Here is a 115,343-nt window from a genome sequence, read left to right on the forward strand (position 1 = left end):
AGTAGCTGTATTGGTTGTCCAACGCCAGGGTCAGCGGAAAATCGTCGAAGGCGTGGGAAAAATTCATGCCGATGCGCGGCAGTACGTCGTAAGGCAATAAGTTGTCGGTGATGGTCTTGTCCACCGACTGGTAGTGGTAACCGGCAGCCGATAAGTACATGCCGGTGCGGGCGTAGGTCAGCATTCCCGTACTGGGCAGGTAACTGGTATTTTGAAAACCGAGCGCGTTGTTCAAGTCGTTGAAATAAGTCTTGTCGGAGACGTAGTTCAAATCCAACAACGAACTCAGGCCCGGCAGCCATAAGGTCTGGTCCTTCAAGCTCGCCGAATAGCGCGCCTTGTTCGCCAACTGGTCGTGCGGCATATATTCGGCGGCAAAGGTGCCGCGCGACATATCGGTCAGGTAGCGGAATTTGTTGCGTATCTGCTCGCCCCGTTTGCTCATGTAGCGCGGCGTGACGATGTCGTCGAAGTTGGGCGCGATGTTCCAATAGAACGGCAAGCTGGCGTCGAAACCGTTGCGTTGCGTGCTGCCCCAGGTCGGTGCCAGGAAACCGGACAAACGCCGGTTATCAGTCGGAAACGAGATATACGGCGTATACAACACCGGGACGCCTTTGAATTCCAGCCAGGCATTCTTCGCCGAACCCTGCCCGCTTTCGCGGTTGATCTTCAAACGCGCAGCATGCACCACCCAATCCTGGTTGCCCGGCGCACAACTGGTAAACGCCGCTTCGTTATAACGCGACAAACTTTTGCTGTCCCGATAGACCACATCGGCGCTGCCGCGAAACGGTGCTTGCGGCACGATGAATTGGGCCTTGCGCAGGCGGGCCTCGTCTTTACCCATATTCAACGACAAGGTTTCGCTGGACATCGCCAACTGGTCTTCGCTGTACAGTACGCCGCCCTGGGCGTCTAAAGTCTCGGCGACCGTGTCGTAACTGGCCTTGTCCGCCACCAAATGCTGGTCAGCCCGGTTCATGTCGACATTGCCGGCAAAATTCAGCACTTCGCCGTCGAAGACTTCGGAAAAGTCGGCATTGATCTCGGTGGTTGCCGCGTCTCTGGCCTCTTTGGAGGTCGCCTTGATTTTCGGCTTCCTTTTACCCCACACCTCGCAACTTTGCCACGGGTCGCGATCGAATTCGGCCCGCAAGGTCTGGAAATCGCGTTCCTGACGATGGCTGAATGCCGGAGCGAACCACAGCGAGCCGGCCACATCGGCAACGCCGTTTTCGTCGACGATATGCGCTTCGCCTCTGGGATCGGCACCGACCAAATTACAGTCCCAACCGCTTTTGGCATCCCCGGCTTTACAGGTCCAACCTTGGGTTCTGCCGCCACCGGCCGCGACCTGAGTTTTGGGCTCTACTTTCTCTACTTCCGGCTTTGGGTTCTCTCCGACTTTGACCCGCAGTTTCTGCGGCTCGGCAGCGGATTTCTCCACCACTTTCACCGCTTCTTTAACCGGCTCTTTGCTCAGCTCAGGTTTCTGCGACTGTTGCAGCGGAGCCGGCGCCACCGCGGCAGGCGGCTGGGCCACAATTTCCGGTTTGGCAGGATTGGCCGGCTCGGCCGGAGCGGTTTTTACCGTTTGCGCTGGCTGCGGGGGTTCCGGAGCGTTAGCGGGACCTTGGTTAAGACAGGTCCATTCGCCGTTTTTGGTTTGTTCACAATTCCATGCCGAGTTATTGGCGGCGGAGGCGAGCCCGGTGATGAACATCAAGGCTGAAGAAATTGTATAAAACCGATAATTCATGTTTTGGCGAATGCGGCTAAATTGGCTTAGCGGATTGGAAATCGAATAAAATGCATCGGATCATTTTACCTTAGGTTTCTCAGCAAATAACAAAAATGTACGACTCCAGCATGGAAGACCGTCGCCTGGCGGCGCTAGTCGATTGGCTGCAACGCGATTTGTCGCTCGATATCAGCCAGCTCTCCCCTGCCTCCAGCGATGCCAGCTTCCGCCGTTACTTTCGCGTCGTTCATGCCGGCGGCGTGCAGATAGCGATGGACGCCCCGCCCGAGAAAGAAAACTGCGCAGCCTTTATCCGCATAGCCGGTTTAATGCGGGACGCCGGCATCCACGTGCCCGCCGTTTACCACAGCGATACCCGGCAAGGTTTTTTGCTGCTGGAAGACCTGGGCAGCGAAAATTTGCTGGACCGCCTAACTCCGGCAACGGCCGACGCGCTCTATGCCAAGGCCTTGGACAGCTTGTTCGAGTTGCAACGCAACGTGGACACCACTACTTGCCAATTACCGGAATACGATGCGGCGTTCATCGAACGCGAATTGGGCATTTTTTACGAATGGTTCCTGCAAAAATTGGTCGGCTTGGAACTGCCGCAGCCGCTGGCGGCGCAATTGAACCGGACTCTGGTCGAGTCGGCATTGGCACAACCGCGGGTCTGCGTACACCGCGACTACCACTCCCGCAACCTGATGCTGCCGGCCAACGGCGGCCTCGGCGTGATCGATTTTCAAGACGCCGTGGTCGGACCGATCAGCTACGATCCGGTCTCGTTATTGCGCGATTGTTACATAGCCTGGCCGGAACATCGCGTCGACGAATGGGTACAGGCCTACCACGCCCGCCTGTGCGAAAGCCGCTTGCTGGACGCGGATTATCCGCAATTTCGGCGCTGGTTCGATCTGATGGGCCTGCAACGCCACTTGAAAGCGATCGGCATCTTCGCCAGATTGCACTTGCGCGACGGCAAACCGAATTATTTGGCCGACATTCCGCGCACATTTGCCTACGTGGAATCCGTCTGCGCCCGCTACCCGGAACTCGGCCAATTCCGCCAATTTTTACAAGATTCGCTTAAACCCGCCTACCCGCCGATCCGATGAAAGCCATGATTCTCGCCGCCGGACGCGGCGAACGAATGCGTCCGTTGACCGACCATACCCCAAAACCGCTGCTGAGAGCCGCCGGCAAACCGCTAATCGAGTACACCCTGGAAAATCTGGCGGCCGCCGGTTTTTGCCAGATCGTGATCAATATCGCCCACCTGGGCGCACAGATTAAGGACTATTGCGGCAGCGGCGCCCGCTGGGGCCTGTCGATCGCCTATTCCGACGAAGGCGAAACCGCATTGGAAACGGCCGGCGGTATCGCCAAGGCCTTGCCGCTGTTAGGCGATGCGCCGTTCTTGGCCGTCAACGCCGATATCGTTTGCGATTTCCCGCTGCGGGAATTGCGCGAGGTAACCCCGGATCTGGCGCATTTGGTCATGATCGACAACCCGCCGCACCACCCCGAGGGCGATTTCGCACTGGCCGGTTCCGGCTTGCTGGCCGCGCATGGGGAAACCAAATTGACATTCAGCGGTATCGGCGTTTACCGCCCAGAATTATTCGAGGGCATTCCGGTCGCCCCGCTCAAATTGCGCCCGGTGCTGGATCGGGCGATACGCAACCAGCGCATAGGCGGACAAAAACATTCCGGCTTGTGGCTCGATATCGGCACCCCCGACCGGTTGGCCGAATTCGGCAACCTCATCGCCTGCGGCAGCGGCGCGGCCAGCGTTTGGGCAGGCCGATCCGCCGTCAAAACGGCTTGACCACGGCCAAGATCACGATCGCAAACAGAAACAACACCGGGATCTCGTTGACCCAGCGGAAATAAACGTGGGAATGGCGGTTACGGTCATGTTTGAAATCCAACAGCCATTTGCCGCAAAAGCCGTGGTACACCGCCAACAACAGCAGTAACGCCAATTTCAGGTGTAACCAACCGCTGGCCGAATACAACATCCAAGCATAATCGGCCAGCATCCAGACGCCGAAGGCAAAGGTACACACCATCCCCGGCGTCATGATGCCGTAATACAACTTACGTTCCATGGTTTTGAAACGCTCGTTGCTGATACTGTCGTCGCTCATCGCGTGGTAAACAAACAAACGCGGCAGATAAAACAAGCCGGCGAACCAAGTCACCATAAAAATTAAATGTAACGCTTTCAACCACAACATGACCAAGCCCGCCGTTCAGCGCAAAGTCTGGTCTTTAGCGGCCGGCCCGCTCGGCGTAACCGGGGCTACCGGCGCTTGCGGAACCGTCGGCGCCGGCAAGACCACCGGCGGCGCAACTATCATGACCGGGTTGGCGCCTTGCTGAGCCTGGCGTTCCAGAGCCGCGGCCTGTCTTTGTTGTGCTTCAACCTGCTGCTGATGGGCAATCGCGCTCTGTTTCAATGCGGCGGCGGATTCGGTTTGGTTCCTGAGTATCGCCTCGCGCCGCTCGGTTTCCAGTTTCGCGGCTTTTTTGGCGTCGTATTCGCTTTCCAAGGCCTCGCGCTTGGCTTTGGCCGCAGCCTCCACTTCCGGATCGGCTTGGATATCCAATTGCTCGGCTTTAGCCGCGGTTTGGCACGGCTTCGATTGGTAAACGGTCTTGCCGTCCTTACCCGTACATTTGTATACCTCGGCATGCGCATGCTGCCAGGCGAAAACCAGCGTGAACAGAACTAGAAACCTCATCAGACACCTCTCCGATACGTCGTTATGCTAAAGGCCCTAGTCTAGGGCAAAGCGGCCCGATTTTCCGCAAACCGGCAAAAATCGCGTTTCTAATCGCTGCCGGCACAGCATTAACCACCCAAATCTTCGTCGGCCAATTCGGCCAACGTATCCCTGTGCTCGCGCCGGATCAACATCAGATTTCTGGCATAGACAAAAGTACCCGGCAATTGCCCCAGGATGATCACCGGATCGACCCGGTGAATGCCGTATAACAACACGATCACGCCGCCGGATAAACTGAAATACCAAAAACTGACCGGGATGATGCTTTTCTGGTGGCGTTCGCTATGAATCCATTGCACGATGAAGCGCATCATGAACAGCGACTGACCGACCAAACCGATCGTGAGCCAGATGATGTCGTTGGAATCCATGCTGGACAAATGATGCTGCCATTTGTCCAGCACACGGCCAAGAAAATTAAAGATGCCCTGCTCCATCACACACCTACGCAATTCAGTACGAAAAAGGCGGTAACACGGTTAACCACGCGCCACCTCGCTGACTTGCGCCAGGCTGTGGCGCCGTTTCAGCCACACCACGCCCAAAATATCGACGATGCCGACCAACGCCCGATCCAGCGTGCCGTATTTGGATTGGCCGAAGTTGCGCGGCCGGTGGCCGACTTTTACCGAAATCACCCGGCCGCCGGCCATTTGCACCAAGGCCGGCAAGAAGCGGTGAATATGGTCGAAGTAAGGTAACGCCAGGAATTTATCGCGCAGAAACAACTTCAAGCCGCAACCGGTATCCGGCGTGGCATCGTGCAAAATCGCCTGGCGCACGGCATTGGCGAATTTCGACGAGAATTTGCGCCAGCCGGTGTCGTTGCGCTGGTGGCGATGGCCGGCCAGCATCCACAATTGCGGATCGTTTTCCGCTTGCCAAGCTGCGACCAGATGCGGAATGTCGGCCGGGTCGTTCTGGCCGTCGCCGTCCAGCGTCGCGATCCAGGAATAACGCGCGGCCAGCACGCCACTGTGCACGGCCCGACTTTGGCCGCAACTGCGCTGATGTTGCAACACCCGTAGCGCCGGGTATTGCTGCATGGCCCGCTGCAACTTGGCCGCGGTATCGTCGGTACTGCCGTCGTCGACGAATATCATTTCGTAAGCGTCACGGCCGTTCAAGGCCTGGTCAATTTCCGCGATTAACGCGTCGACATTATCGGTTTCGTTATGAACGGGAACTACGACAGAAATTTGCATAAACTCGGTAAAAGTAAAAAAGTTGGTAATTATATCAAACGCTTAAAGCAAAACCGGATTATTATCGCCCCGTCATAGCGGCTTGAGCCGGCCAAACTGGTCGGCACGGCGAAATACCAGCCAGTATTCGCGGTGACCCTGCATATAAAAAACATCCTCCGGCTTGTCTTTTTCCAGCGAAACCAAGTAGCCGGCGGGATGGCTCAGCGCCCAGCGCTCGGCCTCGGCAGCCGTCGCCAATACCGGCAACGGTTCGGTCAATCGCCCCAGAAAATTCAACTGGCCTTGGTAATTGCCGACGTAAACGTAAGGCACGCCCTGCTCGTTGAACGACTTGACCTGCAGCGCCGCCGGACGTAAATCGTAGGCCAAGCCGACATATCGAAAGAAGAAGATAAAACCGGCGAAAACCGCCGCGACCACGGCTGCCGACAGGGCCGCCGCCGGCACTGCCCGCCATCGCCAAACTGCAACGGCCAAGCCCAATGCCACCGCCAATACGCAGCTCCCCCAGTCCATCCTGACGCTCTGCACCCATTGCAACTTGGCCAAACCCGGTATCTGCGGCAGCAGCAGTAAAAAAATCCCGACCAGCGCAAACAAAGCCGGAACTAAGGATTCCGCGGCGACGGAACAGGCTGGGCGGCTGCGCGACAACACCCTGGCGACGACCAGCGCGAAAGCCGGCAGCATCGGTACCAGATAATGCAATTGCTTGCTCGGCAGAGCCGAAAACACTACGAATACCGAAACCAGCCAGATCGAGCTGAACGCCAAACCTTTATCTCCGGCAAAACCCTGGCGCAATCCCGCCCATAAACGCGGCCAGAATAGCCACGGAAACAATAACAGCGGCAAGAACTGCAAATACCAGAAAAACGGCCGGGTATGGATTTTGGTACCCACCGTGCGGTCCGCGGTTTGGTGCCACAGAATCGCATCGCCGTATTCTTGGCCGCCGGCTTGAGCCGCGGGCAGCGCCCAGGACAAAGCCAACGCCGCGCCAACCGCAATCGCTGCCAGCAGCCCTAGCCACCACGCCTTGTCCGGCGCGTGGCGATCCGCCCGCCAGAATTTGGCGAGCACAGCGGTAGGCAGCAAGTGCAGAAAAACCACCGGCCCCTTGGCCAACAAGCCCAAACCGATCGCCAAGCCGAAGTAAAGCCAGCCCTTGCGGACTTGGCCGCCCACCGCCGCCAACAGACCGACCATGCCCAGCATCACACAATCCGTCAGCAAGATGTCGAACATGGTCGACGTAGCAAACAAAGTCCAAAGCAAGGTACCGGCCAGTACCCACGGCGCCAATCCGGCAACATCGGCCTGCCCGGGCCAAAGCATTGCCGCCAAGCGCCGAACCAGCAGCAAATTAACCAGCGCCGCCAACGGCCCCACCAAACGCGGCCACCAATCGTTGACGCCGAACACGCCCCAACCGGCCTGGATCAACCAAAACAACAGCGGCGGTTTATGGCTGTAGGTGTGCCCGTTCAAATACGGCACTAAAAAATCGCCGCGCAGCCACATCTCCCAGGCCACGCTCAGATAACGGGTTTCGTCGATCGGAATCGGCGCACGAAAAAAAACGCTGAGGCTCAGCAAGAACCAGAGTAAAAATACACCCCAACGGTAAATCGGATCGCTAGATACGTTCATGTAGAAAATTTTGTAGCTGTAGCGGCTGGCTGCCGTCGCAACGCAAGACCGGACTAAAACCGATAGCCAAAGCCAGATTCATGCCATTGTGTAGATAGAGCGGTTCAGAAGTCACGCTCCGCAATTGAAAACGCCCGCGGCCGCCGCTTCAGGTTGATATGAACCGATGCAACGGTTGAATTGCCCCGCCGCTAAACCTGCAAACGCCAGGCAAGCGATTCCCCGGCACGCAGCGGCGTGATGGCAACGCCCGAATCGGCATCGGCGTATACCTCGGGCACCTGCCACACCTGTTTGGTCAAGGTCACCGTGCCGCTGTTGCGCGGCAACCCATAGAAATCGGCGCCGAAATCGCTGGCGAAGCCCTCCAACTTATCCAAAGCACCGACCGAAGCGAAGGCTTCCGCATATAACTCCAGTGCGATCGGCGCAGTGAAACAACCGGCACAACCGCATGGATTTTCCTTAAGCGAAGTCAAATGCGGCGCGCTGTCGGTGCCGAGAAAAAATTTCGGGTTGCCGCCGGTCGCCGCGCTTAGTAAGGCCTGGCGGTGATGCTCGCGCTTCAGAATCGGCAGACAGTAATAATGCGGCCGAATCCCGCCCGCCAGCATAGCATTCCGGTTATAAAGCAGATGTTGCGGCGTGATCGTCGCGCCGACATTGGCCGCAGCCGATTCGACAAATTGCACGGCTTCTGCGGTAGTCAAGTGTTCGACGACAATCCGCAATCCCGGAAATTGGCGCACAATCCGGCTAAGCGTGCGGTCGATGAAGATTTTTTCGCGATCGAAAATATCGTATTCGGCATCGGTGACTTCACCGTGAACCAGTAACGGCACGCCGTATTTTTCCATCGCTTCCAACAGCGGATAAGCCGCGTCGATATTGGCGACGCCGCCATCGGAATTGGTCGTCGCGCCGGCCGGATATAGCTTGAAGGCATAGACGTGTGCACAGTCAGCAGCGTTCTTTATTTCTTCCGCTGTCGTGTTTCCGGTCAGATATAGCGTCATCAAGGGCTGAAAAGCGGAGCCCTCCGGAAGCGCGTCCAGTATTTCCTGCCGGTAATTTAACGCTTGCGCCACGGTCGTGACCGGCGGCTTCAGATTGGGCATGACGATCGCCCTTGCGAATTGCCTGGCGCTATGGCCGATGACCGACCGCAACATACTTCCGTTTCTGACGTGCAAATGCCAGTCGTCGGGCTGGCGGATGGTCAATTTGTCCATATTCTCCGGGCGTTTTCATTTAAAATGGCGCGACATTCTAGCATTAAGGGCCTTGAAAATTTAAAACCAGCCCTTAGTAAGCGGTTTTTAGAGACTTTCAATTGGAGAAGCAGATGCCTATTTACGAATACCAATGCAACGCTTGCGGGCACGAACACGAGGCCCTGCAAAAACTGGGTGCCGAGCCTTTGGTGGTTTGCCCGGCCTGTAACGAAGCCGAATTGAAAAAGAAAATTTCCGCGGCCGGATTCAGGTTGAAAGGCAGCGGCTGGTACGAAACCGATTTCAAAAGCGGCAACAAGAAAAACGTCGCCGGCGAGAGCAAGGCTCCGGAAAAATCGGGCGGCAACAGCGGTGGCTGCGGCGGTAGTTGCGCCTGCCATTAAACTTGCCTGAAACCCCATAAATTCGTACCATCGCCAGCTTTTTGAAATATTCCGAGAGACATTATGCGTAGCCACAAGTGTGGAGAATTGAACACCCAGCATCTGGGACAAACCGTGGCCCTGTGCGGCTGGGTGCACCGCCGCCGCGACCACGGCGGCGTGATTTTTATCGACTTGCGCGACCGCGCCGGACTGGTGCAAGTGGTGTTCGATCCCGATGCGGCCGAGAGTTTCGCGATTGCCGAGCACGTGCGTAGCGAATACGTGCTGCGTATCGAAGGCATCGTCCGCGACCGCCCGGAAGGCACGCATAATCCGAATATGTCGACCGGCCAAATCGAAGTTTTGGGCAAACATATCGAAGTGTTGAACGAAGCCGAAACCCCACCGTTCCCGCTGGAAAGCGACATCGAAGTCAACGAGGAAACCCGTTTGCGCTTCCGCTATATCGATCTGCGCCGCACCGCGATGCAGCAAAAGATGAAAGTGCGCCGCGACGTGACTCGTCATTTGCGCCAATTTCTGGACGATCACGAGTTCTTCGAAATCGAAACCCCGTACCTGACCAAGGCCACTCCGGAAGGCGCTCGCGACTATATCGTCCCTAGCCGTACCCACCAGAATTCGTTCTTCGCCTTGCCGCAGTCGCCGCAGCTTTACAAACAGCTGCTGATGATCGCCGGCATGGACCGCTATTACCAAGTCGTGCGTTGCTTCCGCGACGAAGATTTGCGGGCCGACCGCCAACCGGAATTTACCCAGCTCGATATCGAGACCTCGTTCATGAACGAGCAGGAAATCATGGCGGTGATGGAAGAAATGATCCGCCGCCTGTTCAAGGACATCATCGACGTGGACTTGGGCGACCAATTCCCGGTGATGAGTTACGCCGAAGCGATGCGCCGTTACGGCTCCGACCGCCCGGACCTGCGGATTCCGCTGGAATTGGTAGACATTGCCGAGGAAATGAAAGGCGTGGATTTCAAAGTCTTCTCCGGCCCCGCTAACGATCCAAACGGCCGCGTGGTGGCAATGAAATTGCCTGAAGGCGGCGACTTGAGCCGCAGCGTGATCGACGAGCTCACCAAATTTGTCGGCATTTACGGCGCAAAAGGCTTGGCTTATATAAAAGTCAACGACTTGGCGGCCGGCGTCGAAGGCTTGCAATCGCCTATCGTCAAATTTGCCCCGGCCGATGTCTGGGCCAAAGTGATGGCGAAAGTCGGCGCGCAAAACGGCGACCTGATTTTCTTCGGTGCCGACAAAGCCGGCATCGTCAACGAAGCGATGGGCGCGTTGCGGGTTAAGCTCGGTTTGGACCGCAATCTGCTAACCGGACCTTGGAAACCGCTGTGGGTCGTCGATTTCCCGATGTTTGCCTGGGACGAGAAAGCTCAACGCTACACCGCAATACACCACCCGTTCACCGCGCCAAGCTGCTCGGTCGAAGAACTGGTCGCTAACCCGGGCAGCGCGCTGTCGCGGGCTTACGATTTGGTCTTGAACGGCACCGAAGTCGGCGGCGGTTCGATCCGGATCAACCGCACCGCGATGCAACAAACCGTATTCGACATTCTCGGCATCGGCCACGAAGAGGCCCGCGAAAAATTCGGTTTCCTGTTGGATGCCCTGAAATACGGCGCGCCGCCGCACGGCGGTATCGCCTTCGGTCTGGACCGCTTGGTGATGTTGATGACCGGCGCCGGTTCGATCCGCGACGTTATCGCCTTCCCCAAAACCCAAACTGCGGCCTGCCCGCTATTCAACGCGCCTGCCGTGGTCAGCGAAGAACAGCTCAAAGAATTGGGCATCCGTCTGCGCAAACCGGCTGGCAAAGAAGAAAAGCAAGACTAATCCGCCGCTCGGCAGCAGGCGAACCGTTAGAACGGTCCGCCTGCTCTCTACTTTCTGTCCGGCCAAAACCCGCGACAAATTGCCTTGACACAAATCAATAAATATTGCCAAACAAACATTGACTTTTTCTACGATATTGATAAGTTAATCACGTTATTTTTGTTAAATAACAGATCCGAGTCGCGGATCTTTAAACTGACACAGGGATTAGCGTCCCCGGCTCCCGATTGCGGAGGAGGTTGGTATGAACAAAATAACCCCCCATCTAATTCGCGATTTAAACGCCACACTTCCGGAAGGCACCGAATGCTATCTGTGCTCGGCGGTTAGACAAGCGCTCAGCAAATACCGTAAAGGGCGCGAACCGGCGGCTTACCTGAATAAGGAACAAGCGGTACCGATGCTTGCAACCCGTTTGGGCCGCGGCTTGAAACGCTTTTTCGTCCGGGACGTACAAGCTGCGCTCGACAGCATGGACAACCAAAAAAATCGCCTGAGCTGGCCCTTCTGACCTGGCATTTGGCAATGATTGCCTTATCCTTATATTGATCCGGAACCCATGCCGAATACCCCCTTCGCTAGAAGGGGGCGTTTTTTCTCAACAAAGCCAGCCCAGCCTCAGGCATTCGCCAACGGAAATGCCAATACCTCGGCAATCGATTCGCTGCCGGTTGCCAACATCAATAACCTGTCCAAACCAAGCGCCACACCGCTACAGTCCGGCAGACCTGAAGCCAAGGCTTCCAGCAGATACCGGTCCTTGGCAACGGCAGGCAGGCCGTTTCGATCGCGGTACGCGATTTCGCGATCGAACCGCCGTTCCTGCTCGTCGGGATCGGCCAATTCGAAAAACCCGTTGCCCAGTTCCACGCCGTTTACAAAAACCTCGAAACGCTCGCTGACGCGCGGATCGTCGCTACGGTTCCTGGCCAAAGAAGACTGTATCGCCGGATAGCCGTAAACCAGATACAGCGTGCCTGCGGCCATCGCCGGCTGTACCCGGTGGCTGAAGATAAAATCCAACCACAAGGCATGGTCGTTCCCGCACAACGCAATGGCTTCCGCTATGCCGTGGCCGGCAGCATAGGCGGCGTAAGTTTCGTGCTGGAATACCAACGGATCCAGACCCACGCTGTCCAGGAATAGTTGCCGGTAGGAAATTTGTATTGCCGGCAATGGCAGGCCGTCCGCGGCCAATAAAGACCGTACCAGCTCGGCCACCTCGGCCATTAATTGCTGCAGATCGAAGCCGACTCTGTACCATTCCAGAATCGTAAATTCCGGATTATGGAAGCGGCCGGCTTCACCGTTGCGGAAGGCCTTGCAAATCTGGTAGATACTGCCGCTGCCGGCCGCCAGCAGTCGCTTCATCGCGAACTCGGGCGAGGTTTGCAAAAACAGGGTTTGCCGTGTCGGCGGAGCCAGGTAAACGCTGCTGAAAAAATTCAACTGCGGATCGGTGCCGGTAGTCCGGCATAACAGCGGAGTTTCGACTTCCAAAACTTGGCGCTGGTCGAAAAAGCGCCTGATAGCGGCGAGCATTTGCGCGCGCCGGCGCAAATGCTCGATAGTGCAAGCAGGCTGCCAAGCAGCAGCCACTATTCTTTGACGCGGGAGACGTACTCGCCGGTACGGGTATCGACTTTGATCACTTCGCCGGTTTGCACGAACAGCGGCACCCGCACCACGGCGCCGGTTTCCAGCGTCGCCGGCTTGCCACCGCCACCGGAAGTATCGCCCTTTAAGCCCGGATCGGTTTCGGTAATCGCCAATTCGACGAAATTAGGCGGAGTCACGGATAGCGGCGAATCGTTCCACAAGGTCATCGTGCAGATATCCTGCTCCTTCAACCATTTGATGGCTTCGGACACGGCGTTTTTGTCGGCTTGGTACTGTTCGAACGTGTCAGGCACCATGAAGTGCCAGAATTCGCCGTCGCTGTACAGATATTGCATTTCCTTATCGACGACGTCGGCACCCTCCACGGTATCGCCGGATTTGAAAGTGCGCTCGATTACCCGGCCGGTTTTCAGATTGCGGATCTTGACCCGGTTGAAGGCTTGGCCTTTACCGGGCTTAACGAACTCGTTCTCGATAATCGCGCAAGGGTCGTTATCCAGCATGATCTTCAAACCGCCCTTGAACTCGTTGGTGCTAAAAGTCGCCATTTTTTCCTCGTGAAACAAACAATAAGCCGACGATTATAATGGATAAGATTTTTATTCGGAAACCGGAGCGATTTTGAACACCCCGTCCGCCACATGGCAACAGGCGTTGGCCGATGCCTTCGACAGCGTTGCCGACTTGTGCGCCTATCTGCAACTTTCACCCGCCGATTTGAGTTTACCTCGCCAAGCCACTGCATTTCCGCTGCGGGTTCCGCGCGATTTTGCAGCGCGCATGCAAGCCGGTAACCCTAACGACCCGCTGCTACGCCAAGTGTTGCCGGATCTGGCCGAATTAAACGATTACCCCGGCTACACCGACGACCCGGTCGGCGATTTGCAAGCCGTGGCCCAAACCGGCGTTATCCACAAATACCACGGCCGGATTCTGCTGATCGCCACCGGCGCTTGCGCGGTGCACTGCCGCTACTGTTTTCGCAGAAACTTTCCTTACGGCGAACTGCAATTGTCCGGCCAGAAAATCGACAGCGCGCTGGCTTACGTCGAGCAACGCCCGGACATCGGCGAAGTGATTCTGAGCGGCGGCGATCCGTTGCTGCTCAGCGACGCCAAACTCGAACGGCTTATGCGCCGCTTCGCCGAAATTGACCATATAAAGCGCATCCGAATCCATACCCGCACCCCGGTCGTGCTGCCGCAACGCATAACCGACGAGCTGTTGGCGGCATTTTCGGCGCTGCCGGCCCAGATCGTCATGGTTTTACACGTTAACCACGCCCAAGAACTCAGCGATTCGGTTAAACGAATCTGCACAGAACTCAGACGTTGCGACGTCACGCTGTTAAACCAAAGCGTGTTGTTAAAGGAAATCAACGATGACGGCGAACGGCTACGCGAGCTCAGCGAGAAATTATTCAGCTTTAATATACTGCCCTACTACCTGCATCTGCTGGACCGCGCCAGCGGCGTCGGCCATTTCGAAGTCAGCGAAGCGGAAGCGCGCAGTTTGCACCAATACCTGCAACGCCATTTGCCCGGCTATTTGGTCCCGAAGCTGGTCAAGGAACAAGCCGGAGCGGCCTTTAAAATCCCGATTTGCTAGACAGACCGGCAAAAATCGGCTGCGGCAAAATTCACATTTGCATGGCTGCAGTCTAAGATTTCCGTTTCGAGAACGGCTTACCCCCGACCCCACCCGCCATGACCGACAACGCTTCCGAACCCTCCGAGCAGCTTCCGCGCCTGGCGTTGATCGGCGCTTGCCTGCTATTGCTCTGCGATGTTGCGGTAACCTTGTTTCAGCATGTCAGCAACCGTAGCGCATTGTCCGATTTTCTCAGTTTGGTATTACCCGGAATTACCGCGCTGTTGGTATTCGGCGGCTTATTGCTGCGGCCGCCGCGCGATACCTCGCTGGCTTCTCGAATACGCCGCAATTACGATGTGCTGGACTATCCGGTGGTCGTTGCCGACAACGCCTGCCGAATACGCGGGCTTAACCGCGCCGCCGAGTTGGTTGCCGGCAAAAGCGGCGAAGAACTGCTCAATTTACCGATACACGCCTGGTTTCACCCGCGCCAATTCGACGAAAGCGAATGCCGCTTGTGCCAACACATCAAAGCCGGAAAAGCCATGGCTGGCGCCGACTTCGCCTTTCCGGGCGATCGCTGGCAGGAAATCTCGCTGCAGCGTTTGAGCTCGCGCAACAATTGCGAATTGATCGAATTCCACATCGACGTTACGCCACGCAAGCGAGTCGAAGAACAGTTGACGCTGGCGATCGACGGCGCCCAACTCGGCTATTGGGATTGGGAATACCCAACCGGCAAGCATATAGTCAACCAACGCTGGCTCGATATGCTGGGCCTGAATCCGGACGAACTGGACAATTACGTCAGCGATTGGTCGCAGCGCTTGCACCCGGACGACCGGGAACGGGTGCGAACAATAGTCGATAAGCACATTGCCTGCCGCCGCCCCTATGTCGTGGAATTCCGCATGCGGCATAAACTCGGCCACTGGGTATGGATTCAAGGCTCCGGCGCAGTGGTCGCCCACGACCCGGTCAGCGGCCGCCCCACCCGTTTATGCGGTACGCATCAAGATATCAGCCAGCGGAAGCAATCCGAGACCAATTTGCAGGCCGCCTACCAAATCATCAGCCGCAGCGGTGCGGTAGTGCTGAAATGGAATAATTCCGAGGGCTTGCCGGTCGAATTCGCCACTGAGAACGCCCGCCAGCTTTTCGGCTACGGCGCGGAACAACTGGTCAACGGCGGCATGTTTTATGCGAACTTGATCCATCCCGACGATTTGGCCGCGTTTCAACGGGAAATCGAAGCCGGCGGCGAAACACTGGAATGCCAGGAAATCGTGCATCAACCTTACCGCATCGTCACCCACGGCGGCGGCATCAAGTGGGTGCAAGACCGTAAAATGATCGTTCGCAACGAGCAAGGCCGGATTACCGATTACCAGGGTCTGGTCAGCGATATCACCCAGCAACGCCAACAAAACCGGGCGATCCGCAACATCATTTCCAGCACCGTGCCGCAGAACGCGGAATCTTTGCTGGATAACTTGACCTTGCTGACTCTGGAAACGTTGGGGGCCGATTACGCCCTGGTCGCAGAAGTATTGGAGAACGGCCGGGCACGCAGCCTGTGTTTGTGCGCGCACGGCAAAATCGTGCCTAACCAGGAATTCAACTTGCTCGACTCGCCTTGCCGCACGGTCGCGGACGGCCGGATTTGCTGCTTCGAAAGCGGCGTCAGCCAACTTTTCCCGGCGGCGGAGTGGCTGCAAGCTCTTAATATAGAAGGCTATCTCGGCATCCCGCTGCAGGACAAGCAGCAAAAAAGCTTCGGTTACATTGCCGTGTCGTATTGCAAACCGATTCCGGACGCGACGTTCGCTACCGACATCCTAAAGCTGCTCGCGCTGCAAATCAGTGCGGAATTGGCGCGCAGCCGGGCCATAGACGCGTTGCAGGACCAGCAGCAGCGCTTGCTGGATGCCCAGAGCATTTCCCATATCGGCGACTGGCGCTGGCGTTTGGCGGACGGCCATTTCAGTTGGTCGGACGAAATGTACCGCATTACCGCGACCAACAAACAGGATTTTTCCCCGGATTTTTCCGCGATTGTGACCAGGCTGGTCCACCCGGAAGACCAGGCTTTTTTCAAATCGGCGATGCAGAACGGCGTCCACGGCGGCATTATCGATTTCCGCCACCGGATCGTGTTGAGCAACAAGGAAATCCGCCACGTGCACCAGCGCGGCAAGGCCCTGCGGGATGCCGACAACAAAACCGTGGGCGTACAGGGCACCATGCAAGACATCACCGACCGCCTGCAAGCCGAGCAACGGTTATTGGAGGCCAAGCAACAAGCGGAACAAGCTACCCGGGTCAAATCCGAATTTCTGGCCAATATGAGCCACGAAATCCGCACGCCGATGAATGCGATTATCGGCCTGGTAGAACTGTGCCTGAACACCGGCATCACCGCCAAACAACGCGACTACTTGGAACGGGTCGAAACTGCATCGCGCTCGCTGATGACCATCATCGACGATATTCTGGATTTCTCGAAGATGGAAGCCGGGAAAATGCAGTTGGAATCCACCCCGTTCGTGCTCGAGGAAATGCTGGATAACGTGTTTTCCACGATGTCGGAACTCAGTGCCCGCAAAGGTCTGGCACTGGTCCGGCCGCCGGCCGACCAGACCCGTCTGGCGGTAGTCGGCGACCCGCAGCGCTTGCGGCAAATATTCATCAACTTGATCGGTAACGCCATCAAGTTCACCGAGCAGGGCGAGATCAAAGTCACGCTCAACGAATTAAGCCGTTCGGCGCAGCAGACCTGCATGCAATTCAGCATCAGCGATACCGGCATCGGCATGAACGCGGAGATGCAAGCCAGACTGTTTCAAGCCTTCAGCCAGGGCGACAGCAGCGTTACCCGCAATTACGGCGGCACCGGACTCGGTCTGATCATTTCCAAACAACTCGTCGAACAAATGGGAGGCAGCATCAGCGTCTCGAGCCGGGAAAACGTCGGCTCGACGTTCACGTTCAGCGTCAAATTGGGCATCAGCAACATGGCCTCGATCCGGCAAGCGCAATACCAGCGCAAAAATACGCTGGACGTCGACAAGCTGCATACCATAGCCGGAGCCCGGGTGTTGTTGGTCGAGGATAACGAGGTGAACCGGATTGTCGCAATCGAATTACTCAACCAAGCCGGCATCGAGGTCGAAGTGGCCGAAAACGGCGAAATCGCGCTGCAAAAACTGCAACAAACCGCATTCGACTGCGTCTTGATGGACGTACAAATGCCGGTGATGGACGGCTACCAAACCACTCAGCAATTGCGATCGATTCCAGGCTGCCAAACCCTGCCGGTGATCGCGATGACGGCCAATGCGATGAGCAACGACCGCAACAAATGCCTGCAAGCGGATATGGACGATTTCGTCAGCAAGCCGATTTTGCCGGAAACCCTCTACGCGGCGCTGGTAAAGTGGATTACGCCGCGCAACCTGACCCAGCCGAACCTACCGCCGCCGGACGCTGCCAACAACCATATCCCTTACCTTTACGGTATCGACAGCATGGTCGGCTTACAACACACGGCCGGGAACCGCACGGTTTATCGTAAGATCCTGCAAAAATTTGCCGAAAACCATGCCGATACCATGAACGAGATCAATCAGGCCCTCGCCGACAACAATTACGATAAAGTTTACCAATTAGTCCATACTTTAAAGGGATTGGTCGGCTCACTCGGCGCGCTACAGTTGCAAAGCCATTTGTTCAGGCTGGAGGAATGCTTGGCGGCTAACTCATCCGAGCGCGCGAACCAGGCGGCAATCGAGCACAATATTGCCGCGACCGCGTCGGAAATGGCCAAAGTGATTCGCGGCATCAACAGCGCACTGCCGGCCGGCGCCGAACCCGAAGCGAAAATCCGCTTGTCGCCGTTAGAAGTGAGGCAACAACTGGCATTACTGGTCAACAAATTACAAGTCTTCGACTCGGATGCGGACCGGCAGATGGAACAAATCGTGGCCGCAATCGAAGACGTAAAACTGGCGGACGCCTTGGCACCGGTCAAAAAGCAAATCGCCAACTACCAATTCGTGGAAGCCGCCCAGGCACTGAACCGTTTACTGGACTCAGGAATGTAAAGACATGGAAAACCCGAAGGCCCATACCGTGCTGGCAGTGGATGACAGTCCGGAAAATTTGGATTTAATCAAAAACATATTGGAGCCTTACTACCACGTCAAAGTCGCCGTCAACAGCGAATTGGCGTTGCAAATTGCCGCCAGCCAGTTGCCGGATCTGATCCTGCTGGATATCGTGATGGACGGGACCGATGGCTACCAGACTTGCCTGCAACTCAAAGCGCAGGACAAGACCCGCAACATACCGATCATTTTTCTGACGGCCAAACATTCCGAAGAGGACGAAGTGCACGGCTTTCGCATCGGCGGCAACGATTACATTACCAAGCCCTTCTCTCCATCCATCGTCTTGGCCCGGGTCAGAACCCAAATCCAACTGAAAACCAAATCCGATTTGCTGGAAAAATTGGCATCGCTGGACGGTTTGACCGAGATCCCCAACCGCCGCGCCTTCGATGCGGCCCTGGAACGGCAATGGAACCAATCCAAACGTACCGGCATGCCGCTGTCGTTGATGATCGCCGATATCGATTCGTTCAAACAATACAACGACTTTTACGGCCACCCGATGGGCGACGAATGTTTGAAACGGGTCGCTGGTGCATTGCAAAGCATGACCCACCGCCCCGAAGATTTGGTGGCGCGGCTCGGCGGCGAGGAGTTCGCGATTTTGCTGCCCAATACCGACAGCATCGGCGCCATGCTGCGGGCCGAACAATACCGCGAGGCCGTCGAGGCTTTGAAAATCCGCCACGTCAGCAACAACCCCACAGCATTCGTCACCATCTCCGCCGGGGTCGCCAGTTTACGGGCCCATGCCCACGACCAATACGCGATCTTGTTAAAAGCGGCAGACGATGCGTTATATCAAGCCAAAAATCAAGGCCGTAACCGGGTCTGCGCCAACAACCTGACAGAGATTCCGTGACGGCCGCAGCGCACGCCGGCATCGAGAGTATCCGGGAAACCGGCTATAATCCAACTCCACATCCACCACCGATCGGCGCCGCTTCGTTCCGCATATGCACGTTTATCTCGATTTCAACGCATCGTATCTTGCCGCATTCGTGATGGGCCTGCTCAGCAGCCTGCATTGCATCGGCATGTGCGGCTCCATCATCGGCACACTGACGTATAGCCTGAAACCCGAGCTGCGCAACGACAAGCGGCGTTTGTTCGAAATCGTACTGAATTACAACCTGGGGCGAATTTTCAGCTACGCGCTGGCCGGAGCCTTGGTCGGCGCCGTGCAAATATTCTTGAGCATGCCGTTCAGCCAAGGCCAAGCGCACCGGTTGTTGCAGATTTTATCCGCCGCCGTGATGGCCGGCGCCGGCCTGTACCTGGGCGGCTGGTTCCCGCGTTTTGCCTATATCGAAAAAATGGGCTCGCGTTTTTGGAAATGCATCGAACCCCTGGGCCGGCGCCTGATTCCGGTGCAGAACCGCACCCAGGCCTTACTGTTCGGCATGGTTTGGGGCTGGCTGCCGTGCGGCTTGATCTACACGGCCTTGGCGTTGGCAGCGACCGCCCAAGGAATAGTCCACAGCGCAATGACCATGCTGGCCTTCGGGTTGGGGACTTTACCAGCCGTGATGGGAATCGGTATAATGACTTCGTTTCTGACTCGGCTTTCCAGACTGCGCCAATTCAAGCATGCGGTCGGGGCCTTGTTTATCATTTTCGCATTATTGGCAGCCTTTCCTTGGCTAAACCCGATGCGCGTTGAACACATTATGACGTATTGAGAGGTTTTACAGGTGGATAACTTCAATTCTATTATTGGACAGTCTCCGGCCATAGAAGCTTTAATCCGCAGCGCCCGTATCGTCGCGGCAACCGACGTTACCGTGTTGATTAAAGGCGAAACCGGCACCGGAAAAGAGGTGCTCGCCACGGCAATCCAAAAGGACAGCCCGCGCGCCAATAAGCCTTTTATCACTTTGAATTGCGCCGCTCTGCCCGAGGGTTTGGTCGAGTCGGAGATTTTCGGCCATAAAAAAGGCGCATTTACCGGGGCGATTTCCGACAAGCAGGGTTTGTTCCAAGCCGCGGACGGCGGCACGCTGTTTCTGGACGAAATTAACTCGTTACCGATCAGTATCCAGTCCAAGCTGTTACGTTTTCTGGAATCCGGCGAATGCCTGCCGGTCGGCGGCACCAAACCTTACACCGTCAACGTGCGCGTCATCGCCGCATCCAACGCCGATTTGACCAAATTGATCGAAAACAGCGAATTTCGCCAAGACTTATATTTCCGCCTGAACGTGGTGCCGTTGGAAATCCCGTCCTTACATCAGCGTAGCGAGGACATCGAAGAACTAGCCAAGCATTTCTTCGCCCATTTCTCGGCAATGCATTCGTTGGAGCCGCCAACCTTTAGCAGACAAGCCTTAAAAGCGTTGCGCAACTACAAATGGCCGGGCAACGTGCGCGAACTACGCAACCTGTGCGAAAGGCTCAGCATCCTGCTGTCCGGCAAAGTCATCGAGACGGAAAACCTGCCGCACGAATTTAGCCGCGGCACGGTGGCGCCTGGCCCCGAATTCACGCTGCCGGAATTGGGCCTGCAACTGGATGCACTGGAAGCCGATATGATTTTACAGGCGCTGACCAGAACCAAAGGCAACCGCAGCAAATCCGCCAGACTGCTAGGTATATCGCGCGATACGCTACTGTATCGGATTCAGAAACACGGCTTAGCCACCCACTAACAGACCAAGGCCGCCAATTCCGCGGCCTTTTTTATGCGAGGCAAAAACCGACCGAGGCTAATAATTTCCAATCGGCCGTTTTAACGTTTGCGCACCCATTGCACCGTGACGTTATCGCTTTTGCCCTGAGCCCGCAGCACGGCCATTTTCGCCATCTTCTGCAACTCCGGTTTGGCGCTGGCCGGTTGCGACAATTGCAACAATTCGGGCTCTTTGACAAACTCCCAAAAACCGTCGCTGCATAAGATGAAGGTCTCGCCGCTCGTTATCGGCGGACAACTGACTATATCGACAACCGGCGGATACAAGGCGTTAATACTCCGCGTCAATTTATGCTGGTCTGGATGGACGCCCATTTCCCATTCGCTGATCTTGCCTTCGTCGAACAATTGCTGCGGCAGCGAATGGTCTTTGGTCCGCCACAATACCCGTTCGGCGTTCAGCCGGTAAATTCGCGAATCGCCGCAGTGTGCGGTGATGGCCTGCTCCGCGTCCAGATACAGTACCGCACAAGTCGTATGCGCATTCAGCGCGACCGGATCGCCGGCAAACAGCTCGCGCATCCCGGCCACGGCCTCGACAATCCAATCCTGCACGGCCGGCACGCCGCGGCTTTGAATAGATGAGCGATACTTGTCCGCTAACGCAATCAAACAGCGGCAAAAATATTGCGAGGCTTTTTCCCCGCCATGATGTCCGCCCAAACCGTCTGCAACCACGAACAAGGCATATTCGTTACACACCCGATGCGCCATACAATCCTGATTGACCTCGCGATTACCGATCGAGGTCAATTGGTAAAACTCGAGTTCCGCCAGCATCACCCTAACCGTGCAAACGCGCCTCTCGCATCACCCGTTTCATATCCCTGACCGCCTGCTCCAGACCGGAAAACAAAGCCTGAGCGATTAAGGCGTGGCCGATATTCAATTCGACGATCGCGTCGATCCGGCAAATGGCTTCGACGTTGTGCAGATTTAAACCGTGTCCGGCATTGACCTGTAAGCCGGCGGCGTGGGCATATGCCGCCGCATCGCGAATCCGCTGCAGCTCCCGTTCGCGCTCGCCCGGAGTTTCGGCATCGGCATAGCGGCCGGTATGCAACTCGACCACCGGCGCACCGGCGGCCAGCGCCGCGTCGATTTGGCGCATATCGGGATCGATAAACAACGAGACTTCGATACCGGCCTCGGCTAACTGCCGACAAGCTTCAAACATCCTGCCGGCAGCGCCGGCAACATCCAGTCCGCCTTCGGTCGTTAATTCCTCGCGCCGCTCCGGCACCAGACAGCACGCATGCGGCTGCACTGCGCAGGCGATGGCCAACATCGGCTCGGTGACCGCCATTTCCAGATTCAACCGGGTGTGCAACAACTCCTTCAACAAGCGAATATCCCGGTCCTGAATATGTCGCCTATCCTCGCGCAAATGAGCCGTGATGCCGTCGGCACCGGCCTGTTCGGCCAGTAAAGCGGCCTGCACCGGCTCCGGGTAACGAGTGCCTCTGGCTTGCCGCAGTGTTGCGACGTGATCGATATTGACGCCCAGCAATATAGGTTGTTTTGTCATGTACTCTTAGAACCGAATAAAAATCCGGGAAAACTATAGCGTTATAAACGTTTGATTATTTTGGCTAAAACCGCACGGCTGCGCAGATGCCGACCTTGCAAGTGACCATCCAGCATTTTCCTGAGCAAGGCTTTTGCTTCGGCCAATGCCGCAGCCGGCAACTCAGATCGGCCGGCCAGCAGAGCCAACGTATCGCCGCCGACCACGCCGCCGTCGGCCTGCGCCATGCCGTAATCTGCGACAAAATTGTACCGCCGGCCGGCGGCGATCGGCTCGCCGTCGGCGCTGTATGCCAAATCGACGGCATAGCCTGCTTCTCGCAACAAATCCAGCTCGAAATAGCGTAGGGTTTGTTCGATATTCTGCGCCGCGGACAATTCGTGCAAACAACGAATGTACAGCGCGAAGATGCCCGGCTGGGGATCAGCCTTATGCACGAAGATACCGACCAATTCGTTGACATAAAAACCGCAATACAAAGCCAAGCTCTGTAGCGAATAGCTGTCGACGTATTCGGCATCGGCCAGGACTTTCAGTTCGTGCTTGCCGACATAGGACAGCTTTAACGCAGAAAACGGCATCAACAAACCGGCCGTCTTGGATTTCGGTTTTCTGACCCCTTTGGCCAAGATCGGGACCAGGCCGAAATCGCGGGTAAGCACATCTAACAACACGCTGGTTTCCCGGTACGGCCGATGTTGCAAGACGAACGCAGGCTGCAAATAAACGGCGTCGCCGTCCATCACTCGCCGAAATCGGTAAAACCCAAACTCTGCAAGGCCCGCTCGTTGTCCGACCAGCCTTTTTTCACCTTAACCCACAACTGCAAATAAACTTTCTGGCCGATCAGTTTCTCGATATCGGCACGGGCTTCGCTACCGACCTTTTTCAGCATCTCGCCCTGTTTGCCGATCACAATGCTTTTCTGGCTATCGCGCTCGACCAAAATGGCCGCGTAAATTTTGCATAATTCCGGATATTCTTCGTAACGCTCGATTTCGACCGTCAGCGCGTAAGGCAATTCGTCGCCCAAGCGCCGGGTCAATTTTTCGCGAATGATTTCCGCGGCGAAAAAACGCTCGGGCCGGTCGGTAATCTGGTCCTCCGGATAAATCGGCTCGGCTTCTGGCAACAAGGCCATGATCTGCTGCTCGAGCAGATCCAGATTGGTATTCCGCAAGGCCGACACCGGCAGAATATGCCGGAACGGATACTTGGTCTGGGCGTCGGCGAAAAACCTCAGCACGGCGTCCTTATCCTTGATTTTATCGACTTTGTTGATCACCAGAATCACCGGCAAACCGGCCCGCTCCAGTTTTTTGAAAATTTTCTCGTCGTATTCGTGCCAATACAAACCGTCCAATAACCAAACCACGACATCGACGCCTAGCAGCGTACTGTCGGCCGTTTTGTTCAGGTAACGGTTCAAGACTTTTTTCTCGTCCTGGTGCATGCCCGGCGTATCCATGAAAATCGCCTGGCCGGCTGCGGTGGTTTTGATGCCGAGAATCCTGTGCCGGGTGGTTTGCGGCTTACGGGACGTGATACTGAGCTTTTGGCCCAGCAAGTGGTTCATCAACGTCGATTTGCCGACGTTGGGCCTACCGATCAAAGCGACATATCCGCAGTTCATTTAGCCTTGGTTTGCAAAAGGTTCAACATATTTTCCGCAGCGGCCTGTTCGGCCTTTTTCCTTGAGATGCCGACGCCGTTACAGGTTTCGCTGGTGACCACGACGCTACATTTGACCTCGAAAGTCTGGGCATGGTCGGCGCCGGACATGCCGACCAATTCGTAAACCGGCAGAGGCTTGCGGTTGGCCTGCATCAATTCCTGCAGCCGGGTTTTCGGATCCTTGTTCCAATCGTCGACTTTCAAATCGGCGAATTTATCGGCAAACAGACGCAGTATCCATTGTCGGCAAACGTCGATACCCTGGTCTCTGAGCAACGCACCCATGATGGCTTCCAGCGCATCCGACAAAATCGAATCGCGGCGGAATCCGCCGCTCTTCAACTCGCCGGAACCGAGAATCAGATAATCGCCGAGATTGTGCTGCCTGGCCAATTCGGCCAGCGAACTTTGATTGACCAGACTGGCCCGCAACCGGCTCAGCACGCCTTCGCCGGCATCGGGAAACAACTCGTACAATTGCTCGGCAATGACGAAGCCGAGTACCGAATCGCCCAGATATTCCAAACGCTCGTTATTGCGGGCACCGACACTGCGGTGAGTCAACGCCATGCTGAACAACTGCGGATCGTTAAACGCCAACCCCAGTTTTACAGAGAGGATTTCGGGTTTTTTAATCACTTGTTGCCGGCTTCGAATCCTTCGTGGAACTCAACCAGCACGCTCAGATTTCCGAAGATACGCTCGACCCGCTCGTAGTCGACTTCGACCCTGACGTATCCCGGTTGCGCCACGATAGTGACGTCTTCGGGTTTGACATGTTCGACGTAGTTCATATCGAACCGCTTTTCCAGACTGGTCTTGATCTCCGATTTGGACTTGGTCACGATATCGGTGGTGTTTTCGACCGCTTTGATCGCATTGACCACACGGCTGTGGTTGATATAGATCGGTGCGATCTTCAGAATCAACAGCGTGAAGAAACCGATCAATGCCAAAATGAATGCGATCGACAAAAAGGTCAGCCCTTGCTGTTTGCGAGGTAAAGTACGCATACCGTCTCTCCTAAAGCTTAATCAAAGGGTGCATGCCGTCGCGACATGAACGCACTCCGCATAACACCCGGAAAACCGGATTACTGTAACACCGTACCCAGACGGCCGAAATCGATGCCGCTGTTTTGCCAATCCCAGTTCATCCAGATAAAGAACGCTCTGCCGACCAGGTTTGCCTCCGGCACATAGCCCCAATAGCGGCTGTCGTTGCTATTGTCGCGGTTGTCGCCCATCATGAAATAGTGGCCGGGCGGCACGACAAAAACGTCTTCGACCGACGAAGCGCCCGGCGCAACCAGTATGGAATGTTGCACCCCGGCCAAATCCTCTTCCAAACGCTCGGCACCGGTCATGTTGGCACCCTGGCCGACGCCTTGGTAACGCCCCAACGAAACCTGTTTAATCGGTGTGCCGTTGACGTAAAGCTTTTTGTCGAAATAGGCGATTCTATCGCCCGGCAAACCGATCACGCGTTTGATGTAATCGACTTCCGGCTGCTTAGGATAACGGAATACCACGATGTCGCCGCGTTTCGGCTCGCCGATTTCGACGATTTTGGTATTCAACACCGGCAGGCGGATGCCGTAGTTGAATTTGTTGACCAGGATGAAATCGCCGACCAACAGCGTCGGCATCATCGACCCGGACGGAATCCGGAACGGCTCGAACAAAAACGAACGCAGCAACAACACGATCAAGACGACCGGGAAAAACGAGCGGGCGTATTCGACCAACACCGGTTCCTTCTCGGTCGGGTATGGCAAACCGGCGCGCTTCAAATACAGGCTGTACCCTCCCCAAACGATACCGGTGACAAACGTGGCGGCGACCAAAAAAAATGAAAAATCGTAATCCATAAACTATTGCCGTTACTCTTTATTGACTTGCAACACCGCCAGAAACGCCTCCTGCGGAATCTCGATACTACCGACCTGCTTCATCCGTTTTTTACCGGCTTTTTGTTTTTCCAGCAGTTTTTTCTTACGCGTGATATCGCCGCCGTAACACTTGGCCGTCACGTTTTTACGCATCGCTTTGACTGTGGAACGGGCAATGATTTTGGAACCGATCGCGGCTTGGATCGCGACTTCGTACATTTGCCGCGGAATCAAATCCTTCATTTTTTCGACCAGATCGCGCCCCCGGTTTTGCGCCTGGTCGCGGTGGACGATGATAGACAACGCGTCGACCTTGTCGCTGTTGATCAACACATCCAATTTCACCAACGGCGCCGGCTCGAAACGGAGAAATTCGTAATCGAACGAAGCGTAGCCGCGGCTGACCGACTTCAACCGATCGAAGAAGTCCAACACCACCTCGCTCATCGGCAATTCGTAATTCAACGAAACCTGGCCGCCGACGTATTGCATGTTCTTTTGGTTGCCGCGCTTTTCGACGCACAGATTGATCACGTTACCCAAATAGGCCTGCGGCACCAGGATGTTGGCCAAGATGATAGGCTCGCGAATTTCTTCGACGGTACCGGGATCCGGCAATTTCGCCGGATTATCGACCATGACTACTTCGCCGTTATGCGTCTCCACTTCGTAGACTACGGTCGGCGCGGTAGTAATCAGATCGATGTTGTATTCGCGCTCCAGCCTTTCCTGGACGATCTCCATATGTAACATGCCGAGAAAGCCGCAACGGAAACCGAAACCCAGCGCCTGCGACGTTTCGGCTTCGTAATTCAATGCCGAATCGTTCAGCCGCAATTTGTCCAAGGCCTCGCGCATCGCGCCGAAATCGTCGGAACTGACCGGATACAGGCCGGCGAATACCCGCGGCTGCACTTTCTCGAAACCCGGCAACACCTCGCTGGCCGGATTGTCGGTCGCGGTAATGGTATCGCCCACCGGGGCACCGAAAATATCCTTGATACCGGCCACGATAAACCCGACTTCGCCGGTTGCCAGCTCTTGCTTTTCCAATTGCTTAGGCGTGAACACGCCCAGTTTGTCGACCGGATACGACTTGCCGGTCGACATCACGGTGATCTTTTGTCTACGCTTCAACGAGCCGTTGACGATCCGCACCAGCGAGACCACGCCTAGGTAGTTGTCGAACCAGGAATCGATAATCAAGGCCTGCAACGGGCCGTCTGCATTACCGCTCGGCGGCGGAATTTTCCGAATCAGTTGGTCCAGCACCGATTCGACGTTCAGACCGGTCTTGGCGCTGATCTGGCAAGCATCGTCGGCCGGAATGCCGATCACGTCCTCGATCTCGGCCATGACCCGCTCCGGCTCGGCCGACGGCAGATCGATCTTGTTCAATACCGGAACCACTTCCAGGCCCTGCTCGATCGCAGTGTAACAGTTGGCCACGCTCTGCGCTTCCACACCCTGGGCGGCATCAACTACCAGCAATGCACCTTCGCAAGCGGCTAACGAACGCGAGACTTCGTAGGAAAAATCGACATGGCCCGGGGTATCGATGAAATTCAACTGGTAGGTTTCGCCGTCGCCGGCATTGTAATCAAGCGTAACGCTTTGCGCCTTGATGGTGATGCCGCGTTCCCGTTCCAGATCCATGGAATCCAGCACTTGCGCCTCCATTTCCCGGTCGCTGAGCCCTCCGCAAATTTGAATGAACCGGTCCGCCAATGTCGATTTCCCGTGGTCGATATGGGCGATGATGGAGAAATTTCTGATATGTTTTTGATCCACTTAGCTTCTTGATAATACGTTGGTTTGTAATGACTTTACGGCGGCGGCCCTGCCGCCGGATGACGGGTTCAGGCAGTAGCCAATATTTCCCGGAATTGGGCAACCGTCTCGGCGGTCAAGGGTTGCCGTTGATTGTCCCAGACCACTCCGTCCAGTGTGTCGGCCAGGGTATCGATGGTTTCCATGAAATCGTCGAATACCGCCAACGGATTATCGACTTCGCGCGGCTGCATAAAAAATACGATACCGGGGCAGTAGAATTCATCTAAATCGGTGTCGGGAAAGGTACCGGGATCGACCATGCTGGCCACGGCAAAATCCACCATCCGGTTCGCGTCGACCCGCTCGAACACTCTGACGCTGCCGTAGCGCAAACCGACCCGCTCGAAGGCATCGAACAAATCTTCGCCGTTGAAACCTTGGTCGGCACGGGCGACGATGCTGAATTCGATCAGAACCGGCAAATGGTTACGGCTGGCGGCCGGTGCGGGAGCAGCCGGGGCTTTTTCCGGCTCGCGCCGGGCGGCAACCGCTGCTTTCGGCGACGGCTTGATGGCTTTGTCGTCTAACAGCGCATCTCCATCAACCAAATCGTCGCCGATTTCGAACACGCCGATAGCGTCTTCATCGTCTTCAACGGCAAATTCGTCCACGGTTCTGTCGTCATAAGAATCGTCGTCGTAGTAATCGTCGGCGGCGCGTTTATAACGTAGCGATTTGACGAAATGCCACAACACCATGCCGATCATCACCAGCACGCCGATCAAAATAATCACGACTCTTAATAATTCTTTATCCATCAGTTTTCCGCCATGCTTACCGCTTCATCAATATCCACCGCCACCATTCGGGATACCCCAGGCTCCTTCATGGTAACACCTGCTAGATGTTTTGCAATTTCCATTGTGACTTTGTTGTGTGAAATATACAAAAATTGGACGGTTGCCGACATGTCTTCCACCATCTTCGAAAACCGCACGACATTGGCGTCGTCGAGCGGCGCGTCGACTTCGTCCAGCAAACAAAACGGCGCCGGATTCAGTTCGAAAATGGAGAAAACCAAGGCAACCGCGGTCAAGGCCTTTTCGCCGCCGGACAACAGATGGATAGAGCTATTCCGCTTCCCGGGCGGCCGGGCAATAATGTTGACGCCGGCTTCCAGCAAATCGTCTTCGGTCAATTCCAGATAGGCCTGGCCGCCGCCGAACAAGCGCGGAAACTTCTCTTTCAGACCGTTGTTGATCTTGTCGAACGTTTCCTTAAAGCGTTGCCGGCTCTCGCGGTCGATCTTGCTGATCGCCTGGTCCAGCGTATTCAGCGCATCCACCAAGTCATCGTGCTGTTCGTTCAGGAACTTCATCCGTTCCGACTGGGTTTTGTATTCCTCGATCGCGGTTAAGTTGATCGAACCCAAGCGTTCGATCTGCTCGACCAGTTCGTCGACTTCGCGCTTCCATTGGCTTTCGCTGGCGCCGTCCCGCAGGTTGGCCAGTATGGCCTCCGGATCGGCATCCACTTCGGCCAGTTGTTCGGCTACGGTTTGTTGCCTGACCTTGCTGTCCTGCTGCTCGAAACGAATTTGATCCAGGGCTTCCTTTTGTTTTTCCAACGCCCGCTGGGTTTGCGAATATTGTTCTGCCAATTGGCTGACCGATTGCTCGCTGGCCTGCTGCGCTTGGCGCTCGGCGCGCAGGCCGTCCTCGAATTGTTGTTTTTTTTCCAACAACTCTTCCAATTGCATGCGCTCGTCGTCCAACGGCGCCAAGGCATATTGCAGCTTGTGTTCCAATTCAGCGATGCGGTCGGCCGCTTGCTGGTGCTGCACTTGCAAGCGCTCGATCTGCTTGGCGGTCAAGATTTCCGACGATTTCAACGATTCGATCTGGGCGTGCAAACGGTGCAAATGCCGGCGGGCTTCGTCGACCGAGGCATCGGTATTCTGCTGGCGGGCCTGCAGTTCCTGACTGAGCCGCTCCAATTCGGCTTTGCGTTCGCCCAAATCGCCTAAAGCCAGCTCGGCGTCCTGTTTGATCAGTTCCGCTTCGGAGATGCTCTCGACAAGCTCGGCCAGATGCTGGCCGATCTCGTCGATCTCATGATCTAACTGCTCCAGGCGGCGCTTTTGCTGTTCGAAGCGCGCGGCCTGGGCACTGTATTCGGCACTTTTTGCCGAGAACTCGGCACTCAATAATTTTTCTTTCTGCTGGTATTGCTCGCGATGGCTTTCCGCGGCTTTCAACTCGTGCTCGCAATGCTCCAGTTGCTGCTCGTGCTCGGCAATCGCCATCTGCAATTCGCTTTGCCGCAACTTTAACTCGCGCAGCTCTTTCTCGCGATGCAACACGCCGGCCTTGCTATCGCTGCCCCGGCTGACCTTGATCCAGTCCCGACCCAACCAAGTGCCGTCCGCCAGCACCACCGATTCGTGCGCCTGCAACGGCAGTTGCCGCGCCTGCCGCATCGACTCGGCGCAATAAATTCCGCTCAACAAACTGTCCAGCCGCCAACGGCTGCGGACTTTGCCGGCCAGAGTTTCTGCAGCAGCCGATCCGGCGGCGGCCGGATGGGTTTCGAACACAATCAGCGACTGCTTGTTCAACTCTTGCAACTCGGCCAAAATCGCGTCGGCGCTGTCGATGCAGATCGCTTCCAAATAGCTGCCCAACACGGTTTCGGCCGCAGTTTCCCAACCTTCGTCCGCTTCCACGAATTCAGCCAGGCGCGGCTGCTGTTCCAGCCCCATTTGCTCCAGCCAGGCGCCGAGCTCTTTCTTGTCCTTACCCATCGCATGTTGCTGCAACAATTCCAGCGAACTGATCTTGCCGTTGACTTTTTGCAATTCGGCGCGATCGGCGTGCAAGCGTTCCTGAATCTGTTTGATTTCGGGCCGCAACTCGCCGATACGTTGCAATACCGCATCCAAGTCGTGCTGCAACTGCCGGCGCTCGGCTTCGATTAGTTCGATGCTGCTATCCAACGCTTCCAATTCCAGTTGCAACTGGGTATCGGCCAAACCGTGGCGTTCGCTGTGCAATTTATCGAGCCGGGCTTGCAACTGCCTGCTTTGGTTTTCCAATTGAACCAGCTTTGTGCGTTGCACTTCGACTTGCTCCCGATAACCGGCATTTTCGGCCAGGAAAGCTTCCCATTGCTGTTGCCATTGCTGCTTTTGCAGATGCGCGTCCTGCTGGATACCCAGCAAATCTTCCTCGCGCTCCTTGGCCACCACCATGGTTTCTTCGGCCTCCAGCAGCGTCTGCCGAATTTCTTCGAGTTGCTGCCTATCCAACTCGCACTCGGCCTGCGCGTGCTCGGCTTGCTGCTTCAAGCGCTCGATCTCGACCAGGGTTTCTTCGTGGCTCTTCTGGTTGTGCTTGATGGTTTGTTCCAGCCGGCTGACCTCGGCTACCAGCGCGGTGTATTCCGCCTGCGTCGAATCCAGATGCTGCTGCTGGGCTTTTTGTTCGCCGCGTTTCAGCTCCATAGCCTTCTCAGTATCGCGCAGCAACACGAACAAGCGATTATGTTCTTCGGCAATACTCTGCAACTTGGCTTCGAGTTGTTGCGCCGAACGTTGAAAATTGCGCCAGCGCATCGCCAGCAATTCCTGTTTGAATTGCCGCTCCTGTTTTTTCAACTCGGTGTACTTTTCGGCCTTTTCGGCTTGGCGAGCCAGGTTTTTGATCTGCTTTTCCACCTCGTCGCGCAGATCGTTCAAGCGTTCCAGATTTTCCCGGGTGTGGCGCATGCGGGTTTCGGTTTCCGAGCGGCGCTCCTTATATTTGGAAACGCCGGCCGCCTCTTCGATATGGACCCGCAAATCTTCCGGCTTGGCTTCCACCATGCGCGAAATCGTACCCTGCTCGATAATCGCGTAGCTACGCGAGCCTAAGCCGGTGCCCAGAAACAAATCGGTAATATCTTTACGCCGGCATTTGGAGCCGTTGAGCATGAATAGCGACTGGCCGTCGCGGCTGACTTGGCGCTTGATCGAAATCGTTGCGTATTTGGCGTATTCGCCGCCGGCCTTGCCTTCGCTGTTGTCGAATACCAGCTCCACCGAGGCGATGCTGACCGGCTTGCGGCCGGACGAGCCGTTGAAAATCACGTCGGCCATATTGCCGCCGCGCAAGTGCTTGGCCGAACTCTCGCCCATGACCCAGCGCACCGCGTCGATGATATTGGACTTGCCGCAACCGTTAGGCCCGACGATCGCGGTCAGATTGCCGTTGATCGGTATCGTGGTGGGATCGACGAAGGATTTGAATCCAGCAAGTTTGATTTTCTCCAGCTTCATGACTGGTTAAGGGGTTCCGAACCAACTACAAAACCGTGCATTATCCTCGAAATGGCATGGCGAATGGAACGGATTTTAGGATACTGCCCGCAGCTTGCACGTTGCTTGCAAATCGGGCTATGGAATTTGCCGCTTAGCGTGCGAAAATTTTGGTTGTCCTTCGGCCGCCCCTAACACGTCTCGGCCCAAGCATTTCTAACCGGCCACAAATGGATTGATTCGATGAACCTTGACCTGCGCACGATGATGGTAATGATTGCCGTGCTCAGCTTTTTACTGTCCATCCTGCTACTGGTCGCCAGCCTGCACGCCCGCGGCATCAAGGGACTGCGCCACTGGTCGATGGCCAGCCTGTTCATCAGCTTCGGCGCCGGCCTGGCGTATCCGGCTCTGCTACCGCAGCCGGGTTGGAATATCGTTGCCGGAGCCGCCTTTCTGGCGGCGGGTTCCGCCCTGCAATTCCTGGGAATTCAAGCTTTCAAGAACCGGCCCTGCCAATGCCGCTGGCTACTGCTGGCGGTCGGCTTAGTGATTGGCTTCAGTGCTTGGTTCACGCTGTTCGAACCCAATACGCAATTGCGCGCCGTTGCCAATTCCTTGATATTTGCCGGCATCAATTTCGCCTGCGCCCGCTCGCTGCTGATTCCGCTGGCGTCCTACCAGAGAACCGCGCACTGGCTGACCGGCGCCTCTTTCGCCGTGTTGGGACTAGTTTACGTCGCCAGAGCCGTGTCGATATTTTCCGCGCCGGCGGCGGATTACGGCCTGTTCAATCCGATACCGCTCAATCCGTTGATGTTTTTTGCCGGCAGCGTCATTCAGCTATTCTTGAGCTTCGGTTTCGTCTTGATGGTGTCCTACCGGATGGCGGCCGAATTGGAAAATCTGGCTGCCATCGACGCGCTGACCGGCGCCTGGAACCGGCGCAGTTTGGACCTGGAATGCCAACGTCTGCTGGCTAGAAGCGCGCGGCGCAAAGAGGCTCTGGCCGTACTGATGCTCGATGTCGACTATTTCAAACGCATTAACGACGTTCACGGCCACCAAGCCGGCGACCAAGTCTTGAAACAACTGATACAAAACGCCAAAAGCCAGATTCGCGGCGAGGATTATCTGGCACGCTACGGCGGCGAGGAATTTTGCCTGATCCTGCCCTGCACCAACGAGAAGGAAGCCAACCATTTGGCGGAAAGACTGCGCCAGATGCAAGCCACCCGGCCGACGCATTGGCAAGGCCAATCCATCACCAGCACAATCAGTATCGGCATCGCCGGTTCGGACAGTATCGGTTTGAATTTCGCCGCACTGCTGCAAGCCGCCGATACCGCCCTGTACCGGGCCAAGCAGGCCGGACGCAATCGAGTAGCCAATTTCTCGGACATTTCGCTACAGGAATTGGGCGAGTAGCCACTGCCGCAGCTTACGCGACCGCACGGACCACGCAACCCGCTTGCCGCTAGCGGGTTGCGTTAACGGGGATGAATCAGTTCAACAGCGTGCGCACGCGGTCGGCGGAAGTGTTGCCATAGGCTGCCAAAGCTTCGGCCGGATTCCGGTTAACCCCGGAGATCAACGCTCCTAGCGCCTGCTGGGCTTGCTCCCGATTGGCGATTTGCGGAGCTCTGTCATTGGGCTGCGTAGCCGCGGCTTGCGAGCGTTTCAACGATTCTTCCGATAGCACCAGCGTATCGGTGGACACCGCCCGGTTTTCCTGGTTAGTCGCGTCCTGCTCGACCGGTTTGCGCCGCTCGGTAAGTTCTTCGGTGGCGGTTTTACGCGACCCCGTCACTTGGTTCAAGGCAACGTTTTGTTGGGGATGACTGGTATTGATTTCCATGATCGCCTCCACTGGGTGGTTAAATAATTCGATCAAAAAAGAGCCTATGGCTTTACAGTCGGAATTCTAACTCAAGCCAAAGACTTTGCTGACTATTTGTTTCTGATTTTCCGGGAAAATTCGCATCCCAGCAACCTCGGCAAACGCAGGTGGCGGCAGACCGCTCGCGGCGACCGGCTGAATCAAAAGATTAATAGCCCCGGCCTTTAAGCTGGTAAAATTTCGTCTTTGCGGCAGATTGAGCGCGGCAAACTTTTAACACCCGAGTAATTATCACGATGACCACCCAACCCAGCTCAGATTTAACCACTTTCGAAAACCCGCGCCCGGCGCGCGATTTCACGATCCGTATCGACATCCCGGAATTCACCTGCCTGTGCCCGATGACCGGCCAGCCGGATTTCGCCAAACTAACGATAGAGTACGTGCCGGACCGGCTCTGCGTGGAGTTGAAATCCTTAAAACTTTACATGTGGACCTTCCGCGAACGCGGTGCGTTTCACGAGGCGGTCACTAACGAAATTCTCGATCATATCGTTGCGGCGATTTCGCCCAATTTCATGCGCCTGCGGGCCGAATTCAATGTGCGCGGCGGCATTTACACGACAGTGGTGGCCGAGCACCGCAACCCGAATTGGCAAGCGCCGGCGCCGGTGACGCTGCCCTAAACCTCGTGAGCGGCAGAACCTTTTATAACGCCGACATTGCCGTCGCGCTCAAGTACGACGGCAAAAACGCACCCAAAGTCACCGCCAAGGGCGAAGGTTTTACCGCTCAGCAAATTTTGGCTATCGCCGAAAAACACGGCGTCCCGTTGCAAAACCAGCCGGAACTGGCGCGGATATTGGCGCAAATTCCGCTGGGCGAGGAAATCCCCCAACAACTTTACGTCGCCGTTGCCGAAGTCATCGCCTTCGCTTACTTCCTCAGCGGCAAATCACCCGATCCCGAACCATGAGCTTAAAACAGATCTGCACCGTTCTGCCCCAATACGCCCTGCCCCACCATTTGCTGTCGGGCTGGATGGCCACGCTGACCCATTGCCGCAACAAAACCTGGAAAAACCTGTTCATTCGAACCATCAGCCGGGTTTACGGCGTCAACCTGGAAGAAGCCAAGTATCAAGACCTCGAGCGCTATGCCAGCTTCAACGAATTTTTCACTCGCGAATTGAAAGACGGCGTCCGGCCGATCGCGGCCGCGGCGGAGGCGATTGCCTGCCCGGCCGACGGCGTTATCAGCCAAGCCGGGGCGATTAGCGGCGGCCGAATTTTTCAAGCCAAAGGCCACGATTATTCGGCGCTGGAATTGCTCGGTGGCGATGCCGAGCGGGCGGCCGCCTTCGAAAACGGCAGCTTCGCCACCATCTATCTGTCGCCCAAAGATTACCATCGCCTGCACATGCCGCTGAGCGGAACGCTAACGGAAATGGTGCACGTTCCGGGCCGCCTGTTCAGCGTCAATAACACCACGGTCGGAGCCGTGCCGAATCTGTTTGCCCGTAACGAACGCGTTGTTTGCCTGTTCGATACCGAGGCCGGGCCGATGGCATTGGTGCTGGTCGGGGCAATCTTCGTTTCCAGCATCGAAACAGTGTGGCATGGCGTGGTTACGCCGCCATCCATTAGCGCGCCGAGGACTTGGCGGTATCAAGACAACCCGCCGCTACTGGAAAAAGGCGCCGAAATGGGCCGCTTCAACATGGGCTCGACGATTATCGTGCTCTTTGGCCAAGACCGGACCGCCTGGAACCAGGATCTAAACGCCGGCAAGCCGGTCAAGCTCGGCGAACAGATCGGCCGCCGCTTGAAATGAGGCCAACCTTCGCCGATTCCCCGCCGACATGCGTTTAGCCGGCCTAGTGTGGCATAATGGCCGCTTGTCCGCCGAGCCGGACCATTAAAACAACGACAACAACACGAGGATTAATATGAGTTTTTTGATTTCCGACGCAATGGCTCAGACTGCGCCTGCTATTCAACAACCGGGTTTCGAGGGCATGCTGTTTCCACTGGGCATTTTGATATTTTTCTATTTCTTGTTCATTCGCCCGCAAGCCAAACGCAACAAAGAGCAGAAACAAATGCTGGCCGCACTCAGTAAAGGCGCAGAAGTCGTAACCAGCGGCGGCATTCTGGGCAAAGTCGCGGAATTGGACGATAACTTCGTCAAACTGGAAGTCTCCGACAATAGCTTCATCCAAGTGCAACGCCACGCTATTGCCAGCATGATGCCCAAAGGCACTTACAAAACCTTGAACAACAAAAAATCCTAAACCGAACCGTCGTAACCCGTTTACTTCCCGCTTTTACCCGCAACAGTCCGGCTGTTACTGCTTTAACGGAATAACCATGCAAAATCATTTCCCTGTCTGGAAAAACACTCTGGTGCTGATTATCTTGCTGATCGGTACGATCTACGCGTTACCCAATATCTACGGTAACGACCCGGCAGTGCAACTGGCGTCGTCCACGTCGGCACCGTTGCAGCAGAACCAAGCCGACGAAGTTGCCGCGACCATCAAAAACGCGGGCTTCACGCTGAAAGCGTTCGAGTTCGAGAGCGGCAAAATCCTGGCTCGGTTTAACAACACCGACGAACAAATGAAAGCCGCCGACCTGTTGCGCGAGCAATTGGCCGACAAAGCCACGGTGGCGTTGAATTTGGCCCCGGCCACGCCGGATTGGCTGCGCGCGCTGGGTGCAAATCCGATGCATTTGGGCTTGGACCTGCGCGGCGGCGTACATTTCCTGCTGGAAGTGGACATGGACAGCGCGCTGAAGCAAGCGGAAGAGCGTTACACCAACGACATCCGTACCGCCTTTCGCGACGCCAAGGTCCGCTACCAGTCGGTGACCAAAGAAGACCAAGGCATCAAAGTCGTACTGCCGAACGAAGAGTCCAGGGTTGCCGCTGCCGCGATTTTGAACAAGGATTTCCGCAATCTGGCATTAGTGGAAAGCGGATCTAACGAATTTACGTTGTCGATCCCGGAACGCGATCTGCGCGAAATCAAGAAATCGGCACTGGGTCAAAACATCACCACACTGCGTAACCGGGTCAACGAACTGGGCGTAGCCGAACCGATCATTCAGCAACAGGGCGACAGCCGCATCGTCGTACAGTTGCCCGGCGTGCAGGACACTACCCGCGCCAAAGAGTTGCTGGGCACCACGGCGACGTTGGAATATCGTCTGGTCGACGTGGAACATGACGTACAATCGGCCTTGAGCGGCCACGAACCGGCCGGCAGCCGCTTATATAAAGATAAAAACGGCAATCCAGTGTTGTTGAAACGTGCCGTCATCGTCACCGGCGACCAAATCACCGACGCCTCCTCCGGTCTGGACCAGGACGGTCAGGCGGCCGTGTTCATCACCCTGGACGGCGCCGGTGCCAAGAAAATGGGCAAAATGACCCAGGAAAATATCGGCAAGCCGATGGCCGTGGTCTTCATCGAATATAAATCCGAAACGCGCGTGGTTAACGGCGAAAAGGTGCAGCACAAGGAAAAAGTCGAGAAAGTCATCAGCGTCGCCACGATCCGCGACAGCTTCAGCAAGCGGTTCCAGACCACCGGCCTGGACAGCCCGGAAGAAGCCCGCACCCTGGCCTTGCTACTTAGAGCCGGCGCACTGGCGGCTCCGGTCGAAATCGTCGAAGAACGTACCGTGGGTCCGAGCCTGGGTCAGGAAAACATTGATCAAGGCATGATGTCGATCACCGCCGGCTTCTTACTGGTGGTGTTTTTCATGATCGGTTACTACCGCGCCTTCGGTCTGATCGCCAACTTCGCGCTGTTATTCAACGTGGTGTTGCTGATCGCAATCATGTCGGTGCTGCAAGCGACGCTGACCTTGCCCGGCATGGCCGGCATCGTGTTGACGGTTGGTATGGCCGTCGACGCCAACGTCTTGATCAACGAACGGATACGTGAGGAATTGCGTAACGGGTTGAGTCTTCAAGCCAGCATCTTTACCGGTTACGAAAAAGCCTTCGCCACGATTCTCGACTCCAACGTGACCCATTTCATCGTCGCAGTGTTGCTGTTCGGTTTCGGTACCGGCCCGGTGAAAGGTTTTGCGCTGGTACTGATGATAGGCATCGCCACTTCGGTATTCACCGCCGTCACCGGCACCCGGATGTTGGTCAACTGGTTTTACGGCGGCGACCGCCGCGACGGCAGAGTTTCTATCTGAGCCGTTCCAAAAACACCTCGCTTTGGCACCGCCGTCGGCGGTGCCAAAGCGCATTATCCGGCTAAGCGTTATCATCCCCCCGCCGGACGCGATATAATACGAAAATCTTTTCTTAACATAAGCCTACGGGAGTTAAACAATGGCAATCGAACGTACTTTCTCAATCATCAAGCCTGATGCAGTCGCTAAAAACGTGATTGGGGAAATTGTCAGCCGCTTCGAAAAAAACGGTCTGCGCATCGTTGCATCCAAAATGCTGCAATTGACCAAGGAACAAGCCGAAGGCTTTTACGCCGAACATAAAGAACGCGGTTTCTTTAACGATTTGGTTAGCTTCATGACTTCCGGTCCGGTCGTTGTCCAAGTGTTGGAAGGCGAAAATGCCGTGTTGAAAAACCGCGAGCTGATGGGTGCCACCAACCCGAAAGAAGCCGCACCGGGCACGATTCGCGCCGACTTCGCCGTCAGCATCGACGAAAATGCGGTGCACGGTTCCGATGCGCCGGAATCTGCCGCAAGAGAAATCGCTTACTTCTTCTCCGCCGATGAACTCTGCGACCGCATCCGCTAAACCGGATCCGATCAATTTGCTCGATTTCGACAGAAAGGGCCTGCAGACCTTTTTTGTCGGACTCGGCGAAAAACCGTTTCGTGCCACCCAGGTGTTGAAATGGATTTACCAGGAAGGCGTCACCGACTTCGAGCGGATGACCAACCTGAGCAAACCCCTGCGCGCTTACCTCAGCGAGAATTGCCAAATCAAAGCGCCGCAGATCGTCGCCGAACAGTTGGCCAGCGACGGCACCTGTAAATGGGCGATGCAGATGCAGTGCGGCAACCGGGTCGAAACCGTTTACATTCCGGAAGAACGCCGGGCTACGCTGTGCATTTCATCGCAAGTCGGCTGCGCATTGGCTTGCACCTTCTGCTCCACCGCCAAACAAGGCTTTAACCGCAACCTGTCGACCGCCGAAATCATCGGCCAGCTTTATCTGGCGCAACAACGGCTCGGTCCGGAACGGCGCATCACCAATGTAGTGATGATGGGTATGGGCGAACCGCTGCTGAATTTCGACAACGTCGTCGCCGCCATGAATCTGATGATGGACGACTTCTGTTACGGGTTGTCCAAACGCCGGGTTACGATCAGCACCTCCGGCATCGTGCCGGCGATGCAACGTTTGAATGCGGTTTGCGACGTCAGTATGGCGGTTTCGCTGCACGCACCGAACGACGAATTGCGTGACCAATTGGTGCCGATCAACGTCAAATACCCGTTGAAAGAATTGATGGAGGCTTGCCGCGCCTACGCCAAAACCGGGCCGCGCAAACACATCACTTTCGAATACGTAATGCTGGACGGCGTCAACGATAGCGAACGCGATGCCCATACCTTGGTGAAATTACTGAAAGACGTGCCGTCGAAATTGAACCTGATTCCGTTCAATCCGTTCCCGCAGTCCCACTACCGCTGCTCGGGCCAAAACGCAATTTTGAAGTTTCGCGATATCCTCCACAACGCCGGCATCGTCACCACGATCCGCAAAACCCGCGGCGAAGATATCGACGCGGCCTGCGGCCAACTGGTCGGCCAAGTACAAGACAAAAGCCGCCGGCATTTGAAACTGCAAGCCCAGGAAGCGGCGCATGTCGGCTAAGAAGTTGCCGGCAACGCTGTTCTGGCTATTGGTAGCAGGCGGTTGCGGCCTGCTGCCGGCCAGCCGGGAAACTCTCAGTTCGGCCGAAAAAGCCAAATTGAATTTGCAGATGGGCGCCCGTTACCTGGACATGGGCATGCTCGACGTGGCGCGAGAGAAGTTGGAAACGGCCGTCCGCCTCGATTCGGGCAATGCCGAAATCCATAATACGCTGGCGGTATTTTACGAGCGCATCAGAGACTACGATGCGGCCGACGACAGCTACCGCAGCGCATTGCAAAACAACCCGGATAGCTTCAGCATCAAAAGCAATTACGGCCGCTTTTTATGCGACCGCGGCAAATACGACAAGGCATTCGAGTTATTGAACGCCTCGCTGGAATCGGCGATGAATAACCGGCCCTGGTTTGCATTGACCAATATCGGCTTGTGCCACATCAAACAAAACGATTTCAGCCAGGCCGAAACCTATTTTCGCCGGGCGTTACAAGCGCAACCGGACTACGCGCCGGCGTTGCTGGAAATGCAGCGCATCAGCTACCAAAACCAGCAATTCATGTCGGCGCGGGCGTTTATGGAACGCTATTTGGGCGTCGCCAAACATACCCCGGAAAGCCTGTGGATAGCGTTCCAAACCGAGCGCGCACTGGGCAACGGCAAACTGGCCGAAGAATACCGCGAGCAATTACTAGGCTCGTTCCCCGCTTCCAAGGAAGCGCAACAAGTTAGAACCGCGATCAGTAAATAATCCTGCAGTAAACCCATGGCAAAACAACAACAGGCTATTCAGGCCATCCGCGGCATGCACGACATTCTTCCCGAGCAATCGCCTTACTGGCAATGGCTCGAGAGCCAAGCCCGCCAAGTATTGGCCGGATACGGCTACCAGGAAATCCGTCTGCCGATCGTCGAAAAAACCGAACTATTCAAGCGCTCGATCGGCGAAGTCACCGACATCGTCGAAAAAGAAATGTATACCTTCGAAGACCGTAACGGCGATTCTTTGACCTTACGCCCGGAGGGGACCGCCGGCTGCCTGCGCGCCTGCCTCGAGCACGGTCTGCTGCACAACCAAAGCCACCGCTTGTGGTATTACGGCCCGATGTTCCGCCACGAGCGCCCGCAAAAAGGCCGCTACCGCCAATTCTACCAATTGGGCGTCGAGACTTACGGCATGCCGGGGCCCGATATCGATGCCGAAATGATTCTGCTCAGCGACCGTTTGTGGAAACGCTTGGGCATTCGCGACATGGTGGAACTGCAAATCAACTCGTTGGGCACCAGCGACGAACGCCTGGCCTACCGCGGCACACTGGTCGAATATTTCAAACAACACTTGCATCTGCTGGACGAAGACAGTCTGCGCCGGCTAGAGACTAACCCACTGCGCATTCTGGACAGCAAGAATCCGGAGATGCAGGCAATGCTGCAACAAGCCCCGGTGTTGCTCGACCATTTGGGTGAGGAAAGTTTGGCCCATTTCGACAGTCTGAAAGCGACTTTGGACGATTTGGGCATCGGCTACCGCATCAACACCCGCCTGGTGCGCGGCCTGGATTACTACGGCAAGACCGTATTCGAATGGGTCACCGAACGGCTTGGCTCACAAGGCACCATCTGCGCCGGCGGCCGCTACGACGGCTTGATCGAGCAATTGGGCGGTAAAGCCAACCATGCGATCGGTTTTGCAATGGGCATGGAACGCATACTCGCGTTATTGGAGCTGCTGGAAACGGTTCCGGTAGCCGTCGGCGTCGACGTATTCATGATTCGGGTCGGCAACGCTGCCGAAGCCGCCGGCATGCGCCTGGCGGAAGCTCTCCGCGATCAACTGCCGCAACTGAAGTTGCAAGTCAATTGTGGCGGCGGCAGCTTTAAAAGCCAGTTCAAAAAAGCCGACAAATCCGGAGCCGAATACGCCATTGTCATCGGCGACGACGAAGCGGCCCGCGGCGAGATCGCGTTGAAACCCTTGCGCGCCGATCGGGAACAACTCACTCTCGACCACAGCCAACTCCTGCAATTCCTGCGGGACCGGCATCAACCCAAATCCCTGTAACCTGGAAAGATAAGAGAAACACCGTGGCAATTTACGATACCGAAGAAGAACAACTGGAACAGTTGAAAAAATGGTGGGAGGCCAACCAGACATCGCTAATCGCCGGCGTGGCCACGGCACTGGTATTGGTCGCCGGCTGGAACATGTGGCAAAACCATCAGACCAACCAACGCAGCCAGGCTTCGCAAATGTACCAGCAGATGCTGGAAAGCGCCGCTAAAGATAATGGCGAGTCTACCGAAAAGTTGGCCGAACGCTTGCCGAGCGAATTTCCGGGGACTGTATATGCCCATTATGCCAATTTGCAGCTAGCCAAGGCCAAAGTGCAAAAAGGCGATCTGGAAGGTGCGAAAGCCGTTCTGAAACAAGCGATTCAAACCGCGGACAGCGAACCGCTGAAACACGTGGCCCGGCTGCGCTTAATCCAGCTGATGCTGGCTTCCGGCCAATACGAGCAAGGTTTGCAATTGATCGCCGAAGTCGATCCGGCCAAAGCTGAGGGCTTCTCGGCCAGTTACGACGAATTGCAAGGCGATTTGTACGTCGCGCTCGACCGAATCGACGAAGCGCGTAGCGCCTACCAAAGCGCGATCAGAACCGGCCAAGCCACACCGCTGACTCAGTTCAAATTGGACGACGTTGCCGCGCCCGCCGTGGCACCGACTGCCGCCAATTAACGTTTTCGAAATCCGTTTCTTTTAGGCCATGCAAATAAGGAAAGCCAGATACCTGACTCTCGCGACACTGGTCGCCGGGCCATTGCTGTTGGGCGGATGCGCCGGCCTGAATGCCGGCCGGGATTTTATCTCCGGCATAACCGACTACGTGATGGGCGACGACGATAATGCCGACCCACCTGCCGCACTGCAGGAATACACGCCGGAACTGCAACTGGAAACGGTTTGGAAAGAGTCGGTCGGCACCGGTGCCGACGAAAAGTATCTGAAATTGATCCCGGCCGTAGCCGACGGTACGGTTTACGCCGCCGACTACAAAGGCCATCTGCAGGCACGCAATGCCGCCAGCGGCAATCTAGCCTGGGAAACCGATACCGAATACAGCTTCTCCGCCGGCCCCGGCCTCGGTGTCAACACCGTGGTGATGGGTACCAACACCGGCGAGGTGATCGGCTTCGACCGGGCCAGCGGCGAGCAGCGCTGGAAAACCGACGTTCCCAGCGAAGTGCAGGCCACGCCGGTGGTTAGCCGCGGCACGGTGATTATCCGTACCACCGACGGCAAGATTCTGGCCTTGCGCGAAAGCGACGGCGGTTTGGTTTGGACCTCGGAACACAGTGTGCCGGCGTTAAGCATCCGCGGCGCCGGTACGCCGATTATCATCGAAGGCAACGTCATTGCCGGCGCGGCCAACGGTAAACTGCAAGCTTTGCAGTTGAACGACGGCAAAGCGGTGTGGGAAGCTACAATTGCGATACCCAGCGGCCGTTCCGAAGTCGAACGGTTGGTCGATCTCGACGCCGATCCGGCTGCCAGCAGGGGCGCGATTTACGTTGCCAGTTTTACCGGAGGCGCTTCGTCGGTTTCCGAAATCGACGGCGATGTGCTGTGGCGTAACGAAGCCGTGTCGTCCTACACCGGACTCAGTCTGGATTACCGTTACATCTATATCAGCGATACCCAAGGCGACGTTTGGCAACTCGACCAACGTAGCGGCGCTTCGCTGTGGAAGCAAAAGGATCTGCACAACCGCCGCCTTACCGCACCGGTGGCTTACCAAAGCTATGTCGTGGTTGGCGATTTCGAAGGTTACGTGCACTGGCTGTCGGTGACCGACGGCCGCCAATTGGCACGAATCCAAGTCAGCAAAGCGGCGATTGAGGCCAAACCGGTAGTCGTGGACGATACTGTTTACATTTATGCCAAAGACGGCACCCTCGCTGCCCTGAAGGCCAGATAATTTCATGCTACCCGTTATTGCTCTTGTAGGCCGGCCCAACGTCGGCAAATCCACCCTTTTCAATTACCTGACCCGTAGCCGCGAGGCCTTGGTGGCCGATTATCCGGGGCTGACCCGGGACCGCCAGTACGGCCGGGTCAAACGCGGCGAGCGCGATTGCCTGGTAGTCGATACCGGCGGCATCACCGACGACCAGGAAGGCATCGACGCGTTCGCTAAGAAACAGGTCGAAATTGCGTTGCAGGAAGCGGACGTGGTGTTTTTTATGGTCGACGCCCGCGACGGCATCAACGCCTCCGACGACGCCATCGCCGACATGCTGCGCAAATTGGGTAAACCGGTGGTATTGGTCGTCAATAAAATCGACGGTATCGACAGCAATACGGTTACCCACGATTTCTATAGCCTGGCGCTCGGCGAACCGGTGCCGATTGCCGCCAGCCACGGCCGTAACGTACACGAATTGTTGGGGCGGATCGACGAGCTGTTACCGGAACAACCTGACGAAATTCAGGAAGAAGACCCCGGCATTGCCATCGCCATCGTCGGTCGGCCCAATGTCGGTAAGTCGACGCTGGTCAACCGTTTGCTCGGCGAAGAACGCGTCGTGGTATTCGACGAAGCGGGCACTACCCGCGACAGCATTTACATCCCGTTCGAACGCGACGGCAAGAAATTCACGTTAATCGACACCGCCGGTATGCGCCGCCGCTCCCGAGTGTCGTTGACCGTGGAAAAATTCAGCATTATCAAATCGCTGCAAGCGATCGAAAAAGCCCATGTCGTGATCTACTTGATCGACGCCCGCGAGGGTGTCACCGATCAGGATGCGCATATTTTGGGGTTGGTATTGGAGGCCGGCCGCGCCTTGATTATCGGTCTGAACAAATGGGACGGCCTCAACGCCGAACACCGCGATTTCGTAAAAAAACAAATCGAAATGAAGCTGTCGTTTCTGGACTTTGCCGAAAAACATCCGATTTCGGCCTTGCACGGCAGCGGCGTCGGCAAATTGTTCGATGTGGTGCACAGCCTTTACGATTCGGCGATGGTCGACATGTCCACACCGTTATTGACCCGAATACTGACCGATGCGCTAGCCGCGCACCAACCGCCGCTGGTCGGCGGTCGCCGGATCAAATTGAAATATGCCCACCAGGGCGGCCGCAACCCGCCGGTGGTAGTGATTCACGGCGTGCAAACCGACGCCCTGCCCGGCGCCTACAAGCGCTATTTGATGAACTACTTCCGCGATCAACTCCGCTTGAAAGGCACGCCGGTACGCTTGGTATTCAAATCGCCGGAAAATCCATTTCACGGCCAAAAAAACCAGCTCAGCGAACGCCAAATTAAAAAGCGTAAACGGTTGATCGACTTCAGCAAGCGCAAAAAATAATTGCCGCGGATATAGATAATCACCACTTCAGGAACCCAGCATGGCAACCATCACCTTTCAAGGCAAACCCATCAACACCGTCGGCGATTTGCCGGCAGTCGGCACTCCGGCTCCGGATTTCCTGCTGACTAACCGGAAAATGCAGGACGTCGGCTTGGCGGAATTCGCCGGTAAGCGTAAGGTATTGAACATCGTCCCCAGCCTGGACACGCCCACTTGCGCCGCTTCAACCCGCAAATTCAACGAAAAAGCGGCGCACTTACCGAATACTGTGGTGCTGGCCGTATCTGCAGACCTGCCGTTCGCTCAAGTCCGTTTTTGCGAAATCGAAGGCATCAAACATGTGGTCCCTCTATCCACCTTCCGCTCCAGTTTCGCCCACGATTACGGCGTCGAGCTGCTCGATAGCATATTGGCCGGGCTGACCGCGCGGGCCATCGTCGTTATCGACGAACACGATAAGGTGGTTTACACCCAATTGGTCAGCGAGATCGCCGACGAACCCGATTACACCGCAGCGTTAGCCGCGCTCGATTGAGTGCGCCAAGAACGCACGCTGCATAAAACAAGCTGTTTCCCAAAAAACTGTCGCAATCTGGCAAAACCCGGTAACCTAAATGTCTATTCAGGTTACCCCCTGATTGGAACGGAACTTTATCGGATTTTAATTTATCTGAAACTGGAATATCGATATCGTCTCAGTTCAAATATTTAAAAATACGCTGTACCCATGGTTGTAAGTCACTCGACCGAAGAAATTACTCAACGAGCATATCGATTACTATTTAATGCCTTATCGAGTTGCATTGCCGAAAACAATTGCGGCTTGAGGAACCAATGGTAGTGCCAGCGATGAATAGCGACTTCTCGGCACGGCGCCGCTCTGCGCGCCGCCAACAACAAAGACGAATAAATCCATTTCCGTTCAATTCGGAGGAATGGATTTCCTTCATTCAGCAACAATATTTATTGTGGCCCAAGCACGAGCGCCGTATCGGCGAACGCCGGGTAGCCGAGCGGCGAGAGACAGACCGCCGGGCCGCGCTGCGAAAAGAATCCGAAGACGCAATTTTTCAACGCACCCGTTGGTTTTCCGCGGAATCCATCCTGAACGACGAAGAAAAGCAGATGATCCAGGAATTATTTGCCGAGGAAGAATGAAACGCTACGGTGGGCTTCGAATATCGGCAGGATGCCTTACCGTCAGATAGAAGCGGCCTTTGGAACGCCTGACCCAACCGCGTGCTTCAACCTGCCTGCCGACATACCCCTCCAAATCCGCAAATAATGCCATCGAAGCAGGCTCGATCGCGATTGACACCGCATCGCTCAGCAACAAATAACTATGTTTCGCGGTTCGTTTTAGCAAACTAACCTTGCCGGTCAAACGCTTCCATCCCTGGTAATTAGTCTGATCCAACTGTTCGGCTGCGATTGGGGCGTAAGCCGGGTCCGACCATATGCCGATATGATTACGTTCGGCGTCATCTTGTGCCGCCAACAAGGCCGGGACGTATCGCAGATTGGGCGGATAAATATTGACTGTCGCCAAACCGTTTTTAACCAGCTCCAGATTGACCAGTTGCTTATTTTCATCATATACATAAGCCAGCGTGCGCTGGTATTTATCCTGTTTTTCGACGTCGCCCTGTAGAAATACCTTCCGTTGCTCCAATTTAGATTTCAACCATTGCTTCGCCCGCTCGCCTCCAGATTCCGCCGATTTATTTCGGCCGGAGACTTCCGGCGTATTTACCCCCAACAGCCGGACTTTGCGGCCGTCGTTCAGTAAAATAGTATCGCCGTCGAACACTTTTTCCACGCGGTAGTAGCTGATGCCGGAATCGATATGCAACACCTGCGCGTCTGCGTGGTTACGATCAGAATAATGGCTACGCCCCTGACCATCAGTCCAACGATAGACTTCGGCGTTTGCCAAAATAGGCAGCATTACCGCAAGCAAACACCAGCGCCGAATGTGCATTCTTTCACCTTGAGTAATTGGTTATGTCAAATCAACAGATCATTGCCGCGACGCAAGCTTGGTTAAACTCGTTTGTCATCGCATACAACATTTGCCCTTTTGCCAAACGAGAGCAGCAACGAAACCGCATTCGTTACCGAGTGGAGCATGGCAATAGCATCGAATCCTGCCTGAATACACTGATAGACGAATGCATTCATCTGGACACGCATCCGGAAACCGAAACCACGTTGCTGATTCTCGCCGAATTTTTCGATGATTTCGACGACTATCTCGATCTATTGGCTATTGCAGAGCAACTGCTAATCGATCAAGGATACGAAGGCGTCTACCAATTAGCCAGTTTTCATCCCCATTACCGATTTGCCGATAGCAGTGATGCCGATCCCGCAAACTATACGAATCGTTCACCGTATCCGATGTTACATCTGCTTCGGGAAAGCAGTATCGAAAATGCCTTGGCAACCTATCCTGATCCGGCCGGCATACCGCAACGAAACATAGAACTGACCAGGCGCTTGAGCATGAAGAAGTTGGAGGAGATTCTTCGCGCCTGCTTTGAATCTGCAAGCTCGGCAGGAGACGCTTAAGGCCGGCACGAGATAGCAGCCGCTGCTAAAGGCCGCTATTGCGATGATTCGCTCCTCCGTGCTGGTAAGTTGAAGAAGGTGTGCGATGTTGGCGTGGCTTGCCCGCTGGAGGCGCGTTGTTGGGGCGTTATGAAGGGGGCAAAGCGAGGGGCAAAAAAAAGCCCGTGGTTAGACGGGCTTGATATTTAAGAGCTTGGCGATGACCTACTTTCACATGGCAACCTGCCACACTATCATCGGCGCTAAGCGGTTTCACTTCCGAGTTCGGGATGGGATCGGGTGGTTCACGCTTGCTATGTTCACCAAGCAAACTGGTTTGGTTGGTTTAAGCCAACCGTCATGCACAGGGATCAATCTAGTCTCTGCTAGACCTTTCAAGTAGTTTGACACGTTGTGCCTTGTACTTTTCACCTGTTTTCATGGAAATCTGTATGAGTTGGTATCGTTCTCAGGTTTTGTTCAGCGATTGTCGTGTGACAACCCAAACGCATTGGGTGTTATATGGTCAAGCCTCACGGGCAATTAGTACACGTTAGCTACGCCCATTACTGGACTTCCACACCGTGCCTATCAACGTCGTCGTCTCCAACGGCCCTTCAGGGGACTTATAGTCCCAGTGAGATCTCATCTTGGGAGGGGCTTCCCGCTTAGATGCTTTCAGCGGTTATCCTGTCCGAACGTGGCTACCCGGCAATGCCATTGGCATGACAACCGGAACACCAGAGGTTCGTCCACTTCGGTCCTCTCGTACTAGAAGCAGCTTCCCTCAAATCTCAAACGCCCACGGCAGATAGGGACCGAACTGTCTCACGACGTTCTGAACCCAGCTCGCGTACCACTTTAAATGGCGAACAGCCATACCCTTGGGACCTGCTTCAGCCCCAGGATGTGATGAGCCGACATCGAGGTGCCAAACACCGCCGTCGATATGAACTCTTGGGCGGTATCAGCCTGTTATCCCCGGCGTACCTTTTATCCGTTGAGCGATGGCCCTTCCATACAGAACCACCGGATCACTAAGACCTACTTTCGTACCTGCTCGACTTGTCCGTCTCGCAGTCAAGCACCCTTATGCCTTTGCACTCATTGCCTGATTTCCGACCAGGCTGAGGGTACCTTCGTGCTCCTCCGTTACTCTTTGGGAGGAGACCGCCCCAGTCAAACTACCCACCAGACACTGTCCCTAATCCAGATAATGGATCGAGGTTAGAACTCCAAACATACCAGGGTGGTATTTCAAGGTTGGCTCCACAAGAACTGGCGTTCCTGCTTCAAAGCCTCCCACCTATCCTACACAAGTAGGTTCAAAGTCCAGTGTCAAGCTATAGTAAAGGTGCACGGGGTCTTTCCGTCTAGCCGCGGGTACACTGCATCTTCACAGCGATTTCAATTTCACTGAGTCCCAGGTGGAGACAGTGTGGCCATCGTTACGCCATTCGTGCAGGTCGGAACTTACCCGACAAGGAATTTCGCTACCTTAGGACCGTTATAGTTACGGCCGCCGTTTACTGGGGCTTCGATCAAGAGCTTCTCCGAAGATAACCCCATCAATTAACCTTCCAGCACCGGGCAGGCGTCACACCCTATACGTCCACTTTCGTGTTTGCAGAGTGCTATGTTTTTGCTAAACAGTCGCAGCCACCGATTTTTTGCAACCCCCTTCCGCTTCAGCCGCGAGGGCTTACACGTACCAAGGGCATACCTTCTCCCGAAGTTACGGTATCATTTTGCCTAGTTCCTTCACCTGGGTTCTCTCAAGCGCCTTAGAATTTTCATCCCACCCACCTGTGTCGGTTTAGGGTACGGCCACTATTAACCTGAAGCTTAGAGGTTTTTCTTGGAAGCAGGGCATCTATCACTTCGCGTTTCTTTCGAGACACTCGTCATCACATCTCAGCATAAAGCACCCCGGATTTGCCTAAGATGCCTGCCTACTTGCTTAAACGGCCACTTCCAACAGACCGCTGATATAGCCTTCTCCGTCACCCCATCGCAGTTAATACTGGTACAGGAATATTAACCTGTTTTCCATCGACTACGCTTTTCAGCCTCGCCTTAGGTGCCGACTAACCCTGCGTCGATTAACGTTGCGCAGGAAACCTTGGGTTTACGGCGAGGGGGTTTTTCACCCCCTTTATCGTTACTTATGTCAGCATTCGCACTTCCGATACCTCCAGCCGACTTCTCAATCGACCTTCGCAGGCGTACGGAACGCTCCTCTACCACTCACGCAAAGCGTGAATCCGTAGCTTCGGTACTATGCTTAGCCCCGGTGAATCTTCCGCGCAGACCGACTCGACCAGTGAGCTATTACGCTTTCTTTAAAGGGTGGCTGCTTCTAAGCCAACCTCCTGGCTGTCTGTGCCTTTCCACATCGTTTCCCACTGAGCATAGATTTGGGGACCTTAGCTGACGGTCTGGGCTGTTTCCCTTTTCACGACGGACCTTATCACCCGCCGTGTGTCTCCCGTGCTGACACTTGCTGGTATTCGGAGTTTGCATCGGGTTGGTAAGTCGGGATGACCCCCTAGCCGAAACAGTGCTCTACCCCCAGCAGTGATACACGAGGCGCTACCTAAATAGCTTTCGAGGAGAACCAGCTATCTCCGAGCTTGATTAGCCTTTCACTCCGATCCACAACTCATCCCCTACCTTTTCAACGGGAGTGGGTTCGGTCCTCCAGTCAGTATTACCTGACCTTCAACCTGGTCATGGATAGATCGCCCGGTTTCGGGTCTACACCTTGCGACTAAACGCCCTATTAAGACTCGGTTTCCCTACGCCTCCCCTATTCGGTTAAGCTTGCCACAAAATGTAAGTCGCTGACCCATTATACAAAAGGTACGCAGTCACCCCACGAAGGGGCTCCTACTGCTTGTACGCATACGGTTTCAGGTTCTATTTCACTCCGCTCTCCGCGGTTCTTTTCGCCTTTCCCTCACGGTACTGGTTCACTATCGGTCAGTAAGGAGTATTTAGCCTTGGAGGATGGTCCCCCCATATTCAGTCAACGTTTCACGTGCGCCGACCTACTCGATTTCATGCTGAAGACGTTTTCGTGTACGGGGCTATCACCCTGTATCGCCGGACTTTCCAGACCGTTCCACTAACGTCATCAACACTTAAGGGCTAGTCCCCGTTCGCTCGCCACTACTAAGGGAATCTCGGTTGATTTCTTTTCCTCCGGGTACTTAGATGTTTCAGTTCTCCGGGTTCGCTTCAGTGAGCTATGTATTCACTCAAAGATGACGAGGTTATCCTCGCCGGGTTTCCCCATTCAGACATCTCCGGATCACAGGCTGTTTGCCGCCTCCCCGAAGCTTTTCGCAGGCTACCACGTCTTTCATCGCCTCTTACTGCCTAGGCATCCACCGTATGCGCTTATTCACTTGACCATATAACCCGAATACGTCTGCTTTCACTTAGCTTTCGATTTGCATCTCCGGCTTCGCTAGGCTTACTATTTAAGTTATTTGTCAGCTGACATGTTCGCTGATGTTGCTTGAGAACGATTCGCGGTTTACTTTCGGCGTTTATCTTTCGATAATTGCCTTTCATAAACTGCAACTCGTTTCAGTTTTGATCGTTTCCGATCAAGACTTGGTTACAGATTTCCATATTGTTAAAGAGCGTATTGATCCGAGGACCAATTCTATAAAGTCTGTTGCCAAACGTTATAGAGATGATCGCCTTCACGGCTACGGCAGACGCGGGTGCTTGGTTTGCTTCTGGCTAGTGGTGGAGCCAGGGAGGATCGAACTCCCGACCTCCTGCGTGCAAGGCAGGCGCTCTCCCAGCTGAGCTATGGCCCCGAAAACAGTCAAAAGACTAAAGCCGAAACCCTCAAGATCAACACAGGAGCAATCCAACGACTGTCTCTTGCTTGTTCAGTTGCCTTGCTGCTTTCGTCTTGCTTTTCGCGTTGGTGGGTCTGGGAGGATTTGAACCTCCGACCTCACCCTTATCAGGGGTGCGCTCTAACCAACTGAGCTACAGACCCAGGTGCGTCTTTCAATCGAAATAATTTGTTGTGGATACGTGTAACGGCGTTCTGTCTTTGTAAGGAGGTGATCCAGCCCCAGGTTCCCCTAGGGCTACCTTGTTACGACTTCACCCCAGTCATGAATCACAAAGTGGTAAGCGCCCTCCCGAAGGTTAAACTACCTACTTCTTTTGCAACCCACTCCCATGGTGTGACGGGCGGTGTGTACAAGGCCCGGGAACGTATTCACCGCGGCATTCTGATCCGCGATTACTAGCGATTCCGACTTCATGCAGTCGAGTTGCAGACTGCAATCCGGACTGGGACCGGCTTTGTGGGATTTGCTTGACCTCACGGTTTCGCTGCCCTCTGTACCGGCCATTGTAGCACGTGTGTAGCCCTACCCATAAGGGCCATGATGACTTGACGTCGTCCCCACCTTCCTCCGGTTTATCACCGGCAGTCTCCCTAGAGTTCCCGACATTACTCGCTGGCAACTAAGGATAAGGGTTGCGCTCGTTACGGGACTTAACCCAACATTTCACAACACGAGCTGACGACAGCCATGCAGCACCTGTCTCTCGGTTCCCGAAGGCACCAAGTCATCTCTGACAAGTTCCGAGGATGTCAAGGGTAGGTAAGGTTCTTCGCGTTGCATCGAATTAAACCACATGCTCCACCGCTTGTGCGGGCCCCCGTCAATTCATTTGAGTTTTAGCCTTGCGGCCGTACTCCCCAGGCGGTCAACTTAATACGTTAGCTCCACTACTAAGTTCTTAAAGAACCCAACAGTTAGTTGACATCGTTTACGGCGTGGACTACCAGGGTATCTAATCCTGTTTGCTACCCACGCTTTCGTACCTCAGCGTCAGTTTGAGTCCAGGGAGCCGCCTTCGCCACTGGTGTTCCTTCAGATCTCTACGCATTTCACCGCTACACCTGAAATTCCACTCCCCTCTACTCAACTCTAGTTGCCCAGTATCAAATGCAGTTCCCAGGTTAAGCCCGGGGCTTTCACATCTGACTTAAACAACCGCCTACGCACGCTTTACGCCCAGTAATTCCGATTAACGCTTGCACCCTCCGTATTACCGCGGCTGCTGGCACGGAGTTAGCCGGTGCTTCTTGTATGGGTAATGTCAGTCTACCGGGTATTAACCGATAGGTGTTCCTTCCCATTGAAAGTGCTTTACAACCCTCAGGCCTTCTTCACACACGCGGTATTGCTGGATCAGGCTTTCGCCCATTGTCCAATATTCCCCACTGCTGCCTCCCGTAGGAGTCTGGGCCGTGTCTCAGTCCCAGTGTGGCTGATCATCCTCTCAGACCAGCTACGGATCGTCGCCTTGGTAGGCCTTTACCCCACCAACTAGCTAATCCGACATAGGCTCATCTATTAGCGCAAGGCCCGAAGGTCCCCTGCTTTCATCCGTAGATCGTATGCGGTATTAGCGTGAGTTTCCCCACGTTGTCCCCCACTAATAGGCAGATTCCTATGCATTACTCACCCGTCCGCCACTCATCAAAGGTGCAAGCACCTTATCAGCGTTCGACTTGCATGTGTTAAGCATACCGCCAGCGTTCAATCTGAGCCATGATCAAACTCTTCAGTTTAATTTTGGTTTGCCGCTAAGAAAGATTAGCGACCAATCTTGACTCGATTACAGAACGTAATTTATAAGCTTAAATTGACGTGGTCTGTATCGATAGTTTCTAACAGAAACGTATCGCTACACATACCCACACAAATTATTTCGATTCAGTTTGTTAAAGAGCCAGAGCATTTCGCCCTGTTGAGCCGACATATTCTACAGCAATCAGAAATCATGTCAACCACTTTTTTTTAACCGACTTTCAACTCTCAAAATCCAACACAAGAACCGAAGCCAATCAAAACAAGCAATTTGCCATCACCAAAAGCAACCAGCAAACCACTCGCCCTCACCACTCAAAGGATTTAAACTTCAAATCCCTAAACAGCTCAGCAGTGAAGAGCCGCTCATTCTATTCACTCTTCACTGCAGTGTCAACCATTTTCTTGCAACCGCTTACAAATTTAAGGAGCGCCGATAACTGCTAATGACTCTTAAACTGCCCCTGATGTGCCAAAAACCATTGATAAGTAGTACTTAAACCTTCTTCCAAACCGATCTTGGGCTGCCATCCCAAGGATTTGAGCTTAGACACATCCATCAACTTACGTGGCGTGCCATCGGGCTTATTTGTGTTCCAACTGATTTCTCCCTGATAACCGACAACCCTACCGATAGTCTCTGCCAGCTCTCGAATAGTTACATCCATTCCGGTACCAACATTCAAATGTGACAACATGGGTTCGGTGCATGACTTGTATTCCGCATCGGATAAGCTCATGACGTGAATACAAGCCGCCGCCATATCATCGACATGCAAAAATTCTCGCATCGCGTTGCCGGTTCCCCAAACCTCGACTGCCGGGGAATTATTCAGTTTTGCATCGTGAAATTTTCTGATCAGAGCCGGGATAACATGACTGTTTTCTAAATGAAAATTATCGTTCTCCCCATATAGGTTCGTTGGCATCACCGAACGGTAATCGACGCCGTATTGGCGATTGTAAGATTCGCACAATTTGATACCGGCAATTTTGGCAATCGCATAAGGCTCATTGGTCGCCTCCAGTATTCCGGTCAACAACGCCTCCTCCCGCATGGGCTGTTCCGCAAATTTCGGGTAAATGCACGAACTTCCTAAAAACAGCAGCTTACGGCAATTCGCTAGCCAGGCGGCATGGACAACATTCGCCTCAATCATCAGATTTTGGTAAATAAACTCCGCCGGATACTCGTTGTTGGCATGAATACCGCCAACCTTGGCGGCAGCCAAAATCACCAAATCCGGTTTTTCTGAATCCAAAAACCGGCGTACGGCGGCTTGATCCGTCAAATCCAACTCAGCATGAGTCCGCACTACAACGTTCTGGTAACCGGCATCCGACAACTGGCGGAAGATGGCCGAACCGACCATCCCACGATGCCCTGCCAAGTAAATTTTCGAATTTTTATCCATCATGAACTACTCCCTGCTGACGGCTACGCTGTACCCTTGCTTTTTCAATAAGGCATGCTTTTGCGCCTGTTCCAGATCATAGGCCACCATTTCCGCCACCATTTCCTGCAACGTAATCTGCGGCACCCAACCTAACTTGTTTTTGGCATTGGTCGGATCACCAAGCAAGGTCTCGACTTCCGCTGGCCGAAAATATCGCGGATCAATCGCGACAATATTCTGGCCTACCGACATCGCTGGCGCCTTGTCGCCGGTAATCGACTCGACAAAACCTTTTTCGTCCACGCCTTGCCCTTCCCAGCGAATGGCCACACCCAATTCTTTGGCCGACATTTCGATAAACTGCCGCACCGAATATTGCACACCGGTAGCGATTACGAAATCTTCAGGTTGCTCCTGTTGCAACATCATCCATTGCATCCGTACATAATCTTTAGCATGCCCCCAATCGCGCAGCGAATCCATATTTCCCATGTAAAGGCATTGGTCCAGACCGATCGCTATATTACTCAGGCCGCGGGTAATTTTACGCGTCACAAACGTTTCGCCACGGCGCGGCGATTCGTGGTTGAACAAAATTCCGTTGCAAGCATACATGCCGTAAGCTTCGCGGTAATTGACCGTAATCCAGTACGCATATAGTTTGGCTACGGCATAAGGCGAGCGCGGATAAAACGGTGTCGTTTCTTTTTGCGGGATTTCTTGGACCAAGCCATACAACTCGGAAGTCGATGCTTGGTAAAACCGGGTGCTCTTCTCCATCCCTAAAAAGCGGATAGCCTCCAACAACCGTAGCGTACCTATCGCATCTACATCGGCAGTGTACTCGGGCGATTCGAACGATACCGCCACATGGCTCATCGCACCTAAGTTATAAACCTCGTCCGGGCGGATCTCGCTGAGAATCCGAGTCAAATTCGAGCTGTCGGTCAAATCCCCATAATGCAAGAAAAACCGCGGATCTTTGATATGCGGATCTTGGTAGATATGGTCGACACGCTCGGTATTAAAAAGCGAGGAGCGCCGCTTGATGCCGTGCACCTCGTAACCTTTTTCCAACAAAAACTCAGCAAGATACGATCCGTCTTGGCCGGTTATCCCTGTGATCAATGCCTTCTTAGTGCTCACTTTAAGCTCCTTTTGTGTAGGACAAAATTCGAAAAATCGGATTCAAGATCGATTGCCTTGAACCGATCTGCCAATATCCCCGCTGTTAACCAGCCGCAGAGACATTTCCCGCGGGAACTATCGTTTTCCCGGGCAGGTAATTTCCTAATTCAGGCAATAAGTCGCGTAAAAAACTCTGCAAGCGCTTATCAGCCAGCGCGATGTCTTCAGCCTTATCGACCGGCGTGACCAGACGCACCAACGCGCCATCCGTCCGATTCATCATAATAGCATCGTAAAATAAGTACCATTTGACCATGTATTCATTGGTTATCGTTCTACCGCGCTGTTGAAACCAGAAATACACCAATTGTCGGCTCTCGCCTTTTTGAATGACGGCGCGGTTCAGCTCAAGCGATTGCCCGTCTAACGTAAACTCAGGAAACTCCTGTTGGCCGTAGCTGATAATCTGCCATCCGTCGCCCGGAATACAACTGCGCGGCGAATGTACTGCAGCACCTTTGCGCTGAGATTGATAATAGGCGCTGTAAAAATTGACGCCGTTCTGGGTACCCGGCTGATTGAAATTGACGATTACGTAATCGGTCAACTTCAATTCGTTCAAATAGAACTGGCTCAAATAGTCGTTACGTCCCTGCCAATTGCCCAGCTTGGTCGGGAAATTTAAAAAAGCTTTGCGCTGCGGTATTACATCTTCACGCCCCTTGGACATTTCGGAAACACCGGCTCCGGCAATTAACAACACTAAGACGGCATATACCGAGCGGTTTAATCTCCCCGCGGAAAACCCGTTAACCGGGGCGCGCCCCCAATCATCGGGAATTTGCACCAATTCACTAAACGCCAACTTTCTACCGCTGATCCGGCTGAAAATCCACATTTCTATGAACAATAGCGCCATACATAGCAAAAATACGGCCCAACCCTCAAAATCGTGGAGAAAGCCTTCCGCCATCTCGGTCCCCCAATTGTCGACCAACACGCCGATCACGCCGATACGGAAGCTATTCATGAAGATGGTCAAGGGCATGGCCGACAAAAAGATCAACAACTTCTGCCAGAACGGCCCTTTAAATAAATAAGCGCATAAGAACGCCAAGCTCGCTAGAGGGAACAAATAACGCAAGCCGCTGCAGGCGTCGACCACCTGCAACTTATAATTGCCCAAATCGATGACATTGCCTTCCAGGTAGACCATGATGTCGCAAGCCCGGATAAATTCGACACCGAGCCAGGACGAAATCAACTGCAATTTCGATGACAGGTTATTCAGAATGAATGCCGGAAACGGCACCATGAAAACCAAAAACAATAACGGTACAGAGGCGGTCTTTAAACCTTTCAGCCCAAATGCGCATGCAAACATTCCGGTCAACACAACCAAAAACGCGTATTGCTCCATCGTCTTGATTGTCGCCAGACCTCCCAGGATAAAAACCAGCAGGCCGATAACAATGATAACCAAGCCGGGAACCGACTCCTTGAAACTTGGCGCCAAACTCAGTTCGCTGCGCCGCATCCAGATCAGATAAACCGTGATGCAAGGGATAAAAAAGCCGTGGCTGTATTCCTCTAAACCAATCCAGGTTCCAACCATTTCGGCCAAGCTATCCCGGAAAACTAAACACAGCAGCAGGAAAGCTGCTCCCCAAAATGACCAAATGACGGCCGCTCTCGTATTCTCTGTATTCATTCCGTGCCGAAAATAAGAATTGGATTTTAGATTCCGTGATAAATAAGAACTTGCGGTTAATGCTTTAACCGGGCTGCTCACCCTATACCGATCAACTACCGAAAACTGCTGAACTGAGTCACCAGCCCGACCCGCCATTATCCCTGGACCGGATTAAAGCTCTGTGACAATCGCGCGACGATTAGGCTTCGGGATCTGCCGTAAAAATCGGATTGTTTTTATCTTCTTCGTGCAACTTGGCTTTCTCTTCCGGATAAATATGCCAAAAAGACTGATCAATGGCACCTTGGGTGTAACTGTTTTTACGATCGTGGGTAAACGGGCACCACCAATTCTCCACCACTTTTACCATGTAGGCATGCCATTCAAACAAACCGACGCTGTAAGGGCAATACCAAGTGCAATTTAAAATCCAAAACAATTTGGATTGCGACATACTCAACTTGAACGAACCGTCCATCGTAATCTGGCTTTTCAGGTCGTAACGATGGCTGGATCTGGCCGGCAAAAAATCGCCCCAGGTTTTGACGTTTTGTGCGCCGACCAATTTCAGGCTGAAGTAAGTCAGGTAAGCACTGGTAATGACAAACGGTAAAGTCAGAATCGGCAAGTAGATAAACAATAAACCAACGGCCCTGGACAGCACCGGCATCCGTTTATGATTGCATCCGATATTGACGCGGTCTGTGCACGATTCGCAGGCTTTTACGCCCCCTTGGGTGTTCATGTTTGTTTCTCCTCTGATGTCGTTATTATTATTTGCTCGGCATTGAGCAATTGAAAAATGCTGCGACAGCCTTCGCAGCAGAATTTTTTCGGGCCCTGAACGGTGTTCAACTTAAATCCGCCAATCAATACCGGCTGGCCACACAAATCGCAGCCGTAATTTCGCATCGGCATAAGGTTAGATAGTTGGGCTAACTGCGCAGAAAAACGCTTTCAAGTATTCGGTTTCGGCCATTGCCGGATGTATCGGATGGTCCGGTCCCTGGCCGCCGCCGGCAAATAACAGCAAATGGCGATCGATATGGCGTGCCGACGAGCGTAAAATTTCCTGCAGATTTTCCCGGCTCAAATGGTGCGAGCAGGATGCCGAAACCAAAATACCGCTGCTCGACAAGACCTGCAACGCCAAATGGTTCAAGCGCCGATACGCTTCATAACCGGACTTGAAATCTTTTTTTCGCTTTATCAGCGCCGGTGGGTCCAATATGACCACGTCGAACTGCTCGCGCCGCTCCCGAGCCTGCTTCAAAAACTCGAATACATCGCTACGTTCGAACCGCATTGTGCCGGCAACGCCGTTTAACTCGGCGCTGGCTTGAGCCAGGCTCAACGCACTTTCGGAACTATCGACGCAGCAAACTTCCGCCGCGCCGCCTAGCGCAGCCGGAATGCCCCAGGCCCCGGCATAACTGAATAAATCCAGTACCCGCATGCCACGTACCAATTTTGCCAACCTGGCCCGGTTTTCCCGGTGGTCGTAGAACCAGCCCGTCTTTTGGCCCTCGGCGATATTCACCAAAAATCGGGTACCGTTTTCTACCACCTCCAGACGCTCCGGCAATTCGCCAAATACCAACTCCGGCACCAACGACAAATTTTCGAGCTGGCGTTGGCCGGTATCGTTTTTTAACAATACCGCAGTAGGCTCCACCAATTCGCATAGCACCTTGACCAATAAATCCTTATGCCGCTCCATGCCGGCCGTCGTGATCTGTACCGACAACACCGCACCGAAACGGTCTACCACCAAACCCGGCAGGCCGTCGCTTTCGCCAAACACCCAGCGGTAAAACGGCTTGTCGAATAAGCGCTGGCGTAAACCCAGCGCCTGTTTCAGCCGGCTTCTGAAAAAACTCTCGCCGATTTTCAGATTGCTTTTACGGGTCAACAACCGCGAGCAGATCAAAGCGTTGGGGTTAACGTAGGCTACGCCGATCGCCTTGGCGTCGGCATCGCACACTGTGGCCAAATCGCCCGGGGCAAACTGCTCCAGCGGCGAACGCCGGCAATCGACCTCATTACTGAACACCCATAAATGGCCTTGGCGCAAACGTTTGTCTTCGTTCTTTTTCAGAAACAGTTCGGGATAATTCATGCTTATTTACGATAACTGGAAAACATACCCGCCTACCTGAGCCGCAGGTGCGGCGATATGCAATCGAATCGGCAATGTCTGGTCCGGCTGCAGCACAGCGCTCCCCGCCAGTTGCGGTAATGAAAAAACCCGCTCCGCTAAGGCTTGGCCGTTAAATCCCAACAGAGTCAGCCTTAACACCGTTTCAGCCTGCGGGAAAGCGGCATGATTGGTGATTGCCGCGCTAAAAAAGTAACTACTATCGGCTTGCCGCGTTAAATCGGCATGCGATACCGAGAGCTCATGCGCGTTTTGATAACTGGGCGGCTGGCAGCCGACCATCCGGCACAGACGCTGCCAATTCGTGACAACACTAGGCGAGCGGTATAGCTCCTCGCCTTCGAAATAAAAAACTTGCCCGACCAATACAGAGAACGCCATTGCGCTAGCCCAACCCCAAAACCTGGAATTCGGCCAATCTTGCTTGGCAATCCCCATATCAGATTCGGAGGGGCGGTCCGAAACCAAGCTACCTTCTTCACTTAAACTTGCCAGACCGTCGAAACGCTGGCCACAGGCCCGGCAGGCCAACAATCCGCGTTGCCGACGCAACTGGCCGACGGTTACTGTCTGCCGGGCGTCACAATGCGGACAACGGCTGAACATGCGTCAGGCCGGCTTAAGCGCATCCAACCGGCACCAGTCTTCCCGGCTCACCGGAGCAGCCACCGACAGACCGAGCGCACGGTAGGCGTCGGCCACAGCCGCGGCCTGTTCGTTCAAAATTCCAGACAAAACCAGCTTGCCGCCTGGTTTGACCAGTTCGGCGATGGCCGGCGCCAATTCGATCAAGGGTTTGGCCAGAATATTGGCGAGCACCACATCGGCGGCCAAGGCCGAGAACTGTTCCGGCAGGTAATAACTGATGCGTTCTTGCACCCCATTTTTTTCGGCATTGTATCGGCTGGCAGTTAGTGCCTGCGGATCGATATCGATGGCGTGGGCGTATCCGGCGCCGAGCAACAAGCCGGCAACTGCCAATATGCCGGAACCGCAGCCGAAATCGATCAAAACTTTGCCGGTGGCGTTGTGGCTGGCCAACCATTCCAGACATAGCGCAGTGGTCGGATGAGTACCGGTTCCGAAAGCCAAGCCCGGATCCAATGTCATGCATACCGTATCCGGTTCCTCCCGTTCCTGTCCGGTGGGACAAATCCATAGCTTGCCGCCGAACTTCATCGGCTGAAAATGTTCCATCCAGGCCCTTTCCCAGGCTTGGTCCTGCAACACTTCGGCGGACCACTCCTGCAAGGGCTGGCCGATGAATTGATTGAACAACAAGGCCTGCACGATATCCGGATCCGTGTCCAATTCGAACAACGCCGTAACGCGGGTACGGTTCCAAACCTTGGTTTGGTCGATAGCCGGCTCGTAGACCGGCTCGTCCTCCGCATCGCTATACGTTACCGAGACCGCTCCCAACTCGGAAAAGAAGTCCGAAATTTCCGGAGCGGTGGTTTCGTCGGTGACTACAGAAAGCTGATGCCATGCCATAACAAGCCCTGACTGGAGAAAAAAGAGCGTGAGCTCGCCTCGGCCGATTTGCGCCTAATGCATGCCCAGCTTTTTTTCCAAGTAATGAATATTTTGTCCGCCCTGGGCGAACGCCGCGTCGGCCATGATACTTTGCTGCAGCGGAATATTGGTTTTGATGCCATCTATCACCATTTCGCTCAGCGCCGTTTTCATCCGGGCGATTGCACTGGCCCTGTCGTCGCCGTGCGCGATCAGTTTACCGATCATCGAGTCGTAATACGGCGGCACCCGGTAGCCGTTGTAAATGTGGGTTTCGCAACGAATGCCGGGCCCGCCCGGCATATGGAACTGCTCAATCAGGCCGGGACTGGGCATGAAGGTTTTCGGATCTTCGGCGTTCAAGCGGCACTCGATAGCATGTCCGGTAAAGGTGACCTGCTCCTGAGTAATCGATAACGCTGCGCCGGCAGCTATGCGCAACTGCTCCTTGACGATATCGAAGCCGGTAATCATCTCGGTGACCGGATGCTCGACTTGCACCCGAGTATTCATCTCGATGAAATAAAATTGGCCTTTCTCGTACAGAAATTCGAAAGTCCCGGCACCCAAATAGCCGATTTCGCGGCATGCCTGGGCACAACGCTCGCCCATTTGCTTACGCTGCTCTTCGGTGATTCCCGGCGCCGGTGCTTCTTCGACCACTTTCTGGTGGCGCCGCTGCATCGAACAATCGCGCTCTCCAAGGTGGATTGCATTGCCGTGAGAATCCGCCAGTACCTGAAACTCAATATGCCGCGGATCTTCCAAAAACTTTTCCATGTAAACCGTGCTATTGCCGAACGCGGTGCCGGCTTCGGCCTTGGTCATCGCGATCGCATTCAGCAACACGCTTTCGGTATGCACCGTGCGCATGCCCCGGCCGCCGCCGCCGCCGGCGGCTTTGATAATGACCGGATAACCGATCTCCTTGGCCAATTTCAAATTGGCTTCATCGTCGTCGCTCAAAGGATCGCCGTTACCGGGCACGCAAGGAATTCCGGCTGCCAACATGGCTTTTTTCGCCGCAATTTTGTCGCCCATCATTCGAATCGTATCCGGTTTCGGGCCGATGAAGACGAATCCGCTTTGACTGACTTTTTCCGAGAAATCGGCGTTCTCCGACAAAAAACCGTAACCGGGATGAATCGCTTCGGCATCGGTGACTTCGGCGGCACTGATGATGGCCGGGATATTCAAGTAGCTGCCGGATGAGGCTGCCGGGCCGATACAAACCGCTTCGTCGGCCAATCGCACATGTTTCAAGTCGCGGTCGGCTTCAGAATAGACGGCCACGGTTTTGATACCCAGCTCGCGGCAGGCGCGCAAAATACGCAGCGCAATCTCGCCGCGGTTGGCGATAACAATTTTTTCAAACATAAGCCAAGCCCCGGGATAGGTTATTCGATAATGAACAGAGGCTGGCCGTATTCGACCGGATGGCCGTTCTCAACCAGAATCTGCTTGATTTTGCCGCTTTTGTCGGCTTCGATCTGGTTCAGAATTTTCATCGCTTCGATGATGCACAGGGTTTGGCCGACGCTGACGCTTTGGCCGACTTCGACGAACGCCGCCGATCCCGGCGAAGCGGAACGGTAGAACGTGCCGACCATCGGCGACTTCACCGCATGGCCGCTGATTCTCTCTTCGGCCGGCGCCGCGGCTGGACCCGCTGCGGCCGGAGCCGCTGCGGCAGCTACCGGTGCAGGAGCCGCATATTGCATCGGCGCAGCAGCCGAATAGCGGCTGATACGAACCGACTCCTCACCCTCGCTAATTTCTATCTCAGCAATATCGGATTCTTCGATAAGATCGATTAATTTTTTTATTTTTCTAATATCCATCGTTCTGAGTTCTCTCTTGTAATAACTGATGAGCGGCTTGCACAGCCAATTCGTAACCGTTAGCCCCTAATCCGCAGATAACGCCGACAGCGATATCCGAAAAATAAGAATGTCTTCTGAAAGGCTCGCGGGCATGCACGTTCGATAAATGAACTTCTATGAATGCAATCTTGGTAGCCAGCAAGGCATCGCGAATCGCCACGCTGGTATGGGTAAACGCGGCAGGATTGATGATGATGAAGTCGACGCCTTGCCGGTAAGCTTGATGAATCCGTTCGACGATTTCGTGTTCGGCATTGCTCTGCCAAAAATCAAGGGTGTGGCCCAGAGACTGCGCCAAACGTTCGACGCTGTGCTGGATGTCTTGCAAAGTCTTGCTGCCGTATAACCCCGGCTCCCGAACGCCTAACATATTCAAATTGGGTCCGTTCAGAACGGTAAGGGTCGCCATGAAAATATCGAACGAGAAAGTATCAAATAAAGCGAAATTCTGCCTAATTCGAAGGTTTTTGTCCAGATAAACCGATTTCGCGACGTTTTGCCTGCATTTCGCGTCAGTTGGCCTTAAGCAGCGGCTCAACGACTTCCAGGATTTTTTCCCTGGACAATTCGCCCAATTGGCGATGCACGATTTTGCCTTGCTGATCGACAATCACGGTAAACGGGACGGTATTGATCACGTTACCCAACCGTTGCGCCAGTATCGCCGCATCCTCGCCGCCGATCAGCAGCGGATAATTGACCTTCATCCGACTCTGGTAATCCTGAACCGGTTGTTTGTCTTCCAAAGCGATACCGACAAATTGCACGCCGCGGTCTTGATATTCGGCCTGCAACTTGACGAATTCGGGGATCTCTTTCAAACAGGGCGGACACCAGGTAGCCCAAAAGTTGACCAGCAAAATCTTGCCGCGCCATTGCGCAATCGGCTGCGGCACATCCTGTAAATCCGGTAGGGTGAAATTCAACTCCGGCCCCGACTCGATTGTGGCCGGCGCCTGCTCCCGGTACCCGTAAAACGCGATACCCGCGGCGGCGGCAATTAACGCGACCACACAAAAAACCAATATTTTCCGATTCATAGTTGCTGCAAAGTGTTCAAAAAAGTAGCGGCATCCTGATAGCCGATCACGCGCATGCCGCTACGCTCGAGGCCATCCGGACCAAAGAAAATAATGCCCGGCGGCCCGATCAAATCGAAGCGTTTCAGCAAGGCTTGGTCGGCTTCGTTATTCGCAGTCACATCGGCCTGCAATAACACGGTGTTGGCCAGCCTTTGTTTGACGCCCGGATCGGTAAAGGTATAAGCCTCCATCTCCTTACAGGAAATGCACCAATCCGCATAAAAATCCAACATCACACTGCGGCCGCTGGCTGAAGCCTGCCTAATCCGCTGCTCCAGTTCCTGCAGGTTCGCCACCCGTTCGAAACGAAGCCCCTCTTGCTCGGGTTTCGCGCCGCCACCGCCGGCCAGACCTTGCAGCGGCTGCAACGGATTGGAATTGCCGGCACTAAGGCCGATCAATTGCAACACGCCGAACACCAGCATGACCAAGCCCAAACCCTTCCACAGCTTGCGCCAACCGCCTGCGGCTGCCGGCAACGGCTCAAGCGCGCCCAGGTAAACGGCCGGAACCACCAGCAAAAGCGCCCACAGCAGCATGACAACGTGGCCCGGCAGGATGCGCGACAACATCCACACCGCCACCGCCAGCATCACGACGCCGAACACTGCCTTAGTCGAATTCAACCAGTTGCCGGATTTAGGTAACAATTTGCCGGCCGACGCACCGAGCAACAACAACGGCGCCCCCATGCCTAAACCCATCGCAAACAGGGCCGACCCGCCCAGCACCGCATCGCCGGTCTGGCCGATGTAAATCAATGCCGCCGCCAATGGCGCCGCCACGCATGGGCCGACGATCAGCGACGACAAAGCCCCCATGATCGCAGCCCCCCAGTAGGAACCGTCGCGGTGGCGATCGCTGGAGCGGTGTACCACCGCCTGAATCGACTTGGGCATTTCCAAATCGTAAAAACCGAACATCGACAAGGCCAGCAGCACGAACAAACAGGAGAAGGCCGCGATGACCCAAGGCTCCTGAAACGTCGCCTGCAAATTGCTGCCGAACAACGCCGCCAGAACGCCGAATGCGGTATACATCAATGCCGAAGCCAGCACGTAACTCAGCGACAACAAAAAGCCTTTGCGGACGCCGACCTGATGGCCATGGCCGACGATGATACCCGACAAAATCGGAATCATCGGAAACACGCACGGGGTAAAGGCCAACAGCAAGCCGAAGCCGAAAAAGCTCAGCAAGGTCAAAGCCAGACTGTCGTGACGCAATGCGTCCACAATCCGGTCCTGCTCCGATTCCGACGGATTGGCCGCCGCAGGCTTAGCGGGTAACGCCCCGGCTTCCGGCAAATCCAAGCCGACCGTCTGCTGCATCGGCGGATAGCAGACGCCGCGGTCTGCGCAACCCTGAAATTTCGCCAACAGCGTGACGGTTTCGGCCGCCGACTGGCCGCGCACCAGAGGCACTTCGACGTTCACCTGGTTCCGGTAGATTTGTACCTGACCGAATTCGGCATCGTGGTAGGCCTCGCCTGCAGGCAGCGGCAATTTACCCAACTGAGCCGCAGCCGGCGGCTGCAAAGCCAACGACAATTTATCCTTGTAAAGATAATAGCCGTCGGCGATCTGCCAAGTGGCCTGGACAGTATGGGCATCTTTGACGCTGGCAAAAAATTGAAACGCCTGCTCTGGCGGCAATAAATCCGCGGAGAACAGGCCGGGCGTCAAGCCTTTCAGACCTTTGACGAATTGCTGCAAGGCGTCGCCGCTGGGTGCCGGCGCGGCCGCCGGCGCCGGTAAATCGATATCCAACACCACCTTTTGCGGCGGATAACAAACGCCGGCGTCGGCACAGCCCTGGTATTTCACCAGCAGCTTGAGCTGCGGCAAAGCCTTGTCGTTCACCAGCGGCAGCACGACCCGCAACGACTTGCGGTAAACCACAACGTCGCCCAGACTCGGATCGTGCTCGCTGGCGCCGTCGGGCAACTGGGCCTGGCCCAGGCCGATAGATTCGGTCTGCGCTTGAAACTTGGTCTTGTCCCTATAAAGGTGGTAACCGTCGGCGATGTCCCAGTTCAGTTCGACGCTGGTTGCCGATAGTGCGTTGGCGGACAGCTTAAACGCCTGCTCCGCCGGCAAAAAATCCTGTTCGTCGACAGCCGCTGCCAGCGGCGTAAACGAAACGAAAACGCAGAAAAAAATCAGGCGCCAGTAAAACATGAATTTATCCATTGCAAATAATCCTGGGAACCGCGTTCGATGCCGAGCGCGATAATTTCCGGAACGTCGTAGGGGTGGAGTTGCTTCACGGCCGCTTCGATGGCCGGATAACGGTCCTGCCGACTCTTGATCAACAGCAAATGTTCCTGAGCGGTTTCTATTTGACCCTGCCACTCGTATACGGAACGGACGCCGGGCAGGATATTGACGCAAGCCGCCAGCTTTTCGGCAATCAGTGCATTGGCCAAATTTTCGGCGCAATCGGCATCGGGACAGGTACAGAGTATCAATTGGTACATCACGATATTATCCTGGAATTTCTACTGGGATGCTCTTAGTATTAGCCGCTTTTTTCCCGGCAAGCCCATCATGAAAACCATGCAAGCCCTGTTTCTGTCCTATCTGATCGTACCGTTTGTGGAGATTTACCTGCTGTTGCAGGTCGGCAGCGTCATCGGCGCGTTTCCGACCGTGTTTTTGGTGGTATTCACTGCGACACTGGGTGCCTGGCTATTGCGCCGCCAGGGCTTTGCAACCTGGAACCGGTTACAGAACGGTTTGCGGCAAGGGGAAATTCCGGCTTACGAAATGGTCGAAGGTCCGATATTGTTGGTAGGCGGCGCCCTACTGCTGACGCCGGGATTTTTCACCGATTTGTTCGGTTTCGCCTGCTTGATTCCGGCGCTTCGCCGAAAAATAGCCGATTATCTGATCGAACGGCATTTGTCCGGCAGCCAAACCGGTTCGATATTCCGGCAATCCCAACGCGACCGGTCGGTCATCGAGGGCGAGTACGAGAAACACCGGTAATATTGCAACAACTGAATCCGCGCTATCGCGGATTCAGACGCTAACCGAATATTTAGTGGCTGTCACCGCCGGCATTGGCATCGCTAGCGCCAAAACCGCCGCTCAGCGTGTTTTTGCCGAAACCCGAATAGGCCGGGCACCAGCCGGAATAACTGGTCGCGACCAACGCCAAACCGACCAGCAGCATTAGAACGCTGGCAGTAAACAACGACACGCTCAGCAAAACCACTCCGGAAACCATGCGCACTTTTTTGTCTTTATCGCCGATATTGTGCTCAAACTTGACCAAACGTTTATAATCGAAGCTCATTTCCAATCCTCTCTGTGTTGTATTTATTTAGTCCTGACGCAAGGCTTTCCCTTAAAAGGCAAGCAAATATACACAGCTCCCCGAATTCTGCAAGCTATAAAAAATGGATGCCTCTTCTCTGATTGCCCCGTTAAACGACCAGCAACGCCTGGCCGTTTCGGCCCCCTCCCAAGCCATGCTGGTACTGGCCGGCGCCGGTAGCGGCAAAACCCGGGTACTGGTGCACCGCATCGCCTGGCATATCAAAGTCAACCACGTCTCGCCTTACCACATCCTGGCCGTAACCTTTACCAACAAGGCTGCCAACGAGATGCGCGGCCGGGTCGAGGACTTGCTGAACACCTCCGCCCGCTCGATGTGGATCGGCACCTTTCACGGCCTGGCCCACCGTTTGCTTAGGCAACACGCCAAGCAAGCCAAACTGCCGGAAACGTTTCAGGTGATGGACAGCGACGACCAATTGCGCATCGTCAAACGCCTGGTCAAGAGTCTGAACCTGGATGACAGCAAATGGCCGCCGAAACAAGCGCAATGGTTCATCAATGCGCAAAAGGACGAAGGCATCCGCGCCCGCCACATGCAGGACAGCGGCGATTTTTACCTGCGACAGATGCGCCAGATTTATCTGGCATACGAAGAACTGTGCGACCGCTCCGGCCTGGTCGATTTTGCCGAACTGCTGCTGCGCGCCCACGAATTGCTGCGCGACAACGCCGACCTGCTGAGTTTTTACCGCGAGCGCTTCCAACAGGTTCACGTCGACGAATTCCAGGACACCAACACCATCCAATACGCTTGGTTGCGGCTATTGACCGAAGGCAACAACAACCTGTTCGTCGTCGGCGACGACGACCAATCGATTTACGGCTGGCGCGGCGCCAAAATCGAGAATATCTACGCCTTCCAAAAACACTATCCGCAACACGGCGTGATTCGCCTGGAACAGAATTACCGTTCCAGCGGCCACATCCTGAAGGCCGCCAACACCCTGATCGCCAACAACGACAACCGGATGGGCAAGGAGCTGTGGACCGACGCCGGCGACGGCCACGCCATCGCCTTGTATTCGGCCTTCAACGAACAGGACGAAGCCTATTTCGTCGTCGAAAAAATCCGGCAATGGGTACGCGACGGCGGCTTGCGCAGCGAGACCGCGATTTTGTACCGCTCCAACGCCCAGTCCCGCCAGTTCGAAGAACGGCTGATGACCACCGCGACGCCATACCGGGTTTACGGCGGTTTACGTTTTTTCGAACGGATGGAGATCAAAAACGCCCTCGCCTATCTGCGCCTGTCCAGCAACCCGCACGACGACGCCTCGTTCGAACGCGTGGTCAACACACCGACCCGCGGCATCGGCGCCAAAACCCTGGACGACATGCGCATTCTGGCCCGTCAACAGCAACTATCGCTGTGGCAGGCGGCACAGGCCATGCTGGAGCAAAACCAGTTGCCGGCCCGCGCCGCCAACGCGCTACGCGGCTTCATGAATTTGGTTTTGGAACTAGGAACGGCCACCCAAGGTTTCAATTTGCACGAGACCGTCAAGCACGTCGTCGAAGCCAGCGGCCTGATCGAACTGTATAAAAAGGAAAAACAGGACAAAGGCGAAGCCCGGGTGGAAAACCTGGAAGAGCTGGTCAATGCCGCCCGCCTGTTCGACTACGACCGCGAGAATGCGGAAAACCTGTCGGAGCTAGACATGTTTCTGACTCACGCCGCGCTGGAAGCCGGCGAAATGCAAGGCGAAGCCGATGAGGATTGCGTGCAACTGATGACGCTGCACTCCGCCAAGGGTTTGGAATTCAAGCTGGTGTTTCTGGTCGGCCTGGAAGAAGGCCTGTTCCCGTCCCAACAGGCGCTGGATGATCCCGGCCGGCTCCAGGAAGAACGCCGACTATGCTACGTCGGCATCACCCGCGCCATGCAACAATTGTATTTGACCCACGCCGAATCGCGCCGCCTGTACGGCAAGGACAGTTACCCGCGGGCCTCGCGTTTTCTGCGCGAACTGCCGCAGGAATCGATACAGGAAATCCGCTTGCGCGCCAACGTCACCCGTCCTGCCGCCGCTGCGCCGTCGGTATCCGCAACTTTGGGCGGCAGCACCTTCAAACTCGGCCAAACCGTCCGCCACGAGAAATTCGGCGAAGGCGTCGTACTGCAAACCGAAGGCGAAGGCGACCAGGAGCGAGTACAAATCAACTTCCGCAACGCCGGTTTAAAGTGGCTGATGTTGGCTTACGCCAAATTGGATAGGGTTTAGCGGGTTGTGACGGCGTGAATACTGGTCAAACTATCTGGTAGTTGGCGTAATTCGGCGGCTACCGACCCAAACTTGACGATCGCGCTTCTCCAAACCGGCCACAGTTTCTGCGGGCTGAAGATCTACAAAGCAGCCTTTGGCGACCTAATTCAATCGGCCAAAAGCGGACCACCACGCTTTTTAAATCAATGGAAGGTGATGGTCTCAGAGCAGTCGTTCAACGATTAAGCTCACCGACGGCAATGGAGCGTAGATTAATTGCCATTCGGTGGAGCGCCTTGTTGGGCGTCGCACTATGGTGCCGGCTGTTATGGTTTCGTTGGACTTGCAGCGACGCGCTCACGAAAGCGGGTCACCGCAATGTGCGCACTGTTGAGAAGTTGTATGGCATCATTTAACCTTCGAACGATCTCGTCAGCGTTCCAGTTCTGGGGGTGAATATCGACATTCCGCAACAACTCATCGGTATAGCCAAGAGCTAATCCTCTCGATTTTGTACCTTCGTAAATCTCACCCTCTAAGTCGTAAGTCCCTTCTTTTTCCCTAATCCCTTGCCCACATTCACGAACATTGCGTCGCACTTTTTCAAGCATTGCCTCAAGAACATCTATCTGTTTGTGCAATTCCTCGCGGCGCTTGGCAGATGGAGGTTGCTTCGGGATCGCGGCAACGAAAAGTCGCGACTCTGCCTCTAATTCGTATATGCTTGCACTCAACCTGTCGACAGCACGGAGAAACTGTGCACGCTCCTCCTCAGCAGCAATCCCATCAAATGTAACCGTAAATGTCTTAAACCATTCAACGAGTCTGGACAAATCGTTTAGCGACGTCCCTCCTGCAGCCCAAGACTTGGGGGCACCGAGAACTACCAAAAGCAAGAATATGGATAATCTTACAAGAGCTCTGTTCACCGCCGCCTCCTTCCGTGCTTTAGCTTAACAAATCGAATGATGACGATCACGGCCAAGTAGAGGCCGACACCCAGCGTAATCAGAGCAGGAATCAGACGCAATATAGACGCTGGTAACACATCGGTTCTGACAAGCAGAAACGGAGGGTGTAAGAATTTTTGTGTAAACGGCCATTAGGCAGGAAACTGCCCTTACTTTGAGGAGTAACTATGACCTTACCAAAAGCCATCCCAACCGACCTAATTGATACCTTATTGTCGGGCTATCAAAAACCTGAAGACCTGCTGGGCGAAAATGGCCTGCTAAAACAACTCACCAAGGCCTTGGTCGAGCGAGCCTTAGAAGCCGAAATGACTGAACATTTAGGCCATGCCAAGCATGAGTCAGTCTGCAACGCCACCGGCAACACCCGCAATGGCAAGAGCCGTAAAACCCTCAAAGGCGATTTTGGCGCATTGCCGATTGAGATTCCCCGTGATCGTCATGGTCAGTTCGAGCCGCAAATCATTGGCAAACACCAATCCCGCTGGACGGGCTTTGATGACAAGATCATTTCACTCTATGCCCGAGGTCTGACCGTCAGGGAAATCCAGAGCCATCTGGAAGAACTGTATGGCACTGAAGTTTCACCCACCTTGATCTCCTCGGTGACGGACGCCGTGATTGAGGAAGTCAAAGCCTGGCAATTGCGGCCGCTTGATCCGGTTTACCCCATCGTTTATCTCGATTGTATCCACGTCAAAGTGCGCGATACCGGTGCCGTTCGTGTCAAGGCCGTTTATCTGGCCATAGGGATTAACCTGCAAGGAGAGAAGGAAGTGCTGGGCTTGTGGATCGCCCAAACCGAAGGCGCCAAGTTTTGGTTACAGGTCGTGACAGACCTCAAGAATCGCGGCGTGCAAGACATCTTCATTGCCTGTGTCGACGGTTTGAAAGGCTTCCCGGAAGCGATTGAAACCGTCTATCCACACGCCGCCGTCCAACTGTGTATCGTCCACCTAGTCCGCAACAGCCTGAACTATGTCAGTTGGAAAATGCGTAAACAGATCGCCGGCGATCTCAAACGAATATACCAATCCGCCAGCGTCGTTGAAGCAGAGCAAAGGCTGGCTGAGTTCGAGACGCAGTGGAACGAGGCCTACCCGCCCATTGCTCAAATTTGGCGACGTAATTGGGATAGAATCATTCCCTTCTTCGACTATCCGCCCGAGATACGCCGCATCATTTACACTACGAATGCGATCGAGTCGGTGAACATGAGTTTGCGGAAAATCACCAAGAATCGCGGCTCATTTCCCAGTGATGAAGCCTTGTCGAAATTGTTCTATTTGGCCCTGATGAATATCAGTCAAAAATGGACCATGCCGTTGCATGACTGGAAAGCGGCTTTGAATCGGTTTAGCATTCAGTTTGAAGACAGGATGCCCAATCGATAATTAAATCCCGTTTACACAAAATTCAGGACACCCTCGATTCATAGCCCGAAAGCCGTCATTGAATTCCGATACCTGAAAGCTGCCGTTCGTCACTGAGTTCAACCGACCCTTAGCAGTCTCCGCCTATTAAGGGCTATCGTCTGCAGCACTCCTTTTAGCAGCCATTCCTTCTACAACGAACGACGGTCATATTTCAACTATTGCCTATCCCAAGTACTTTCTTCAATGGCTTTTAGGGGCTGTTGCCATTTTCAAACAATAGCCTTGAAATTGAGCGGCTCTGCCTCAGTAGATTGATTTTTCAATCAAAAGACAAGCAACCGATGCCACGACAATTGTTTACGGACGAATACTGGAATAAATTCAAAGCCATCATGTTAAGCCTGGGGATTTACGACAAGCCTTCGCTCCGGCAAACGGTAGAAGGGATTTTTTATCGCATGCGAGTCGGCTGCCCCTGGCGAGACCTGCCTGCCACGTTTGGTAAGTGGAATGCCGTGTACAAACGGTTCAATGCGTGGTCACTGCAAGAAAAACTGATGGGCATTTTTCGAGGTCTAGTTGTGGCACCCGATTTGGAATGGACCTTTATTGACGGCAGTATCGTAAAAGCGCATCAGCATAGTAGTGGCGCGGCTCGTGAACAGGATGCCGCGATTGGGAAATCCGTCGCGGGTAACACCACGAAAATCCATATGGCCGTTGATGCCTGCGGGCTGCCTATTCATTTCTCGGTCACCGGTGGTGAAGTCCATGACTGTAAAGAAGCGCCGAAATTAGTGGCTAAACTGCCTTTGGCTGACTACACGGTCGCTGACAAAGGCTATGACAGTGAACCTCTAAGGATTCAAATTCGAGAGAAAGGGAGTGTGCCCATCATTCCTAGAAAACAGAATTCAATCGTCGGGAATGACGGAATGGATTGGTGTCTCTACCAATATCGCCACCTCGTTGAAAATGTCTTTGCGCGATTGAAACATTTCAGAGCCATCGCGACGCGATATGACAAATTGAAACGCAATTTTGAAAGCGTTGTCGCTTTGGCCTGCGCTTTTATTTGGTTACCCATGTAAAACGGCAACAGCCCCTAATTTTTCTGCAATTGAGCATCGAACTGTTCGATGGGCTGCGGTTTGCTGAATAGATATCCCTGGAAATGATTACAGCCATAATCGATTAACAACTTTCTTTGGATTTCTGTCTCGACGCCTTCGGCAATTACATCCAGCTTCAGTGTCTGAGCCATGGCGATGATGGTACGAATAATGGCCCGGTCGCTGGTGTCTTCTGCAATGTCGCGGACAAATGACTTATCGATCTTTAGTTGATCCAGTGGCAGACGTTTCAGATATTGCAAGGAAGAGAAGCCAGTACCGAAGTCGTCCAAAGAGAATCGGACGCCAATTTCCCGCAATGTCTTCATCTTGGCGATGGTCTCGTCAATATCGCTCAGTAACATGCTTTCGGTCAGTTCCAGTTTCAGCCGTTCGGGATCAATACCATGTTTCTGTACAGCGGCCTTTACAGCGCTGACAAATTCGGTTTGCTGAAATTGTTTGGCGCTGACGTTGACCGACAAAACCAGGTGTTTCTTCCTTTCACAGTGTTGCCAGCTCATGATTACTCTGCATGCGGTATCGATAACCCATTGACCGATGGGCAGAATCAGTCCGGTTTCTTCAGCCAGTTCGATGAATTCGGAGGGAAGTAGTAAATGCCGCTGCTCACGTTGCCAGCGAATCAGGGCTTCCGCGCCTATGATATTTCCGCAATGATCAAGCTGACTTTGGTAATGAAGAATGAATTGACCGGCTTCAATAGCGTGTTGCAGGTCAGCTTCTAAGGCAACTCGATCATTGATGCTTTCCTGCATGCGCGGATCGAAGCAGCGAATACTGTTGCGCCCCGCTTTTTTGGCCTGGTACATGGCAATATCAGCTTGTTTCAGCAGATCGTCATGACTCAGTTGCTCACTGCCGTCGAATAGGACAACTCCAATGCTAGGGGTGTTGTTGTATGTATGTTGATCCAACTGATACGACTGATTCAGAGTCGTCATGATCTTATTCGCGATCAACTGGGCATGTTTGATCGCCTCCATAGGATAAGCGCTCAAGTTTTCCAGCATCACCACGAACTCGTCTCCACCCAGGCGGGCGACCGTGTCGCATTCGCGTACAGCCGCACTAAGACGCTGGGCAACCTGCTGCAGCAACAGGTCACCAGTAGCATGACCCAGGGTATCGTTCAGGGCCTTGAAATTGTCGAGATCCAGAAACAACAACGCAGCCACCTTGCCGTTGCGTGCACACGACACGATCGCTTGTTTGAGGCGATCACTGAGCATGCGGCGATTCGGCAGGTTTGTCAGTGGATCGTAAAATGCCAGATTACGAATCTCACTTTCGAAGTGTTTACGCTCAGTAATGTCCTGCACCATAGCCGTAACATAATCCACACTGCGATCAGATGTACGTACACAACCCACCACTAATTGCACGGGAATGCTTTTCCCGCTACGACTGATAAAGCGTTTTTCCAAGCTGTAGCCATCAATTTCGTTAGCCAGCATGCGATTGAACTGCGCGTCATCGGCAGCCAAATCATCGGGATGTGTCAATTGCGTCCAAGTCATGTTGCGCAATTCCGCCTCCGAATATTCCAGCATGTGGCATAGACAATCATTGATGCGAATCCAGTCTTTTTCCGGCGAGATAATGGTCAAGCCCACCAGATTTAATTCGTAAAAAGAGCGGAGTTGCTGTTCCCGTTGATTTAAACTGTCCAGCATCCCATTGAACTGTCTGGCAAGTTTGGCAGCTTCATCATTACCCGACAGCTCGACACGCACGTCAGGCCTGCCAGATTGCACGGCATCGGCAACTTTCTGGATTGCATAAAGCCGCCGGGTCAAAAAACGACTGGCAAGCGTAACCAAAACCGCGCTGATGCCGATCGATACTAGGATGTACAGCAAGCCGTTGCGTTTTATCTCGATCAATCTGGCTTTGAATGGCTTGCGATCCAGCCCAATCCGCACCCAGCCTACCTGTTTTTTACCGAGAATGATGGGACTTAAAACGTCTATCGTGCCGACTGTTTGTCGCAATTCCGGGGCAGCGGAACTTGATGGCAAGTCACTCAAGTACATCCCAATTTTACTTTTATCATTGTGCGCCAATATTTGGCCACCAAGGTCAAGCACGATGGCGTAAAGCACCGCGGGATAAGCTGAAGTACTCTGCACGATTTCCTGCAAACCGCTGTAGTCTCGCGAAAGAACCCATACCGCAGACGATGTGGCCAAACTATGGGAAAGCGCCGTTGCTTGTAGAGCATTTTGCTCGATTTCAGCAATCTCCTGACGGCGCGTCATATCCCAGATGAACGTTGCCATCATTAGAGCGACAATCAAGGTCATGCCGAAAATCAACTGTTTGCGCAGATTGCCGAAGAAAAGGTGGCATAATTTTTTCAGCATTAGCGTATTTCCACGGGGCGCACTTCTTTTTCGAATCGTTCGATGTACTTCTGCACCACGGCATAACTGGCATCGTCCGCCGCATAAAAATTGGCGATTTCCATACTCGAAAGTATGGCTTTGCCCTCATCTGTCTGGCGCAATCCAAGCAGTAAGGCTGTTATTTTGTCCCGGATGACCTCCGGAACGTCGTCACGCACCATGACCGAGTTATTTATCAGAGAAGACGTTTGCCAGATCATCTTTAACTGAGCGGCTTCGTTCGGATGACTCTGTTGAAACAGTCGCCACGGTGGCGGCCAAGTGGCGCCCGCTGCTGATTTACCCAGATAGACATTCATGATGGCCGACTCCTGCGAACCGACGTAGATATTCTGAATGTCACGGTTGATATCGATACCTTGCAGGTGTAGAAAATATTGCGGCATGATGGCGGCAGCCAGCGCTGTGGATGAAGGGTAGCTCACCACTTTACCCTTCAGATCGGTTGGTTTCTTGATATCACCGTCCTGTCGAACGATAAAGATGCCTTTGAAATCCTCGGCGTCGCCCGCCATCGCAATAACGTGGTAGCCGACTTTTTCTGCCTGCAGGGTCTGCCAGGGATTGGGTAGTAAAAACTCGGGGCCACGTGCACGAAATTTCTGCTCGTACGCCTGATAATCGCGCGATGCTTCCAGTTCCAATTGGCCGTCGGTCAATTGCTGATTTAGATAATCGATCAGTGGCTGATAAGCCTCGCTGAGTTTTTGCGGATTGTGCAGTGGGTGAACGGCAAAACGATAAATGGGAAGAGCAGAGTTTGGAGGCGTTAGGCTATATTGCAGCGCATTATCTTCGGGAAGTTGCTGGTCACACGCCATTAAAAGCAGGCAAGCCAAGAGGCATTTAAAGACTTTGAATAGGCTCATGCGCTTCGATTTCAATTGTCCCAAGAAGGCACTAACGGTGCTGGTCAATGACTGGTTTTGTTGTGGTTACCTATACTTTGGACTACTAAAGATACGGCTAATCTTAGCTATTCGATGGAATAATTCTTTTATCTATCGAAAAATATCTTGGCTCTACCGTCTGTCTGTTAGTTACGTAATCCCTCATGGTCTGCTATATACCACAAAGCTGACTTAACTAAAGTAGCACCGCAACGGCAGCTATTGGCCGGCTGCAGCCGGCCACGCAATCCATGCAAACCCAAATGCAAACGGGCTAATTACACATCCCACAAACAAAAAACGCGGCGCCCGGCCGAAGCCGGAGCGCCGCGTCTTAGTTTGGACGAAACCGCTTAGTCTTCTACGGTGACCACTTTCAGCGAGTTGGTGCCGCCTTGGTGGCCGGTCGCGTCGCCTTTGGTAATGATGTAGGTATCGCCTTTATTGACCACACCGCGGGTACGCAGTTTGTCGATGATGGCTTTGTTGACTTCGGCTTTTTCCATCGATTCGCGGCTGAACGGAATCGGGAATACGCCGCGGTACAAAGTCACCCGGCCCAGCGTTTTTTCGTGGCTGCTGAACGCGTAGATGGGGATGTTGGAGTTAATCCTGGACATCCACAACGGGGTCGAGCCGGACTCGGTCAACGACGCTACGCCGCTGATCTTAGTGTGGTTGGCCATGTACATCGCCGACATCGCGATGGCTTCGTCGATCGCCGAGAAGCTGTCGGTCATGCGGTGGTGAGAATGGGTCACGCTCGGCTGCTTTTCGGTTTCCCAGCAGATGCGCACCATGGCCTGCACCGTTTTCACCGGATGTTTGCCGGATGCGGTCTCCGCCGACAGCATGATCGCATCGGTACCGTCGACGATCGCGTTGGCCACGTCGAACACCTCGGCACGGGTCGGGATCGGATTTTCGATCATCGATTCCATCATTTGCGTGGCAGTAATCACGGCCCGGTTCAATTCGCGCGAACGTTTGATCAAATGCTTTTGCGCGGCCGGCAAGTTGGCGTCGCCGATTTCCACGCCCAAGTCGCCGCGCGCCACCATGATGGCGTCGGAGGCCATGATGATCTCGTCGATCACGTCCATCGCTTCGGCCCGCTCGATTTTCGCTACCAAACCGGCATACGATCCGGCCGCTTCCAACAAGGCACGGGCTTCGTGCATGTCGTCGGCAGTACGCGGGAACGAAATCGCCACGTAATCGGCCTGAATCACTGCGATGGTTTTGATGTCTTCCTTGTCCTTCTCGGTCAACGCCGCTGCCGACAAACCGCCGCCCAGCAGGTTGATACCCTTATTGTTGGACAAGTCGCCGCCGACCACCACTTTGGTATTCACGCGGGTATTGTTTTCGACGTTGACCACGTCCAACACCACCCGGCCATCGTCCAGCAACAAGCGGGTGCCGGGCTTGACTTCGCGCGCCAACGGCTCGTAGCTGATGCCGACCTGGGTGTGGTCGCCGTCGTACTTGCCGAGGTTGATGTCCAAGGCAAAATCCTGGCCTTCGTCCAGCCAGACTTTGTTTTCCTTGAAACGCTCGATCCGGATTTTAGGACCTTGCAGGTCGGCCAGAATACCGACCCTGCGGCCGGTTTTCTTGCTCAGTTCCCGCACGCGGTTGGCGCGGTCGATATGGTCCTGCGCCGAACCGTGCGAGAAATTCAAACGGACGACGTCGATACCCGCGTCGAACAATTCCTCGAGTACGCCCGGCTTGTCCGTGGAGGGTCCCAGCGTCGCCAGGATTTTGGTTCTTCTTAACAGCATGTAATCCCTTTATTTGGCGTTATGCAGCGCAACGGTGGTGTCCAACATACGGTTGGAGAAGCCCCACTCGTTGTCGTACCACGACAAGACTTTAACGAAGTTACCGCCGGTAACTTTGGTCAAGCCCGCTTCGTAAATCGAAGAGTGCGGGTTGTGGTTGAAATCGGAAGACACCAACGGCTCGTCGTTGATCGCCAGAATGCCTTTCAGCGAGCCGTTGGCCGCTTCGCGCAGAATGCTGTCGATTTCTTCTTTGGTGGTGTTGCGCGAGGCTTGGAAGCACAAATCCACGACAGACACGTTGATGGTCGGCACGCGCATGGCAAAACCGTCCAGTTTGCCTTTCATTTCCGGCAATACCAAACCTACCGCAGCAGCGGCACCGGTTTTGGTCGGGATCATGGATTGGGTCGCGGAACGGGCGCGGTGCAAGTCGCTGTGATAAACGTCGGTCAACACTTGGTCGTTGGTGTACGAGTGGATCGTGGTCATCAAACCGTGATCGACGCCGATGGTGTCCATCAACGGCTTGACCAGCGGCGCCAGACAGTTAGTGGTGCAAGACGCGTTGGAAATGACGGTGTCGGACGCTTTCAGGGTTTGGTGGTTAACGCCGTAAACCACGGTGGCGTCGACATCGTTACCACCCGGGGCGGAAATGATGACTTTCTTGGCGCCGGCCGAGATGTGCGCGGAAGCCTTGGCTTTGCTGGTAAAGAAACCGGTGCACTCGTGCACGACGTCGATACCCAGCTCACCCCACGGCAATTTGGCAGGATCGCGCTCGGCGAAAACCCGGATGCGGTCGCCGTTGACCACAATGTAATCGCCATCCACAGTCACATCGAACGGGAACTTACCGTGCACGGTATCGTATTTGGTCAAATGCGCATTGGTTTTGGAATCGCCCAAATCGTTGATCGCAACCACTTGGATTTCGTTGGTGCGACCGGCTTCGTACAGTGCGCGCAGAACATTGCGACCGATACGGCCATAACCGTTAATTGCAACTTTAATTGCCATAGAATTTTCTCCGGGATGATTGTGAAGGACTGGGGTTGAGATGTGCCGAAAGCACCAAAAATTCGGCAGATTGTAGCAAACCCGGACAAACAACGTCTACCGCCGCGACCGGATTAGCGCCACGCGCCGCTGCCGCAGCGTAGCGAGTACGTTACAATTGCATTCCGTTTTCGACAGCAGACCAGCGCTCATGCAAATCCAGTGGTACCCGGGCCATATGCACAAGGCCAGCAAAGAGATCAAATACGCATTGCCCGATATCGATCTGTTGATCGAAATCCTCGACGCTCGTATCCCTTACAGCAGCCAAAACCCGATGCTGGCCAGGCTGCGCGGCGGCAAGCCCTGCATTCGGGTACTGAACAAAACCGACCTGGCCGATCCCGAGCTAACCAAACAGTGGCAGGAATATCTGGAGCGCGAGCAAGCGGTGAAAACCCTGGCGGTAACCACGCAACAGCCCGACAAGATCAAACAGATCATAGATTTGTGCGGCAAAATGCTGCCGGACAGAACCGCCGCCGGCAAAGTAATTCGAACCATGATTATGGGCATTCCGAACGTCGGCAAATCGACCATCATCAACGTGCTGGCCGGCAGAGTCATTGCCAAAACCGGCAACGAGCCGGCCGTGACCAAACAGCAGCAACGCATCAACCTGGGCAAAAACATCGTGCTGTCCGATACGCCGGGCGTGCTGTGGCCCAACGTCGAGAACCGGCACAGCGGTTACCGGCTGGCCGCCACCGGCGCCGTCAAAGACACCGCGTTCGAACATGCCGACATTGCGTTGTATGCGCTGGATTACCTGCGCCGGGCCTATCCGGAGCCACTGCGCCAACGCTATCGGCTTGAAACCTTGCCGGCGGAAGCGCAAGCCTTGCTGGAAGTGATAGGCGCCAAGCGCGGTTGCCTGCGCGCCGGCGGCATCGTCGAGCTGGACAAAGCCGCCAAACTGCTGTTGACCGAACTGCGCGCCGGCACCATCGGCCGCATCACGTTGGAAACCCCGGACATGATAGCCGCGGAAATGGCCGAGCTAGCCGAGATCCGCGCCGAAAAAACCGCCGAGCGCGAAGCGCGCCGGCCGCGCTCCTGAGCGACGCCCATGCGGAACCGGGCCGCCGCCGACGGTTTAGGCGTTGAAAATCGGCGCAGCTTGCCCCACATCGTTGCGGAACATTTAAGCTGCCCCTGCGGTCTGCTGCGCAACCGCTAAGCGGCCAATATTCTCAAAAACGGAGCCATTCGAATGAATCCTCAAGAACGCGACCAACTCAACCTGTTCCTAAAGCAATTGGCCGAGGCCAGAGTCGGCGCCAAAGACGCGGAAGCGGCGCAGTTGATTGCCGACAGCGTCGCCAAACACCCCGATGCCGCCTATCTGTTGGTGCAACGGGCCATGCTGCTGGAACAAGCGTTAAACAGCGCCAAAAGCCAGATCGCCGACCTGCAACAGCAGCTACAAACCAGCGCCGCCGCAGCCCCGCGCGGCGGATTTTTGAGCAACGATCCGTGGGCGCAAGCGCTAACGGCCGGCGGCGTACCCGGCGCCGGCAATTACCAAATTCCGCGCAACGCGCCGATGCCGCCGCAAGCCAGTGCGTTCGGCGGCGGCTCCAGCTTTCTGGGCAACATTGCCACCACCGCGGCCGGCGTCGTGGCCGGCTCGTTTCTGTACCACGGCATCGAAAGCTTACTGGGCGGCCACCACGGCGGCAACGAACAATCGCTGTGGAGCCAAGCCTCCCACGAAACTCCGGCGGACGCTACCGTAGTCAACAACTATTACGGCGACGATGCCGTCGCCGCGGCAACGGCGGACGAGCATAGCGACTACGGCTTGGACGATTTAGGCCAACTCGACGCTGACGATACCGGCGACGACTCCGGCTGGATTTAAGCCGCCGCCAACACCCGGCCGATACATGGACGTAGCGGCCTCCCGCCCAGCCTTTCCGCTATTCCGCAAATTCGGCCCGACATCGCCGGCCGCTTCGGCATCCATTTCCCCGCCAAACGCAGCAGACACGCCAAAACTAAATACTTTGGTCTAAACTCCGACCATCGCCCGACTCCGCCGTAATGTTTCGGCTCGCCGCACGCCCGCGCGTTCGATCTTAGGAAACCTGAAATGCAACTTACCATTCGCAATAAATTGATCGCCAGCTTCTCGGCGCTGGTCCTGATTTTGGTCGTATTCGGCTTGCTAGCCTGGATCTACATCGGCAGGTTGGGCTCCAGCATCGACGAAATCGCCGAATGGAAGGTACCGGCGGTCAAACTGGCCGTGGACGTACACGCCGGCGCCTACGACGCCACGATAGAACAGCTCAACTACCTACTCTACGAACGCGAAGAAACCTACAGCCGCGCCAAGCAGGTGTTGAACGCGATGGACGAGAATCTGAACCAGGTCGACCGCATCGGCAATAGCTTCGCCGACAGCGCCCTGTTGCAACAATCGGCATCGGTACGCAACAACGTCAAGGAGTTCCGCGAGCTGTACGACAGCGGCGTCGCCGCCTTGAAAAACAACCGGCAGGCGGTCGATACCATGGCCAACAGCGGCAAAGCGGTACTGGCCGAAGCCGACGCCTTTGCCGAAAAACAGGAAACCGAATACGCCAAATTATTGGACAACGGCGCCGGCCAGAATGAATTGAACGGCAAAGTGCAGAAGTACATTTTGGTCAACCGGATCAAATCCCTGGCGCAAACCATCATCCAACACGAGAAGGAAGAGCGGCTCTACAAAAACCGCCAGTACTACCCACAAATGCAGCAGGAACTGCCGACGTTGATGGCCCTATACGACAAGCTGGCCGCAATGACGCAAGAACCGACCGAACAAGAACGGATCGAGAAGGCCCGGGCGGAAACGGCAAAATACCAAAACGCCGCGGTGCAATGGATCGATAACGACAGCCGTCTGAAGCAAATCGTCGCCAAAATGGACCAAATCGCCGCCAGCGCCCGACAATCGGCCGCCGCCGCGGAACAGGACGGCTGGAGCAAAGCCCAGGAAATTGCCGGCAAAACCGTAGCGTTGGTCGGCCAAGCCAATACCATTATCGTGGTTTGCCTAATCCTGGGCATCGCAATCGGCGTCGGCATGGCGATTACCGTGCCGCCCAGCATCGTCAATTCGATCAACGCGCTGAGCAAATTCGCCAAGGCCTTCGGTACCGGCAATCTGACCGCCCGCACCCGCTTCGCGCCCAGCGACGAAATCGGCGTCATGGCCCAGGACTTCGACCATGCCGCGGAAAGCATCCATAAAATTGTCGGCAAGGTCAGCGGCTACTCGCAAACCTTGCAACGCAACGCCGAAGTGCTGCTGCGGGCCGTGGAGAACAACTCGGCCGGCGCCCAGTCGCAAAAGGAATACATCGAACAGGTCGCGTCGGCGATGACGCAAATGGCGGCGGCGGTACAGGCGGTAGCGCGCAACGCCTCGCAAGCGGCGGCCGCCGCCGCCGAAACCGACCGCCAGGCCCGCGCCGGCCAAACCGTGGTGCAACAGGCAGTCGGCTCGATCAATTCGCTGGCGCGCGAAATCGGCGATGCCGCCGGCACGGTCAGCAATCTGGAAGGCCACGTCAACGACATCAGCAGCATTTTGGACGTGATCCGCAGCGTTTCGGAACAGACCAACCTGCTGGCATTGAATGCGGCGATCGAAGCGGCCCGCGCCGGCGAGCACGGCCGCGGCTTTGCCGTGGTGGCCGACGAAGTGCGCACGCTGGCCAGCCGCACCCAGTCTTCGACCAGCGAAATCCAGAACATGATCGAAAAACTGCAATCCGGCTCCAAACAAGCCGTCGTCGCGATGAATGCCAGCCGGACGCTGGCCGAACAGAGCGTGGAGAAAGCGCAGGCTTCGGGCCAGGTGCTGGGCGCGATCACCCAGTCCGTCGCAACGATCAACACGATGAATACCCAAATCGCCACCTCCGCCGAACAACAAAATGCAGTAACTGACGACGTCGGCCGTACGGTGGTCAAGATTACCGAAATTGCCGAGACCGGCGTCAATACCGCGCGGGCGTCGTTGAAGGCCGGAATAGAGCTGACCGATCTGGCCAAGGAACTGGAACAGGCCGTATCGCAATTCAAGGTATGAGGTTAGCACCGGCCCCGGCTGAACGTGGAGGTGCAGCCGGAGCCTGCCGGGTTGGCGGCGATCAGAATCCCCAGAATTCGACGCTTTCGAACGAAAACAACTCGCTGGGCGGCAGTTTCTCGCTCAGTTCCGCCAGACGGATCGGCTTCTCGATACCGTAGCCTTGGCAAAAGTCGACACCGATCTCCTTCAGCACGCTGCGGATTTCGTTGTTCTCGACATATTCCGCGATGGTTCGCAGCCCCATCGAATGGGCAATTTCGTTCATCGATTTGACAATGGCAACGTCGGCCTTGTTGTTGTGTATCTCTTTGACGAAGGCGCCGTCTATCTTCAAATAATCGACATTGAGATTTTTCAGGTATGAATAGGACGAATATCCGGAACCGAAATCGTCCAGCGAGAATGTGCAGCCGAACTGTTTGATTGCAGCGATAAATTTTTTAGTGAAACCCAAGTTCTCGGCCGCGACGGTTTCGGTGATTTCGAACGTAATTTTTTCGCAAGGTACGTTGCCTGCCGCCAACGCCGATTTCAGAAATTCCAGAAACTCCTCGCTGTTGATCGACTGCCCGGACAGATTGATCGAAAAGCCGTCCATCTTATCGAACAGTTCCCGATTGCCGGCGATCCAGTCGAACACGTTATTGACCACCCACTTGTCGATTTCCGGCATGCGCTGGCAACGTTCCACCGCCGGAATGAAATGGTCGGGCGGGATCACATTGCCGTCTTCGCCGGTGACGCCGAGCAAGATTTCGTAATGCAGGTAGTTGGCGGCAAGCGGATCGGTGGCCGCGATCATCTGGCAGCGGCCGAACAGGCGGTTTTCGGCGAAAACCTTGTCGATCCGGCCGATCCATTCGTGCAGCTTTTCCTGGTAACGCAAGTTCTCGTCTTCGCTGGAAAACACCACTACGTTATTCGGCCCGGAGCGTTCGGCCGACATGCTGGCGGAATCGGCCCGGCGCAGCAACTCCTGCACGTCGTAGGATTCGGCCGCGAACGGCACCAAACCCAGGCTGACGCTGATCGAGAAGCTGTTTTCCTGCCATTGGAAATGGGCGTCGTTAACCACTTTCACCAACTTTCGCGCCGACGCCAAGCCTTCCGCGGCGGGACGGTTCTTGAACAAAATCGCGAACGACTCGTCGCCGAGCCGGGCCAGCAAATCGTGGCTCTCGACATGTTGCGCCAGGGTTGCCGCCAAGCTTTTCAGCAGTTGTTCGACCCCGGCGCTGCCGCAGATATTGGCAATGACCCGCAGATCCAACACCTCGATATGGCACAGCATGTGGTGGGCCTCGCCGATTTTGGCGGTCTCGTTTTTGAGCTGTTTGCAAAACTCCTCGCGGGTAAACAGCTCGGTCACCGGATCGTGCGTGGCATTGAACAGCAACTTTTCATGCATTTTCTGCAACATCAGGTTGGTAGTTCTGTCCACCAACGGCGAGTCCAAGCTTTCCATTTTGATCGCGTCGCCGCTACGCATCAAATCCGCCAGCTCTTCTTTGCTCAACTCCAGTTTGTTGAGCCCGTCGCGATTGACGAACACATACAACTGCAACAAATCGCCGATCCAGACCAGCTTCATCGCCTCGAAGCCCTGGCCGTCGCGGAGCACGGAAAACCAATCGCCGATGCTGAGTTGCTCGACCTGGGCCAGCCACGCGTCTTCCTTGATCGGCAGCTCTTTCTGGCTAGCGCTGTCGGCCGGCGGAATTCTGACCGTCGCCATCGGCTTGCGCACTCTAGGCTCACCGCTACCCAGCAACAATGCGGTCAGTTCGTCGACTACGCTATCGAGGAAAAATACGTTGGTACAAACCGAAGTCAACTGCTCCTTAACGTAGTCCAGCGTAGTCTGGATAGTCGCCGCCTGGATCTTCAGCATCGAATCCTGCTCGAACAACCAGAACAATAGATCGTCGAACACTTTCAAATAAGCGCGTTTCTCCTCGGGTTTGCGTTCGATGTTCAACTCGGCGATCAGCAACAAGTGCTGCCAGCCGTATTGCAATAACTCCGGAATCACTTTCGGCACCACCCGGCCGGCGATGCGTTTGTCGATTTCGTCCTGTACCGATCGCCGCGCTCTTTCCAGCTTTTGCTGGCCTTCGTAGGTTTCTACGATGCGTTTGACATTGGTATCGACCGACCGGGTCACCTGGCGGGTGAGTTCTTCCAACTCCCGCTCGGCCTGCTTGAACACTTCCGGATTGGATTCGTTGTGTATCCGGGCGACGATATTGTCTACCGCATTTTTGATGTTGATGTTTTTAACGATTCGATTGGTTTTGACCGCCGGCTCCAATACCGACAACTGGTTCAAAATATTTTTCACCGGATGCAAATCTGCATTCAAAAAATCGTCGCCGCGCAACGCCAAAGACAGCAGCGGCAAATGGATCCGCTCCAACACCGGCTTGATCTCCGACGCTTGGGCGATATCGTTGAACAACGTTTCGAAAAACCGGCCGTAGAGTTCCAGATGTTGCAAATCGGCCGGGGCAAACGATTTGGCGCCCAAACCCAAGCCGCTCAAGGTCTCCTGCAAACGCTGCTTCAACGCCGCGGCATCCCAATGCAACTTGCGCTCGCCGGCCAGATTTTCCTGCAGTTTAGTAATGGCCGCGGCAATTTCGTCGCGATCGAATAATGCTGCAGCTTGCGGCCGCGCCGCGGCGGCGGAAACGGCAAGTTCCGGATAATCGATACCGGTTTCGGTCAATAAATCCAGCAGCGTGGCCGCGACTTGGCCTATCGGCCGCCGTTCGCGGACTTCGGCGCCAGCCGGCATCAGGCCGTCGCCAGGCGCTTGCCCCCCCGCCCCCGGCCGCCGCGGATCGGCCGCAATCGCGCCGCCGCCACCCCGGGACTTGCCGATATCGGTCCACTGCTCCTGCCGCGCCGGTTTCTTATCGGCCGATTGGTTGCGCGATAGGAACAAATAGGTTTTCTGGTACAAACCGTTCAAGTCGCTGAACAGTACCTTGCCGAAGGCGCTATACACCAAACTATTGATTTTCCGGCTCAAATCGAGCTGGATCACCAACTCCCGAAAGCTATCGCATAACACCGCAGGGTTAAGCGGATTGGCGACGCCGCTTTCGTTGAAACCGAAAATCCGGCCGATTTCGCTGGCGACCAGATTGATTTGTTCGTCGTAATGGTTGGCCAGTTTCCTGACAATCAGCGACATATTCAGCCAGTCTTCGAAGTCCTCTTTCTCGACCAAGGAGAGCGCGTTGTAATCCGGAATCAGCCGCTCCCTTTCCGGCGTGTTACGCGCGATATCGTCGACCTGCGACAGCACCGAAGTGCAAAATTCGCTGATAAACGTTTCCCGCCCGGTTTTCAGTACCGTGACCAAATCGTCGCACATCGATTGGTTGGTAAAGCATTCGCTGAATTGGCTGGAGTCGGCGATGTAACTGCCCACCATTTCGTAGTAACGGTTCAATAGCGGCGGCAGGTTCTCGATTAAAAACACCTTGAACAGATTTCTCAGCTTTTCCTGGTCCAATTTATTCGGCTTGGCATCGCTGGCCGCCAACAGCGCAGCCAGCGGCGCTTTGGCCAAATTTTTCAACGCGTCGAATGCGTTCCGCGGCATGTCGTCGACCGCGATGCCAATGCCGCCGCCGGCAATATGCAAGGCTCGGGCGTCGATTTCGTATTGCTCGCCGCCCGTGGCGGCGGCAATCGAAAACTGGACTTTAATCGCTTTGTCCAGCGGTATTTGCTCGGGCGATTTCAGCGCCAGAAAAAAGCCTCCCAGACAGAAGTCCAAAATCACGCCGTCGAATTTCAGCCGATTGTCGACCACCAACACGGCTGCCAGCTCGATCGGATAGCGGATATACCTGCGCTGTTTCGGTTTGTTGATGTTGGTAGGCATGCAAAGCGAAAATTTAAATTGTATCGAGCGGCGAAATCCGAAATCAGGAGCCGAAACACGATCGATTGGAGCAGCCCGTACCGGGCTGAAAAACACTCACAGGTGCCGACTTGGGCGAAATTCGGCGTCCGCGGCGAAGCGTCTAACAACGGCGCTAACTCTCGAATCCAATACTACACCAGCTCCGCGGAACGCACAATTAGCGGCCGGTCAGGGCTAAACCGCGTCGATTGCGGCCTAGAGCCAAAGGCCTAATTATCCGACTATAGCAGCGGAGTCGGTGGCGCCGGCCGTCAGGAATTCGTCGGACCCTCCCGCACCGCCGCCGTGTACAATGATAGTCGTTGCGGCTGAAAGCGGTACCCGGCAAACGGGATTCGGTCGACAACGCCCGTATTCCCGGCCGGCCACGATCCGACCGCCAATTAGCGCAAGCGCCGCTTTGCCCGAAATTCCGCAGATACAGCATGACAGACCCATCATTCGCGCCGTCACCTTTTACGGCTTCCCGTTTCAGCGTCGCCCCGATGCTCGACTGGACCGACCGCCATTGCCGTTACTTTCACCGGCTTTTAAGCAGGCACGCTTTGTTATATAGCGAAATGGTGACGACCGGCGCCATATTGCAAGGCAACGCCGAACGGCATTTGCAATTCGACGCGGCCGAACGCCCGCTTGCCTTGCAATTGGGCGGCAGCGATCCGGCGGCATTGGCGCAATGCGCCGTTATCGGCGCCGGTTACGGCTACGACCAAATCAATCTGAACGTCGGCTGCCCCAGCGACCGAGTGCAAAACGGCCGCTTCGGCGCCTGCCTGATGGCGGAGCCGCAATTAGTCGCCGATTGCGTCGCGGCCATGCGCGATGCGGTGTCGATTCCGGTCACGGTCAAGTCGCGCATCGGCATCGACGACCGCGATTCCTACGCAGAACTGACCGAATTCGTCGCCACGGTAGCGAATGCCGGCTGCAAAACCTTCATTGTCCACGCCCGCAAAGCCTGGCTGTCCGGATTGTCGCCGAAGGAGAACCGGGAAATTCCGCCGTTGCGTTACGACGTGGTATTGCAACTGAAACAAGATTTCCCGCAACTTGAGATTGTCATAAACGGTGGCATTAATAGTCTGGATACGGCGGAAGCGTTGCTGGACCGGGTCGACGGCGTCATGTTGGGGCGAGAGGTTTACCACAACCCTTACCTGCTGGCCGAGGTCGACGCACGCATCTTCCACGACCCGCAGCCGCTGCCAAGCCGCAGGCAGGTAGTGATTGGAATGCAAGACTATATCGAGCGGCAATTGGAGTCCGGCCAACGCCTGCACAACATCACCCGCCACATGCTCGGTCTGTTCCACGGTGCGGACGGCGCCCGGGCTTGGCGCCGGCATCTGAGCGAGCATGCCGGCAAACCGGGTGCCGGTTTTCAGGTGGTTTTGGACGCTCTGGCATTTACTTTTTGATCCTGTATACTCACGGCATTTTTTTACCCAGAGGCGGCGATGGAAGAATATTTCTCCAAAATCATTGAGGCGATAGGCGAAGACGTGAATCGGGAAGGTTTGCGCGACACGCCGAAACGGGCCGCGAAAGCCTTTAAATTTCTGAATAACGGTTACGAAAAAAACCTGGACGACGTCCTGAACGGCGCCATCTTCCAAGCCGATACCGAAGACATGGTCATCGTCAAGGACATTGAGCTCTATTCGCTATGCGAACACCATCTGCTGCCCTTCATCGGTAAATGCCACATCGGTTACCTGCCGCAAGGCAAGGTGCTGGGCCTGTCGAAATTGGCGCGTATCGTCGACATGTATGCCCGGCGCTTGCAGATCCAGGAGCAATTGACCCGGCAAATCGCCGACGCGGTGGCAACCGCCATCGACGCCCGTGGCGTCGCGGTCGTGATCGAAGCCAAGCATTTGTGCATGATGATGCGCGGCGTCGAAAAACAAAACTCGGTGATGACCACCTCGGTGATGAGCGGTATTTTCCGCCAGGAAATCAGCACCCGCTCCGAATTCCTCAATTTGATCAACCGCAAATAGCCCGATGAGCGAAACCCCAGCCGGCAAAACCGGCGTATTGCTGGTTAATCTCGGTTCGCCGGCGTCGCCGAAAACCGGAGACGTGCGCCGTTTCCTGCGCGAATTCCTGGGCGATCCGCGCGTCGTCAATTTGCCGCGGCCGTTGTGGTGGCTGATTTTGAACCTGTTCGTGCTGCCGTTTCGGCCGCGCAAATCGGCCCATGCCTACCAATCGATCTGGACCGAGCAAGGTTCGCCGCTGATCGAGTTCAGCCAACGGCTGACCGAAAAGTTGAAAGCGCGTTACGGCGGACCGTCGCTGGCCATCGACTGCGCGATGCGCTACGGCGCTCCGGCCTTGCGCGACAAATTGCGCGAACTGAAAAAACAAGGCGTGGACGAAATCGTCGTGCTGCCGCTCTACCCGCAGTATTCTTCGACCACCACAGCCTCGATTTTCGACATCGTCGCCGACGAATTCGTCCACTGGCGACACATGCCCGGCCTGCGCTTTATCAGCGATTTCCACCGCCATCCGGCTTACATCCCCGCCGTCGCCGATTCGGTACGCCGGCATTGGCAACAACACGGCCAAGCCGAAATGCTGGTAATGTCTTTTCACGGTTTGCCGGCCAAACTGACCGAATGGGGCGATCCGTATTACCACCAATGCCAGGCCAGCGCCCGCTTGCTTGCCGAACAGTTGGGGCTGGCCGACGCGCAATGGAAATTGGTGTTCCAATCGCGTTTCGGCCGCGCCGAATGGCTGAAGCCCTATTGCGTGGAAGTGCTGCAGGAATTGCCTCGGCAAGCCATTAAAAACATAGACGTGATTTGCCCGGGATTTTCGGTAGACTGTCTGGAAACGCTGGAAGAAATCGCGCTCGCCAACCGCGAAGTCTTTTTGGAAGCCGGCGGCGAAAGCTACCGCTATATTCCGTGCCTGAACGACAGCGACGCCCACGTCGAGCTGATGCTAGAGTTAATAAGAACCGCACACTGACAGTGCGGCCGATACAAACGGGGGAGGCAGCATGCAACAGAATATTCTTCAAAGCTGGAACGGCGAATGGCCCCAGGCTCGATCCACCGAACCGCTGGCAACCGGCGCCGGCGTCGTCGACCCAGGCGCGTTCAATACCATCGAGGTCGACGAACTGTTCGACAACGTCAATTACGCCAGCACCCTGGCCGGCCAAGCCGTGTTGTACCGTTCGCTGGCCCGGCCGCTGGACGACCGCGCAGCGATTGCCGCCAAACAGGAAGCGGTGCGCGAAATTCGCGACAATCCGGCCGTACGGGAAAACGTCGAAAACATCGTCGCCAATGCCGCCGCCGACGAGAATCGCTTGTATCTGCTACTGTTCGGCGAATTCCTTGGCGGTTTCGGCACCGCACGCGTAGAGCATCAGATCGAAGGCTACGGCTACAAACAATACGTGCGCGGGATTCGGGTGGTATTGAATCTGGTAGGTGCCATTTACAACTCCGGTCGGCCGCAAAGCCCTTATCTGCAAGGCGTGTTCGACAAAATCGGCAATTTCGCCCAAAGCAACGAATATTCGCTGATGGTTGGCCCGGTCTATAACAGCGAAAAAGGCCTGCAAAGCAAGGAGCAACGCAAAAACTCGTTCGCACCGGCCACCATTTTCCGGCCAACCCTGTTCAAACCGCTATTGATTGCATTATTGGTCGCCGCAGTCTGGGGATTGACCCGGATTTTCCCCAGCGACATGTTCCAGGTCACCCGCGACGGCCTGTCGGTGGCTTCGGTGTTTTTCCTGCCGTTGGCGTTGGCTTATATTCCGGTGATCGGCGGTTACGACCGCGACAATTGCATCATCCCGCTGCGCGATATTTACAAGAATTCCACCGCCCTCGGAGAATTGCTGGACGGTCTGGGCCAGCTCGACGAATTGTTGGCCTTTGTCAAGTATGCCGAAAACTACGGCAGCGAGACGGTGCTGCCGGAATTGCTCGATGCCGACCACCATTACATCGAGTTGCGCGACGCCAAAAATCCGGTGCTGGGCCATAAAAACCCCAGTTATGTCGGCAACGATTTCAGCATGGGCGCGGAACGTCTGGTCTGCGTCACCGGCCCGAACAGCGGCGGCAAAACCGCTTTCTGCAAAACCGTTACTCAGATTCAACTGTTGGCGCAAATCGGCTGCTACGTTCCGGCCCGGACCGCCAAACTGACCGTCGCGGACCGGATTTTTTACCAAGCGCCGGAAATCAGCCACTTGGACGATGGCGAAGGCCGCTTCGGCACCGAACTGAAACGTACCCGCGACATCTTTCTGGCGGCCAGTAGCAACAGTCTGGTCGTGCTTGACGAAATGGCGGAAGGCACTACTTTTGAAGAGAAAATGCAGTCGTCTATCGACGTGTTGGACGGCTTTTACCGCAAAGGTAACAGTACCATCCTGATCACGCACAACCACCAATTGGTCGACGTGTTCGTCAATCGCCGGGTGGCGACGCCGAAGCAAGTAGAGTTCGCCGACGACATGCCGACCTTCAAATTAATCGACGGCATATCCCGCGTCAGCCACGCCGACCGGGTCGCCAAGAAAATCGGCTTTTCCAAACAAGATATCGATAACTATCTAGCCAATTCATGAAAATAGGTACACCCGACACCGCCTCCGCCACCAAAGCCCTGCTGCTGGGTAGCGGCGAGCTCGGCAAGGAAATCGCAATATCGCTGCAACGTTACGGCGTGGAAGTGATCGCGGTCGACCGCTATGCCGGCGCGCCGGCGATGCAGGTGGCCCACCGCCGCCACGTGATCGATATGACCGATGCCGCGGCGGTCAAGGCGTTGATTGCGTTGGAACGCCCCCACTTCATCGTCCCCGAACTGGAAGCGATCGCCACCGACGCGCTGGCCGAGATCGAACGAGCCGGGCAAACCGCAGTGGTACCGAATGCCCGCGCCATTCAGTTAACGATGAATCGGGAAGGCATTCGCCAGTTGGCGGCCGAGGAGCTGGGCTTGCCCACCTCGCGCTACGCCTTCGCCGAAAGTTTCGACCAATTACAGGCCGCCGTGAACGCCGGCATCGGTTACCCCTGCTTCGTCAAGCCCACCATGTCTTCGTCCGGTAAAGGCCAGTCGATGGTGAAAAGCGCCGACCAATTGCAGGCTGCGTGGGATTACGCCAAAGCCGGCGGCCGCACCGATACCGGCAAAGTCATCGTCGAAGCCAAAATCGACTTCGACTTCGAAATCACCTTGCTGACGGTGCGCGCCCTGGATGCGGAAGGACAAGTGCGGACTTATTTCTGCGAACCGATCGGCCACCGCCAGGAACACGGCGACTACCGGGAAAGCTGGCAACCGCAGGCCATGAGCGAAAACGCCATCGCGCTGGCGCAACAAATTGCCGGCAAAGTCACCGATGCCTTGGGCGGCCTCGGCCTGTTCGGCGTGGAACTGTTTGTCGCCGGCGATCAGGTCTGGTTCAGCGAGGTCAGCCCGCGGCCGCACGACACCGGCATGGTAACGATGGCCAGCCAACGCCAGAGCGAATTCGACCTGCACGCCCGGGCGATCTTGGGTTTGCCGGTCAATACCGCGCTGGACAGGACCGCCGCCAGCGCGGTGATTCTGGGCGGCATCGACGCCAAAGCCGTCAGCTACGAAGGCCTGGAGCGGGCCTTGGCCATACCCGACACCGACGTGCGCCTGTTCGGCAAGCCGGAAGCCTTCGCCGCCCGCCGCATGGGCGTCGCGCTGGCGAGCGGCGACACGGTCGAGGCGGCGCGGGCCAAGGCCTTGCAAGCCGCCGCGGCAGTCAGCGTTCGGCAATGATCTGAAACAACCTCGGGGTAAAGCGATGAAACGTATGCTGATCGCCATCTTATCCTTAGCGCCAATCGCCGACTCCAGAGCGGATATTTACAAATACGTCGCTCCCGACGGCCGGGTTTATTACACCGACGAACCGAAAAAAGGTCTCGACTACCGCCTGATCATCCGCACCCGGCCGCGTACTTACCAGCGCGATTTGAAATTCATGTCCGGCAACCGGCTCAAATTCAACGACTTGATTGCCAAAGCCGCGGCCAAGCACCAGATGGACCCGAAACTGCTGCATGCGGTGATCCAAGCCGAATCGGCCTACAACCCGAATGCCGTGTCGTCCGCCGGTGCGGTCGGCCTGATGCAGTTAATGCCGGACACCGCCCGCCGCTACGGCGTCACAGACCGGCGCGACGCCGAGCAGAACGTCGACGGCGGCACCCGTTATTTGAAAGACCTGCTGGCCATGTTCAATTCGAATCTGACTTTGGCCGTGGCGGGTTACAACGCCGGCGAAGGCGCGGTGATGAAATACGGCAACAGCGTGCCGCCCTACCCCGAAACCCGCAATTACGTACAACACGTGCTGTCGCTATACCGGAAAAGTTGAGTGAAGATCGCCGCGATAAAACACTTGATCGCCGGCTCGACCGAACTGTTCTCTCTGCCCGACATCTATTTCCAACTCAACCAAATGATCCGCGACTCGCGCCACTCGCCGGCCGAAATCGGCACGGTCATCGCGCGGGACCCGGTGTTGTCGGCGCGGCTGCTGCGGATCGTCAACAGCCCGTTTTACGGCTTCCAAGCCAGAATAGACACGTTATCGCGGGCCATTACCGTGATCGGTATCGATGACCTGCACAGCCTGGTACTGGCGACCTGCATCGCCGACCGTTTCCGGCAAATCCCGTGCGAGCTGGTGGATATGGCCGGATTCTGGCGACGCAGCATCCACTGTGCGATTCTGGTCCGCGCCCTGGCAAAGCGCTGCGCGGTGCTGCACGCCGAAAGGCTGTTTATCGCCGGCCTGCTGCACGATATCGGCTCGCTGCTGCTGTACCACCGCCTGCCGGAGCCCAGCCGCCAGGCATTGCTGGCCGCCAATGGCGACCGGCGGCTGATTCCGGGTTTGGAACAAAACCTGATGGGCTTCAACCATGCCGAGGTCGGCCGCGAATTGCTGAAGAGCTGGGGCTTGCCCGAAAGCTTGTACGAGACGGTAGGCTGCTATTTGGAACCGGAACAGGCACTGTTGCACAAGCTGGATGCGCATCTGCTGTACATGGCTTGCCGGCTGGTCGACAGCAAAACTCCCGACGAGCGCAGCCGCACTGCGGCAGGCTTTTCCAAGCAGAGCTTGACGCTGGCACGCATCGACCGCGAACAGATTCTGGAGATTGCCGACCAAGCCGACCGGGAACTGCCGCAAATGCTGGATTTGCTAGGCCCGCCCTAATCCGCTGCCGGCTGCAGCACGTCGAGGCCGAATTGTTGCAGCAAGCCGGCCAGTTTGATCAACGGCAGGCCGACCAGAGCATTCGGGTCTTCGCCGCAAATTTTATCGAACAAGGCGATGCCCAGCGCTTCGGCTTTGAAACTGCCGGCGCAATCGTAGGGGCGGTCCATGTCCAGGTAATATTCGATCTGTTGCCGGCTCAAAGGCTTGAAATGCACCTCGCACCGGTCCAGCGCGGTGTAATGCTGTCCGCTGGCGCTATCCAACAGGCAAAGGCCGGTGTAGAAAGATACGGCTTTACCCGATTGGCTTTGCAACTGGGCCACCGCCCGTTCCCGGTTCCCCGGTTTTCCCAGGATTTCGCCGTCGAATGCCGCCACTTGGTCGGAGCCTATGACCCAATGCGCGGGATGGCTACGGCCGACCGCCAACGCTTTTTCGACGGACAAGCGCAACGCTAACTCGGCCGGCGCCTCGTTCGGAAGCGGTGTTTCGTCGACGTCGGCCGGACAGCAGCTAAAGTCAATCGCCAGTTTTTTCAATAGCTCGCGGCGGTAGGCGGAGCCGGATGCCAGCACGATGGGGCGCTTATCGGTCATGGGTAGCGTAGTTGTCAGTTTGACGCAACAGTCTGATATCTGTATCATTGTACAGTTATGTCAGACAAGTTTCCCGACCATATCGATCCTCTGCTGTTCGCTGAAAGACGTAGCGTATTGGCCGGGGAATTGAACATCGCTGCCCTTGAACGCTTAGCCGACAGCGTGATTGACCGTAGCGGCGCCTTGAAAGTCCGAATCGAATTCGGCAAAGAGGGTAAGCGGGTTACCGTGTCCGGCCATATCGGGGGCGACATCCAATTGGAATGCCAATCCTGCCTGCAGGCGCTGGCATGGCCTGTGGATATCAGCTTTAAATTGTCTGTTGTGTCTTCGCTACAAGAAGCCAAGCAACTGGACGATTCCGAGCCGTTAATGCTGGACGGCGAGACGATTTCGTTAACCGCCTTGATTGAGGACGAAATTCTGCTGGCGTTGCCGGATTATCCGCGACACCCGTTCGAATGTATCGAACGCAACCGTTCCGAAGACGCCGATTACGGCGCGACCGATAGTCAGATCAAGGCGAACAACCCTTTTTCTGTTTTAGCAAAACTTAAAAAAACTGGAGATTGAAATGGCAGTACAAAAGAGCAAAGTATCGCGTTCCAGACGCGGTCAACGTCGTTCACACGATGCATTGGTCGGCAAAACCCTGGCCCAGGATCCGTTGACCGGCGAAACCCATCTGCGCCACCACATGACGCCGGACGGTTACTTCAAAGGCCGCCAAATCGTCGGCGCGCACGAAGAAGATTAATCGCCTTAAACCCGCCGCGCTGCCGCGGACGCCGGATTTAGCCGAGCAAACCGCTTCGGCCCGATCTTCGGGACCTGCGCTTCGGTAACGGCAGCCGGATGGCGAACTGCGGTTGCGGTAAAAGGGTAGTTTCTGGGTAAAGCCAACTTGTTGTTCGACAGCAGTTGGCTTATTTTAACTTCTGGGGTTAGTCATAAGCGTGAGCTCAACTCTCTCAATCGACGCCATGGGCGGGGATTTCGGTCCGCAAGTAACGGTTCCCGCCTCTCTGGCCTGTCTAAGAAAAAATCCGGATCTGAAACTCATCATGGTTGGCGACGAAGCGGTTCTGCACAAACTGCTGGAACCGGCGCTGGCCGAGTTCAGCGGCCGGATCAGTATTCAACACGCCTCGCAAGTCGTGGAAATGGACGAAACGCCGCAAAAAGCCTTGAAGAACAAAAAAGATTCTTCGATGCGGGTGGCGATCAACCTGGTAAAGGAAGGCAAGGCCGACGCTTGCGTCAGTGCCGGTAACACCGGAGCGCTGATGGCCACGGCCCGCTTCGTGCTGAAAATGATCCCCGGCATCGACCGCCCCGCCATCATTTCCACGCTGCCGTCGACCTTCGGCCATACCCACATGCTGGATTTGGGCGGCAACGTCGATTCCAGCGCCGAACATTTGTACCAATTTGCCGTGATGGGCGAAGAAGTGGTCAAAGCGGTGGAAAACATCGAACGGCCGCGCATCGGCCTGCTGAACATCGGCGAAGAGGACATGAAGGGCAACGAGCAAGTCAAGGCCGCCGCCAAGCTGTTGGAAAATTCCGCGCTGAATTACATCGGTTATGTGGAAGGTAACTCGATCAACGCCGGCAACGTTAAAGTCGATTTGATCGTCACCGATGGTTTTGTCGGCAACGTCGCGCTGAAATCGATCGAAGGCGCCGCAAAAATGATCGGTTCCAAATTAAAAGACAGCTTCTCGAAAAACTGGCTGACCAAACTGGCCGGCTTGGTAGCCTACCCGGTGCTGAAACAGTTCAAAGACAGCATCGATCCGCGTTTGTATAACGGAGCCAGTTTCATCGGCTTGCGCGGCTTGGTCATCAAAAGCCACGGCGGCGCCGACGCCCTGGCCTTCGAAACCGCCATTCATCTGGCCGAGCTGGAAGTCGAGCAAGGCGTAATCCGTAAAATCAGCGAAAAATTGGAAGTCGCACTGGCGCAGAAGGCCGCACTATGAGCCGCTGGACTAAGGTAATCGGTACCGGCGGCTATCTGCCGGCCACGATCCGCACCAACGACGATATCTCCAACATGGTCGATACGTCCGATAGCTGGATCTACGAACGTACCGGCATCAAAAGCCGCCGCATCGCCGGCCCGGACGAAACGGCATCGAGCATGGCCGAAGTCGCCGCCCGCCAGGCCATAGACGCGGCCGGCATCGCCGCCGCAGATATCGACATGATCGTCGTCGCCACCGGCACGCCGGAGCGGGTCTATCCCAGCACCGCCTGCCTGCTGCAGGAACGGCTGGGCATCAAGCAATGCGTCGGCTTCGACATCCAGGCCGCCTGCTCCGGCTCGGTTTACGGCCTCAGCATCGCCGACCAATACATCAAGACCGGTTTCGCCAAAAACGTGTTGGTGGTCGGCAGCGAAATCTGCTCGCGGATTGTCGACTGGAGCGACCGCAGCACCTGCATCCTGTTCGGCGACGGCGCCGGTGCGGTCCTGCTGACCGGCAGCGACGAACCCGGCATCTTGTCGACCCACATCCATTCCGACGGCGGCTACGAAGATTTACTGTATTGCCCCAATCCGCAAGTCGCGGCTGCGGCCAAACAACACGAGCCGGCCTACATCAGTATGCGCGGCAACGAAGTGTTCAAAGTTGCGGTCAACACGCTAGGCCGCATCGTCGACGAAACTCTGGCAGCCAACGGCCTGCAACAAAGCGATATCGACTGGCTGGTACCTCACCAGGCCAACACCCGCATCATTGCCGCCACCGCGAAAAAGCTCGGCATGTCGATGGATCAAGTGATTCTGACCTTGGAAAACCAAGGCAACACTTCTTCGGCATCGGTATTGCTCGCCTTCAACGAAGGTGTGCGCGATGGCCGTATCCAACGCGGGCAAACCGTGTTGATGGAGGCGTTCGGCGCCGGCTTCACCTGGGGTTCCGTATTACTGAGGTACTAACAATGACAATAAACGAACAAAGTTACAATCTGGCCTTCGTCTTTCCCGGCCAAGGCTCGCAAGCGGTCGGCATGCTCGGCTCGCTGGCGGCAGCCACCCCTGTCGTCGCCCAAACCTTCACCCAAGCCTCCGACGCGCTGGGCTTCGATCTTTGGGATCTGGTCGCCAATGGTCCGGAAACCGATCTGAACCAAACCCACAACACGCAACCGGCCATGCTGGCCGCCGGCGTCGCGGTATGGCGGGCCTGGTGCGAAATAACCGCGATCCGTCCAGCCTGGATGGCAGGCCACAGCCTGGGCGAATACACCGCACTGGTTTGTTCCGGCGCAATGGGCTTCGAAGACGCGATCAAGCTGGTCGCCGCCCGCGGCCGGCTGATGCAGGAAGCGGTACCGGCCGGGGCAGGCGCGATGGCGGCCATCCTGGGTCTGGAGGACCACCAGGTCGTCAACACCTGCGCCGAAGTCGCCAACGGCGAAATCGTCGCCGCCGCCAATTTCAACGCACCGGGCCAAGTCGTTATCGCCGGCCAGACCGCCGCGGTGGACCGCGCCATCGACGCCTTGAAAGCCCTGGGCGCCAAACGCGCATTGAAATTGCCGGTCAGCGTACCGTCGCATTGCGCGTTGATGGAAGCGGCCTCCGACCGGCTCAACGAGATTCTGCAAAGCCTGAACGTCGACATGCCGAACACCACGCTGATTCACAATGCCGACGTCAAATCGCACGGTTCGCCGGAAGTGATCCGCTATGCGTTAAAAGAACAATTATTCAAGCCGGTGCGCTGGGTGGAAAGCGTCAAATTCATGCACGAACAAGGCGTCACCGCCTTCGTCGAATGCGGCCCCGGCAAAGTACTGATGGGCTTGAACAAGCGCATCGCGCCCGACGCCGCCCATTTCACCTTGTACGACACCGAAACCATCAACAACGTTGTGGAGCAACTCCGTGGATAAGAAAACCGCCATCGTTACCGGCGCCAGCCGTGGCATCGGCCGGGCCATTGCCGAAAGATTGGCCGCAGACGGCTTTTACGTACTGGGCACCGCCACCTCCGACAGCGGGGCCGACGCCATTTCCGCTTATTTGGCCGACAACGGTAAAGGTTACAAACTGAACGTGGCCGACGCCGCCGACATCGAAAGCTTTATCAAAACCACCGGCGACGAGTACGGCACCCCGGCTGTCCTGGTCAACAACGCCGGCATCACCCGCGACAACCTGTTGATGCGGATGAAAGACGAAGAATGGGACGACATCATCAACACCAACCTGACTTCGATCTTCCGGATGAGCAAGGCCGTGCTGCGCGGCATGATGAAAGCCCGTTACGGCCGCATCATCAACATCTCGTCGGTAGTCGGCTCGACCGGCAACGCCGGCCAGACCAACTATGCGGCAGCTAAGGCCGGCATGGTCGGTTTCGCCAAATCGATGGCGAAAGAAGTTGGCTCGCGCGGCATCACCGTCAACACCGTCGCCCCGGGCTTTATCGACACCGACATGACCAAGGAATTGTCGGAAGAGATTAAAACCGCCCTGCTCGGCTCGATCGCGCTTGGCCGCTTGGGACAGCCGGAAGAAATCGCCCACGCGGTCTCGTTCCTGGCCTCCGAACAAGCCTCCTACATCACCGGCGAGACCCTGCACGTCAACGGCGGCATGTATATGCCGTAAGCGGCAGCCGACCCGCTTCGACAAAAAAGGCCCGTAGCAGAACATGCTACGGGCCTTTTTATTGGCTATGTTTGCGTTAGTAGTTGGCGTCGCCCCGGCATACCCAAAGGGCACAAGAGGAGTGCCGGGGCCCAGAAGCCACGGACGGCAAAATTTCAACACATCCTTGTGCCCTGGATCCCGGCAATACAGCCGGGATGACGGCTTCGATCTCATTCAACTATTAACGCGAACATAGCCTTTTTATTTGCACTCGGCTAAAAGCTCAACCGCCCCGCATCGCCGCCGCCACTGCTGCCGCCCGCGTGGAAACGCCGAGCTTCTCGAAGATATGTTCCAAATGCTTGTTGACGGTACGCGGACTGGTCGCCAGGATGATGCCGATCTCTTTGTTGGTTTTGCCGCGGGCGATCCACATCAGAATTTCGGCTTCGCGAAAAGTCAGCTTCAACTTTTCGCGAAGCGTCTCCGGACTCCACTGCGCATCGTCGCGCTGCAACAGCAGCAGATATTCGCCGGGTTGTTCGCAGGCGTTGACCGTGACGGCAAATCCCGGCACCAGACGGTGCGGTTCCGAGTCGGCCTCGCTGCGGCCGGATTGGCGCAACCAACGCTGAAACCAACCCAGCATGCCCTCCGGTAACGTGCTGTCGCCGGCGGGCGCTGCATCCAATCCCTGAAATGCGTTGAAGTCCGCCAGCCATTGCGCGCCAGCCGGCGTCCGCCAATGGATTTGGCCGCCGGCATCGACCGCCAGCGCGGCAAATTCGCCGTGGTTCAACAATTGTTCCGCTCTGAGCAGGTTGCGGGTCTGAGTCAGATGCACCTCGATCCGCGCCAATACTTCCGGCGGTCGAATCGGTTTGACGATGTAATCCAACGCCCCTTCGCCGAAGCCGCGCAGCAAATTCTCCAATTCGCTGAGGCCGGTCATGAACAACACCGGAATCGCCGCGGTCGCCGGGTCCGCTTTCAAGCGGGCACACGTCTCGAAACCGTCGATACCGGGCATCATCACGTCCAGCAGGATGATGTCGGGTTTGACATATTGAATCTGCTCCAGCGCTGAAACGCCGTCGGTGGCGACCAAGACCCGGTAATTGGCTTCCGACAGCGTGTCCGACAACAAAGCCAAATTACCCGGCGTATCGTCGACGATCAACACCGTACCGTTACCGGGAGCCGCTTCCATCATCGCCCTGCCTCCTGTTTGGTCATATTCAATAGCTGCCTGATACGGCCCAGTTTAAATTCGTTGGCCAAACCTTCCAATTTGGCGAAAAACCCGGCGTATTGCGGGTGCTGCACCGACAGGCGTTGCAATACCTTCTTCAAGCCCATCAAATCGCCTATGCGCACGCAATCGACGCAGTCGGCCAGCAATTCCGCCGGCGGAACCGGCACGCTCCGCTCGCCGGCGGCGGCCGGCGCCGCTTCGTCGCGGTACAGCCATTCCAGCGCCAAATAGAGTTTCAGCTTGTGCATCAGTTCCCGCACCTGAATCGGTTTAGCCAGGAAGTCGTTGCAACCGGCATTCAACGCCGCCATCCGGTCGCTGGCATAGGCATTCGCGCTCAGAATCACAATCGGCACGCTGCAGCCGCGTTCGCGCAACAGCATCGCGGTTTCGATGCCGTTCATGCCGCTCATCGAAATATCCAGCAAAATCAAATCCGGCCGGTCCTCGGCCGATTTTTCCAGACATTGTTCGCCGGAATCGGCTTCGCTCAGATAAAACCCCAAGGGTTCCAGCATCTCCAGTAGCAGTTCGCGGTGCTCGCGCTGGTCGTCGACCACCATGATTCGGCGTCTGGCGCCGGCGTAACCGACGATGGCCGCCGCCGGTTCCGGGTCGGTATCGGCACCGAGACTGGGCAACAACAAGCGCACGGTAAAGGTCGAGCCCTCCCCCGGCCGGCTTTTCACGGTCAATTCGCCGCCCATCACCTCGGTCAGGATTTTGCTGATGGTCAAGCCCAACCCGGCGCCAGCCACCGCATTGCCGGTCGCCTGGTTGACTCGGGTAAACGGCTGGAAAATATTCTGCAAATGCTCTTCGTCGATACCGGCACCGCTATCGATGACCTGAAAACTGGCGACGCCGCCGCTATAGCCGATGCGAAACACAATCTCGCCGCGCTCGGTGAATTTGACGGCGTTGCCCAACAGATTGATCAGAATCTGCCCGACCCGCTTCTCGTCGCCGCGCACCCGCTGCGGCAAATGGTTACCGATCTGGCATTTGAAACTCAAGCCTTTGTCCTCTGCTTGGACTTGGTAGGTATGCACCAGATGTTCGACGAAATCCGGGAAATTGAACGGCTGGTACTTCAATTCGAACTTGCGCGCTTCGATCCGGGCAATGTCCAGAATATCTTCGACCAACGCGCACAAATGCTCGCCGCTACGTTTCAGCGTTTCCACGGCCTGCTTGCGGTGCGGCGGTATCTCCGGGTCCTGGTGCAGGATATGGGCGTAGCCGATGATGCTGTTCAACGGCGAGCGGATCTCGTGGCTCATACTGCTGAGGAAGCGGCTTTTGGCCTGATTCGCGCTGTCGGCCAGCTTCATCGCTTGCTGCAACTTGCTGTCGGTTTTCTTGTGCTCGTCGATTTCCTGCAGCAACAACTGGGTTTGTTTGGCGGTTTCCTCGTGGGCGACCCGGCGGCTTTCGGCGTTCAGGATCAACCACCAGGTACACAGGCCGATGAAGACCAGCAATGAGGCATAGATTTTCAGGAAATTATGCAGCAACAACTGAAATGCCGCCGCATCGCGGCGAATGCTGAGCAAATCCTGGTAATAAATGATGCTGATAAAAATACCGGTCAGCACCGCCAGAAAGCCGAACAGCAAGCCGAAGCGCAATAAACGCATCCGCGCATGCAGGCTCAGAAACTCGGGCATGGCAGTTTTGGCCATCCGCTCCAGATAGTCGTCGAAACGAAACCCGACCTTGCAGCTATCCAGGCAGCGCGCATCCAGCGTGCAGCACAACGAACAAATGCTGCCGCCGTAAGCCGGGCAATAGGCCACGTCGTCGTGCTCGAACTCGTTCTCGCAAATCGAACAAGTATTGCGGGCGTAGCGGTTGCGTTCGTCACGGTCGCGGGCCAGGTAATGTTTGCCCTGGCTGAACCAGGCCAGCGCCGGCACCAACGCAAAGGCCAGACCCAGCGCGATCAGTGCCGAGAAGGCTTTGGGCCATTCGCCGAACAAACCGACATAAGCCAGAATCGACACCAGCGACGCGACGAAAGTCGAGACCATGCCGACCGGATTCAGATCGGACAAATAGGCCCGCTTGAACTCGATTTCCTTCGGACTCAAGCCCAAGGGCTTGTTGATCATCAACTCCGCGGCGACGGTGCTGATCCAGGCAATCGACATATTCGAAAACAAACCCAGCACCTTCTCCAACGCGCCGAACACGCCGAATTCCATCAACAGCAAGGCGATCAACACGTTGAACAGCAACCACACCACCCGCCCCGGATGGCTGTGGGTCAGCCGGGAAAAGAAGTTGGACCAGGCCAGCGAGCCGGCGTAGGCATTGGTGACGTTGATCTTGAGCTGGCTCAACACCACAAATAACGTAGTGGCGGCCAGGGCCCATTTCGGGTCTTCGAACAACTCGTTGTAGGCCACCAGATACATCTGGGTCGGCTCGTGGGCGTGCTCGGCCGGGATGCCGTGGCGGATCGCCAGATGCGCCAACAGTGCGCCGAGCAATTGCCGCACCACGCCGAACACCACCCAGCCCGGCCCGGCCGCCAACATTGCCCCCCACCAGCGCCATTTATTTTGTTCGGTCTGGTCCGGCAGAAAACGCAAGAAGTCGACCTGCTCGCCGATCTGCGCCACCATCGAACAGGCCACCGTCGCCGCGCTGCCGAACAGCAGCCAATCGAATCCCTGGCCGCTGCCGGCAATCCAGAAATAAGTTTCCAGCGTCAGCAACGCCTCCGGCTCGGCCCGCGCCACGGCGATATACGGTGCGATCAATAATAGCAGCCAGACCGGCTGGGTCCAAAGCTGCATCCGGCTGATCGTAGTGATGCCGAAGGTCACCAGCGGCACCACGATCACCGCACTGACCACGTGGGCGTAAGCCAGCGGAATCTGAAAATACAGTTCCAGCGCCAGCGACATGATCGACGCCTCCAACGCAAACAGCGTGAAGGTGAACGAGGCGTAAATCAGCGAAGTAACGGTCGAACCGATGTAGCCGAAACCGGCGGCGCGGGTGAGTAAATCGATATCGATATGAAACTTGGCGGCGTAATAGCTGATCGGCAGCGAGGTGATAAAAATGACGATGCCAACGGCGATGATGGCCCAGAAAGCGTTGGTAAAGCCGTAGTTGATCGACAAAAACCCGCCGATGGCTTCCAGCACCAGGAAGGACGTCGAACCGAACGCGGTGTTGGCGACTTGGAACTCGCTCCACTTCCGAAAGCTGCGCGGCGCATAACGCAGCGCGTAGTCTTCCAGGGTTTCGTTGACGACCAGGGCGTTGTAGTCGCGGCGGATTTTGGTGATGTTTTGGTGAATTGGCTTCATATGTTGTGTCGCTGCCGCGACGGTTGTTTTAATGCCGGTTCGCGGACCGGCGGCCGCGATACTTTTGCTACGAAAACCATCCGTGGTTTTCGCCCTGCGGGCCAGCCTATCGGCTGTTCAAATTCGTTCCAGACGAATTTGTGCGTCGCCAAAAGAAAGTATCCAAAGAAAAGGCGACCCGGATGCCGCTTGTTCCCTGCGCTCCGAAGCTTTTGAACGGGGTTGCCGAAAGGGGCTTCCTGCCCCTTCGGAAACGCGATGCATCCCTGCATCGCCCCTATGGGCTGTTCCGTTCAAAAGCTCCGGTGCTCGGCGCGGCATACGGGACAAAACCATCGCGCTATCAAAACGGATTTGGCGCTTCCGGTACTCGAAATTTGTCGGAAACGCTAACGCATCTTTTGGATTACATGATCTGAAATGGCTAAATGTACGGATTTCGTAGGGTGGGCACGGCTTTTTGTGCCCACGCGGACAAACCTTTCATTCCCCCGTTGCCAAATCGTCAACACCATCACCACCCCAATCCATCGAATAAACGCCGTCCTTAACATATCGATGAAACGTCGAATAAGGCCATTCGCTTACCCGCTGGCAATACCCGTGCTTCACCGGGTTGTAATGAATGTAATCCATATGCCGGGCAAAATCGGTTTCATCGCGAATTTGATGTTCCCAATACCGGCGTTGCCACAATGTCGATTCCCGATGCTTTTGTTTCGACACATTGATCCATTCGGCCCGCCGATACGCTTCGCCACAAGCCATGCTCACCTGCCGTTTGATCACACTCCAACGCGTGGCAAAATCTCCGTCGTCCGCCGGCAAGGTCCAAATGCAATGCAAATGATCCGGCAACAACACCCAGGCGTCGATGGTAAACGGCCGTTTGGCACGAGTGGTTGCAATTGCCTTGCGCAAAGCCTCCCGAATTGGTTCATCGCATAAAATCGCTTGCCGCCGATACGCCACCACCGTGAAGAAATAAGTTGCTCCGGGATTTTGCGAGCGGCGGTAACGGGACATTTTGTTCGTTAATTTTCGGCGGTTAAATCAGGATTTGTGGCATTTCCGCGTGGGCACAAAAAGCGTGTGCCCACCCTACGTTGCTTCATGTTTTGGTGTCGCTGCCGCGACAGGTGTTTTAATGCCGGTTCGCGGACCGGCGGCCGCGATACTTTCTTTTGCGTCGCCAAAAGAAAGTATCCAAAGAAAAGGCGACCCGGATGCCGCTTATTCCCTGCGCTCCGAAGCTTTTGAACGGGGTTGCCGAAAGGGGCTTCCTGCCCCTTCGGCAACGCGATGCATCCCTGCATCGCCCCTACGGGCTGTTCCGTTCAAAAGCTCCGGTGCTCGGCGCGGCATACGGGACAAAAACCATCCTGATTTCGTAGGGTGGGCACGGTTTATGTGCCCACGCGGACGAACCTTTCATTCCCCCGCAACCAAATCGTCAACGCTACCACCCCACTCCATCGAATAAACGCCTTCGTTAACATATCGATGAAACGTTGAATAAGGCCACTCACTGACTTGCCGGCAATATCCATGTTTCACCGGGTTGTAATGGATGTAATCCATATGCCGGGCAAAATCGGTTTCATCTCGAATTTGATGTTCCCAAAACCGGCGTTGCCACAATGTCGATTCTCGATGCTTTTGTTTCGATGCATTGATCCATTCTGCCCGCCGATACACTTCGCCACAAACCACGCTCACCTGCCGTTTGATCACACTCCAACGCGTGGCAAAATCTCCGTCGTCCGCCGGCAAGGTCCAAATAGTATGCAAATGGTCCGGCAACAACACCCAGGCATCAATGGTAAACGGCCGTTTGGCACGAGTGGTTGCAATCGCTTGTCGCAAAACCGCCCGCACCGGTTCATCACATAAAATCGCTTGCCGCCGATAAGTCACCACCGTGAAGAAATACGTTGCACCGGGATTTTGCGAGCGGCGGTAACGGGACATTGTTATTTGGTTGTTAAATTTTGGGCGGTTAATTCGGAGTTTGCGATTATCCCCGCGTGGGCACATAAACCGTGCCCACCCTACGTTATTAATCCACCTGAGCAGAGTATCTATCTAAAATCAGCTCATCAAGGAACGAAGCGGCGCTTCTAATTCGTTTTACTGATAGCTCGACTTGTTCTAATTTATCTATATCAAAAAAAGCTATCTTTTCTCTTTTGTAAAAAACAGGAGCACCGTGTTTTAAATAACCAGGTAAAAATTTTCCGAACAATAATATTTTTTTTAAAACTTCATTTTCAAATGAACTCAATACAAAATATACGCCAGTGGGACTCTTGAATCGTTCGGCAAGACTAGTGACAAGCCAAGGCTTTCTGCCGTATTTAATCTCAAATGCAATATCAGGATAAAGGAATGCAATCTCCGCACCCCGCAGAATAGTGAAAATATCGTTTTCACTGCGAAAACTAGGCTTAATAGAAATATTTTCATTAACACCCTTATCACACGATTTACTAGTGCATGGGTGCTTCGGCCATGGAGGTCCTAATTCATCAAAAAAGACACGACTTCCACTTTTGTTCTGATAAAAAAATACTGGCTGACTACACACTGGACATTCAGCATTTGGATTTATAAATTGTGCCGTTGTAGAATTTCGCACCCGCATTTCTTCCAGTGTTGAACGCCAATATTCAATGTCATTTTCTAGGAAACTGTCTCTATCCCATTGATCTCGCTCGACCCAGTGCCCGTCTACCCAAAAAGTGGTCCCGAATTGATTTGTACGATAAAAACCGTCTCTCCAGAATCGAGTCATATATAAACTTCTCTATTGTTATTAAAATTCAAAACCTGAAATCCAAATAGGTAGGATTCACCAGTCCTATAGGACGTGTTGAACGGAGAGAAGAGAAGCGCATCGGTCGCTAACGATGCGCCTCCTGTAGTGGTCAACTTTTTTCGGACACCAAGATAGGTTGCTGAGCTGCCATTTTCATTTCATAGCCATTGGGTGGCAGGTAGCCCAATGACGAATGCAATCGTCGACTGTTGTAGAAGTTGACGATGTAGTCTGTCACGTCACGGATGGCCTCGGCGTGATTAGCATACTGGCGGCGCCAAACACGCTCCATTTTCAGATTTAGAAAGAAGCGCTCCATGACCGCATTGTCCCAGCAATTGCCCTTTCGACTCATGCTGCCTTGGAAGTCATGGCGCTCAAGTAATTCACGATATTCGTGACAGCGTATTGGCTGCCCCGGTCGGAATGCACGATCAAGCCTGGCGACGGTCTGCGCTGGGCGATGGCAATTTGCAAGGCGGTGCAAACCAGTTCCGCCGGCATGTTGGGCGCCATGGCCCAACCGACGACTTTGCGCGAATAAAGATCTAGCACCACGGCCAGATACAGCCAGCCGCTCAGCGTGCGAATATACGTGATGTCCGACACCCAAGCTCGATTAGCCTCGCGTTGTTCAAACTGACGATCCAGCACATTCTCGTATACCGGCAACGCATGGTTACTGTCAGTCGTATGGACGAATTTGGGCTTCCAGATCGGCTTGAGCTGGAGCTCTCGCATCAGGCTGCGAACCCGATGCCGTCCGATCTCGATGCCTTGTTCCGCCAGTTCCTGACGCAGGCGGCGACTGCCATAGCTACGCCCCGTCGCTTCGAATACACTGCGTAGACGGATGCGTGTGCCGCAGACCGCTGGCGGTTGCCGGGTTCGCTGCCTGGCGGCATAGAATCCCGAACGGCTGACACCCAATAATTTAGAAGCCTGCTGCACCGTCATGGCCCTCTCTGCTGTCAACTGTTGAATCACTTGATGTGTCATCGCAGTTCCCTGGCAAAGAGGGCCGAAGCCTTTTTTAGCAATTTATTGTCTGAACGCAGTTGTCGATTTTCCTGCTCCAACTGCCGTATCCGCTGCTGATCGGGTGTTAACGGCTTACCGATACCTGCTTGGCCGGATTGCTCGGCTTGCACCTGTTTCACCCAGCGGCGCACCGCCGTCTCGCCGAGTTTGAGCTCCTGACAAACCTGAGACACCGTCAGCCCCTGCTCCTGGAGCATCTTCACCACTTGCAGCTTGAACACCGCATCAAAACTTCGCCTTTCTCGTTTCATTCCATTCACCTTGGAGGTTGATAATCAATAGTCTATCAACCTAGTCGGGTGTCCATTTTTATTAGACCACTACACTCCTGTCGTCGGCAGCATCCTACAACACAATCAAAATCCTAGCTTTCAAAATCATTTAATACCTTTCCATCTCGCGATGGGGTTGTCCCCGTTATTCCGCCCCGAGCATCGTAGCTTTTGGCGAGACTAGCCCGCAGGGGAGCGGCAGGGATGCCGCTCGTTTTCGGAGGGCCAGGGATGGCCCTTCCGAAAACCCTCGACAAAAGCGAGAAGCGCAGGAAATTGGCGGAATTCTGGGTGGCCTTTCTTTTGGTGACTTTTCTTTGGCCAAGCAAAGAAAAGTTACTCGGCTGTCGGGCCGAGACCCGACTTTAAAATCAGCCGTCGCGGCAGCGACACCTTCCTACCACCCTCATCCTAACCTTCTCCTTTATGCCCTTTGTGGGTACCGAGGGAGAAAGAACAGACCGCACCGAACATCAGTTTATGAACATCAAGCTATGTAACACAAAAAATCAAAGCCACCCTCCCCGACAATGGATGCCCGCATCCCTGCGAGCATGACAACCCATCACTTCCTCTCATGCCCAAACTGAAAAATCACCGGATTGCCCTGGTTATGAATAATCACCTCCTTCTTCGGCTCGTCGCCTATCGCCCCCGGCTGCGCTGAACTGCCCGCCCCGGCAACCGCCGGAATCTCCCGCACTTCCACCCGCACGTCCGGCATCCATTTCGGTTTGAATAACTCGGTTCTGACGCGGCCCGGCTGCTTGGGTAGCGGTGCATGTTCCAACACATCCAGACAAGCCGTGCCGATCTGATCCACCAGCTTATCTACAATCCGCGCCGGCAATACGTCCTTATCCAAAGCATGGGCACTGAAAGTCGATTCGCGCTCAATCAGCACGGCTTGATTTTCGGCGTCGCGCAAACTGCAAGTCACCGGGAGCACGTCGGCTTTTTGGAAATCGACGGCGCGCGGGTCGGAGTTGCCGCTGGAAAAGGAAAATCCGACCGGCGTTTCCCGCCGCGCCACCTTACCCAGTCTGGCTTGCAAGCGATGGCTGAACGGCCCGTTGGCGCTGAGCGGAAACTGCCATTCCGCCAGATTGTTCCTGACCCGTTCGGCCAGGTTCGCCGCGTCCAACGCAATGCCGAATTGGCGCAGATTGTCGTCGGCCAGTTCGAACGCAATCGCTTGCAGCGGCTTGACCGCTTCCTGCTCGGCCGCCAATGCCGAACCGGCAAAACCCGCTACGGCAAAAGCCAAAACGTAAAAACAGTTTTTCATAATCGTTTCTCTCCCAAGTTGCTTGCCACTCTACGGACGCCGCGAGTTGCCGGCCATACGTCAAATGACTGATGAGTCATTCGCCCGATTGTGGCAGGCCTGCACAAAATTCAAAAATTTCCCCGAAGTTTACGAGCGCCACGGCCGCCGGCTCTGGCAAGTTTTAACTAAATAGGGGAATGCAAATGACGGGTTTTAATCGACAAAAAACCGGCAGCCGGGTGATCGGGCTGCTGAGCGGCATGGCCTTGGGCGCCATCGGCCTGAGCCAGGCGCCGGAAGCGACGGCCGGGGCCACGTTCAAAATCGACGATACCAAATGGGTCAGCGTCGGCGCCGGTTTACGCACCAGTTTCCGCGCCCAGGAAAGCGCTGCCGGCTCCGGTGCGGAAAAATGGAGCAACGATTTCAACCTGGACAACATCCGTTTATACATCAACGGCCAAATCCATAAATACCTGAAAGTGGAATTCAACACCGACTGCCAAACCTGCGGCAACGGCGGCGAGGTGCGGGTGCTGGATGCGATCGGCAAATTCGAGGTTAACCCCTACGCCAACTTGTGGGTGGGCCGGATGCTGGTCCCGGCCGAACGCCGCGAGATGAACGGTCCGTTCTACAGCGCCGTCTATAACATCTTCTCGGCCGGCACCCCGTTCGAGCCTTCCGACTACAACTTGACGATCGGACCGGACGGCAATTCGGCCGGCTCCTTCGGCCGCGACGACGGTGTCACGTTCTGGGGTGCGGCACTCGACGGCCGACTCCAGTACGCCGCCGGTTTCTTCCGCGGCCTACGCGGCGGCGCCAACGCCGATCACAACATCCTCTATGCCCAACGCGTGGCTTATAACTTCTGGGAAGTCGAGAAAAATCCCGGCTATTACACCTCCGGCACCTACTACGGCAAAGGCGGCGACATCCTGACGGTCGGCATCTCCAACCAATACCAGGAAGACGGCGCCGGCACCACGGCTAACCCGGCCAACTTCCGCGGCACCACCGCCGACATCTTGTTCGAAAAAGTCTTGCCCGGCGGCGGCGTCGTCACCTTCAACGGCGAGTACAAAAACTACGGCCTGTCCAATGGCTTCGGCCAGGCGCAGCGCGATGCGGCGACATCGTTTGCTGCCGGTACGTTCGACATGTTCGAAGGCAACGCCTTCGACGTCAGCGGCATGTATTTATTCCCGCAAAAAGTCGGTATCGGCCAATTCCAACCGTTCTTGCGCTACGTCAACGTCGCGCCCAGCACCAGTTCCACTCGCGAAGTCTACGAGGCCGGCATCAACTACATCATCGACGGCCACAACGCCAAGATTTTCGCCAGCTACCAATACGGCGATTTGTTAACCAAGGGCATCAACTACAAATCCACCGCCACCGGCGACGACGTCAGCCAAATGATGGTCGGCTTCCAGTGGCAGATTTAAACGTAGGACGTAGGGTGGGTACCGATTAGGTGCCCACGCGAAGCAAAAGCCTTCACGCGTGGGCATTGCATGCCCACCCTACGAAACGGGCAATCCATCGCCCACGATTTCTTCCCGACATAGGACTATAACGATGAAACTACTGAGCAATTCCTTCCGCAAACTGGCTAGCGCGACAGCCCTGTCCGCCGCGCTATTCGCGACCGCCACCGCGGCCCAGGCCGAAGATACGATCAAGGTCGGCGTGCTGCATTCTCTGTCCGGCACCATGGCAATTTCCGAGACCACGCTGAAAGACACCATGCTAATGCTGATCGACGAGCAGAACAAAAAAGGCGGCTTGTTGGGTAAGAAGCTGGAGCCGGTCGTGGTCGATCCGGCCTCCAACTGGCCGTTGTTTGCCGAAAAAGCCCGCGAGCTGCTGACCAAGGACAAAGTGTCCGCCATCTTCGGCTGCTGGACCTCCGTATCGCGTAAATCGGTATTGCCGGTGATCGAAGAACTGAACGGCATCCTGTTCTACCCGGTGCAATACGAAGGCGAAGAATCGTCCAAAAACGTGTTCTACACCGGCGCCGCGCCGAATCAACAAGCGATTCCGGCCGTCGATTACCTGATGAACGACCTGAAAGTGCAACGCTGGGTCTTGGCCGGTACCGACTACGTCTATCCGCGCACTACCAATAAAATTTTGGAAGCGTATCTGAAAGCCAAAGGCGTTAAACCGGCGGACATCATGATCAACTACACCCCATTCGGCCATTCCGATTGGCAAAGCATCGTCGCCGACATCAAGAAATTCGGCTCGGCCGGCAAGAAAACCGCGGTGGTTTCGACCATCAACGGCGACGCCAACGTGCCGTTCTATAAAGAATTGGGCAACCAAGGCATCAAAGCCGAAGACATTCCGGTCGTGGCTTTCTCGGTCGGCGAGGAAGAATTGTCCGGGATGGACACCAAACCGCTGGTCGGCCACTTGGCAGCCTGGAACTACTTCATGAGCGTCGACACCACCAAAAACGCCGCCTTCATCCAGCAATGGAAGGACTACATCAAGAACCCGAAACGCGTCACCAACGACCCGATGGAAGCGCATTACATCGGCTTCAACATGTGGGTGAAAGCGGTCGAGAAAGCCGGCACCACCGATCCCGAAGCGGTGCAAAAAGCCCTGATCGGCGTCGAATTCCCCAACCTGACCGGCGGCACCGCCAAAATGCTGCCCAACCACCACATCAGCAAACCGGTGTTGATCGGCGAAATTCAGGAAGACGGCCAATTCGCTACGGTCTGGCAAACCAACAAGGTGGTCGACGGCGACGCCTGGTCCGATTTCCTGCCGGACAGCAAACCGATCATCGCCGACTGGACCGCGCCGATCAATTGCGGCAACTACAACACCAAAACCAAGAAGTGTTCAGGACAGAACTACTAACAACGGAAGTTATCCCCGCGAGGCGCGCGACACGGAAGTCGCGGGCTTCGCCCCTGACAGGAATCGCGATGCAAACCAACCGTTTTAGAACCCGTTTAAAAACGCCGTCCGGTTTACGCCCGGCCGACCGTTCCCCCAAAAACAGCCTCTTGAGCATGATGACTACTACTTCTACTCAGACCGGAATCGAAACCCGCGGCGTTTTTAAACGGCTTTTCGAACGCGTTTCTGGCAACTCCCACTGGAATACGGTTCGCCCTGAGCCGGTCGAAGCACTTTACGCCAAGCGCTTAAACAGTCTCGGTCCGAGCGGAGTCCCGGCAATAGACCGGTCCGGCTGGCTAATCAGAACCGGACTCGTGCTGCTGATTGCTGCGGCGGCTTTAGCCGTCCGGCCGGCACTGGCCGACGCAACCGGCAACCCACTGGATTTGCTGCGCCAAGGCAGCATGCCGGAGCGGGAGCAAGCGGTCGAACAACTAGCAGCCGACAGCGCCAATTTAAAACTATTGCAAGCCTTGCAGGACGGCAAGCTATTCGAATTAAAAACCGAAGCCAAACTGGTCATCGGCCAGGAACACGACAGCGGCTACAGCCTGACCGACCCGACCAGCGGCGCCAGCCTCGGCGACGTGGAGCGCGGCGCGGTCGGCAAAATCAATTTGAACAACAAGCTGCGTAGCCTGCTGCGCAAAGCCATCGGCCAATTGCAACTCAACCACGCCGACCCGGAGGTACGTCTCGGTGCGGTGCAGGCCATGGCTAAAAACGTCGACGACAAAGCACTCGCGTTGTTGAAGGACCATCTGGACCACGAGGCCGATGCCGACATTCAAGCCGCAATCCATACCGTACTGCTGTTGCAGGACATCAACAGCCCGGATAAAAGCCAGCGCATCAATGCGATCACGACCTTGAAGGAGTTCGACAACCAGGATGCCGTCAACAAACTGCAAGCCTTGACCGAAAAAGATGCCGACGGCAATTTCGTCGAAGCCGACAGCGATATCCGCAATCTGGCCGAAGCGGCCTTGATCAAAATCCGCGGCCGCATGCAGGCTTATGCCGCCATCGAAACCGTGTTTTTTGGTTTAAGTTTGGGCGCGGTGCTGGTGTTGGCCGCGATCGGTTTGGCGATTACCTTTGGCGTGATGGGCATCATCAACATGGCCCACGGCGAACTGATGATGCTGGGCGCGTATACCACTTATGTCATGCAGCAAATCATGCCCAACAACCTGGGCACCGCATTGATTCTGTCGATACCGATGGCGTTTTTAGTCGCCGCCCTGGTCGGCATTGCCATCGAGCGCGGCATCATCCGCTTCTTGTACGGCCGGCCGCTGGAAACCCTGTTGGCGACCTTCGGCGTCAGCCTGTTCCTGCAACAAGCCGTGCGCTCGATCTTCTCGCCGCTGAACCGCAGCGTGTCGACGCCGGAATGGATGAGCGGATCCTGGCAAATCAACGACTTCCTGTCGCTGACCTGGAACCGCTTCTACATCCTGATCTTCTGCCTGCTGGTGTTTACCGCGCTGCTGCAAATCTTGAAGCGTACCAAACTGGGTCTGGAAGTAAGAGCCGTGGCGCAAAATCGGGGCATGGCTAGGGCGATGGGTATCCCAACTTCAAGGGTCGATGCGATGACTTTTGGCTTGGGTTCCGGTATTGCCGGCGTGGCCGGGGTAGCTTTAAGCCAGATCACCAACGTCGGTCCGAACTTGGGCCAGGCCTATATTGTGGATTCGTTCATGGTCGTGGTGTTCGGCGGGGTCGGTAATTTATTTGGCACCTTGGTCGCCGGCTTCTCGTTGGGCATTGCCAACAAGGTGTTGGAGCCTTATGCCGGGGCGGTGTTGGCTAAGATTTTGGTGTTGGTGTTCATTATTTTGTTTATTCAAAAGAAGCCTAGGGGGTTGTTTCCGCAGAAAGGGAGGGCAGCGGAATCTTAATTTTTGTGTCGCTGCCGCGACGGGATTTGCTGGTTCCCATGCGCTGCGTGGGAATCAGGGTTAGCCGCGCTGCGGCACGAAATTCACCGCAGGCGCGGAACTATCGCATTCCCACGCAGCGCGTGGGAACGAGAGAACGGTGGGCAAAGTTGCCCACCCTACGCAATTTTGGGTGGCGGATGGTTTTAACCCCGTATACCGCGCCGAGCACCGGAGTTTTTGAATGGACAAATCGGCAGGATTGCCGATTTGCATGCGCAGCACCCGAAGGGCGAGGTACATGGATGTACCGAGTGAGTAGCCCGCAGGGGCGATGCAGGGATGCATCGCGTTGACGGAGGGGCAGGAAGCCCCTTCCGTCAACCCCATTCAAAAACTTCGGCGCGCAGGACACAAGCGGCATCCGGGCCGCCCTTCTTTTGGATACTTTTCTTTGGCGGAGCAAAGAAAAGTATCTCGGCTGTCGGGCCGAGACCCGACATATAAATAAGCCGTCGCGCCAGCGACACCAAACAACGGTAGTCAAATGAATATAAGCAATCTGACCCAAGATAAAACCTACACCACCGTCCTAACCACGTTAGCCTCGGTAACCCTATTAATCCCCCTCTGCAACC

Annotated in this window: 98 protein-coding genes, 2 tRNA genes, 3 rRNA genes and 1 pseudogene (2 of these 104 only partly in view); 50 read left to right on the forward strand and 54 right to left on the reverse strand. The window is 55.4% G+C overall.

Annotated features, from left to right (window positions below; translation table 11 throughout):
- Positions 1-1,546, reverse strand: partial view of an LPS-assembly protein LptD gene (locus MKFW12EY_RS14885; RefSeq protein WP_245006319.1) — the 5' portion only. It extends 1,121 nt beyond the left edge of the window; 1,546 of the gene's 2,667 nt are visible here — the first part of the coding sequence; the start codon lies at positions 1,544-1,546; its stop codon lies beyond the left edge, outside the window.
- 311 nt (positions 1,547-1,857) lie between these two features.
- Here MKFW12EY_RS14885 and MKFW12EY_RS14890 point away from each other — a divergent pair, with 311 nt between their 5' ends.
- Both MKFW12EY_RS14890 and murU read left to right on the forward strand, forming a co-directional pair.
- A complete protein-coding gene (locus MKFW12EY_RS14890) occupies positions 1,858-2,862 on the forward strand; it encodes an aminoglycoside phosphotransferase family protein (RefSeq protein WP_054759807.1) in 1,005 nt (334 codons plus the stop codon).
- A complete protein-coding gene (gene murU, locus MKFW12EY_RS14895) occupies positions 2,859-3,575 on the forward strand; it encodes an N-acetylmuramate alpha-1-phosphate uridylyltransferase MurU (protein ID WP_054759806.1) in 717 nt (238 codons plus the stop codon). The genes MKFW12EY_RS14890 and murU overlap by 4 nt, the downstream gene beginning before the upstream one ends.
- Here the strand turns inward: murU and hemJ are convergent.
- From hemJ to pyrC, 6 genes are all read right to left on the reverse strand, one after another.
- Complete coding sequence (hemJ, locus tag MKFW12EY_RS14900; protein ID WP_054759817.1) at positions 3,562-3,987, reverse strand: protoporphyrinogen oxidase HemJ; 426 nt, start codon at positions 3,985-3,987, stop codon at positions 3,562-3,564. The two genes, murU and hemJ, sit on opposite strands and share 14 nt — an antisense overlap.
- A gap of 15 nt (positions 3,988-4,002) precedes the next feature.
- Positions 4,003-4,494, reverse strand: coding sequence for a DUF4124 domain-containing protein (locus MKFW12EY_RS14905; protein WP_221053286.1), 492 nt, complete (start codon positions 4,492-4,494; stop codon positions 4,003-4,005).
- A 110-nt stretch (positions 4,495-4,604) separates the two neighbouring features.
- On the reverse strand, positions 4,605-4,976 hold the full coding sequence (locus tag MKFW12EY_RS14910; RefSeq protein WP_064021070.1) for a lipid-A-disaccharide synthase N-terminal domain-containing protein: 372 nt from the start codon (positions 4,974-4,976) through the stop codon (positions 4,605-4,607).
- 42 nt (positions 4,977-5,018) lie between these two features.
- Positions 5,019-5,744 carry a glycosyltransferase family 2 protein gene (locus tag MKFW12EY_RS14915; RefSeq protein WP_054759802.1) on the reverse strand — a complete coding sequence of 242 codons (726 nt, stop codon included), beginning with the start codon at positions 5,742-5,744 and terminating at the stop codon, positions 5,019-5,021.
- Between the two features lie 72 nt (positions 5,745-5,816).
- Entirely contained in the window at positions 5,817-7,400 is a 1,584-nt protein-coding gene (locus MKFW12EY_RS14920) for an ArnT family glycosyltransferase (RefSeq protein WP_221053287.1), read from the reverse strand.
- Between the two features lie 191 nt (positions 7,401-7,591).
- Entirely contained in the window at positions 7,592-8,632 is a 1,041-nt protein-coding gene (pyrC, locus tag MKFW12EY_RS14925; RefSeq protein WP_221053288.1) for a dihydroorotase, read from the reverse strand.
- Between the two features lie 113 nt (positions 8,633-8,745).
- Here pyrC and MKFW12EY_RS14930 point away from each other — a divergent pair, with 113 nt between their 5' ends.
- The 3 genes from MKFW12EY_RS14930 (at position 8,746) to MKFW12EY_RS14940 (ending at position 11,383) form a co-directional block, all read left to right on the forward strand.
- Positions 8,746-9,018 (forward strand): FmdB family zinc ribbon protein, encoded by a 273-nt coding sequence (locus tag MKFW12EY_RS14930; RefSeq protein ID WP_054759793.1) that lies wholly within the window; start codon positions 8,746-8,748, stop codon positions 9,016-9,018.
- A 63-nt stretch (positions 9,019-9,081) separates the two neighbouring features.
- Entirely contained in the window at positions 9,082-10,872 is a 1,791-nt protein-coding gene (gene aspS / locus MKFW12EY_RS14935) for an aspartate--tRNA ligase (RefSeq protein WP_054759791.1), read from the forward strand.
- Between the two features lie 244 nt (positions 10,873-11,116).
- The gene (locus MKFW12EY_RS14940) at positions 11,117-11,383 is read left to right on the forward strand and encodes a hypothetical protein (RefSeq protein ID WP_054759789.1); all 267 of its coding nucleotides are present in this window, start codon (positions 11,117-11,119) and stop codon (positions 11,381-11,383) included.
- Between the two features lie 107 nt (positions 11,384-11,490).
- Here MKFW12EY_RS14940 and epmA read toward each other — a convergent pair whose 3' ends face one another.
- Both epmA and efp read right to left on the reverse strand, forming a co-directional pair.
- Entirely contained in the window at positions 11,491-12,471 is a 981-nt protein-coding gene (epmA, locus tag MKFW12EY_RS14945; protein ID WP_221053289.1) for an EF-P lysine aminoacylase EpmA, read from the reverse strand.
- Entirely contained in the window at positions 12,471-13,040 is a 570-nt protein-coding gene (gene efp, locus MKFW12EY_RS14950) for an elongation factor P (protein ID WP_054759815.1), read from the reverse strand. The genes epmA and efp overlap by 1 nt, the downstream gene beginning before the upstream one ends.
- Before the next feature lie 73 nt (positions 13,041-13,113).
- Here efp and epmB point away from each other — a divergent pair, with 73 nt between their 5' ends.
- The 5 genes from epmB (at position 13,114) to MKFW12EY_RS14975 (ending at position 20,902) form a co-directional block, all read left to right on the forward strand.
- On the forward strand, positions 13,114-14,100 hold the full coding sequence (gene epmB / locus MKFW12EY_RS14955; protein WP_221053290.1) for an EF-P beta-lysylation protein EpmB: 987 nt from the start codon (positions 13,114-13,116) through the stop codon (positions 14,098-14,100).
- A 98-nt stretch (positions 14,101-14,198) separates the two neighbouring features.
- Positions 14,199-18,188 (forward strand): PAS domain-containing protein, encoded by a 3,990-nt coding sequence (locus tag MKFW12EY_RS14960; protein ID WP_221053291.1) that lies wholly within the window; start codon positions 14,199-14,201, stop codon positions 18,186-18,188.
- Between the two features lie 4 nt (positions 18,189-18,192).
- On the forward strand, positions 18,193-19,116 hold the full coding sequence (locus tag MKFW12EY_RS14965) for a diguanylate cyclase domain-containing protein (RefSeq protein ID WP_054759781.1): 924 nt from the start codon (positions 18,193-18,195) through the stop codon (positions 19,114-19,116).
- A 94-nt stretch (positions 19,117-19,210) separates the two neighbouring features.
- Entirely contained in the window at positions 19,211-19,936 is a 726-nt protein-coding gene (locus MKFW12EY_RS14970; RefSeq protein WP_064025014.1) for a sulfite exporter TauE/SafE family protein, read from the forward strand.
- A gap of 12 nt (positions 19,937-19,948) precedes the next feature.
- Positions 19,949-20,902 (forward strand): sigma-54 interaction domain-containing protein, encoded by a 954-nt coding sequence (locus MKFW12EY_RS14975; protein WP_054759779.1) that lies wholly within the window; start codon positions 19,949-19,951, stop codon positions 20,900-20,902.
- Positions 20,903-20,982: 80 nt separating this feature from the next.
- Here MKFW12EY_RS14975 and MKFW12EY_RS14980 read toward each other — a convergent pair whose 3' ends face one another.
- From MKFW12EY_RS14980 to smc, 10 genes are all read right to left on the reverse strand, one after another.
- Positions 20,983-21,723: a PP2C family protein-serine/threonine phosphatase gene (locus MKFW12EY_RS14980; protein ID WP_054759777.1), complete on the reverse strand. Its 741-nt coding sequence runs from the start codon at positions 21,721-21,723 to the stop codon at positions 20,983-20,985.
- Positions 21,724-21,727: 4 nt separating this feature from the next.
- Positions 21,728-22,471, reverse strand: coding sequence for a pyridoxine 5'-phosphate synthase (gene pdxJ / locus MKFW12EY_RS14985; protein ID WP_064021057.1), 744 nt, complete (start codon positions 22,469-22,471; stop codon positions 21,728-21,730).
- Between the two features lie 41 nt (positions 22,472-22,512).
- On the reverse strand, positions 22,513-23,214 hold the full coding sequence (gene recO / locus MKFW12EY_RS14990; RefSeq protein ID WP_221053292.1) for a DNA repair protein RecO: 702 nt from the start codon (positions 23,212-23,214) through the stop codon (positions 22,513-22,515).
- Positions 23,214-24,104, reverse strand: a complete 891-nt coding sequence (gene era, locus MKFW12EY_RS14995) for a GTPase Era (RefSeq protein ID WP_054759775.1) — start codon at positions 24,102-24,104, stop codon at positions 23,214-23,216. Before era ends, recO begins: the two co-directional genes overlap by 1 nt.
- Positions 24,101-24,784 carry a ribonuclease III gene (gene rnc / locus MKFW12EY_RS15000; RefSeq protein ID WP_064021055.1) on the reverse strand — a complete coding sequence of 228 codons (684 nt, stop codon included), beginning with the start codon at positions 24,782-24,784 and terminating at the stop codon, positions 24,101-24,103. The genes era and rnc overlap by 4 nt, the downstream gene beginning before the upstream one ends.
- Positions 24,781-25,158, reverse strand: coding sequence for a DUF4845 domain-containing protein (locus MKFW12EY_RS15005; protein ID WP_054759773.1), 378 nt, complete (start codon positions 25,156-25,158; stop codon positions 24,781-24,783). The genes rnc and MKFW12EY_RS15005 overlap by 4 nt, the downstream gene beginning before the upstream one ends.
- Positions 25,159-25,238: 80 nt before the next feature.
- Entirely contained in the window at positions 25,239-26,015 is a 777-nt protein-coding gene (gene lepB, locus MKFW12EY_RS15010) for a signal peptidase I (RefSeq protein ID WP_064021053.1), read from the reverse strand.
- A gap of 12 nt (positions 26,016-26,027) precedes the next feature.
- Positions 26,028-27,827 carry a translation elongation factor 4 gene (gene lepA / locus MKFW12EY_RS15015; RefSeq protein WP_221053293.1) on the reverse strand — a complete coding sequence of 600 codons (1,800 nt, stop codon included), beginning with the start codon at positions 27,825-27,827 and terminating at the stop codon, positions 26,028-26,030.
- A 68-nt stretch (positions 27,828-27,895) separates the two neighbouring features.
- A complete protein-coding gene (locus MKFW12EY_RS15020) occupies positions 27,896-28,627 on the reverse strand; it encodes a cell division protein ZipA C-terminal FtsZ-binding domain-containing protein (RefSeq protein WP_054759769.1) in 732 nt (243 codons plus the stop codon).
- Positions 28,627-32,124, reverse strand: a complete 3,498-nt coding sequence (smc, locus tag MKFW12EY_RS15025) for a chromosome segregation protein SMC (RefSeq protein WP_221053294.1) — start codon at positions 32,122-32,124, stop codon at positions 28,627-28,629. Before smc ends, MKFW12EY_RS15020 begins: the two co-directional genes overlap by 1 nt.
- 222 nt (positions 32,125-32,346) lie before the next feature.
- Between smc and MKFW12EY_RS15030 the strand changes: the two genes are divergently transcribed.
- Positions 32,347-33,531 (forward strand): GGDEF domain-containing protein, encoded by a 1,185-nt coding sequence (locus tag MKFW12EY_RS15030; RefSeq protein ID WP_054759766.1) that lies wholly within the window; start codon positions 32,347-32,349, stop codon positions 33,529-33,531.
- A 76-nt stretch (positions 33,532-33,607) separates the two neighbouring features.
- Here the strand turns inward: MKFW12EY_RS15030 and MKFW12EY_RS15035 are convergent, their stop codons facing one another.
- The gene (locus MKFW12EY_RS15035; protein WP_157199228.1) at positions 33,608-33,961 is read right to left on the reverse strand and encodes a hypothetical protein; all 354 of its coding nucleotides are present in this window, start codon (positions 33,959-33,961) and stop codon (positions 33,608-33,610) included.
- Positions 33,962-34,239: 278 nt separating this feature from the next.
- Here MKFW12EY_RS15035 and queF point away from each other — a divergent pair, with 278 nt between their 5' ends.
- From queF to MKFW12EY_RS15105, 14 genes are all read left to right on the forward strand, one after another.
- Positions 34,240-34,629, forward strand: coding sequence for a preQ(1) synthase (gene queF / locus MKFW12EY_RS15040; protein ID WP_054759762.1), 390 nt, complete (start codon positions 34,240-34,242; stop codon positions 34,627-34,629).
- A gap of 5 nt (positions 34,630-34,634) precedes the next feature.
- Positions 34,635-34,919: an EscU/YscU/HrcU family type III secretion system export apparatus switch protein gene (locus MKFW12EY_RS15045; protein WP_054759759.1), complete on the forward strand. Its 285-nt coding sequence runs from the start codon at positions 34,635-34,637 to the stop codon at positions 34,917-34,919.
- Complete coding sequence (asd, locus tag MKFW12EY_RS15050) at positions 34,916-35,776, forward strand: archaetidylserine decarboxylase (protein WP_054759755.1); 861 nt, start codon at positions 34,916-34,918, stop codon at positions 35,774-35,776. Before MKFW12EY_RS15045 ends, asd begins: the two co-directional genes overlap by 4 nt.
- Positions 35,777-35,891: 115 nt before the next feature.
- Positions 35,892-36,236 (forward strand): preprotein translocase subunit YajC, encoded by a 345-nt coding sequence (gene yajC / locus MKFW12EY_RS15055; protein ID WP_082409689.1) that lies wholly within the window; start codon positions 35,892-35,894, stop codon positions 36,234-36,236.
- Between the two features lie 76 nt (positions 36,237-36,312).
- A complete protein-coding gene (gene secD / locus MKFW12EY_RS15060; RefSeq protein ID WP_054759751.1) occupies positions 36,313-38,160 on the forward strand; it encodes a protein translocase subunit SecD in 1,848 nt (615 codons plus the stop codon).
- Between the two features lie 139 nt (positions 38,161-38,299).
- Entirely contained in the window at positions 38,300-38,731 is a 432-nt protein-coding gene (gene ndk, locus MKFW12EY_RS15065; protein WP_064021045.1) for a nucleoside-diphosphate kinase, read from the forward strand.
- A complete protein-coding gene (rlmN, locus tag MKFW12EY_RS15070; protein ID WP_054759813.1) occupies positions 38,706-39,818 on the forward strand; it encodes a dual-specificity RNA methyltransferase RlmN in 1,113 nt (370 codons plus the stop codon). The genes ndk and rlmN overlap by 26 nt, the downstream gene beginning before the upstream one ends.
- Entirely contained in the window at positions 39,808-40,566 is a 759-nt protein-coding gene (gene pilW, locus MKFW12EY_RS15075; RefSeq protein WP_064025036.1) for a type IV pilus biogenesis/stability protein PilW, read from the forward strand. Before rlmN ends, pilW begins: the two co-directional genes overlap by 11 nt.
- Positions 40,567-40,581: 15 nt before the next feature.
- Complete coding sequence (hisS, locus tag MKFW12EY_RS15080; RefSeq protein WP_221053295.1) at positions 40,582-41,877, forward strand: histidine--tRNA ligase; 1,296 nt, start codon at positions 40,582-40,584, stop codon at positions 41,875-41,877.
- A gap of 23 nt (positions 41,878-41,900) precedes the next feature.
- The gene (locus tag MKFW12EY_RS15085; RefSeq protein WP_221053296.1) at positions 41,901-42,554 is read left to right on the forward strand and encodes a YfgM family protein; all 654 of its coding nucleotides are present in this window, start codon (positions 41,901-41,903) and stop codon (positions 42,552-42,554) included.
- Positions 42,555-42,582: 28 nt separating this feature from the next.
- Complete coding sequence (gene bamB / locus MKFW12EY_RS15090; RefSeq protein ID WP_064021040.1) at positions 42,583-43,794, forward strand: outer membrane protein assembly factor BamB; 1,212 nt, start codon at positions 42,583-42,585, stop codon at positions 43,792-43,794.
- Positions 43,795-43,798: 4 nt separating this feature from the next.
- A complete protein-coding gene (gene der / locus MKFW12EY_RS15095) occupies positions 43,799-45,190 on the forward strand; it encodes a ribosome biogenesis GTPase Der (RefSeq protein ID WP_221053297.1) in 1,392 nt (463 codons plus the stop codon).
- A gap of 40 nt (positions 45,191-45,230) precedes the next feature.
- Positions 45,231-45,728 (forward strand): thiol peroxidase, encoded by a 498-nt coding sequence (gene tpx, locus MKFW12EY_RS15100; protein WP_054759747.1) that lies wholly within the window; start codon positions 45,231-45,233, stop codon positions 45,726-45,728.
- 305 nt (positions 45,729-46,033) lie between these two features.
- A complete protein-coding gene (locus MKFW12EY_RS15105; protein WP_157198110.1) occupies positions 46,034-46,351 on the forward strand; it encodes a hypothetical protein in 318 nt (105 codons plus the stop codon).
- A gap of 4 nt (positions 46,352-46,355) precedes the next feature.
- On the opposite strand, the gene MKFW12EY_RS15110 is transcribed toward MKFW12EY_RS15105, so the two are convergent.
- Positions 46,356-47,174, reverse strand: a complete 819-nt coding sequence (locus tag MKFW12EY_RS15110; protein ID WP_054759742.1) for a thermonuclease family protein — start codon at positions 47,172-47,174, stop codon at positions 46,356-46,358.
- A 23-nt stretch (positions 47,175-47,197) separates the two neighbouring features.
- Here MKFW12EY_RS15110 and MKFW12EY_RS15115 point away from each other — a divergent pair, with 23 nt between their 5' ends.
- Positions 47,198-47,764: a DUF1415 domain-containing protein gene (locus tag MKFW12EY_RS15115; protein WP_221053298.1), complete on the forward strand. Its 567-nt coding sequence runs from the start codon at positions 47,198-47,200 to the stop codon at positions 47,762-47,764.
- Between the two features lie 191 nt (positions 47,765-47,955).
- On the opposite strand, the gene rrf is transcribed toward MKFW12EY_RS15115, so the two are convergent.
- The 18 genes from rrf to cutA form a co-directional block, all read right to left on the reverse strand.
- A 5S ribosomal RNA gene (rrf, locus tag MKFW12EY_RS15120) occupies positions 47,956-48,071 on the reverse strand.
- Between the two features lie 194 nt (positions 48,072-48,265).
- A 23S ribosomal RNA gene (locus tag MKFW12EY_RS15125) occupies positions 48,266-51,159 on the reverse strand.
- A 341-nt stretch (positions 51,160-51,500) separates the two neighbouring features.
- Positions 51,501-51,576, reverse strand: a tRNA-Ala gene (locus MKFW12EY_RS15130).
- 111 nt (positions 51,577-51,687) lie between these two features.
- Positions 51,688-51,764, reverse strand: a tRNA-Ile gene (locus MKFW12EY_RS15135).
- 60 nt (positions 51,765-51,824) lie between these two features.
- Positions 51,825-53,360 (reverse strand): 16S ribosomal RNA (locus tag MKFW12EY_RS15140).
- The 16S, 23S and 5S rRNA genes sit together here with 2 tRNA genes alongside, the layout of an rRNA operon.
- Before the next feature lie 462 nt (positions 53,361-53,822).
- Entirely contained in the window at positions 53,823-54,797 is a 975-nt protein-coding gene (gene fcl / locus MKFW12EY_RS15145) for a GDP-L-fucose synthase (protein ID WP_373280621.1), read from the reverse strand.
- A gap of 3 nt (positions 54,798-54,800) precedes the next feature.
- Positions 54,801-55,922: a GDP-mannose 4,6-dehydratase gene (gene gmd / locus MKFW12EY_RS15150; protein WP_064021036.1), complete on the reverse strand. Its 1,122-nt coding sequence runs from the start codon at positions 55,920-55,922 to the stop codon at positions 54,801-54,803.
- An 85-nt stretch (positions 55,923-56,007) separates the two neighbouring features.
- Entirely contained in the window at positions 56,008-57,615 is a 1,608-nt protein-coding gene (xrtD, locus tag MKFW12EY_RS15155; protein WP_221053299.1) for a VPLPA-CTERM-specific exosortase XrtD, read from the reverse strand.
- A gap of 181 nt (positions 57,616-57,796) precedes the next feature.
- Complete coding sequence (locus MKFW12EY_RS15160; protein ID WP_054762864.1) at positions 57,797-58,342, reverse strand: hypothetical protein; 546 nt, start codon at positions 58,340-58,342, stop codon at positions 57,797-57,799.
- Between the two features lie 177 nt (positions 58,343-58,519).
- Positions 58,520-59,716 carry a class I SAM-dependent rRNA methyltransferase gene (locus tag MKFW12EY_RS15165; RefSeq protein WP_221053300.1) on the reverse strand — a complete coding sequence of 399 codons (1,197 nt, stop codon included), beginning with the start codon at positions 59,714-59,716 and terminating at the stop codon, positions 58,520-58,522.
- A 6-nt stretch (positions 59,717-59,722) separates the two neighbouring features.
- Positions 59,723-60,361: a zinc-ribbon and DUF3426 domain-containing protein gene (locus MKFW12EY_RS15170; protein WP_054762862.1), complete on the reverse strand. Its 639-nt coding sequence runs from the start codon at positions 60,359-60,361 to the stop codon at positions 59,723-59,725.
- A 3-nt stretch (positions 60,362-60,364) separates the two neighbouring features.
- Positions 60,365-61,249, reverse strand: coding sequence for a 50S ribosomal protein L11 methyltransferase (prmA, locus tag MKFW12EY_RS15175; RefSeq protein ID WP_054762860.1), 885 nt, complete (start codon positions 61,247-61,249; stop codon positions 60,365-60,367).
- Positions 61,250-61,303: 54 nt separating this feature from the next.
- A complete protein-coding gene (gene accC / locus MKFW12EY_RS15180; protein ID WP_064021031.1) occupies positions 61,304-62,647 on the reverse strand; it encodes an acetyl-CoA carboxylase biotin carboxylase subunit in 1,344 nt (447 codons plus the stop codon).
- A gap of 20 nt (positions 62,648-62,667) precedes the next feature.
- Positions 62,668-63,111 (reverse strand): acetyl-CoA carboxylase biotin carboxyl carrier protein, encoded by a 444-nt coding sequence (gene accB, locus MKFW12EY_RS15185; RefSeq protein ID WP_221053301.1) that lies wholly within the window; start codon positions 63,109-63,111, stop codon positions 62,668-62,670.
- Positions 63,101-63,562: a type II 3-dehydroquinate dehydratase gene (aroQ, locus tag MKFW12EY_RS15190; protein WP_064021029.1), complete on the reverse strand. Its 462-nt coding sequence runs from the start codon at positions 63,560-63,562 to the stop codon at positions 63,101-63,103. Before aroQ ends, accB begins: the two co-directional genes overlap by 11 nt.
- A 103-nt stretch (positions 63,563-63,665) precedes the next feature.
- A complete protein-coding gene (locus tag MKFW12EY_RS15195) occupies positions 63,666-64,193 on the reverse strand; it encodes a TlpA family protein disulfide reductase (RefSeq protein ID WP_054762858.1) in 528 nt (175 codons plus the stop codon).
- The gene (gene dsbD / locus MKFW12EY_RS15200) at positions 64,190-66,415 is read right to left on the reverse strand and encodes a protein-disulfide reductase DsbD (RefSeq protein WP_054762868.1); all 2,226 of its coding nucleotides are present in this window, start codon (positions 66,413-66,415) and stop codon (positions 64,190-64,192) included. The genes MKFW12EY_RS15195 and dsbD overlap by 4 nt, the downstream gene beginning before the upstream one ends.
- On the reverse strand, positions 66,397-66,714 hold the full coding sequence (gene cutA, locus MKFW12EY_RS15205; RefSeq protein ID WP_054762856.1) for a divalent-cation tolerance protein CutA: 318 nt from the start codon (positions 66,712-66,714) through the stop codon (positions 66,397-66,399). Before cutA ends, dsbD begins: the two co-directional genes overlap by 19 nt.
- Positions 66,715-66,784: 70 nt before the next feature.
- Between cutA and MKFW12EY_RS15210 the strand changes: the two genes are divergently transcribed.
- Positions 66,785-67,225 carry an FxsA family protein gene (locus MKFW12EY_RS15210; protein ID WP_054762854.1) on the forward strand — a complete coding sequence of 147 codons (441 nt, stop codon included), beginning with the start codon at positions 66,785-66,787 and terminating at the stop codon, positions 67,223-67,225.
- Between the two features lie 52 nt (positions 67,226-67,277).
- Here the strand turns inward: MKFW12EY_RS15210 and MKFW12EY_RS15215 are convergent, their stop codons facing one another.
- Positions 67,278-67,535, reverse strand: coding sequence for a YgaP family membrane protein (locus MKFW12EY_RS15215; protein WP_054762866.1), 258 nt, complete (start codon positions 67,533-67,535; stop codon positions 67,278-67,280).
- 103 nt (positions 67,536-67,638) lie between these two features.
- Here MKFW12EY_RS15215 and uvrD point away from each other — a divergent pair, with 103 nt between their 5' ends.
- Positions 67,639-69,801, forward strand: coding sequence for a DNA helicase II (uvrD, locus tag MKFW12EY_RS15220; RefSeq protein WP_221053302.1), 2,163 nt, complete (start codon positions 67,639-67,641; stop codon positions 69,799-69,801).
- A gap of 308 nt (positions 69,802-70,109) precedes the next feature.
- Here uvrD and MKFW12EY_RS15225 read toward each other — a convergent pair whose 3' ends face one another.
- The gene (locus tag MKFW12EY_RS15225) at positions 70,110-70,712 is read right to left on the reverse strand and encodes a hypothetical protein (protein WP_157199467.1); all 603 of its coding nucleotides are present in this window, start codon (positions 70,710-70,712) and stop codon (positions 70,110-70,112) included.
- A 209-nt stretch (positions 70,713-70,921) separates the two neighbouring features.
- On the opposite strand from MKFW12EY_RS15225, the gene MKFW12EY_RS15230 reads away from it, so the two are divergent.
- Positions 70,922-72,148 carry an IS256 family transposase gene (locus MKFW12EY_RS15230; protein WP_221052987.1) on the forward strand — a complete coding sequence of 409 codons (1,227 nt, stop codon included), beginning with the start codon at positions 70,922-70,924 and terminating at the stop codon, positions 72,146-72,148.
- 323 nt (positions 72,149-72,471) lie between these two features.
- Complete coding sequence (locus MKFW12EY_RS15235; protein ID WP_054763859.1) at positions 72,472-73,221, forward strand: IS5 family transposase; 750 nt, start codon at positions 72,472-72,474, stop codon at positions 73,219-73,221.
- Positions 73,222-73,235: 14 nt separating this feature from the next.
- Here the strand turns inward: MKFW12EY_RS15235 and MKFW12EY_RS15240 are convergent, their stop codons facing one another.
- The 4 genes from MKFW12EY_RS15240 to gap all read right to left on the reverse strand — a co-directional run bounded on the left by MKFW12EY_RS15240 (position 73,236) and on the right by gap (position 79,371).
- The gene (locus MKFW12EY_RS15240) at positions 73,236-75,629 is read right to left on the reverse strand and encodes an EAL domain-containing protein (protein WP_245006322.1); all 2,394 of its coding nucleotides are present in this window, start codon (positions 75,627-75,629) and stop codon (positions 73,236-73,238) included.
- Positions 75,629-76,540, reverse strand: coding sequence for a PhnD/SsuA/transferrin family substrate-binding protein (locus MKFW12EY_RS15245; RefSeq protein WP_054763293.1), 912 nt, complete (start codon positions 76,538-76,540; stop codon positions 75,629-75,631). The genes MKFW12EY_RS15240 and MKFW12EY_RS15245 overlap by 1 nt, the downstream gene beginning before the upstream one ends.
- 374 nt (positions 76,541-76,914) lie before the next feature.
- On the reverse strand, positions 76,915-78,348 hold the full coding sequence (gene pyk / locus MKFW12EY_RS15250) for a pyruvate kinase (RefSeq protein WP_096875846.1): 1,434 nt from the start codon (positions 78,346-78,348) through the stop codon (positions 76,915-76,917).
- Positions 78,349-78,357: 9 nt separating this feature from the next.
- On the reverse strand, positions 78,358-79,371 hold the full coding sequence (gene gap / locus MKFW12EY_RS15255) for a type I glyceraldehyde-3-phosphate dehydrogenase (RefSeq protein ID WP_054763294.1): 1,014 nt from the start codon (positions 79,369-79,371) through the stop codon (positions 78,358-78,360).
- Between the two features lie 190 nt (positions 79,372-79,561).
- Between gap and ylqF the strand changes: the two genes are divergently transcribed.
- The 3 genes from ylqF to MKFW12EY_RS15270 all read left to right on the forward strand — a co-directional run bounded on the left by ylqF (position 79,562) and on the right by MKFW12EY_RS15270 (position 83,497).
- Entirely contained in the window at positions 79,562-80,470 is a 909-nt protein-coding gene (gene ylqF, locus MKFW12EY_RS15260; RefSeq protein ID WP_221053303.1) for a ribosome biogenesis GTPase YlqF, read from the forward strand.
- A gap of 153 nt (positions 80,471-80,623) precedes the next feature.
- A complete protein-coding gene (locus tag MKFW12EY_RS15265; protein WP_054763295.1) occupies positions 80,624-81,274 on the forward strand; it encodes a DUF2076 domain-containing protein in 651 nt (216 codons plus the stop codon).
- Positions 81,275-81,505: 231 nt separating this feature from the next.
- The gene (locus MKFW12EY_RS15270) at positions 81,506-83,497 is read left to right on the forward strand and encodes a HAMP domain-containing methyl-accepting chemotaxis protein (protein WP_221053304.1); all 1,992 of its coding nucleotides are present in this window, start codon (positions 81,506-81,508) and stop codon (positions 83,495-83,497) included.
- Between the two features lie 61 nt (positions 83,498-83,558).
- Here the strand turns inward: MKFW12EY_RS15270 and MKFW12EY_RS15275 are convergent, their stop codons facing one another.
- Positions 83,559-87,398, reverse strand: coding sequence for a DUF1631 family protein (locus tag MKFW12EY_RS15275; protein WP_221053305.1), 3,840 nt, complete (start codon positions 87,396-87,398; stop codon positions 83,559-83,561).
- Between the two features lie 467 nt (positions 87,399-87,865).
- On the opposite strand from MKFW12EY_RS15275, the gene dusA reads away from it, so the two are divergent.
- From dusA to MKFW12EY_RS15310, 7 genes are read left to right on the forward strand one after another with little or no spacing between them, the layout of a single operon-like run.
- Complete coding sequence (gene dusA / locus MKFW12EY_RS15280; RefSeq protein ID WP_082409968.1) at positions 87,866-88,858, forward strand: tRNA dihydrouridine(20/20a) synthase DusA; 993 nt, start codon at positions 87,866-87,868, stop codon at positions 88,856-88,858.
- Between the two features lie 39 nt (positions 88,859-88,897).
- Entirely contained in the window at positions 88,898-89,443 is a 546-nt protein-coding gene (gene folE, locus MKFW12EY_RS15285; RefSeq protein ID WP_054763474.1) for a GTP cyclohydrolase I FolE, read from the forward strand.
- Positions 89,444-89,447: 4 nt separating this feature from the next.
- Positions 89,448-90,425 carry a ferrochelatase gene (gene hemH / locus MKFW12EY_RS15290; protein WP_054763475.1) on the forward strand — a complete coding sequence of 326 codons (978 nt, stop codon included), beginning with the start codon at positions 89,448-89,450 and terminating at the stop codon, positions 90,423-90,425.
- A gap of 31 nt (positions 90,426-90,456) precedes the next feature.
- Positions 90,457-92,049, forward strand: a complete 1,593-nt coding sequence (locus MKFW12EY_RS15295) for a MutS-related protein (protein ID WP_221053306.1) — start codon at positions 90,457-90,459, stop codon at positions 92,047-92,049.
- Positions 92,046-93,242, forward strand: coding sequence for a formate-dependent phosphoribosylglycinamide formyltransferase (gene purT, locus MKFW12EY_RS15300; RefSeq protein ID WP_221053307.1), 1,197 nt, complete (start codon positions 92,046-92,048; stop codon positions 93,240-93,242). The genes MKFW12EY_RS15295 and purT overlap by 4 nt, the downstream gene beginning before the upstream one ends.
- A gap of 25 nt (positions 93,243-93,267) precedes the next feature.
- Positions 93,268-93,843, forward strand: a complete 576-nt coding sequence (locus MKFW12EY_RS15305; protein ID WP_054763472.1) for a lytic transglycosylase domain-containing protein — start codon at positions 93,268-93,270, stop codon at positions 93,841-93,843.
- On the forward strand, positions 93,844-94,692 hold the full coding sequence (locus MKFW12EY_RS15310) for an HDOD domain-containing protein (RefSeq protein ID WP_054763468.1): 849 nt from the start codon (positions 93,844-93,846) through the stop codon (positions 94,690-94,692).
- Here MKFW12EY_RS15310 and MKFW12EY_RS15315 read toward each other — a convergent pair.
- Positions 94,689-95,291 (reverse strand): Maf family protein, encoded by a 603-nt coding sequence (locus MKFW12EY_RS15315; protein ID WP_054763469.1) that lies wholly within the window; start codon positions 95,289-95,291, stop codon positions 94,689-94,691. The two genes, MKFW12EY_RS15310 and MKFW12EY_RS15315, sit on opposite strands and share 4 nt — an antisense overlap.
- Before the next feature lie 57 nt (positions 95,292-95,348).
- Between MKFW12EY_RS15315 and MKFW12EY_RS15320 the strand changes: the two genes are divergently transcribed.
- The 6 genes from MKFW12EY_RS15320 to fabG all read left to right on the forward strand — a co-directional run bounded on the left by MKFW12EY_RS15320 (position 95,349) and on the right by fabG (position 99,924).
- Complete coding sequence (locus MKFW12EY_RS15320; protein ID WP_064021010.1) at positions 95,349-95,867, forward strand: YceD family protein; 519 nt, start codon at positions 95,349-95,351, stop codon at positions 95,865-95,867.
- A gap of 1 nt (position 95,868) precedes the next feature.
- The gene (gene rpmF / locus MKFW12EY_RS15325) at positions 95,869-96,051 is read left to right on the forward strand and encodes a 50S ribosomal protein L32 (RefSeq protein WP_054763470.1); all 183 of its coding nucleotides are present in this window, start codon (positions 95,869-95,871) and stop codon (positions 96,049-96,051) included.
- 199 nt (positions 96,052-96,250) lie between these two features.
- Positions 96,251-97,279: a phosphate acyltransferase PlsX gene (plsX, locus tag MKFW12EY_RS15330; RefSeq protein ID WP_221053308.1), complete on the forward strand. Its 1,029-nt coding sequence runs from the start codon at positions 96,251-96,253 to the stop codon at positions 97,277-97,279.
- Positions 97,276-98,244: a beta-ketoacyl-ACP synthase III gene (locus tag MKFW12EY_RS15335; protein WP_054763471.1), complete on the forward strand. Its 969-nt coding sequence runs from the start codon at positions 97,276-97,278 to the stop codon at positions 98,242-98,244. The genes plsX and MKFW12EY_RS15335 overlap by 4 nt, the downstream gene beginning before the upstream one ends.
- An 8-nt stretch (positions 98,245-98,252) precedes the next feature.
- Positions 98,253-99,203, forward strand: coding sequence for an ACP S-malonyltransferase (gene fabD / locus MKFW12EY_RS15340; protein ID WP_425334043.1), 951 nt, complete (start codon positions 98,253-98,255; stop codon positions 99,201-99,203).
- A complete protein-coding gene (fabG, locus tag MKFW12EY_RS15345; RefSeq protein WP_221053310.1) occupies positions 99,196-99,924 on the forward strand; it encodes a 3-oxoacyl-ACP reductase FabG in 729 nt (242 codons plus the stop codon). The genes fabD and fabG overlap by 8 nt, the downstream gene beginning before the upstream one ends.
- 265 nt (positions 99,925-100,189) lie before the next feature.
- On the opposite strand, the gene MKFW12EY_RS15350 is transcribed toward fabG, so the two are convergent.
- From MKFW12EY_RS15350 to MKFW12EY_RS15380, 7 genes and pseudogenes are all read right to left on the reverse strand, one after another.
- The gene (locus MKFW12EY_RS15350; protein WP_054761878.1) at positions 100,190-101,119 is read right to left on the reverse strand and encodes a response regulator; all 930 of its coding nucleotides are present in this window, start codon (positions 101,117-101,119) and stop codon (positions 100,190-100,192) included.
- The gene (locus MKFW12EY_RS15355; RefSeq protein ID WP_221053311.1) at positions 101,116-104,487 is read right to left on the reverse strand and encodes a hybrid sensor histidine kinase/response regulator; all 3,372 of its coding nucleotides are present in this window, start codon (positions 104,485-104,487) and stop codon (positions 101,116-101,118) included. Before MKFW12EY_RS15355 ends, MKFW12EY_RS15350 begins: the two co-directional genes overlap by 4 nt.
- 483 nt (positions 104,488-104,970) lie before the next feature.
- The gene (locus MKFW12EY_RS15360; protein ID WP_221053312.1) at positions 104,971-105,513 is read right to left on the reverse strand and encodes an REP-associated tyrosine transposase; all 543 of its coding nucleotides are present in this window, start codon (positions 105,511-105,513) and stop codon (positions 104,971-104,973) included.
- 405 nt (positions 105,514-105,918) lie between these two features.
- Entirely contained in the window at positions 105,919-106,458 is a 540-nt protein-coding gene (locus MKFW12EY_RS15365; RefSeq protein WP_082409836.1) for an REP-associated tyrosine transposase, read from the reverse strand.
- 88 nt (positions 106,459-106,546) lie between these two features.
- Positions 106,547-107,281 (reverse strand): hypothetical protein, encoded by a 735-nt coding sequence (locus MKFW12EY_RS15370; RefSeq protein ID WP_157199389.1) that lies wholly within the window; start codon positions 107,279-107,281, stop codon positions 106,547-106,549.
- Positions 107,282-107,414: 133 nt separating this feature from the next.
- Positions 107,415-108,597, reverse strand: a pseudogene (locus MKFW12EY_RS15375) (IS3 family transposase).
- Positions 108,598-109,183: 586 nt separating this feature from the next.
- Positions 109,184-109,906: a hypothetical protein gene (locus tag MKFW12EY_RS15380; RefSeq protein WP_054761876.1), complete on the reverse strand. Its 723-nt coding sequence runs from the start codon at positions 109,904-109,906 to the stop codon at positions 109,184-109,186.
- A gap of 179 nt (positions 109,907-110,085) precedes the next feature.
- Between MKFW12EY_RS15380 and MKFW12EY_RS15385 the strand changes: the two genes are divergently transcribed.
- The 4 genes from MKFW12EY_RS15385 to urtC all read left to right on the forward strand — a co-directional run.
- Positions 110,086-111,339 carry a hypothetical protein gene (locus MKFW12EY_RS15385; protein WP_221053313.1) on the forward strand — a complete coding sequence of 418 codons (1,254 nt, stop codon included), beginning with the start codon at positions 110,086-110,088 and terminating at the stop codon, positions 111,337-111,339.
- Positions 111,340-111,472: 133 nt separating this feature from the next.
- Positions 111,473-112,774 (forward strand): urea ABC transporter substrate-binding protein, encoded by a 1,302-nt coding sequence (gene urtA, locus MKFW12EY_RS15390; RefSeq protein ID WP_054761874.1) that lies wholly within the window; start codon positions 111,473-111,475, stop codon positions 112,772-112,774.
- A 365-nt stretch (positions 112,775-113,139) separates the two neighbouring features.
- Entirely contained in the window at positions 113,140-114,726 is a 1,587-nt protein-coding gene (gene urtB, locus MKFW12EY_RS15395; RefSeq protein ID WP_245006520.1) for an urea ABC transporter permease subunit UrtB, read from the forward strand.
- Between the two features lie 526 nt (positions 114,727-115,252).
- Positions 115,253-115,343: the start of an urea ABC transporter permease subunit UrtC gene (urtC, locus tag MKFW12EY_RS15400; protein WP_221053314.1), read on the forward strand. 1,034 nt of this gene lie beyond the right edge of the window; only the first 91 of its 1,125 coding nucleotides appear in the window; it begins with the start codon at positions 115,253-115,255; its stop codon lies off the right edge, out of view.

The sequence above is a fragment of the Methylomonas koyamae genome (genome assembly GCF_019669905.1).
Classification (GTDB): domain Bacteria; phylum Pseudomonadota; class Gammaproteobacteria; order Methylococcales; family Methylomonadaceae; genus Methylomonas; species Methylomonas koyamae.

What these genes read in the sequence shown, in the direction of transcription:
- era (WP_054759775.1), bottom strand. Translation starts at nt 24,104, where the DNA reads ATGAACTGCGGATATGTCGCTTTGATCGGTAGGCCCAACGTCGGCAAA.
- yajC (WP_082409689.1), top strand. Translation starts at nt 35,892, where the DNA reads ATGAGTTTTTTGATTTCCGACGCAATGGCTCAGACTGCGCCTGCTATT.
- der (WP_221053297.1), top strand. Translation starts at nt 43,799, where the DNA reads ATGCTACCCGTTATTGCTCTTGTAGGCCGGCCCAACGTCGGCAAATCC.
- xrtD (WP_221053299.1), bottom strand. Translation starts at nt 57,615, where the DNA reads ATGAATACAGAGAATACGAGAGCGGCCGTCATTTGGTCATTTTGGGGA.
- MKFW12EY_RS15110 (WP_054759742.1), bottom strand. Translation starts at nt 47,174, where the DNA reads ATGCACATTCGGCGCTGGTGTTTGCTTGCGGTAATGCTGCCTATTTTG.
- MKFW12EY_RS15215 (WP_054762866.1), bottom strand. Translation starts at nt 67,535, where the DNA reads ATGAGCTTCGATTATAAACGTTTGGTCAAGTTTGAGCACAATATCGGC.
- queF (WP_054759762.1), top strand. Translation starts at nt 34,240, where the DNA reads ATGACCACCCAACCCAGCTCAGATTTAACCACTTTCGAAAACCCGCGC.
- hemJ (WP_054759817.1), bottom strand. Translation starts at nt 3,987, where the DNA reads ATGTTGTGGTTGAAAGCGTTACATTTAATTTTTATGGTGACTTGGTTC.
- MKFW12EY_RS14980 (WP_054759777.1), bottom strand. Translation starts at nt 21,723, where the DNA reads ATGCTGGCGGAACTCGAGTTTTACCAATTGACCTCGATCGGTAATCGC.
- MKFW12EY_RS15035 (WP_157199228.1), bottom strand. Translation starts at nt 33,961, where the DNA reads ATGGAAATCAATACCAGTCATCCCCAACAAAACGTTGCCTTGAACCAA.
- MKFW12EY_RS15230 (WP_221052987.1), top strand. Translation starts at nt 70,922, where the DNA reads ATGACCTTACCAAAAGCCATCCCAACCGACCTAATTGATACCTTATTG.
- lepB (WP_064021053.1), bottom strand. Translation starts at nt 26,015, where the DNA reads ATGGATTACGATTTTTCATTTTTTTTGGTCGCCGCCACGTTTGTCACC.
- prmA (WP_054762860.1), bottom strand. Translation starts at nt 61,249, where the DNA reads ATGGCATGGCATCAGCTTTCTGTAGTCACCGACGAAACCACCGCTCCG.
- MKFW12EY_RS14970 (WP_064025014.1), top strand. Translation starts at nt 19,211, where the DNA reads ATGCACGTTTATCTCGATTTCAACGCATCGTATCTTGCCGCATTCGTG.
- MKFW12EY_RS15020 (WP_054759769.1), bottom strand. Translation starts at nt 28,627, where the DNA reads ATGGATAAAGAATTATTAAGAGTCGTGATTATTTTGATCGGCGTGCTG.
- MKFW12EY_RS14905 (WP_221053286.1), bottom strand. Translation starts at nt 4,494, where the DNA reads ATGAGGTTTCTAGTTCTGTTCACGCTGGTTTTCGCCTGGCAGCATGCG.
- MKFW12EY_RS15275 (WP_221053305.1), bottom strand. Translation starts at nt 87,398, where the DNA reads ATGCCTACCAACATCAACAAACCGAAACAGCGCAGGTATATCCGCTAT.
- hemH (WP_054763475.1), top strand. Translation starts at nt 89,448, where the DNA reads ATGAGCGAAACCCCAGCCGGCAAAACCGGCGTATTGCTGGTTAATCTC.
- MKFW12EY_RS15270 (WP_221053304.1), top strand. Translation starts at nt 81,506, where the DNA reads ATGCAACTTACCATTCGCAATAAATTGATCGCCAGCTTCTCGGCGCTG.
- MKFW12EY_RS15350 (WP_054761878.1), bottom strand. Translation starts at nt 101,119, where the DNA reads ATGATGGAAGCGGCTCCCGGTAACGGTACGGTGTTGATCGTCGACGAT.
- MKFW12EY_RS15385 (WP_221053313.1), top strand. Translation starts at nt 110,086, where the DNA reads ATGCAAATGACGGGTTTTAATCGACAAAAAACCGGCAGCCGGGTGATC.
- recO (WP_221053292.1), bottom strand. Translation starts at nt 23,214, where the DNA reads ATGGACGGCGACGCCGTTTATTTGCAGCCTGCGTTCGTCTTGCAACAT.
- MKFW12EY_RS14930 (WP_054759793.1), top strand. Translation starts at nt 8,746, where the DNA reads ATGCCTATTTACGAATACCAATGCAACGCTTGCGGGCACGAACACGAG.
- MKFW12EY_RS15240 (WP_245006322.1), bottom strand. Translation starts at nt 75,629, where the DNA reads ATGCTGAAAAAATTATGCCACCTTTTCTTCGGCAATCTGCGCAAACAG.
- MKFW12EY_RS15265 (WP_054763295.1), top strand. Translation starts at nt 80,624, where the DNA reads ATGAATCCTCAAGAACGCGACCAACTCAACCTGTTCCTAAAGCAATTG.
- secD (WP_054759751.1), top strand. Translation starts at nt 36,313, where the DNA reads ATGCAAAATCATTTCCCTGTCTGGAAAAACACTCTGGTGCTGATTATC.
- MKFW12EY_RS15160 (WP_054762864.1), bottom strand. Translation starts at nt 58,342, where the DNA reads ATGAACACCCAAGGGGGCGTAAAAGCCTGCGAATCGTGCACAGACCGC.
- folE (WP_054763474.1), top strand. Translation starts at nt 88,898, where the DNA reads ATGGAAGAATATTTCTCCAAAATCATTGAGGCGATAGGCGAAGACGTG.
- dusA (WP_082409968.1), top strand. Translation starts at nt 87,866, where the DNA reads ATGACAGACCCATCATTCGCGCCGTCACCTTTTACGGCTTCCCGTTTC.
- MKFW12EY_RS15295 (WP_221053306.1), top strand. Translation starts at nt 90,457, where the DNA reads ATGCAACAGAATATTCTTCAAAGCTGGAACGGCGAATGGCCCCAGGCT.
- tpx (WP_054759747.1), top strand. Translation starts at nt 45,231, where the DNA reads ATGGCAACCATCACCTTTCAAGGCAAACCCATCAACACCGTCGGCGAT.
- pdxJ (WP_064021057.1), bottom strand. Translation starts at nt 22,471, where the DNA reads ATGACAAAACAACCTATATTGCTGGGCGTCAATATCGATCACGTCGCA.
- MKFW12EY_RS15365 (WP_082409836.1), bottom strand. Translation starts at nt 106,458, where the DNA reads ATGTCCCGTTACCGCCGCTCGCAAAATCCCGGTGCAACGTATTTCTTC.
- MKFW12EY_RS15005 (WP_054759773.1), bottom strand. Translation starts at nt 25,158, where the DNA reads ATGCGTACTTTACCTCGCAAACAGCAAGGGCTGACCTTTTTGTCGATC.
- MKFW12EY_RS15030 (WP_054759766.1), top strand. Translation starts at nt 32,347, where the DNA reads ATGAACCTTGACCTGCGCACGATGATGGTAATGATTGCCGTGCTCAGC.
- MKFW12EY_RS15320 (WP_064021010.1), top strand. Translation starts at nt 95,349, where the DNA reads ATGTCAGACAAGTTTCCCGACCATATCGATCCTCTGCTGTTCGCTGAA.
- MKFW12EY_RS15305 (WP_054763472.1), top strand. Translation starts at nt 93,268, where the DNA reads ATGAAACGTATGCTGATCGCCATCTTATCCTTAGCGCCAATCGCCGAC.
- murU (WP_054759806.1), top strand. Translation starts at nt 2,859, where the DNA reads ATGAAAGCCATGATTCTCGCCGCCGGACGCGGCGAACGAATGCGTCCG.
- MKFW12EY_RS15360 (WP_221053312.1), bottom strand. Translation starts at nt 105,513, where the DNA reads ATGTCCCGTTACCGCCGCTCGCAAAATCCCGGAGCAACTTATTTCTTC.
- rlmN (WP_054759813.1), top strand. Translation starts at nt 38,706, where the DNA reads ATGAACTCTGCGACCGCATCCGCTAAACCGGATCCGATCAATTTGCTC.
- bamB (WP_064021040.1), top strand. Translation starts at nt 42,583, where the DNA reads ATGCAAATAAGGAAAGCCAGATACCTGACTCTCGCGACACTGGTCGCC.
- pilW (WP_064025036.1), top strand. Translation starts at nt 39,808, where the DNA reads ATGTCGGCTAAGAAGTTGCCGGCAACGCTGTTCTGGCTATTGGTAGCA.
- MKFW12EY_RS14890 (WP_054759807.1), top strand. Translation starts at nt 1,858, where the DNA reads ATGTACGACTCCAGCATGGAAGACCGTCGCCTGGCGGCGCTAGTCGAT.
- pyrC (WP_221053288.1), bottom strand. Translation starts at nt 8,632, where the DNA reads ATGGACAAATTGACCATCCGCCAGCCCGACGACTGGCATTTGCACGTC.
- MKFW12EY_RS15380 (WP_054761876.1), bottom strand. Translation starts at nt 109,906, where the DNA reads ATGAAAAACTGTTTTTACGTTTTGGCTTTTGCCGTAGCGGGTTTTGCC.
- asd (WP_054759755.1), top strand. Translation starts at nt 34,916, where the DNA reads ATGAGCTTAAAACAGATCTGCACCGTTCTGCCCCAATACGCCCTGCCC.
- MKFW12EY_RS15170 (WP_054762862.1), bottom strand. Translation starts at nt 60,361, where the DNA reads ATGTTCAGCCGTTGTCCGCATTGTGACGCCCGGCAGACAGTAACCGTC.
- MKFW12EY_RS15335 (WP_054763471.1), top strand. Translation starts at nt 97,276, where the DNA reads ATGAGCCGCTGGACTAAGGTAATCGGTACCGGCGGCTATCTGCCGGCC.
- MKFW12EY_RS14940 (WP_054759789.1), top strand. Translation starts at nt 11,117, where the DNA reads ATGAACAAAATAACCCCCCATCTAATTCGCGATTTAAACGCCACACTT.
- smc (WP_221053294.1), bottom strand. Translation starts at nt 32,124, where the DNA reads ATGAAGCTGGAGAAAATCAAACTTGCTGGATTCAAATCCTTCGTCGAT.
- MKFW12EY_RS15235 (WP_054763859.1), top strand. Translation starts at nt 72,472, where the DNA reads ATGCCACGACAATTGTTTACGGACGAATACTGGAATAAATTCAAAGCC.
- dsbD (WP_054762868.1), bottom strand. Translation starts at nt 66,415, where the DNA reads ATGTTTTACTGGCGCCTGATTTTTTTCTGCGTTTTCGTTTCGTTTACG.
- MKFW12EY_RS14960 (WP_221053291.1), top strand. Translation starts at nt 14,199, where the DNA reads ATGACCGACAACGCTTCCGAACCCTCCGAGCAGCTTCCGCGCCTGGCG.
- MKFW12EY_RS15195 (WP_054762858.1), bottom strand. Translation starts at nt 64,193, where the DNA reads ATGAATCGGAAAATATTGGTTTTTTGTGTGGTCGCGTTAATTGCCGCC.
- MKFW12EY_RS15115 (WP_221053298.1), top strand. Translation starts at nt 47,198, where the DNA reads ATGTCAAATCAACAGATCATTGCCGCGACGCAAGCTTGGTTAAACTCG.
- MKFW12EY_RS15315 (WP_054763469.1), bottom strand. Translation starts at nt 95,291, where the DNA reads ATGACCGATAAGCGCCCCATCGTGCTGGCATCCGGCTCCGCCTACCGC.
- hisS (WP_221053295.1), top strand. Translation starts at nt 40,582, where the DNA reads ATGGCAAAACAACAACAGGCTATTCAGGCCATCCGCGGCATGCACGAC.
- MKFW12EY_RS15355 (WP_221053311.1), bottom strand. Translation starts at nt 104,487, where the DNA reads ATGAAGCCAATTCACCAAAACATCACCAAAATCCGCCGCGACTACAAC.
- accC (WP_064021031.1), bottom strand. Translation starts at nt 62,647, where the DNA reads ATGTTTGAAAAAATTGTTATCGCCAACCGCGGCGAGATTGCGCTGCGT.
- MKFW12EY_RS15210 (WP_054762854.1), top strand. Translation starts at nt 66,785, where the DNA reads ATGAAAACCATGCAAGCCCTGTTTCTGTCCTATCTGATCGTACCGTTT.
- rpmF (WP_054763470.1), top strand. Translation starts at nt 95,869, where the DNA reads ATGGCAGTACAAAAGAGCAAAGTATCGCGTTCCAGACGCGGTCAACGT.
- cutA (WP_054762856.1), bottom strand. Translation starts at nt 66,714, where the DNA reads ATGTACCAATTGATACTCTGTACCTGTCCCGATGCCGATTGCGCCGAA.
- aspS (WP_054759791.1), top strand. Translation starts at nt 9,082, where the DNA reads ATGCGTAGCCACAAGTGTGGAGAATTGAACACCCAGCATCTGGGACAA.
- pyk (WP_096875846.1), bottom strand. Translation starts at nt 78,348, where the DNA reads ATGCTGTTAAGAAGAACCAAAATCCTGGCGACGCTGGGACCCTCCACG.
- efp (WP_054759815.1), bottom strand. Translation starts at nt 13,040, where the DNA reads ATGGCGACTTTTAGCACCAACGAGTTCAAGGGCGGTTTGAAGATCATG.
- gap (WP_054763294.1), bottom strand. Translation starts at nt 79,371, where the DNA reads ATGGCAATTAAAGTTGCAATTAACGGTTATGGCCGTATCGGTCGCAAT.
- ndk (WP_064021045.1), top strand. Translation starts at nt 38,300, where the DNA reads ATGGCAATCGAACGTACTTTCTCAATCATCAAGCCTGATGCAGTCGCT.
- urtA (WP_054761874.1), top strand. Translation starts at nt 111,473, where the DNA reads ATGAAACTACTGAGCAATTCCTTCCGCAAACTGGCTAGCGCGACAGCC.
- aroQ (WP_064021029.1), bottom strand. Translation starts at nt 63,562, where the DNA reads ATGGCGACCCTTACCGTTCTGAACGGACCCAATTTGAATATGTTAGGC.
- MKFW12EY_RS14965 (WP_054759781.1), top strand. Translation starts at nt 18,193, where the DNA reads ATGGAAAACCCGAAGGCCCATACCGTGCTGGCAGTGGATGACAGTCCG.
- MKFW12EY_RS15370 (WP_157199389.1), bottom strand. Translation starts at nt 107,281, where the DNA reads ATGACTCGATTCTGGAGAGACGGTTTTTATCGTACAAATCAATTCGGG.
- uvrD (WP_221053302.1), top strand. Translation starts at nt 67,639, where the DNA reads ATGGATGCCTCTTCTCTGATTGCCCCGTTAAACGACCAGCAACGCCTG.
- purT (WP_221053307.1), top strand. Translation starts at nt 92,046, where the DNA reads ATGAAAATAGGTACACCCGACACCGCCTCCGCCACCAAAGCCCTGCTG.
- MKFW12EY_RS15245 (WP_054763293.1), bottom strand. Translation starts at nt 76,540, where the DNA reads ATGAGCCTATTCAAAGTCTTTAAATGCCTCTTGGCTTGCCTGCTTTTA.
- accB (WP_221053301.1), bottom strand. Translation starts at nt 63,111, where the DNA reads ATGGATATTAGAAAAATAAAAAAATTAATCGATCTTATCGAAGAATCC.
- fcl (WP_373280621.1), bottom strand. Translation starts at nt 54,797, where the DNA reads ATGATGGATAAAAATTCGAAAATTTACTTGGCAGGGCATCGTGGGATG.
- MKFW12EY_RS14910 (WP_064021070.1), bottom strand. Translation starts at nt 4,976, where the DNA reads ATGGAGCAGGGCATCTTTAATTTTCTTGGCCGTGTGCTGGACAAATGG.
- MKFW12EY_RS14920 (WP_221053287.1), bottom strand. Translation starts at nt 7,400, where the DNA reads ATGAACGTATCTAGCGATCCGATTTACCGTTGGGGTGTATTTTTACTC.
- MKFW12EY_RS15165 (WP_221053300.1), bottom strand. Translation starts at nt 59,716, where the DNA reads ATGAATTATCCCGAACTGTTTCTGAAAAAGAACGAAGACAAACGTTTG.
- ylqF (WP_221053303.1), top strand. Translation starts at nt 79,562, where the DNA reads ATGCAAATCCAGTGGTACCCGGGCCATATGCACAAGGCCAGCAAAGAG.
- MKFW12EY_RS14915 (WP_054759802.1), bottom strand. Translation starts at nt 5,744, where the DNA reads ATGCAAATTTCTGTCGTAGTTCCCGTTCATAACGAAACCGATAATGTC.